A 112,026-nucleotide genomic window follows, 5' to 3' on the forward strand; every position below is an offset into this window, starting at 1 on the left:
CTGGCCGCCGAACTTGGTGTTCCAAGTTCCGTCGGGGCCGCTTAGCTTGAGGAAATCGGTGCTGGAGTAGTCCGGGGCGTTTTCCGTATCCGGGGCAACCGCCAGGACGCTCGGATCCTTGGCGAGCTTGATGGCCTGGTCCGTGGTCAGCGTGGCGCTGAAGCCGTTGACCGCGGCGGAGAACTGGCGCTGGATCTGGACGTTCTGCTTCGCGGCAACTTCCGTCTGCTTCTTCTCCAGGTGGGCCCGGTAGTTCTTCACCTCGGCCTTGTTGGCGTCGAGCTTTTTGCCCTTGGCCGGTTTCGTGGCGGGCAGTCCGTCCGTGGAGCCTTCATAGGTGGCGGCCGGCTTTTCGGCCAGCATGACGATGTAGCGGCCGTCCGGGTAGCTGGCGGGGTCAAGATTCTTCTGCGCGATCCCAGCGACGGTGGAACCCTGGCCCGGCGCAGCAATGGCGGGCGATATGGCAACTGTGGAGAGGAGAACCGGCAAGCCCAGGGTCAGTGCCACTGCCCTCCGGAGTCCCCCGCTTCGAAGGAAGCTCTTTCCTGGTGATTTCACGAGTGATTTGAACCTTTCAGAAGGAACGGTCCCGGCGCCATTGCCGGGGACGACGTACTGGTACGGGAGCGGGATCAGGAGTTGACTCTCGCCCACCGGCGGATACCAGCCGATTCATACAGTACAGACTGAGAGCCAGATATGACATAGACCACAACTACAAATCTGGTTTGGTCATATTGGTCGTCAAACCGGGTGGTGCCGGAGGCATGGCAACGCCGGGACGGCAGCGCCGTCCCGGCTCGGGTCCCGCCCGGCGGCGGGCATTACGGGGGTTGTTACACGCTTATGACAAGCGGCTGGCTACTGGCGGGGCGTCCGGACGACCTCGCTGATCCAGGCTTTGGTCTTCTCGTCCAGCGGGCCGGCCACGTTGCTCGCCCTGGCCGCGCGGTCGGCTTTGACCTTCTGCAGGACCATCCGGCCGAGGCCCGCGAAGACGGCGGCGGCGACCACGGGCAGCAGGACGGATCTCGGTTTCTCAGCCATCCCCACATCCTACTGAGCGCCGCCGTCGCAGACCATAGCCGCACGCCGGCCGTGGTGCGCGCGGCCGCCGCCCGGTCACGAATGCGGCAAGGCGGACCGCGCCCGGTAGAATGGGCGTGCAAGCTCGCGGAGCGCCCGTACCACGTTGTCACCACCACACGTCGGATCGGCGTGAGACGGCACCACTCCGCTGCGCCCTTACCCAAGCTCACGCACAGGAGTTGCCGGATGCCCCGGATCGTTGTCGACGTCATGCCCAAGCCCGAGATTCTCGACCCGCAGGGGAAGGCCATCGTGGGCGCACTGCCCCGCCTGGGCTTCACCGCGTTCAGCTCTGTCCGCCAGGGCAAGCGCTTCGAACTGACCGTCGACGGCGAGGTGACCGAGGAGATCCTGGCCCAGGCCCGCAATGCCGCGGAGACCCTGCTCTCGAACCCGGTGATCGAGGACGTCGTCAACGTCGAGGTCGTCGAGGCCTGAGATGACTGAACTCCCCCTGATCGGCGAGGCTGTTGCCCTCGCCGCCAACCCCAGGCTCGCTGGTGCGCGGATCGGCGTCGTCACCTTCCCCGGCACCCTGGATGACCGCGACGCCGCCCGCGCCGTGCGCCTGGCCGGCGCCACCCCGGTGGCGCTCTGGCATGCGGACACCAGCCTCGGCGACGTCGACGCCGTCGTCATCCCCGGCGGTTTCTCCTACGGCGACTACCTCCGCGCCGGCGCGATCGCCCGGTTCGCGCCGCTGATGGCCAAGATCATCGACGCCGCCAACTCGGACGCCAGGCTGCCCGTCCTCGGCATCTGCAACGGCTTCCAGATCCTTACCGAGTCGCACCTTCTGCCCGGCTCGATGATCAAGAACGACCACCTGAAGTTCCTTTGCCGCGACCAGGTCCTGCGGGTGGAAAACAACACCACCGACTGGACCGGCGACTACACCGCCGGCCAGGAAATCACCGTGCCGCTGAAAAACCAGGACGGCCAGTACATCGCGGACGAGAAGACCCTCGACGCCCTGGAGGCGGAGGGCCGCGTGGTGTTCCGCTACGTCGGCTGGAACCCGAACGGCTCACGCCGCGACATCGCCGGCATCTCCAACGCCGCCGGCAATGTCGTGGGCCTGATGCCGCACCCGGAACACGCCGTCGAGGCCGGTTTCGGCCCGGAGACCGGCGCCGGGACCGAAGGCCTCGGCTTCTTCACCTCTGTCCTGAACACGATCGTGGGAGACAACAAATGACGGACACCCCCGCAATGGCGGCGCCCGCGCAGACCGCCAAGAAGTTCAACATCGACACCGTCGAGAACGCGGCGAAGACCCCGGACGTCGAGCTTCCCTGGGCCGAGCTGGGCCTGAAGCAGAACGAATTCGACGAGGTCGTCAAGGTCCTGGGCCGCCGCCCGACCGGCGCCGAGCTCGCCATGTACTCCGTGATGTGGAGCGAGCACTGCTCCTACAAGTCCTCCAAGAACCACCTGCGCCAGTTCGGCGAAAAGGTGACCGAGGAGATGAAGAAGGACATGCTCGTCGGCATCGGCGAGAACGCCGGCGTCACGAACCTGGGCGACGGCTGGGCCGTGACGTTCAAGATCGAGTCGCACAACTCGCCGTCGTTCGTGGAGCCCTACCAGGGCGCCGCGACCGGCATCGGCGGGATCGTCCGCGACATCATCTCCATGGGCGCCCGCCCGGTGGCCGTGATGGACCCGCTGCGCTTCGGCGCCATTGACCACCCGGACACGGCCCGCGTTATGCACGGCGCGGTGGCCGGGATCGGCGGCTACGGCAACTCCCTGGGCCTGCCGAACATCGGCGGCGAGATGGTCTTCGACTCGGTCTACCAGGGCAACCCGCTGGTCAACGCCCTCGCCGTCGGCGTTATGCGCCACGAGGACATCCGCCTCGCCAACGCCTCCGGCAAGGGCAACAAGGTGGTGCTCTTCGGCGCCCGCACCGGCGGCGACGGGATCGGCGGCGCCTCGGTGCTGGCCTCCGAGTCCTTCGACGACACCAAGCCGTCCAAGCGTCCCGCCGTCCAGGTGGGCGACCCCTTCGCCGAGAAGGTCCTGATCGAGTGCTGCCTGGAGCTGTTCAAGGGCTCCCTCGTTGAAGGTATCCAGGATCTGGGCGCTGCGGGCATTTCCTGCGCCACGTCCGAGCTCGCCTCCAACGGCGACGGCGGCATGGAGGTCGAGCTGACCTCGGTCCTGCTCCGCGACCCCACCCTGACCCCGGGCGAAATCCTGATGTCCGAGTCGCAGGAACGCATGATGGCCGTGGTCACCCCCGAGAACATCGCCGCGTTCGAAGCCGTGATGGACAAGTGGGCCGTGGAGTACTCCTGGCTCGGCGAGGTGACGGACACCGGCCGCCTGATCATCACCTGGGAGGGCGAGGTGATCGTCGACGTCGACCCGCGCACCGTCGCCCACGACGGCCCGGTCTACGACCGCCCGTACGCCCGTCCCGAGTGGCAGGACGCCATCCAGGCCGATGCCTTCACCGGCTCCGTGCAGGACACCGCGCGCCCGGCCGCCCCAGGGGAACTGGCCGCCGCCATCACCGAACTCGTCGCCTCACCGAACATGTGCAGCAAGTCCTGGATCACCAAGCAGTACGACCGCTACGTCGGCGGCAACACCGCCATGGCGTTCCCGGACGACGCCGGCGTGGTCCGCGTGGACGAGGAAACCGGCCTGGGCGTTGCCCTGGCTACCGACGCCAACGGCCGCTACACCTACCTCGACCCGTACCACGGCGCTCAGCTGGCGCTGGCCGAGGCGTACCGCAACGTCGCCACCTCCGGCGCCGTGCCGATGGCGGTCAGCGACTGCCTGAACTTCGGCTCGCCCGAGGATCCGGATGTGATGTGGCAGCTGGCCGAAGCCATCCGCGGGCTCTCCGACGCCTGCATGGTCCTCGGCATCCCGGTCACCGGCGGCAACGTCTCGCTCTACAACCAGACCGGCAGCGTCCCGATCCACCCCTCCCCCGTGGTGGCCGTGCTGGGCAAGCTGGACGACGTCGCGCGCCGCACGCCCTCGGGCTGGCGTGAGGACGGCCAGGCTATCTACCTCCTGGGCACGACGGCGGCGGAACTGGACGGTTCGGAGTGGTCCAACCTGCGCGGCCACCTGGGCGGCCTGCCGCCGAAGGTCGACCTCGGCGCCGAACGCGAGCTCGGTGAAATCCTGATCAATGCCTCCCGCGACGGCATGGTGGATTCCGCGCACGATCTCTCCGAGGGCGGCCTCGCGGCGGCCCTCGTGGAGTCCGCGCTGCGCTACGGCACCGGCGCCCGGATTTCACTCCAGGACGTGATGGACCGCGACGGCGTGGACCTGTTCACCGCGCTGTTCTCCGAGTCCCAGGCCCGCGCCATCGTGGCGGTGCCCCGCTCGGAGGAGATCCGGTTCAAGGACATGTGCACCGCCCGCGGCTTCGCGCACGTCCGGATCGGCGTCGTGGACGCCGAGAGCGGCCAGCTGGAGATCAACGGCGTCGAAACCCTGGATCTGGACTCGCTCCGCGAGGGCCACGAGGCGACGCTGCCGAAGTACTTCGGCTGACCCACCCACCGGGAAGCAACGCGGGGTCACTTACCGCCCAAAAATCCCCTCGGGATGGGCGGTAAGTGACCCCGCGTTGCTTTTAGTCGTCGCCGCGGAGTTCGCGCTGGCGGGCGCTGAGCAGTTCGAGCTCCGGCCGTCCAGCCACGAACCGTTCGACGGCGGCCAGCACCTCCACGAGGTGCGCCCGGTCCGCCGCGACCAAGCCTGCGCCGATCAGGGTGCGCCGGTACTGGTCGTGATACCCGGCCTCAGTCACGGAAACGTCGAAGCGGCGCTTGAGCTCGGCCAGCACCGGCCGCACCACGGAACGTTTCTCCTTCAGGCTGTGCACGTCGCCCAGGAGGACATCGAATTCAATCCAGCCGATCCACATGCCTGAATTTTCCCATCGATTGCTGGACGGCCTAGATGGTGAGTTCGCCCATCCGGTCCCAGCCCTCGCCGTCGAGCTGGCGGCTGATGATCCGGGGTGTCTCGGCCAGGGCCTGGGGCATGTCCGCCATGGCCTGCTTGAAGTGGGCGCTGTTGACGTGGTCCCAGGCGCCGTCGTCCTTGAAGGCCTCGACCAGGACAAATTCGTTGGGATCCTCCACGCTGCGGGACCAGTCGAACCACAGGTTGCCGGGTTCCTGCCGGGTGGCCCGGGTGAAGTCGTCCACGAGGCCGAGCCAGCGCTCGGACCAGTCGGGCTTGACCTTGAATTTAACGACGATGAAGATCACGGGTGGGCCTTTCGGTGTTGGTGCATCGGTCTTCCATTGTTGCAATGAGGACAACGTGGGGCTCAGCAGTCGTCGATGGCCGCCCGGGCCCGTTCCTGCTGCTCCGGTGTGCCCACCCGTTCCGCCCACTGCTCGGCAAGCTGGAACTCCACCATGGCCTCGGTGCAGCGTCCGCCTTCGTGCAGGCTCCAGCCGAGGTTGTTGTGGAGCGCCACCATCCAGCGCTTGGTCCGGGCGTCGTGCGCCGTGGACGCGTATTCGAGCGCGCTGCGCGTCCAGGTCTCGGCGTGGGCCGCGTCGGCGATCGCCAGCATGTGCAGGGCATCGACGGCGAGGAACTCCTCGCCCAGGTGGTCGGCGAGTTCGGCGGCCTGCTCGAACAGCGGGACCGCCATCTCTGCGTGGCCGCCGGAATTGAGCACGCGGCCGCGTTCCAGCAGGACCCGAACCGCCACCGTGGGCTCGTCGCCGTCGATCGAGTCCAGCAGGGCGTCCGCTTCCTCGAAACGCCCCTGCAGCCCGATGGCCCGGCCCAGCTGGGTGGTGAACTCGGCCCGTTCGTCGTCGTAGGCGGGGTCGGTGGCCGCCGCACGGAAGCGGGACTCCGAAAGGGCGGGGTCGTCAAAGTTCCACAATCGGTCAAGGGTCTGTTGGTTCAGCATCTACCTGCTCCTCCTCAGTTCACACCTGCGGCCAGTTCCTGTGCACTCCTAAGGTATCGGGAAGTGACCAGCCGGCGCGCCCGGGCGGTGACGGCCCCGCCGGCCGCATAGAACCAGTTGGCCGGCACACCGAACGCGGTGACCTTGATCAGCACCAGGCCGTTTTCGTCGAGCGAGATTTCGAATGACTCCTCGCCGCGGACCGGATGCCCGGGCAGCGTCCCGTAGCCGAAACCGGCGGATTGCGGGCCGCCGCCGGGGACCGGACGGCGCACCCAGACCACCTCGCAGGGCGCGTCAATGCGGAACGGCCCGACGCCGAAGCCGCTCACCACCCGCGTCCCGGGGAGCACGACGTCGGACTCGGCGCGCACGCGCAGTCCGGCCCGCTTCTGCAGCTGCCAGGTCAGCATTCCCTGCACCGCGCGGCGGTAGGCGGCCTCGCCGTCGCCCAGGTAAGCCTGGCTGACTTCTCCGGCGCTGTCTTCGGGCAGCAGCCCGCTCTCGGTGGCCCCGATTCCTTCGTAGTTCAGTTCGCCGCCGGCGATCCGCGGGGCGCTCATGGCCGGGTCTGTCCGCCGGCGAGCCGGGCCCAGCCGAGTTGCTCCTGCTGGCGGCGGCTCAGGGTGGCGACCACGAGGTCATAGGAGTCCTCCACCATGTCGCGGACCATGGCGTCGGGCAGCGTACCGTCCAGCCGGACGCCGTTCCAGTGCAGCTTGTTCAGGTGCCAGGCACCGGTGATTTCCGGGTGCGCGGAGCGCAGCTGCTCGGCGAGGGCCGGTTCGCATTTCAGGCTCACGGCGAAGTCGTCCGGATCCAGCGCGGACAGGGCGAACATTTTGGCCTCATGCCGGGCCCCGCCCGCCACTGCCGCGCGTACCTTGAAGACCGCAGTGTCAGGGCCGAACGGGTAGTCCTCGAAGGCGCCGGGGAAGCCCAGGCAGATCCGGCGCAGCGTGGCGACATTCATAGACCAAGCCTACTTTTATCCCCCGACATTCCCCGGCCCTCGGGAGCTGCTCAGGCGACGCCGAGGAAGTCTTCAAGCAGCACGACCTCAAGGCCGGCGGCCTGCTGGGCAGCCCGAAAAGCAGCCAGGTCGGCGGCGAACTCCGGCCGGAAGTGCATGAGCACGATGTCCCCCGGGCGCAGGGCCTTGCCGTACTGGTAGTCCATGTGGCCGACGTTGGATTTGGCCTCCCACGTGACGATCGCCTTCATCCCCGCAGCCGCGACTGCCTGCCGCATGACCGTGGAGTAGGCGCCCCCGGGCGGGCGGAACAGCGTGGGGCGGCGGCCGAACTGCTGCTGGGCGTAGTCCTGCATGCCGTTGATTTCCGCGAGCTGCTGCTGGTAGCCCATTTGGCTGACCATGTTGATGTTGTGAGTGACCGTGTGGTTTTCCACCAGGCTCCCCTGGGCGGCGAACCGCTTGAAGAAGCCCGGATCGGCCTGGACAAAATTCCGGGTCAGGAAGAGGGACACGGGATAGTCGTACTCGGCCAGGAGCCGGACCATCTCGGGAGTCCTGGTCACGCCGTCGTCGATGGTCAGGAACACCACCGGATGCTTCGTCTCAATCTTGGTGATGACAGGGGCGAGCCCGTTTTGTACTGGCGGCAGTTTGAAGTCCGGGGTGAACTGTGCGCGGGGCCGCCGGGCCGGGCTCTCGTCGGGGAGAAGCGGCGACTGCAGGCGGCCGGGCCGGACGGGCCCGGCAGCGGGCGGCGCAGCGGTTGGTTCCGGCGCCGACGGGACGTCAGGAGCCGCGCAGGCCCCCAACGCCGATACCATCGAGGCGCCCAGGAGCCCCAGGGCGCTCCGACGCCCAAGGGTCACAGGGGGCGCAGTCGGGTGGTGCCCACACATGTTTGATCCCAGCATCCGCGAAATAAGACAGGCGCAGAATACCAGAGCGAAGTGACTTCCCGTGGACGGCCGTCCCTAGAGACCGAAGCGCGGCGCCTCCTGGGCCGGGCAGGCGTTCATCACAACGTCCAGGCCCGCCGCCGCGGCCCGGGCCGCGGCGGCCTCATCGATCACACCGAGCTGCAGCCAGACGGCTTTCGCTCCGGCGGCGATCGCCTGGTCCACCACGTCCCCAACTTTCCGGGAATTCACGAAGCAGTCCACGACGTCGAGGGGTTGCTTCGCCGCCGGGATGTCCGCCAGCCGGGCGTAGCCGGTCTCCCCGTGGACCGGGTCGGCCGGAAGATTGACCGGGATGATCTCCATGCCGAGCCGGTCCCGGATGTACAGGGAGGTGTCGTAGGCGGCGCGCCACTCGTTGGTGGTCAGGCCGACGATTGCCCATCGTCCCTTGGTGCGCAGGAGCCGTTCGATGACTGCGGGGTCGTTCACGTGGGTCATCCGCCCAGCCTACGGGCCGGCCGCTCGGGAGCGCTGCGGACCTGCCGCCAGGGCGAATGCCCCGAACAATCGGCCGCCGGACCGCCGCGCGGCGGCGGGCGTCCGAATATTACGCGCCCGGTTTGGGGAAAACCTTCGTTTCCGTTTTAGTGGGTAGTGACCATCCCGAGCGGCTGAGAGACCTGGATCGATGAAGCCGCAGCAACCCTGGTCGTCGGAGTTCCTCCCCGGAATCCGCCGACAGCAAGGTGGCGAGCCGCGGGAGCGGCCGGACTGACACCCCGGCTAAGAGGCTCGTTCCGTAGGGTGCTACTGCCAGGACCGATGGAGTAAACCCTATGACTGCTGTCCTGTCCCCCTCCGCTGCCGGGGCGTCCGCCGAGGCCCCGCTGCGTACCCCGGCCCTTCCGGTGTCCTTCCGCGGCCTGCGCCGGACCTTCGGCTCGGGCACCGAGGAACACACCGTGCTGCGGGACGTAAACTTCGACATCCGGGCCGGTGAGGTCCTTGCCATCCTCGGCACGTCCGGCTGCGGGAAGTCCACCCTGCTGCGCGCCGCCGCGGGCCTTGATGCCCCGAGCTCCGGGAGCGTGGAGATCGACGGCGCCCCGGTCCAGGGCGTGGATTCCCGCTGCGCTTTCGCCTTCCAGGAGCCTCGCCTGCTGCCGTGGCACACCCTGCAGGCCAACATCGCCATCGGCCTGCCCACCGGCGTCAGTGCCCGCGACGGCAAGGCCAAGGTTGCCCGGCTCCTGGGGCTTGTGGGCCTGCAGGACTTCGCCAAGCACCGGCCCCGCGAAGTTTCCGGCGGCATGGCCCAGCGCGCGTCGCTGGCCCGGGCGCTGGCCCGCAACCCCGGCGTGCTGCTGCTTGACGAGCCCTTCGGCGCCCTCGACGCCCTGACCCGGATCAAGATGCAGGACCTGTTGTTGGAGGTCCACCGTGCGGAGCCGACCACCGTGCTGCTCGTGACCCACGACGTCGACGAGGCCCTGCAGCTCGCCGACCGCATCATCGTCCTGGGCAAGGAAAGCAGCGCCGGGCCGGCGGACACGGCATCCGGCGCCACCATCATCCGGACCGTGGACGTGCCCGGAGACCGCCCCCGCGACCGGGCATCGGCCGAGCTGGCCACGCTCCGGGCCTCACTCCTGGCAAGCCTCGGCGTCGACAGCCACTAGCCGCACCGCACCCGGCTCCGACCGGACGCCGCCGGAAGCGCCGGCGGCGTCCGCCCGCAGTTCCGTTCTTCCCATCCGTTCGCACAGTTTTCCAAAGGAACCTTCATGCCCTTCGCCCGCACCTTCACCCGCCGCCCTGCCTCCCGCCGTGCCGTGCTCACGGCCGCGGCCGTCTCCACCGCCCTGGCCCTCACCGGCTGCGTGGCAGGGGAAGGGTCCGGCCAGCCGGCCGCCGCCGCCAACGCCGCCGGCACCGCCGCGGGCGGCACCCTGAACATCGACTTCGCCACGTACAACCCGCTGAGCCTCGTGATCAAGAAAAAGGGCTGGCTGGAAACCGCCCTCAAGGACCAGGGCGTGAGCGTCAAGTGGGTCCAGTCGGCAGGCTCCAACAAGGCCAACGAGGCCCTGCGGTCCGGCGCGATCGACGTCGGCTCCACCGCCGGCTCCGCCGCGCTGCTGGCCAAGGCCAACGGTTCGCCGATCAAGGCCATCGACATCTTCTCCCAGCCCGAGTGGGCTGCCCTCGTCACCAAGCAGGGTTCCGCCATCACCAAGGTGTCGGACCTTAAGGGCAAGTCGGTGGCCGCGACGAAGGGCACCGATCCGTACTTCTTCCTGCTCCAGTCGCTGGCCGAGGCCGGGCTGTCCGCCAAAGACGTCACCGTGCAGAACCTGCAGCACGCCGACGGCCGCACCGCCCTGGAAAACGGTTCCGTGGACGCCTGGTCCGGCCTGGACCCGATCATGGCGGGCGCAGAGCAGAAGGGCGCCACCCTGTTCTACCGGAACCTCTCCTTCAACACCTACGGCTTCCTGAACGCCACGGAATCCTTCCTCAAGGAGAGGCCGCAGCAGGCGCAGGCCGTCGTCAACGCGTACGAGAAGGCCCGCGCCTGGGCCGCGGCGAACCCGGATGAAACCGCGCAGATCCTCGCCGAGGCCGCCGGCCTGGACCTCGCCGTCGCGAAGACCGTGGTGCTGCAGCGCAGTAACCTCAACGTCAACCCGGCCCCGGGCGAGGCGCAGCGCAAGGTCCTCGCCAAGATCGGGCCGACGTTCGTGGAGACCGGGGACGTCGCGAGCCAGCGGCAGATCGACGACGCCGTCGCCTCCCTGCTCGATGACTCGCTGGTGAAGAAGGCGGATCCGTCCGCCATCAAGGACTCGTAATGACCCGCCTCGAAACTCCCGCCCTCACCGGCAATAGCGGCGCGGACAGCCGCGCTGACCGGCGCGCCGTGGGGCTCCCGGCAGCTTCGGCGTCCCGCGCGGGGCTGCCCGCCACCGGCTGGGTGCGCCTGCTCCTGGGACTGCTCATTCCCGGCGCTGTGCTGGCCGCCTGGCAGCTGTCCACGGCGGCCGGGGTGTTCAGCATCGTCCAGCTCCCGCCGCCGGCCATGGTGCTGGAGGCCGGCCTTGACCTGCTGCAACGCGGGCAGCTCGGCCAGCACGTCGCGATCTCCACCCAGCGGGTGCTGATCGGCTTCGCGGCCGGCGCGGCGCTGGGACTGGTGTTCGGTTCGCTGGTGGGGCTGTCCCGGTTCGCCGACGCCCTGCTCGCCCCGACCATCGGCGCCCTCCGCGCGGTACCGTCCCTGGCGTGGGTGCCGCTGCTGATCCTCTGGATGAAGATCGGCGAGGATTCCAAGATCACCCTGATCCTGATCGGCGCCTTCTTCCCCGTGTTCACCACCGTCTCGCTGGCGCTGCGGCACGTGGACCGGAACCTGGTGGAAGCGGCGCGCGCGTTCGGGCTCAAGGGGGTGAAGCTGCTGACCACGGTCCAGCTCCCCGCCGTGGTGCCGGCTGTGTTCTCCGGCCTGCGGCTGGCGCTGGCCCAGGCGTGGCTCTTCCTGGTGGCCGCTGAACTCATCGCTTCCTCGATGGGCCTAGGCTTCCTGCTCACGGATTCCCAGAACAACGGCCGCACGGACCGGCTCCTGCTGGCGATTGTGCTGCTGGCCGTGATCGGAAAAATTACCGACGCCGTGCTGGGCCTCGCCGAGAAGTGGGCGGTGAAACGATGGGCGTAACCCTGAGGGACCCCGGCGTGCACGGGCCGCAGACCGAGGAAGAGCGCATCGCGTTCTGGGAAGCGGCCGCGCTCCGGCTCGACTGGGAGGACGTGCCCGGGCAGGACAAGCCGTGGCACACCGCCCACCGCCGCGTCCCGGCCGACGCCGTGGCCGGCACCGGTCCGGACATCAGCTGGTTCGACGGCGGGAAGCTGAACGTCGCCACCAACTGCGTCGACCGCCATGTAGCGGCGGGACGCGGGGACAGGGTGGCCCTGTTCTTCGAGGGCGAGCCCGGCGACCGCCGCACCGTCACCTATGCCCAGCTGCAGCGCGAGGTCGCCCAGGCGGCCAACGCCCTGCTGGAGCTCGGGATCAGCAAGAGCGACCGGGTGGTCATCTACCTCCCGGTGATCCCGGAAACGGTAATCATCACCCTGGCGGTGGCCCGGATCGGCGCCATCCACTCGCTGGTCTTCGGCGGTTTCTCCGCCGAGGCGCTCAAGTTCCGGGTGGAAGACACCGGCGCCAAGCTCCTGGTCACCACCGACGGCCAGTTCCGCCGCGGCGCCGCCGTGCCCGTGAAGGCCAACGCGGACGCCGCCGTCGCGGGCGATAACGCCATTGAACACGTCCTGGTGGTCAACCGCACCACCGCCGCGGACGAGCTGCACACCGTACCGATGACCGCGGGCCGCGACCTCTGGTGGCATGACGCCGTCGGGCGCGCCTCCGACGTCCACGACGCCGAGGCGTTCGACGCCGAAACGCCGCTGTTCATCATGTACACCTCCGGCACCACCGGAAAACCCAAAGGCCTGGTCCACACCTCCGGCGGCTACCTCACGCAGGCGTCCTGGAGCTTCGAGCACCTCTTCAGCAACCCGGACCCCGCCCTGCGGGATGCGGACGTCCACTGGTGCACTGCTGACCTCGCCTGGGTCACCGCCCACACCTATGAGCTCTACGGCCCGCTCTCCAACGGCGCCACCCAGGTCATCTTCGAGGGCACTCCGAACACGCCCCACCCGGGCCGGCACTTCGAAATCATCGAACGCTACGGCGTGACCCAGTACTACACTGCACCCACCCTGGTCCGCTCCCTGATGGGCTGGTTCCCGGACGGCGTCCCGGCCAGCTACGACCTTTCCTCCATCCGGTTGCTCGGCACCGTCGGCGAAGCCGTCAACCCCGAGGCGTGGCGCTGGTTCCGGGCCAACATCGGTTCCGGCACCGCCCCGGTGGTGGACACCTGGTGGCAGTCCGAAACCGGCGCCACCATCCTCTCTCCCGCCCCGACCGACACCGTCTTCAAGCCCGGCTGCGCGGCCCGGCCGCTGCCCGGCGTCGGCACCCGGATCGTGGACGAGACCGGCAACACGGCTCCGCCGGGCGTGCAGGGCTTCATCGTGGTGGACGCCCCCGGCCCCGCGATCGCCCGGACCGTGTGGGGCAACCCTCGGCGCTACTTCGACTCCTACTGGCGCCAGTACGCGGCGCAGGGCTGGTTCCTCGCCGGCGACGGCGCCAAGTACGACGACGACGGCGACATCTGGATCCTCGGGCGCGTGGATGACACTCTCAACGTCTCAGGACACCTGCTCTCCACGATCGAGATCGAATCGGCCCTCGTCGCCCATCCGGACGTGGTGGAGGCCGGCGTCTGCCCCGTCGCGGACCCCAAGACCGGCCACGCGATCGTGGCGTTCGTCGTGCTGAAGGATTCGGACGCGCCGTCCTCGCGCCGCTTAGACACACTCGCTCGTTCCTCGCTCGCGCGATGCGCGGCTACCGAGGACATCGCGTCCGAATTGAAGGCTCACGTCGCGTCACATATCGGGCCGATCGCGAAGCCGCGCGACGTCGTCGTTGTTCCGGATGTGCCGAAGACGCGCAGCGGCAAGATCATGCGCCGGCTGCTGACCCAGCTGTTCGAAGGGACCGCGCTCGGGGACACCACCTCGCTCCAGAACGAACCATCCATCGCGGACATCCAGGATGTCCTGCGAATCCGAAATACCCCAGAAGTAAGGAACACCCATGACTGACATCAGCAGCGTCGCCCGTCTTTCCGAACCGCTCAAGTTCGCCTACTGGGTCCCGAACGTCTCCGGCGGCCTGGTGGTCTCCACCATCGAACAACGCACCGGCTGGGACTTCGACTACAACAAGAAGCTCGCCCGGATCGCGGAGAACTCCGGCTTCGAGTACGCCCTGACCCAGACCCGGTACGCCGCCTCCTACGGCGCAGACAAGCAGCACGAAGCCACCTCGTTCAGCCTCGCGCTGCTGGCCGCCACCGAGCGGCTCAAGGTGATCTCCGCCGTCCACCCGGGCATGTGGCACCCCGGCGTCCTGGCGAAATACATCATCACCGCGGACCACATCTCCAACGGCCGCGCCGCCGTCAACATCGTCTCCGGCTGGCTCAAGGACGAGTTCACCAACTTCGGCCTCGAATGGCTTGAACACGACGAGCGCTACGTCCGCACCGAGGAGTTCATCCGGGTGCTCCGCGGGCTCTGGACCGAGCAGGACTACAGCCAGTCCGGCAAGTACTACAACATCAACAACTTCACCCTGCAGCCGGCCCCGGTGGACGTGCCGGGACGCGCGCACCCGGAGATCTTCTTCGGCGGCAACTCCACCGCGGCGCAGGCCACGGCCGGCCGGGTCGCCGACTGGTACTTCTCCAACGGCAAGGACCTGGAAGGCTTCAAGGAGAACATCGCCGGTGTTGTGGCCGCGTCCGACGAGACCGGGCGTGGCACCGATGGCGCCCTCCCCTCTCCGAGGTTTGGCCTGAACGGCTTCGTGATCGCCCGCGATTCCGAGAAGGAAGCCCGCGACACCCTCCGCGAGATTGTGGAGAAAGCGCACAAGCCCGCCGTCGAAGGCTTCCGCGCCGCCGTGCAGGAGGCCGGGGCGTCGACGAAGGACGGCAAGGGCATGTGGGCCGATTCCAGTTTCGAGGACCTGGTCCAGTACAACGACGGCTTCAAGACCCAGCTGATCGGCACCCCGGAGCAGATTGCCGAACGGATCGTGGCCTACAAAAAGATCGGCGTGAACCTGTTCCTCACCGGCTACCTGCACTTCCAGGAGGAAGTGGCGGCGTTCGGTGCGGACATCCTGCCGATCGTCCGCGAGCTGGAAGCGGACCTGGCCCGGAAGAACGGCGTCGAGCTCGACCTGTCCGCCACCCCGGCCGCCAACGTGGAGGTGGCAGCGTAATGGCGGACCGCAAGTTCGGGTTCCGCACCCGCGCCCTGCACGCCGGCGGCACCCCCGACGCCGAGCACGGCGCCCGCGCGGTGCCGATCTACCAGACCACGTCCTTCGTATTCAAGGACACCCAGGACGCGGCCAACCTCTTCGCACTGCAGAAATACGGCAACATTTACTCCCGGATCGGCAACCCCACGGTCGCCGCTTTCGAGGAGCGGATCGCCTCCCTCGAGGGCGGCATCGGCGCGGTGGCTACGTCCTCGGGCATGGCCGCGGAGTTCATCACCTTTGCCGCGCTGACCCAGTCCGGCGACCACATCGTCGCGGCCTCCCAGCTCTACGGCGGCACCGTCACCCAGCTCGACGTCACGCTGCGCCGCTTCGGCGTGGAGACCACGTTCGTGGCCGGGACCGACCCGGCGGACTACGCCGCCGCGGTCCGGGACAACACCAAGGCGATCTTCGTGGAGGTGGTGGCCAACCCGTCGTCGGAGGTCCAGGACCTGGCGGGGCTGGCGAAGGTGGCGCACGACGCCGGCATCCCGCTCGTCGTCGACGCCACCCTGAGCACCCCTTACCTCGTGCGGCCGATCGAACACGGGGCGGACATTGTGATCCACTCCGCCACGAAGTTCCTCGGCGGCCACGGCACCACCCTCGGCGGCGTGATCGTCGAGAGCGGCCGCTTCGACTGGGGCAACGGCAAGTTCCCCACGATGACGGAGCCTGTCGCGTCCTATGGGAACGTCTCCTGGTGGGGCAACTTCGGCGAATACGGCTTCCTGACCAAACTGCGCTGCGAGCAGCTGCGCGACATCGGGCCGGCGCTCTCGCCGCAGTCGGCCTTCCAGCTCCTGCAGGGTGTCGAGACCCTCCCGCAGCGCCTCGACGAGCACCTCAAAAACGCCCAGGCCGTGGCCGAATGGCTAGAAGCGGACGAGCGTGTGGCCTACGTGAACTACTCGGGCCTGCCCTCCCACCCGCACTTCGAGCGGGCGCAGAAGTACCTGCCGCTGGGCCCCGGCTCGGTGTTCTCCTTCGGCGTGAAGGGCGGCCGGTCCGCCGGGCAGAAGTTCATTGAGTCCCTGCAGCTGGCCTCGCACCTGGCCAACGTCGGCGACTCACGCACGCTGGTGATCCACCCCGGGTCCACCACGCACCAGCAGCTCAGCCCCGAGCAGCTCGAGTCCGCCGGAGTCCCCGAGGACCTGGTCCGGATCTCGATCGGGCTCGAAGACATCGAGGACATCCTCTGGGACCTCGACCAAGCGCTGGACGCGGCGTCTGAGGTATCAGCCTCGGATGCATTGTCGGCCGATACCTGCACGATCGGAGCAAACGCATGAGCACGCAACACCGAACCTGGACGGGACCGTCGGCGCCGGAGCGGCTGAACCTGCTGCGGCAGGCGAAGTCCATTGCGATTGTGGGAGCCTCTGACAGGCCGTCCCGCGCCAGCTACTTCGTGGCCACCTACCTGCAGTCCTCCACCCGGTACAAGGTGTACTTCGTGAACCCGGTGGTGAAGGAAATCTTGGGCGAACCGACCTACGCTTCGCTCGCAGACCTGCCGGAGAGCCCGGACATCGTGGACGTGTTCCGCAAGCATGATGACCTGCCCGGTGTGCTGGATGAGGCGATCGCGGCCGGCGCCAAGACATTGTGGCTGCAGCTGGGCTCGTGGCACGAGGATGTCGCCAAGGAAGCCGAAGCAGCCGGTCTCGACGTCGTCATGGACCGCTGCGTGAAGATTGAACATGCCAGGTTCCACGGCGGCCTGCACCTGGCCGGCTTCGACACCGGGGTCATCTCCTCCAGGCGCCAGGTCCTCGCCTAGCCACACACTCCCGGGCCCCACCCGCAAGTAGCTCGCAGTTGTTGTCGTTATGAGCGCTCATAACGACAACAACTGCGAGCTACTTGGGCTGAGGAATACGGCTACGGCAGGTCGGACGACGACGTCGGCAGTTCCGGAACCGACGGGACGGTCGGCAACGGGCTGCTGGGAATGTTGCGGCCGTTCTGGCCGGGCACCACCGGGCGCTGCCCCGGCGTCGGCAGCGAACCGCCACGGCCGCCCGCGGGGGGCGTGGACGCGGGGCCTGGGCGCTTGGCCGCGGGCGCGGTTCCCTCCGGTGCGGGCACGGCCGGAACCGTCCCGGCCGGGGAGGTGCCGGCCGGGGCCGGTACGGGGGCCGCCGGGAGATCCGAGGGCGAGGGCGCGGTGGGGGCAGGAACCGGGGCAGGGGCCGCAGGCTGGAAAATAACGGTGAGGGCGTGACCTACGTCCTCGCGGAAGTCCGGGCTGGCAGCGGCTACGGCGCCAACCCCCAGGCTCATGGCACCAACCACGGCCCCGCTGACGAGCGCCATCCGGCGCCTCCGGCCGCGGCGGCGGTCCGCCAGGCTGCTGACCCCGGCCGGAAGGGCCTCTGCCGGAAGGGTGTCGACGGCAAGGGTATCCGCGGTGCCGGCTGCCGGGGCGGTTGAGCCGGCGAGCAGCGCCGCGAGGTCGGCGCGGGGCGGCGGAGCCTGCTCCGGAACCAGGGCCTGCATCTGCTCGAGAGTGCTGCGGAGTTCGGTGGCAGCTTCGAGGCCGGAGTCACGGAGCATCGCCTGGATGCTGCCATCCTGTCGGGGGTTGCGCGTGCCGGTCATGATGCTGCGTGGTCCTTTTCGGTTACGAGTTCGCGCAAGGCACTGAGCCCGCGCCGCTGAAGTTGTTTGATGGCACCCGGGGTCTTGCCCATGATGCCGGCCACCTGGTCGATGGAGAGGTCTGCGACGATCCGCAGGACCAAGACTTCCCGTTGCTCCTCGTTGAGCTGGGAAAGTGTGTGTGAGAGTCCCCCCAGTGAACCGAGCGCCTCGTCCTCGGCCGAGGCGGAATACCGGGCGTCGTTCAGGGGGTCGTATTCGGCCAGGAACGGCGTCCGCTCGGAACGCCGGTGGTGGTCAACCAGCCTGGCGTGGGCGACGGAGAAGACGAAGGTTCGCAAGCCTTTGTGGCCGCCGGTAACATTTTCAAGTTTCGGCAGGACGTCCACGAACACGTCCTGGGTCAAAGCCTCGGCGTCGTCCACGCCTTTGGCCCGGAAGTAGCCAAGCACTGCTGGGGACATCACGGTGTAGACGGCGCTGAATCCTGACGGGTCGCCAGCCAAAGCGGCTGACAGTTCGTCATCGCTCAGCTGGTCTGCCAAGTGGCTTTCCTTCCGTTACTGCTGGGGGTGCGGCCCCCGATAGTCTAGCGGCCGCACCCGTCACCTCCGAAAGGAGGCGTTTTAGTGCTTACTTGTCGAGCTTGGGCAGCTCGGCGGACGGGCCAGCCGGAACGGCCGGGGCAGCCGGAGTGTCCTTGGCGCCGGGGACGGCCGGGGTCGCTACGGTGACGTCGGCGTGGGCCTTGGCCTCGGCAGCGCCCTTGGCGTTGGCGGCACCGTCGACGGAGACGCCGTCCTTGTCAGCGGAAACCGAGCCCTCAGCGGAACCCTTGGAGCCCTCAACAGCGGCGTCGCCCTTGGCGGAGCCGTCGGTGTTCGGGGTTGCGGGCACGGCCGGAACGGCCGGGGTGGCGGGCAGTTCCGGGGTTGCCGGAACGGCAGGGGTGGCGGGCGTAGCGTGGTTCACTTCAGCCTGCTGGGTGCTGGACATCTGGGCCGCGTTGGCCAGGCCGATACCGGAGAAGCCTCCGACCGCGAGAATAGCGGCGCCGACAGCAATCTTGGTGGTCTTGCTAACACTCTTCATGAAAAACGTACATCCTTTGGTTGGTTGAAGGCTGGCCGGCGCCTGATGGGGGCAGGCGCCAGCCGGCACTTACAGTCGAAGTCCTGTCGGCACCTGATGGGGGCAGGTGCCCGTCGGAACTTTCTCTCGAAGTCCGTGGCACCTGATGGGGGCAGGCGCCGCTCGGATCCTTCTCTGACAAGGCCGGCCGTTCCTGGTGGGGGGACCAGGTTCCGGGCGACGCTTACAAAGGAGTAATCGCTGCGGCACCCGAAAAGGTTACGCACGGTCCAAAATTTTCTTTTTTCTTTCCTTAACGACGACGGCGGCGGGCCACCTTTCCAGGTGACCCGCCGCCGTCGGACGTATTGAACCGCCGGAAGATACTAGTCCGTGATCAGGTCGTTGACCACGATTGTCTGGTCGCGGTCCGGGCCGACGCCGATCGCGGAGAACCGGGTGCCGGAGAGCTTCTCCAGGGCCAGCACGTAGTTCCGGGCGTTCTCCGGAAGGTCGTCCAGGGTGCGGGCGCCGGTGATGTCCTCGGTCCAGCCTTCGAAGTACTCGAAGATGGGCTTCGCGTGGTGGAACTCGGTCTGGGTCATCGGCATCTCGTCGTGCCGGACGCCGTCGACGTCGTACGCCACGCAGACCGGGATCTGTTCGATGCCGGTGAGCACGTCCAGCTTGGTGACGAAGTAGTCCGTGAAGCCGTTCACGCGGGAGGCGTGGCGGGCCAGGACGGCGTCGTACCAGCCGCAGCGGCGCGGCCGGCCCGTGTTGACACCGAACTCCCCGCCGGTCTTCTGCAGGTACAGGCCCATGTCATCGAACAGTTCGGTGGGGAACGGACCTGCGCCGACGCGCGTGGTGTAGGCCTTGATGATGCCGATCGAGCGGGAGATCCGGGTGGGGCCGATGCCCGAGCCCACGGAGGCGCCGCCCGCCGTCGGGTTCGAGGACGTCACGAACGGGTAGGTGCCGTGGTCGACGTCCAGGAACGTGGCCTGGCCGCCCTCCATCAGGACCACCTTGCCCTCGTCCAGGGCCTTGTTGAGCACGAAGGTGCTGTCGATGACCAGCGGGCGCAGGCGCTCGGCGAAGGACAGCAAGTAGTCCACGATCTCGTCCACTTCGATGTCGCGGCGGTTGTAGACCTTGACCAGCAGTTCGTTCTTCTGCCGCAGCGAGCCCTCGACCTTCTGACGGAGGATGGAAGCATCGAAGACGTCCTGGACCCGGATGCCGAGGCGGGCCACCTTGTCCATGTAGGCAGGGCCGATGCCGCGGCCGGTGGTGCCGATCGCGCGGCTGCCGAGGAACCGTTCGGTGACCTTGTCCAGCACCTGGTGGTAGGGGGCGACGAGGTGGGCGTTGGCGGAAACGCGCAGCTTGGAGGTGTCCGCGCCGCGGGCTTCAAGACCGTCGATCTCCTCGAACAGCGCCTCGAGGTTCACCACGCAGCCGTTGCCGATCACCGGGACCGCGTTGGGGCTCAGGATGCCGGCCGGAAGGAGCTTGAGCTCATACTTCTCACCGCCTACGACGACGGTGTGCCCGGCGTTGTTGCCGCCGTTGGGCTTGACGACATAGTCGACGCGGCCACCAAGCAGGTCAGTGGCCTTGCCTTTGCCTTCGTCGCCCCACTGGGCTCCGACGATCACGATTGCTGGCATGGGATCCTCCCCCATTCGTTCGGGCCAAATCCGCGTGATTCACCAGGGTGGTCACCGGAAGTCAGCGCCGTTCATGAGAATGCCCCGAATCTACCGCTGTGCTCAGTACCTCTACGATCTGTACCACTACGATCTGTACCGTCAACGCCAGAGTCCGGGGCTCTTACCACCCAAGTTTAGCCGAAAACGGCCACCGGCACCGTTTTTGGCGCCCGTTGTGGGACGCGGCGCCACATAGCGGGCACGACTTGCGGGACCGCGCCCGGGTGGAATGTAGTGGGAGGGACCATCCCGAGCGGCCGAGGGACCTGGCCCGTTGACGCCGCAGCAACCCCGCCGGACCCGGCCCGCCCTGACGCGGCGCCGCGACCGGCCACGGTGCTACTGCCAGGACCGATGGAAGGAAACCGCGCCATGTCCCTGAGCTCGCCGTCCCAGAACACCGACCACATCCGGGTCACGCATGCCGGCTCGTTGCCCCGCACCCCGGAACTGATCGCCGCGAACGAGGCAAAGGAAGCCGACGGGATCACCCCCGAGTTCCTCGACCTGCTCGAGACCTCGGTGGTGGATGTGGTGCAGCGCCAGAGGGACCTGGGTATCGACATCCCCAACGACGGGGAGTACGGGCACACGATGTCCAGCTCGGTGGATTACGGCGCCTGGTGGAATTATTCGTTTTCCCGGCTCGGCGGGCTGGAACCGACGGACGTGGACCGCTGGGCCGACGCCCAGGTGCACCGGTCCACACCGGGACACATTGTCCTGACTTCCTTCCCGGACCGCCGCGACCGGCAGCAGTTCAACGACGCGTACAACGATCCCTCCTCCGGGATCCTGGCCCACCGCAAAGCCGTCACGCAGCCCAAAATAGCGGGACCGCTGACGTACACGGGGCAGGAGCTCGTGGCTTCGGACATCGCCAACCTCAAGACCGGCCTGGCCGCGGCCGGCCTCACCGACGGGTTCGTCGCCTCCCTCTCCCCCGGCTCCTGCGCCCGGGTGGCCAACGAGTACTACCAAAGCGACGAGGAGCTCCTCTACGCGTGCGCCGATGCGATGCGCGAGGAGTACAAGGCCATCATCGACGCCGGCCTGACCGTCCAGCTCGACGACCCGTCCCTGGCCGAGAGCTGGGACCAGATCAACCCGGAGCCGAGCCTCGAGGACTACCTGAAGTTCATCCAGCTCCGCGTCGAGGCGACAAACTGGGCGCTGCGCGACCTGCCGCAGGAGCAGATCCGGCTGCACGTCTGCTGGGGCTCCTGGCACGGCCCGCACACCACGGACATCCCGTTCGCGGACATCATCGGCTCCGTCCTGCAGGTCAACGCCGGCGCCTACTCGTTCGAGGCGGCCAACGTGCGGCATGAACACGAGTGGCGGATCTGGCAGGACACCAGGCTTCCGGAGGGCAAGTCGATTATCCCCGGCGTCGTCTCCCACGCCACCAACGTCGTGGAGCACCCGGACCTGGTCGCGGACCGGATCGTGCGGTTCGCCGAACTCGTGGGCCGGGAAAACGTGATTGCCTCCACTGACTGCGGCCTCGGCGGCCGCGTCCATCCGCAGATCGCCTACGCCAAGCTGGAGGCCCTCGGCGAGGGCGCCCGGCGCGCCAGCAAGCGGCTCTGGTAGCCGGCGCGGGTCGGGCCGGCCGTGCTTGCCGGCCCGACCCGGGCCGGGCATTTCGCGGGGCTTGATAGACTGGTAACGACCGAACAGGAATCGGTCCACACCACATTTTCACACCACACCGGCCGCTGCGCGCCCTCCCTTTGGCGTGCCCGCAACCGGTCTGGCAGCTTTACCAATCCCGCAGGAGACCCCGCAAGACATGACAGCCCTGGCCACTGAAAATTTCCGCGAACAGCTCCTGAGCCGCCGTTACGACGCTAACGTCGCGCCCGTCAACGAACTGTGCGACGCACTGCAGACCGCCAAAGCTGGCACCACCGTCCCCTACGTGGATCCCGCGCACGACATCGACGAGTGCCGCATCATCAGCCTCTACTCCAACATCGGCACCGCGGATCCGTCCGGCTTCATCACCGCCGGCGACGAGGAAGCTGCCACCCGCATGCTGGGCATCCAGTGGAAGCTGGGCCTGCGCCCCGAATTCGTGATGCCGTGGAACGTCCACCCGTGGCACATCGACGGCGAGCCCAACGGCAAGTTCACCCCGGACCAGATCTCGGCCGGCCTCAAGCCGCTGCTGAAGTTCCTCGCCCTGGTCCCGCGCGCGTCCGTGATCGTGGCGCACGGCACCGAGGCGAACCGCTTGGCCAACCTACTGCTGAAGACCGAGGTGCCGATGATCTGGCGCCGCGGCCTGAAGACCTACAAGGTCCGTTCGCTCAGCGGCCGCGCCTTCGCCGGCACCCCGGCCCGCCAGGAGCAGTACCTCGAGGACATGCGGGTCGCCTACGCCGACGCCATGGCCCGCACCGGACTGGCCAAGGCCTAGTCCCCGCCGCCGCCGTCGTTTAAACCCCAACGCGGGGTCACTTACGGTCCATCCACCGTGGTGGAATGGGCCGTAAGTGACCCCGCGTTGCTTTAAGCGGTGTGGGTCAGGCCTGCGCCTCGATGGCCGCTTTGGCCGTGGGGTCGGAATCCTTGAGGAATTTCTCGATCCGCTCCGGTTCCTCGGCCTCGCCGATCGCCGCGGAGGCCCGGCCCAGCGAGTACAGGGCGCGCAGGAAGCCGCGGTTCGGTTCGTGCTCCCACGGGATCGGGCCGACGCCGCGCCAGCCGTTGCGGCGCAAAGAGTCCAGGCCGCGGTGGTAGCCGACCCGGGCGTAGGCGTAGGAATCGATGGTCCGGCCTTCCTTCCACGCTTCCTCGGCCAGCACGGCCCAGAGCAGCGAGGACGTCGGGTGCTTCTCCACCAAGTCCAGCGCCTCGTGGCCCGCGTCCAGCCCGGCGTTGACCTCGGTCTCGGCGGGCAGGAGCGTGGGCTCGGGGCCCATCAGGTTCTTGCGGAACTCGTCGGACATTATTAGAACGTCTTTCCGGTGGAGCCGAGCTGCTGGGCTGCCTCGACCACTCGGGCGGCCAGGCCGGCTTCGGCGGAGGCGCCCCAGACGCGGGGGTCGTACTGCTTCTTGTTGCCGACCTCGCCGTCGACCTTCAGCACGCCGTCGTAGTTGCGGAACATGTGGTCCGCGACCGGGCGGGTGTACGCGTACTGGGTGTCCGTGTCGATGTTCATCTTGATCACGCCGTAGGAGACCGCGTCCGCGATTTCCTGCTCGGAGGAGCCTGAGCCGCCGTGGAAGACGAGGTCGAACGGGCTGGCCTTGCCGATCTTGGCGCCCACCTGCTCCTGGATGTCCTTGAGGATCTCCGGGCGCAGCTTCACCCCGCCCGGCTTGTACACGCCGTGCACGTTTCCGAAGGTCAGGGCCGTGATGTAGCGGCCGTTCTCGCCGGAACCGAGGGCGTCGATGGTCGCGAGGGCGTCCTCGACCGTGGTGTAGAGCTTGTCGTTGATGGCGTTCTCGACGCCGTCTTCCTCGCCGCCGACGGTGCCGATCTCGACCTCGAGGATCATCTTGGCGGCGGCGGTGCGCGCGAGCAGTTCGCGGGCGATCCGCAGGTTCTCCTGCAGGGTCTCGGCGGAGCCGTCCCACATGTGCGAGTTGAAGAGCGGGTTGCGCCCGGCCTTGACCTCGGCCTCGGAGGCGGCGAGCAGCGGCAGGACAAAGCCGTCCAGCTTGTCCTTCGGGCAGTGGTCGGTGTGCAGGGCGATGTTGACGCCGTAGTTCTTGGCGACTTCGCGGGCGAACGCGGCGAAGCCGAGCGAGCCGGCCACCATGTCCTTGGTGGACGCGCCGGACCAGTAGGCGGCACCGCCGGTGGAGACCTGGACGATGCCGTCGGATTCGGCCTCGGCGAAGCCGCGCAGGGCGGCGTTCAGGGTCTGGGAGGAGGTGACGTTGACGGCCGGGAATGCGAAGCCGCCCGTCTTTGCGCGGTCGATCATCTCGGAGTAGATCTCTGGGGTTGCGATGGGCATGCTGACTCCTCGTCGAAAGCAGTGGTTGCTACATGGCTATCTACATCCTAGCCACGAGTGCCCCGGAGCCGAATAGTGAAGCCGGGCCCGGGAAATGTTCCCGGACCCGGCCTCAGACCCATCCCGACGGTTACCTGCAGCCCCCGCCTGGGTGCGCCGTTATGCGGTTACTGCCCGGCGATGCTGAGCGCGAACCGGACGTTCATGCTGCCCACCCCCGTCACGTCGTCATAGCCCGGCGCCGTCGCCAGCGACGTGTCGTGGTCCGTGCCGACCAGGTAGCTGTTGCCACTGATCGGGCTGGAGAAGACCATGGCGCGGGGGCTTGACTGGGGCGCCACGTCCCGCACTCCGGAGTTGCCGGTCTTCGCTGCCGCGTAGATGGCCGGGTTGGCGAAGCCGACGGTCTTCCCGGTGGCGGCCTGCGCGATCGCCATCTGCGCCGCCGTCAGCGGGCAGGCCAGCGAGGTTCCGCCGTACCCCGTTGTCTCGTAGGCGCCGGTCTTGAGGACGTGGTCATTGGTGATCGGGCTGATCCCCACCTGGTAGCCGGTGTAGGGATCGGCCAGGGAGGCGACGTCCGGTGAGACCCGGTAGCCGTTGGCCAGCCCTGCCGGGACCGTGCCCTGCTGGTAGCCGGGCTGGGCGAACACCGCGCTGGTCCCGCCGCCGGCGCCGAAGCGGAACACACCCGGCAGGTCGCCCGCATAGCTCAGGCTGCCGTCCGCGCCCGGGACGATCCTGTTGCGGGTGGTCCCCCAGCCGGTTTCGAACAGGTAGCCGTTGTCCTTGCCGACCGCCAGGGACGTTCCGCCGACCGCCGTCACGAACGGCGAGCTGGCCGGGAAGTCCGGTGACGCGTAGCCCAGGCTCGCCTTCTCATCGCCGTTGTCACCGCTGGAGAAGTAGAGCCCGATTCCCTCGCCTGCCGCCTGGAGGTGGAGGTTCTGCATGCCCATCAGTGCGTTCTGCGAGACCGCCTCTCCCACGTAGCCGTAGCTGTTGCTGACGATGGTGCTGAGCTTCTGGTCCAGGATGGTGGACATCGCCACGTCAATACCCGCGCCGCAGTTGTTCCCTCCGACGTAGAGGATGTTGGCAGCCGGGGCGAGCCCGTGGACGGCTTCGACGTCGAGCGTCTGCTCGCCCTGCCAGCCGCTGGGCTGTCCGCACAGGGCCTGGTCCATGAACAACCGGGAGTCCGGCACGATCTGCTGGTACTGCCCGGCCTTGAACGTCGGGAGCCCGTTCTTCTGCGAGTACGTGTTCGCGTCCGACTCGATGCTGGGCGAGGCGTAGGCGTCGATGATCGCCACCGTCTGGCCCGCGCCGGCTTCCGACGGGGACGTTACCCCGTAGGCGCCCTGCAGCTGGGCCGGAGTGTAGCCGCAGATCGCGGTGCCGAAGCTGGTGGAGCCGTACGCGGCCGGAACCGTGGCCTTGTTCTGCTCCCAGTAGTTCGAGCACGGCGCGTCAACCGGCGCAGGCCCGATCGGCTTGCCGGACGCCTGGGCCTGGTCCGACGCCTCGGGCGTTGCCAGCGAGGGCCGGGTCAGCAGCCGCCCCTGGTCGATGGAGATCCCCAGGACCTTGGCGGAGAGCGCCGCGGGCAGGGAGGGCGCGGTGGACGGGCCGATCAGGCTCTGGCCCTGGAAGGTGTAGGTCTGTTCGGTGGTGCTAAAGGCGGCGTTGATCTGGGCGACGGTGCCGCGGAAGACCACGTAGAGCCCGCTCGCGGGAACCGAGGTGACCACCATGCCCTGCGCCTTCACGTAGTCAACGACCGCAGCGACGTCGGTCTTGGCGGGCCCGTACTTGGCAATCCAGTCCGGGGCCGAAAGATACTGCTGGTACTGCGGGCTCCCGGGCGTGGACACGGCGGTGGCGAACGCCTTGGCCGCTCCGGCGTCGGGCAGGTTCAGGTAGAGCTCGCCCTCGACCGTCGTGTTGCTCAGCGGGGTGCCGGTCTTGGTGCGGGAGCCGGCCCAGGGCGGCACTGACCCCGGATAGTTGTTCGACGGCGGGGGCGTCGGCGGGGCGGCCACCGCCACCGTAGCGGTCAGGCCGATGGCAAAGGCAAGCGATGTACCCAGCGCAAGGAGCCGGGTGGCGCGCCGGGACTGCGAAGTTGAGACCTTCTTCATGAGATGTCTTCCCCTAGGCGGGCGCCCTTTGCGCCCACACACGCCAGAGCCTAAACGGCAAAAACCGATCTGACTATAGGTGCCTCAGGAAACTATCTGGCCGAACACGTGCCGGCGGATCCAGGCGTGCATCGCAATCGCGGCGGCGGAGGCAGCGTTGATCGACCGGGTGGACCCGAACTGTTCGATCGAGAGCGTCGCGACGGCGGCGGCATGGACTTCCGGGGTCAGCCCGGGACCCTCCTGGCCGAACACCAGCACGCAGTCCCGGGGCAGCTCGTAGGTCTCCAGCGGGACGGAATCGGGGAAGATGTCGATGCCGATGACGGCCACCCCCTCGCCCTGCGCCCAGGCGACAAAATCCTCGACGGTGGGGTGGTGGCGGACGTGCTGGTAGCGGTCGGTGACCATGGCCCCGCGGCGGTTCCACCGGCGTCGTCCGATGATGTGCACTTCCTTGGCCAGGAACGCGTTGGCGGTACGGACCACGGTGCCGATGTTCATGTCGTGCTGCCAGTTTTCGATCGCGACGTGGAAGTTGTGGCGCCGCGAATCCAGCTCGGCGACGATCGCCTCGTGCTTCCAGTAGCGGTACTTGTCCAGCACGTTGCGGCGGTCCCCGTCGGCGAGCAGGTCCGGGTCCCAGTGTTCGCCCTGCGGCCACTCCCCCTGCCAGGGCCCGACGCCGACCTCCGCCCTGGCCTCCGTTTCACCGTCCGGCGCCGCCTCGGAGCCGGCGGCGGGTTCGCTGGGAGTCTCGGGTTCAGTCACGACTCAACAGTAGACTGGGTCCTGTTGCGGCACACTATCGGCGGAGGGCACCATGGCGGATCAGCACGAAGACCACGGCACGGACCAGCGTTCAAACTCCGACGACGTGCGGTCCACGTCCTCGGTCTACCGCAGCGGCCAGGAGATCGAGTGCTGGCTGACGGACATGGACGGCGTGCTGGTCCATGAAAACCAGCCGATTCCGGGCGCCTCGGAGCTCATCCAGCGCTGGGTTGATACGTCCAAGCGGTTCCTGGTCCTGACCAACAACTCCATCTTCACGCCCAGGGACCTCGCCGCGCGGCTGAAGAGTTCCGGCCTGGAAATTCCGGAGGAGAACATCTGGACGTCGGCGCTGGCCACGGCCCAGTTCCTCAAGGACCAGGTGCGCGGTTCCGAATCCGGGAACCGCGCCTACACGATCGGCGAGGCCGGGCTCACGACGGCGCTGCATGAAGCGGGCTTCATTCTCACCGACCAGGACCCGGACTTCGTGGTGCTCGGCGAAACCCGGACCTACTCCTTCGAGGCCATCACCATGGCCATCCGCCTGATCCTCGGCGGCGCGCGCTTCATCGCCACCAACCCGGACGCCACCGGCCCCTCCAAGGACGGGCCGATGCCCGCCACCGGGGCGATCGCCGCGCTGATCACCAAGGCGACTGGCCGGGAGCCCTACATTGTGGGCAAGCCGAACCCGATGATGTTCCGCTCGGCGATGAACCAGATCGACGCGCATTCGGAGACCACCGCCATGATCGGGGACCGGATGGACACCGACATTATTGCCGGCATGGAGGCCGGCCTGCACACGGTGCTGGTGCTTAGCGGCATCACGCACCGCGATGACATCGCGGCCTACCCGTTCAGGCCCAACCAGGTCCTGAACTCGGTTGCGGACCTGAAGAACCAGATCTGAGCTCTGGTCCCCGGCCCGGCCGGGGCAGGCTAGAAGGCGGTCTTCTTGCCCCCGCCTGAGGGCAGCGGCAGAAAATCGTCCTGGAGCTCCTCGATGAGCGGCCGGTAGACACCCGGGTTCCACTGCGGGCTGGCGTGCTCCGGCCGCGCCCCGTCCGTCCGGAGCGCATCCGAGACCATGTTCGCCTTGAACCTCAGCATCCAGGTGTCCCGGGCCGTTTCGTAGCTCACGGTCTGATCCTTGGGGTTGCCGATGAAGGCCATCTTCGCGTCGCCGAGCTTTCCGACGAAGCGGTTCACATCAAAGTGGTAGATGTAGGCCGATTCGGTCTGGATCAGCACACTGGACGGCGCGATCGGCGAGAGCTGTTCCTGGGTCTGGTCCAGGATCTGGCCCCAGCTGCGTTCATGCTTGTTGAGCACCCGCTCGCCGAGTTCGTAGCCGCCGCGGATCACGGTGGGGAACCGGAAGCCGCTTTCGTAGAGGAACACCACACCGTCGAACCAGCTCTGGTCCAGGACGTCGTACCTGCTGGCCGGGCTGGAGTCGAGCAGGATGAACGCCACCTTGACGCCGTGCAGCTCCAGCAACCGGGCGGCCACCTGCACCGCGACCATGCCGCCGAAGCTGTGCCCGTAGAAGTAAAGGGTGTCAAGCCGGTGCGCGCGGACGTGTTCGATCACGGCGATCACGATCTTGTCGATTTCCAGCCCGACGTTGGAATAGCCGACGGCGGCCAGCTGGCCGCGCTTGTTCAGGGCGCCGCGCAGCGAGTTGAGGATCCACTGGGCCTCCTCCCAGCTGGTCTTGTAACCGGGGAAGAGGAACCAGCTGGCTCGGGGAAAATAGCGTTCGGCGACGTCGTCGGGCACCGTGAGGATCTTGTTGACGCGGCGCTCGGCCTGCACCCGGCGCGTAAAGAGCATGTCGGCGGCCAGGGCGGAGGCGGCACCAGCGCCGATGAGGAAGTTCCGGCGCGAGAAGCGTTCGAGTTCCGCGGCGTGCCGGAGCACGCGGGCCTCGGCGCTGCCGGGTCCGCGCCCGTCGTTCGCTTCCGTCTCACGCGGCACACCTCTACCGTAGCCACAGGGGCGCGCGGAGCAGAAACGCGGGCGGCGCGGATCGGGGGCCGCCGGTTAGGCGGGTTCGGCCTCGCGGTCGATTTCGCGCCGGGTCAGTTCGAGGGTGATGTCGTCGTAGCGGGCCAGGAGTTCCGACGGCGCCCCGCTGGCCGGGTCGTCGAGCTTGCCGAAGACGCAGTCGCTGGCGGCCAGCAGTTCGTCGTCGGAGTAGCGCGCCAGCGGCCGGGTCCCGGAGGGGTCGACGGAGGCCATAAAGTCCCCGGAGAGATCCAGCGGCTGGAAGACCTTGCCGAAGTCGCTGCCGAACATCTGCAGTTCCAGCGACACCCCGGCCGGGATGCTCACCCTGCCGGCTATTTCGTGCCGCATGGCACCGGTGTCGATGGCGTTAAGGTCGTTGCGCAGCCCGGCGAGGGCCATCGATTCGACGAACTCGGTGTTCGCGAGGTCCACGCGGACGTGGGAGGTGATGCCCATGCGGCGGATGCGCTGGATCAGCTGCATCAGGGCCGGGCGGGTAGTTTGGCTGAGGCTGCCCCGGACATCAATTCGGATGACATCTGAAGCGACATCAAGTTTGACCTGGGCATTAAGCGAGTGGTCCATAGGTACTCCAAAGAAAGTGTCTATGGCCGACGGCTCAACCTCAATCAGCGTAACTGCACGATGGGTAGGGCACAAGTCCCCGGTTTAACCGGCCGCTTGCCGTCCCGGTTCCTGGAAGTGCGTGCGGGTGGCCGAGCCACCAACGGATTCCACCAGCGAGGTGGCGATGTCGCGGAGTTTGACGTTGCCGTGGCTGGAGGCGTCCGTGAGGATCTGGACAGCCGTTTCCTGGTTGCAGCGGTTCTGGGCCATCACGATCCCGATGGCCATGTCAATGACCGTGCGGGACTCCAGGGTGGCCCGGAGGTTGGTGGCGCTGTCCGTGTGCAGCGAGAAGCGCACGGCCATGCGCAGCGCCTGGGAGATCTGCCGGGTGAAGTCGCGCGCCCGGTCCGCGACGTCGCCGTCGAACTTGTGCGGCGCGTCCGAATACAGGTTCAGCGCCGCCTGCGCTTCGCCCTGCAGGTGGAACGGCACCGACAGCACCGAGCGCAGCCCGTGCGAGGCCACGGCGGTCGCGTAGTCGGGGCCCCAGCGGTCCTCCTCGAACAGGTCCGGGACGTAGACCTCCCGTTCCTCCTGCGCCGCGGTCAGGCACGGGCCCTGCGCCAGCCGGTACTGGATCTCGTCGACTTCCTTGGCCGAGTCGCTGCTCCAGCCGATCGTCGCGGCCTTCCGGTCCCGCAGCAGGGTGATGCCGCACAGCGCGTCGTCGCCCTCGCCGGCGACCTGGTGCGCGGAAAAACGAGCGAGTTCATTGAGGAACTCTTCGAAGTCCGTGCTGTCCAGGATGAGGTTCTGGACCTGGTCGACGGTACTGACGGAGGCAGGGTATTCCTGGGGCGGGAGCATGGCGCGTTCTCCAACTATGGGTACGGGAAGTACCGATGGGGGTATTGAAAAAATGATAAGTCACCCCCATGGCACCGTCCACACGTTTCCGCCCCGGGTGAAACGCCTAGCTTAGGCCGAGTTCGTCCTTGCCGAAGGCGAACAGGTAGGGGACGCCGGCTTCGGCTTCGATCTTTTCCTTGGCCCCGGTGTCGCGGTCCACGATCACGGCGACGGCGACGACGTTGCCGCCGGCCTTGCGGACTCCCTCGACGGCGGTCAGCGCGGAACCGCCGGTGGTGGAGGTGTCCTCCAGCACCAGGACCTTTCGGCCCTCCACCGAGGGGCCTTCGACCTGGCGGCCCATGCCGTAGGACTTCTGGGCCTTGCGGACGACGAAGGCGTCCACCGGACGGCCGGCGTCGACGGCGGCGTGCATCACGGCGGTGCCCACCGGGTCCGCGCCCATGGTGAGTCCGCCGGCGCACTCGAAGTCGATCCCGGCGTCGTCCAGCAGCGACAGCATGACCTGGCCGACGAGCTTGGAGGCCTCGTGGTGCAGCGTGATGCGGCGGAGGTCGATGTAATAGTCTGCCTCGGCGCCGCTGGAAAGAATGACCTTGCCGCGCACGACGGCCAGCTCCTTGATCAGTTCCAGGAGGCGGGCACGGGCGGCAGCGGCGTCGGCTGCAAAGTCAGCGGTGGCAGTCATGGCACTTAGTTTAGTGGCAGGCCGCGCCCCGGATCCCAGTCCGGACGCCAGGTGTCGGGGCCGTTGTGGCGTCCAGGGGTGCACGGCACGGGACTTCCGGCACTGGCAACCGGGACGGGGCGGGCGTCCGATGTAAGCATGACGGCAGGAACCGAACCTTCCACCCGCTGGCCGGCGATCCGCAAGGATCCCGGCAGCTTCCGGGTCCGGCCCAACCTGGTGGACTATGAGGCGAGCCGGGCCGCGTTCTCGTGGCAGGAGGCCCGCCGGGAGCTGTCCGGGCTGCCCGACGGCCGGGGCCTCAACATCGCCTACGAGGCCGCCGACCGCCATGCCGCCGCCGGCCACGGCGCCCACGAGGCGCTGCGCTTCATCCGTGCCGACGGGAGCAGCCATTCGCTGAGCTACGCACAGCTGGCGGAGCAAAGCAGCCGGTTCGCCGCGGTGCTGCACAGCCTCGGCGTCGGACGCGGCGAGCGCGTCTTCTCCCTCGCCGGCCGCAGCCCCGCCCTGTACAGCGCCATGCTCGGCACCTTCAAAAACGCCAGCGTGTTCTGCCCCCTGTTCTCGGCCTTCGGACCGGAGCCCGTGCGGCAGCGGCTGCAGCTCGGGTCCGGCCGGGTGCTCATCACCACCAGGGCCCTGTACCGGCGGAAGGTGGCACAGCTGCGCGGCTCGCTGCCGGAGCTGCGCCACGTGCTGCTCACCGACGCCGACGGCGACCCGGAACCGGGCACCCTGGACCTGGCCGGGCTCATGCAGGCGGCCCCGGCGGACCGGGAGATCGCGGCGACCCAGCCGGAGGACATGGCCCTGCTCCACTTCACGTCCGGCACCACCGGGACGCCGAAGGGCGCCATCCACGTGCACGACGCCGTCACCGCCCACCACGCAACCGGCACCTTCGCCCTGGACCTGCACCCGGACGACATCTACTGGTGCACGGCGGATCCCGGCTGGGTGACCGGGACGTCCTACGGCGTGATCGCGCCGCTCAGCCACGGCGTGACGTGCATTGTGGACGAGGAGGAAATGGACGCGGACCGCTGGTACCGGATCCTCGCCGAACAGCGCGTCAGCGTCTGGTACACCGCGCCCACGGCCCTGCGGATGCTGATGAAAGCCGGGGCGGACCACGCCGAGGGGCACGACCTCTCCGCCCTGCGCTTCGCGGCCAGCGTCGGCGAACCGCTCAACCCGGAGGTGGTGGTGTGGGGCCAGGAAGCCTTCGGCCAGCCCGTCCACGACAACTGGTGGCAGACAGAAACCGGCGGCATCATGATTTCCAATTTCGCCGCCACCGAGATCCGGCCCGGGTCCATGGGACGGCCGCTGCCCGGCATCGAAGCCGCCCTGGTGCTGCGGGACGGCCAGGACAAGCCGGTGGTCCGGGACGGCCAGGCGGTGCTGGTGACCGAGCCGGAGACCATGGGCGAACTGGCGCTGCGGCCCGGCTGGCCCTCCATGTTCCGCGGCTACCTGCACGAGGAGGAGCGCTACCGCCGCTGCTTCGCCGGCGGCTGGTACCTCACCGGCGACCTCGCCCGGCGCGACGCCGACGGCTACTACTGGTTCGTCGGCCGGGGCGACGACGTGATCAAGTCCTCGGGCCACCTGATTGGCCCGTTCGAGGTGGAAAGCTCGCTGATGGAGCACGACGCCGTGGCCGAGGCGGGGGTGATCGGCGTCCCCGATCCGGTGGCCGGCGAGGTGGTCAAGGCCTTCGTGGAGCTGCGTCCCGGCTTCGAACCGTCCGAGGACCTCCGGCTGGAGATCATCGGCTTCGCCCGCAAGCGCCTTGGCCCGGCCGTGGCGCCCCGGCTGCTGGACTTCACGACCGCGCTGCCCAAGACCCGCAGCGGGAAAATCCTGCGGCGGCTGCTCAAGGCCCGCGAGCTGGGGCTGCCGGAAGGCGACACGTCCACCATCGAGGCGCCACCGGGGGCCGCCGCGACGTCAGAGCGGACTCCGGGAGGCACGGAATGAGCGGGCCGCTGGCGGCGCCGGCCGGTCCCCTGGATCCCGTGCACGGCCGGCACCTGCTGCTGCAGATGCTGCGGATCCGCCGGCTCGAGGAGAAATGCGTGGAGCTGTACAGCGCCGCCAAGATCCGCGGCTTCCTGCACGTCTATATCGGCGAGGAAGCGGTGGCGGCCGGGGTGCTGGAGACGCTCGCGCCGGAGGACGCCGTCGTCGCCACCTACCGGGAGCACGGCCACGCGCTGCTGCGCGGTGTGTCCGCCGGCGCGATCCTGGCCGAAATGTACGGCCACGTGCAGGGCTGCTGCCGCGGTCGCGGCGGATCCATGCACCTGTTCGACGCCGCCACCCGGTTCTACGGCGGCAACGCGATCGTCGCCGGCGGCCTGCCGCTCGCCGTCGGGCTGGCCCTCGCGGACAAGCTGGCCGGGCGGTCCCGCGTCACCGCGTGCTTCTTCGGCGAGGGCGCCGTCGCGGAGGGCGAGTTCCACGAAAGCCTCAATCTGGCCGCCCTCTGGCAGCTGCCGGTGCTGTTCTGCTGCGAGAACAACCTCTACGCGATGGGCACGGCGCTGGGCCGGTCCGAGTCGCAGACCGACATGGCGTTGAAGGCCGCCGGGTACGAGATCGCGGCCTGGGCCGTGGACGGGATGGATGTGCTGGCCGTCGAGGAGACCGCCCGCCGCGCCGTGGATGCGGTCCGGGCCGGCGGCGGCCCGCATTTCCTGGAACTGCGCACCTACCGCTTCCGGGCGCACTCGATGTTTGATCCGGAGCGGTACCGGGACAAGGCCGAGGTCGCCCGGTGGCTCGAGCGGGACCCGATCACCCTGCTGCGCGCCTCCCTGGAGGCAGCGGGCCAGCTCACGGACGCGGACTGGCAGCAGCTGCAGGCCGACGCCGAAGCGGAGGTCGCCGCCGGCGTCGAGTTTGCCGAGGCCGGCACGCCCGAGCCGCTCGAGGACCTCACCCGCTTTGTGTACAGCGAACGCAGCGGCCCGGGAACGGGGCGCGGGTCATGAAGTCCAGCTACCGGGAGGCGCTCCGGGCCGGGATCCGCGACGCGGTGCAGCGGGACGAGCGGGTGTTCCTGATGGGTGAGGACGTGGGCGCCTACGGCGGTTCCTTCGCCGTGAGCCTGGGCCTGCTGGAGGAGTTCGGTCCGGAACGGATTCGGGACACGCCGCTGTCCGAGTCCGGGTTCGTCGGTGCCGGCATCGGCGCCGCGCTGGGCGGGATGCGCCCCATTGTGGAGGTCATGACCGTCAATTTCAGCCTGCTGGCCTTGGACCAGATTGTGAACAACGCCGCGTCCCTGCTGCACATGTCCGGCGGCCAGTTCCACGTGCCGCTGGTGATCCGGATGACCACCGGCGCGGGCCGGCAGCTCGGGGCCCAGCACTCGCACAGCCTGGAGGGCTGGTACGCGCACATCCCAGGGCTGCGGATCCTCACCCCCGCCACCCTCGAGGATGCGCGCGGGATGCTCTGGACCGCGCTCGAGGACCCGGACCCGGTGCTGATCTTCGAACACGGCTCGCTCTACAACGTCCAGGGTGAACTCGCGGACGACGCCGGCGCGGTGGACATCAGCAGCGCCGCCATCCGGCGGTCCGGCGCCGACGTCTCGCTCATCACCTACGGCGGGACCCTGCCGCTGACCCTGGAGGCGGCCGAGTTGCTCGCAGGGGAGGGCATCGACGCCGAGGTGCTGGACCTGCGCACGCTCCGGCCGCTCGACGACGCCGCCATCCTCGCCTCGGTGGCCCGGACGCACCGGGCGGTGGTGGTGGACGAGGGCTGGCGGAGCGGCAGCATCTCCGCGGAAATCAGCGCCCGGATCAGCGAACACACCTTCTTCGACCTGGACGCTCCTGTGGGCCGGGTCTGCAGCGCCGAGGTGCCGATCCCCTACTCCAAACACCTCGAACTGGCTGCCCTGCCCTCCGTGGAACGAGTGGTGGCGGCGGCGCGGGAGGCGGTCGGGGCGCGTGGCTGATTTCCTGATGCCCTCGCTGGGGGCCGACATGGAGCACGGCAAAATCGTCGAGTGGCTGGTCAAGCCCGGCGACTACGTCCGCCGCGGGGACCTCGTTGCCGTGGTGGATACGGACAAGACCGTGATGGACGTCGAGTCCTTCCAGGAGGGTGTGGTCGCGGACCTCCTCGTGGGCCTCGGCGAGACCGTGCCGGTGGGGACGCCGCTGGCCCGGATCACGCAGACCCCGGCCGAGGTGGGGCCGCCGGGCCCGGAGGGGCCGCCACTCCCGGCCGCGCGTGACGCGCACGAGCCTCCGGCCGCGCCCGCCGTCAAGGCCGACACGGCTCCTCCGGCAGCGCCCGCCGGCCCGGAGCAGGCAGCGCCCCCGATCGCCCCGCCGGTCCGGCACCTGGCGCACCGCCTCGGCGTCGACACCGCACGGCTCCACGGCACCGGCAAGGACGGTGCCATCACCCGCGCCGACGTGGAACACGCGGTGGCCGCCCGGCCGCCGGCCGCCGGGCGGGTGCGGTCGGCACCGCGGGCCCGTCGGCTCGCCGCCGAGCTCGGCATCGAGCTCTCTTCCGTTCCGGGCACCGGGCCGGAGGGCGCCGTGACCGTGGAGGACGTGCAGCGCGCCGCCGCGCCCGAAGCAGCCGCTCCGGCGGAGGCCGCAGCACCGGCTGCCGGGGCGCAAGTACCGGCCGCCACCCCGCCGGCCCCCACACCGGCGGCCGAGGAGGCACCGGAGCAGCCCTCGGCGGCCCGCGAGCGCGTGGCGACCCTGCGCCGGGCAATCGGGGCGCTGATGTCCCGGTCCAAGCAGACGATCCCGCACTACTACCTCAGCACCACCCTGGACCTGCGCGCCGCCGTCGGCTGGATGCAGTCCGTCAACGCCCAGCGGCCGGTGGCGTCCCGGCTGGTCCCCTCCGCCCTGTTGCTGAAGGCGGCGGCGCTCGCGGCCAAGGACGTCCCGGAAGTCAACGGCTTTTACGTGGACGGCGCCTACCGGCCCAGTGCCGCGGTGCACCTGGGCGTCGCGGTGGCCCTGCGGCAGGGCGGCCTGGTGGCGCCGGCGATCCACGACGCCGATACCCTCGACCTCGATGTGCTGATGGAACAGTTGCGGGACGTGGTCGGCCGAGCGCGGGCCGGGCGGCTGCTGCGCGCGGAGATGGCGGACCCCACCATCACGGTGACCAATCTCGGGGACCTCGGCGTGGACAGCGTCTACGGGGTGATCTATCCGCCGCAGGTGGCCATGGTGGGGTTCGGCCGCGTCCTCGAACAGCCCTTTGCGGAGCACGGGATGCTTGGCGTGCGGGCCGCCGCGACCGCCACCCTCTCCGCCGACCACCGGGTCAGCGACGGGCTCCGCGGCGGCCGCTTCCTGGCCCGGATCGACGAACTGCTGCAAAAACCGGACGAACTGTGAAGGCGGAGACCTATGAATGAACAGGATGCCCGGGCCGCGGTCCGCGCCGCGCTCGGGCAGGTCGCCCCCGAGGTGGAGCTTGACGACGTCGTCGGCGACGCCCGGCTCCGCCAGGACCTGGACCTCGACTCGCTGGATTTCCTGCGGCTGGTGGAAACCATCGACACGGCCACCGGGGTGGACATCCCGGAGCGGGACTACCCGGTTGTTGCCACCGTCGACGGCCTGATCAGCTACCTCGCCGCGCACGGCTAAGGCGCATCCGCTGCTCCATAACGGCCGTTTTGGGGGTCCATAAGGGTGGTTTCGGAGCAGTCGACGGGTCGAGGGTTAGGGCTGCGGCCGCGGGGCGGCCCCGGTGCGGCGCGCGAACGCGGGCGCGTGTTCGGGGCGCGGTCCGAAGCCGATGAGCCGCGGCATGATTCTGCGGACCGCGGGAACACGCCGGGCCACAAAAAGAGCCGCGGCCGGAAACTTTGTTCGTTTCCCGGCCATGATGGGGCCGAAGACGGCACGGTGCATAAGCCGCTGGGCTGTCTGCACGACGACGGTGGGCGGCCGCCGTCGTCGTTCGACGCGTCGGAGGTCCGCGCTGGTGACCCGTCCCCGAAGCAGGGCGGGCGCCAGCAGCTCCGCCGCCGCCACCGCGTCCTGGACGGCGAGGTTGATGCCGACGCCGCCGGCCGGGGACATCGCGTGCGCGGCGTCGCCGATGCAGAGCAGGCCGTTGATGTGCCACGATTGCAGCCGGTCCAGGCGCACGTCGAGCCAGTGCAGGTCCTCGAGGGACCCGATGGCGTCAACACGGTCCGCGAGGTCGGGCCGGAGCGCCGCGATCCGGCGCCGGAAGCCCTCGACGCCCTCCGCGCGGATCCGGACGTCGGTGCCTTTCGGTGCGAGGTAGCCCATCTGGTAGTAGTCGGTCCGGTTCAGGCCCACCAGCGCCTCGCCGGGGCCGAACGCCGGCACCAGGCCGGCCACCTCGCCTGTTTCGCCGGGATGGCGGGGCAGCCTGAACCACCAGGTGTCGAAGGGCACCGGAAACTCCTTCGGCGCCAGTCCGGCGGCGGCACGGAGCGCGGAGTGGCGGCCGTCCGTGGCAACCACCAGGTCCGCCCGCAGTTCCTCCTGCGCACCGTCCGGTGTGCGCACGCGGACGCCGCGGACCCTGCCCCCGTCCCGGACCAGTCCGGTGGCGGCGTGGCTCATCAGCAGCGTGAACCCCGGCTCGTCCGCCCCCGCACGGGCCAGGAAGTTCAGGAAGTCCCATTGCGGCATCATGGCGATGTAGTTGTACGGCGGCGGGAGGGCGTCAAAGTCGCCCATGGTCACCGGCGGGCCGCCCGGGACGGGGAACACCACACTTTTCAGGCGGCTCTGCGGCAGCCGGCGGAACTCCTCGCCGAGGCCGAGTTCGTCGATCAGCCGGACCGTCGAGGGGTGCACGGTGTCGCCGCGGAAATCCCGCAGGAAGTCGGCATGTTTCTCCAGGACCGTCACCTGCACGCCGGCCCGGGCCAGCAGCAGGCCAAGCATCATGCCGGCCGGGCCGCCGCCCACCACCGCGCATCCGGTCTTCTCCATGGCCATACGCTACGCCTGGCCCCGAGTCCGCGGGAGGGCTTTTCGCGCCGGATCCGGATTTGCGCTGCGGTTTCGGCCGTAGGCGGCGCGGATCCGCGTAGCGCTGGTCCGGAAGCGCAGCGGCCGCCGCGAACCGCCGCGCCGACGTCGACGCCGCCCCCGGCCTGCCTGATCCGAACCGCCGCGCGGGGCAACAGTTGAGCCCGATTGACACTGCTGGCTAGGCTGTGAGGCATGCGTGAACTCCAGGCGAAGATCATCGAAGAAATGGGCGTGCAGCCCCGGATCGACCCCGCCGGGGAGGTGCGCAAACGCGTCACGTTCCTCAAGGAATACCTCAAGGCCAGCCACACCAAGGGCTTTGTCCTGGGCATCTCCGGCGGCCTGGATTCCTCCCTCGCCGGCCGGCTGGCCCAGCTGGCCGTCGAGGAACTCGACGCCGAGGGCGTGGAGGCCAACTTCGTGGCCGTGCGCCTGCCCTACGGCGTGCAGCACGATGAGGACGACGCCCAGGCGGCCCTGGACTTTGTCCGGGCTAAGACCGAGTGGACCTTCAACATCTCCGCCGCGGTGGACGGCTTTGAGGACGAGTTCGAGAAGACCGTGGGCAACGGGATCTCCGACTTTCACAAGGGCAACACGAAGGCCCGGACGCGCATGATCGCCCAGTACGCGCTGGCCGGGGAACACAACTACCTGGTGATCGGCACCGACCACGGCGCCGAGTCCGTGACCGGGTTCTTCACCAAGTTCGGCGACGGCGGGGCGGACATCCTCCCGCTGTTCGGCCTCAACAAGCGCCAGAACCGGGCCCTGCTCGCGGAGCTCGGCGCCCCGGCGCGGGTCTGGGAAAAGGTGCCGACCGCGGACCTGCTGGACCACAAGCCCGGCCGCACCGACGAGGATGAACTGGGCCTGAGCTACGACACCATCGATGACTACCTCGAGGGCCGCGACGTCCCCGACGCCGCGGCCGCGTTGATCGAGCAGAAATACCTGCGGACCCGGCATAAGCGCACCGTCCCGGTCACCATCTTTGACACCTGGTGGAAGCAGTAACCCGCCGGTAGCGGCTCCTGCCCTACACCAGACCGGTGCGCCGTGCGGTCACTTCCGGACTTCCACCGTTCCCTTCATGCCCATGAAGTCGTGCAGGGCGCAGATGTAGTCGAATTCGCCGGCCTTCGTGAACGTCACCTTGAAGCTCGTCCCCGGCGGCAGGATTCCGGAGTTCAGGTCGCCTCCGCTGAATTGGGTCGGGTCACCGAGCGGTGCAAAGAAATTGGCGGGTTCCTTGCCGAACGTGATGGTGTGCGGGGCCCCCATGCCGTCGTTGACGAACGTCACCGACTCCCCCACCTTGATTTCGATCTTCTGATGGATGAAACGCATCACCATCGAGGTGCCGTTATCCGTTCCGGCGATCACGGTGTGCTTGTCCGTCCGGTCCCGGGCGGCGTCCCACTGCCGGTGTCCGTCGCGCAGGATGGCCCGTTCCTGCTTCTCCGCCTGGTGGTCGTACTGCGACTGCCGGTACGGGTACTCGGTGCCCGCTGCCCGGACATGGACCGTGCCTTTCATGGCCATGCCGTGGACCAGGCAGTAGTAGGTGAAGTCGCCCTCGTTCGGGAACGCCAGGGTGTACTTCTTGACCTGATTGAACCCGCTGTTAGACACATTGGTCATCACGCCGGAGTTGTAATACGAGTGGCCGTCATAGTCCTTGCCGCCCACCTGGTTGACGTCCTCCGGAACCGCGGGGTTGAAGGGCTGGGTGGATTCCAGGGACTGGCCCTCGGCGAGGAACGTCACGGTGTGGATTTCAGCGGCGTTGGCCCGCCAGGTGACCTTGTCGCCCGCGTTCACGTAGATGTTTTCGGGCAGGAAGGCCATGCCTTGGATGGCCTGGTCCGAGGATTCAGACCCGACCTGGACCGTCCAGGTCCGGGCGGATTTGCCACCGTCGGCGCTGGCGGCGCCGCTGACGGCGACCGGCAGCACCAAGGCGGCGGCGAAGGCAATGAGGAGGCGCAGCAAACGCGGCGCATGGTGTATTTCAGTTTGGCGAGTCATGAGACTCATTCCTTCTTTGCTGGAGGCAAACAGCCGGGGAACCGGCTAGTCACGTGCGCCGCCGTCGCCGCTGGCGACGCCGGTTGGCTCCGGCCTGGACTGCGTCCGCCGCGCTCTTCTCCTGCTCCCAGTCCCCCAGCATCAAGGCGGGGAAGTAGTTTTTGGGCCAGACGCGCCACCCGGACTATGGAGTAGGCGCAGTGTCTGCGCATGCAGCCGCGGCTGCAGTTCCAATCGTGGCCCGCGGGCGCCGGTTTGTCGAGACGTCCCGGGTACCGGGGCGCTGACGGCTCAGTTGCCCTGGAGCTGCAGGGAGATCCGGTGCGCCTCATCCATCAGCAACCGCCCCAGGTAGTCGCGGCGGTCCGCCCGGAAGCGGGGTTCGATTCCGGTCAGGGACAGCGCCCAGGCAGGCCGGCCGCGCTGGTCAAAGACGGCGGCGCCCATCCCCCAGCTGCCTTCCAGCACCAGGCCCGGATTGACCGCGTAGCCCGCCTGCCGCGTGGCTTCCAGGTTCGACCGGACCAGCTCCTCGGTGTGGGCGGCGGCGAAGCTGCCGGCGTGGGCGGTCCAGCCGGACAGCAGTTCCTCCTGCTCCGCCGCCGGCAGGAACGCCATGATTGCGGTGCCGGCGGACGCGACGCCCAGCGGGAAACGGACGCCCTCGTGCAGCACGAAGGAACGCACCGGGAAACTGCCCTCCTCCCGGAGCAGGCACACCGTCTCGGCGCCGCGGCGGATCGAGAAGAACGCGCTCTCGCCGGTTTCCTCGGCCAGCCGCCGCAGGCTGGGCCTGGCAATGTCCTCGAGCGGGAACCGCGCCGACGCAACCGACCCCATCAACAGGATCTCCGGGCCGAGCACCCAGTTGCCGCTGTGCGCATCCTGGTCCAGCAGGCCCTCGGCGGCCAGCGACGTGAGCAGCCGGTGGGCGGTGGGCCGGGTCAGCCCGGATTCACGGACCAACTCCACGAGCGGGGAACCTTCCGGCTTCCGGCCCACGATCCTCAGCAGGGCCGCGACCCGGCTCACCACCTGGGCGCCCTGCACGGGAACAGTCATCATTTTCCTCGCGGTTTCTCGGATCCATCCAGCTGAATATCCACCTGGAAATTCCGCCCGGCATCCATATTGTGGACAGTGATCAGCCTACCGTCCACACTATAAAAACGCACCCAATTTTGGCGAATTGCGGCGTTGACAGTGCTCCACGCCACACCATAGGCTCCTTCATCAGGCAAACAGTCCACAAAGTGGATCACGGAAGCGGGCCCGGGGCAGCCCTCCGGCGACCCACAGCTCAATGAGGAGATGCAAATGTCAAAGGTGAAATCCAGCGCGGCCGCCGCGCTGCAGGACGTGCTGCGCGACGGCATGACGCTCGCCGTGGGAGGCTTCGGACTCAGCGGCATCCCGGCCGACCTGATCGAGGCCGTGCGCGATTCGGGCGTCAAGGACCTCACCGTGGTCTCGAACAACATGGGCGTCGACGGCAAGGGTCTCGGTGTACTGATCGAGGCCGGCCAGGTCCGCAAGGTCATCGCCTCCTACGTGGGCGAGAACAAGCTTTTCGCCGAGCAGTACCTCGCCGGCAAGCTGGAGGTCGAGTTCACCCCGCAGGGCACCCTCGCCGAGCGCCTCCGCGCCGGCGGCGCCGGCATCCCGGCCTTCTACACCAAGACCGGCGTGGGCACCCTCGTCGCCGAAGGAAAGCCGCTGGCGGAGTTCGACGGCGAAACGTACCTCCAGGAGCGCGCCATCAAGGCCGACGTCGCCCTGGTCCACGCGCACACCGCCGACACCGACGGCAACCTGATCTACCGCTACACCGCGCAGAACTTCAACCCGGTGGTCGCCACGGCCGGCGCCGTCACGGTCGCGGAAGCCGAAGTGATCGTCGAACCGGGCCAGCTGGACCCGAACCACATCGTCACGCCGGGCGTCTTCGTCCAGCGCCTGGTCCAGGCCAGCGACCGGGTCAAGGACATCGAGCAGCGCACGGTCCGCCCCCGCACCGAAGCGGCAGCAGCGTCCGACGCCGCCGCCGTCGCCGTCTAACCCGGCCTCAGCGCCGCAACCCCACACTTTTTCAGGAGAATCATCATGGCTTGGACCCGGAATGAAATGGCCGCCATTGCGGCCGAAGAACTCAACGACGGCGATTACGTCAACCTCGGCATCGGCATCCCCACGCTGGTCGCCAACAACCTGCGCGAGGGCGTGCGGGTGGTGCTGCAGAGCGAAAACGGCCTGCTCGGCATGGGCCCGTTCCCCTACGAGGGCGAGGAGGACGCGGACCTGATCAACGCCGGCAAGCAGACCGTCACGGTGCTGCCCGGCGGCAGCATCTTCGACTCCGCCACCTCCTTCGGCATGATCCGCGGCGGCCACGTCAAGGTCGCCATCCTCGGCGCCATGCAGGTCTCCGGCGCCGGCGACCTCGCCAACTGGACCATCCCCGGCAAGATGGTCAAAGGCATGGGCGGCGCCATGGACCTCGTCGCCGGCACCCCGCGCGTTGTGGTCCTCACCGAGCACAACGCCAAGGACGGCACCGCCAAGATCGTCAAGGAATGCACCCTGCCGCTGACCGGGCTGAGCTGTGTGGACCGGATCATCAGCGACCTCGCGGTCTTTGACCTGGTGAAGAACGAAGACTCGGGCGTCCGCCGGCTGACGCTGACCCGGCTCGCCCCCGGCGTCACGGTGGAGGAGATCCGCGAAAAGACCGAGGCGGAGTTCGACGTCGAACTCGACAATGATTCCGCCGCCCTGGAAGGAGCCACCGCGTGAGCCTCAAAGACCAGTTCGGCAAAGACGTCCTGCTCACCGGCTGGGGCCACAGCCGCTTCGGCAAGCTCACGGAGGAGACCCTCGAATCCCTGATCGTCCAGGTCGCCACGGAGGCGATCGGCAACGCCGGGATCGAACCCGGCCAGATCGACGAAATCTACCTCGGCCAGTTCAACTCCGGCATGATGCCGCTGGCGTTCCCGTCCTCGCTGGCCCTGCAGGTCTCCGAGCAGCTGGCCAACGTCCCGTCCACCCGGGTCGAGAACGCCTGTGCCTCCGGCTCGGCGGCGTTCCAGCAGGGCACCAAGTCGCTGCTGGCCGGCACGGCGAAAACCGTCCTGGTCATCGGCGCGGAGAAGATGACCCACGCCGGCGCCGACGTTGTGGGCGCGGCCCTGCTCGGCGCGGACTACGACATGGCCGGCAAGCCCTCCACCACCGGCTTCACGGGCCTCTTCGCCGAGGTCGCGAAGCACTACGGGAAGCGCTACGGGGACGCCAACGGGAAGCTTGGCGACGTCCTGGGCACGATCGCTGCCAAAAACCACCGCAACGGCGTGGACAACCCCTATGCCCAGCTCCGCAAGGACCTCGGCGAGGAGTTCTGCCAGACGGTCTCGGACAAGAACCCGATGGTCGCCGATCCGCTGCGCCGCACCGACTGCTCCCCCGTGTCCGACGGCGCCGCCGCCGTCGTGCTGAGCCTCGCCCCCACCGGCGGCGCCACCGCCCCCGTCCGGCTGGCCGGTTTCGGCCAGGCGAACGATTTCTTCCCGACCGACCTGCGCGACCCCACGGCCTTCGCCGCGACCCGCGCCTCCTGGCAGCGCGCGCTGGGCATGGCCGGCGTCGGACTGGAGGACCTGGACTTCGCCGAAGTGCACGATTGCTTCACTATCGCCGAACTGCTGATGTACGAGGCCATGGGCCTGACCGAGCCGGGCCAGGGCGCCCGAGCGCTCCAGGAAGGCTGGGTCTTCAAGGACGGCAAGCTGCCCATCAACGTCTCCGGCGGGCTCAAGGCCAAGGGCCACCCGGTCGGCGCCACCGGCGTCTCGCAGCACGTCATCGCGGCGATGCAGCTCACCGGTACCGCCGGGGACATGCAGCTGGCCACCCCGCGCCGCGCCGCGGTGCAGAACATGGGCGGCGTCGGCATCGCCAACTACGTCAGTGTGCTTGAAGCCGTCTAAAACAAACGACGCGGGGCCCGGGCTAGACTCGATTCCACCCCCATTCACCACCAGGCGAGGAGACCCCATGCGCGCCACCATCATCCACGGACCCGGCGACATCCGCGTCGAAGACCGCGACTACCCCACCGTCCAGCAGCCCACCGACGCCGTCGTCAAGGTCACCGCCGCCTGCGTCTGCGGCTCGGATCTGTGGCCGTACCGCGGGGTCAAGCCAACGCACAAGCCCTCCGCGATCGGCCATGAATTCATCGGCCTGGTGGAAAGCGTCGGCGACGCCGTGACGGAACTGGCCGTGGGCGACCTGGTCATCGCGCCGTTTGTGGTCAGTTGCGGCAAGTGCCCGCAGTGCCTCAACGGCGTCACCGTCGCCTGCGACCACCTGGCCGGCTGGGGCGGCAAGGACGACGCCGGTTTCGCGATCGACGGCGGCCAGGGCCAGGCGGTCCGTGTCCCGCTCGCCGACGCGACCCTCGTCAAGGTTCCGGGCGTTACCGATCCCGACGACGCCCTGCGCGCCAGCCTGCTGACCCTCTCCGACGTGATGGCCACCGGCCACCACGCCGCCCTCGCCGCGAAGGCCGGTCCCGGCCGGACGGTCGTGGTGGTCGGCGACGGGGCCGTGGGCCTGTGCGGCGTCCTGGCGGCCAAGCGGCTCGGCGCGGAGCGGATCATCGCCATGTCCCGGCACGCCGACCGGCAGGCGATCGCCCGCGAGTTCGGCGCCACGGACATCGTGGCCGAGCGCGGCGACGACGGCGTCGCCAAGGTCCGCGAACTGCTCGGCGGGGTGCTGGCCGATTCCGTCCTGGAATGCGTCGGCACCAAGGAATCCATGGAGCAGGCCCTGCACAGCGTCCGCCCGGGCGGCGCCATGGGCTTTGTGGGCGTGCCGACCGGCGGTGCCGAAATTCCGGTGCGCTACCTCTTCGACACCAACATCACGATCGGCGGCGGGATGGCCCCGGCCCGGACCTACATCCCGGAACTGCTGGCCGACGTGCTCAACGGCAGCATCAACCCGGGACGGGTGTTCGACGTCGTGATGCCGCTGGAGGAGGCGCCGGAGGCCTACCGGGCGATGGACGAACGGCGCGCCATCAAGGTGCTGCTCACCCCCTAGCCGCGCGGTCTTGCACAGCCGGGACGGCAGGTCTAGCGTGATGCGCATCAGCACCCCGCAGCCGTCAAGGAGCCGTCATGGCCAGGTTTGTGCAGATCATCGAATTCCAGTCGTCCCGCATCGACGAGATCGAGGCGCTCGGCCGGCCCTCGCGGACCGAGGGGGACACCGCCCCCACCTTCCGCCGGATCCTGAACACCGCGGACCGCGACCGCCCCGGCACCTACCTCACCATCGTCGAATTCGATTCATACGAGTCGGCCATGGAGAACTCGGGCCGGCCGGAAACCTCGGAGTTCGCGGCGCGGATGGCTGCCCTGTGCGATTCCCCTCCGGTGTTCCGCAACCTGGACGTCCAGTGGGAGGACGCCGGCGACGCGGCGACCGCCTAGGCGGTGAGCCATGTGCTCCGAACGGGTTGACCACGTGCCCGCCGGCCGTGTGCTGGAGGGCCTTGTCTTGGAGCTGGGCAGCACCGGGTCCGCTCCCCTGCCGCTTGTCGGCGGCAAGGCCCTGAACCTGGGCAGGCTCGCGGCCGCCGGCTTCCCCGTCCCGCGCGGCTTCTGCCTGACCACGGAGGCGTACCGGCGGGCGGCGCCGGGCGGGCTTGACGCGTTGGCGGCCCGCCTCGACACCGCCGCAACCACGGCGGGCCAGCCGGAGCCGGGCCACGCTGAGCTGGACCCCTTGGCGGCCGGCGCCCGCGAGCTGATCCGCGCCGCGGCTGTCCCGCCCGACGTCGACGCGGCGGTGCGTTCCGCCTACGCCGCCCTGGGGGCGGAGCCGGCTGTTGCGGTGCGTTCCTCCGCCACCGCCGAGGACCTGCCCTTCGCCAGCTTCGCCGGCCAGCAGGATTCGTACACCGGCGTCGTCGGCCCCGACGCTGTCATCGACGCGGTCCACCGTTGCTGGGCGTCGCTGTGGAGCGACCGGGCGGTGGCCTACCGGTCCGCCAACGGGATCAGCCACCGCGAGGTGGGGCTCGCCGTCGTCGTCCAGATCATGGTCGACGCCGCCACCGCGGGCGTGATGTTCACCGCCAACCCGGTGACCGGCACACGGACCGAGACGGTGATCAACGCCAGCCCCGGGGCTGGCCAGGCCGTTGTGTCCGGGGCAGTGAATCCGGACCAGTTCACCGTGGACACCGCGACGGCGACGGTCCTGGCCAGGGTGCCGGGCGATGACGATCCCGCACGCGGCTGGAGCCTGGCGGACGCCGAGCTCACCGAGCTGGTCCGCCTCGGCGACGCCGTCCAGCGCCTCTTTGGCGCGCCGCAGGATATCGAGTGGGTTTTCGACGCCGAGGGCAAGGCCTGGCTGACGCAGTCCCGGCCGATCACCACGCTGTACCCGCTGGCGGATCCGTTCTCCGGCGACCCGTCCGCCCTCAACCCGGATCCCGCCGGTGGGACCCGCGTCTACCTGTGCGGAACCCTGCTCCAGGGGCTGACCCGCCCGATCACACCGATCGGGCTCGCGGCGCTCGGGCTGATGCGGAACAGCAAGGGATTCTGGCGCTACGTGAACCCCGGGCTGAGGATGTACGTGGACCTGACGGCGGTGGTGCAAAACAAGTGGGGCCGCCGCTACCTGGAGCGGATACTCCCGCTGGCGGACGGCCGATCGGCCGCGGTATTTCCGGAACTGCTGGCCGATCCGCGGTTCGCACTCAGGGAGCGCCCCCGGAAGACCGGCCCCAGGCCCGCCCGGCCGGTCGGCGGCCCGGGGGCCCGGGGCACCGAGGCAAGTGCCAGCCTGGCCATGGTCCTCGGCCTGATCCCGGCTCTCATTAAGGCCGCGGTCCGGCCAGCGGCGGAACTCCGCCGGGCCGAGGCTTACGGCGAACGCCTTGAAGCGGAGCTGGTGCTGGCCGAGCCGGCATCCGCCCCACAGCGGCTCGACTACGCCCAACAGATCGCGAACCGGACCGTCGACGGGCTGATCCGCGCCACCCTGCCCGGGCCCTCCGTGGGGTACATCATGCTGGCCGTCGCCCGGCGGCTGCTGCGCGGCATCGCCCCGCCGCGCGAGCTGGAGGCGGTGCTGCGCGGGCTGCCGCACAATGTGACCACCGAGATGGACCTGGAACTCTGGCAACTGGCGGTGGGCATCGGCGCCGACCCCGTGTCGCGGGACGTCTTCCTGGCGCAGGACCCGGCCCGGCTCGCGGCGGCGTACCGCGCGGGCTCCCTTCCAGGGCCGGCGCAGGCCGGAGTCCGGGACTTCCTGGCCCGGTACGGCCACCGGGCCGTGGCCGAGATCGATCTGGGCATGCCGCGCTGGTCGGAGGAGCCGGACCACATCCTCGGAATGATCTCCAATTACCTGCGCGTCGAGGACCCGGAACAGGCGCCGGACCGGCAGTTCCGGCGGGCCGCCGAGCATGCCGAGGAGAGGATCCGCAGCCTGGTGGAGCGCGCCGGGGCCCGCGGCCGGTGGCGGGCCCGGGCGCTCGAGCTGTGCCTGCGCCGGGTCCGGGAACTGTCCGGCCTGCGTGAGCTGCCCAAGTTCCACATCGTCAAGGTCCTCGGCGAAATGCACCGCCAGCTGTTGCTGGTCGGCGAAGAGCTGGTGCGCGCCGGCGTCGTCGCGGCAAAGGAAGACGTGTTTTTCCTGGACTTCGCCGAGCTTCGGGTAGGACTGCGCGGCGCCCGGATGCAGGACCTCGTAGCGAGCCGCCGCCGCTTGTACGACGTCGAGCTGCGCCGCCGCCACATCCCGCGAGTGCTCCTCTCGGACGGGACCGACGTCGAGGCCGCGGTCATGGCCAAGGCACCGCCCACCGGCGCCCTGGCCGGGACGCCCGCCTCTGCCGGCACCGCCACGGGCACCGTGCGGGTCATCCTTGACCCGGTGGGCGCCCGCCTTGAACCCGGCGAAATTTTGGTGGCACCCTCGACCGACCCCGGCTGGACCCCGCTCTTTATGACGGCGGGCGCCCTGGTGATGGAAATGGGCGGCGTCATCTCGCACGGGGCTGTCGTCGCCCGCGAGTACGGGATTCCGGCCGTGGTGGGCGTGCCGGATGCCACCACCAGGCTGCACACCGGCCAGCGCGTCACCGTGGACGGCGCCGCCGGCACCGTGCGGGAGCTGCCCGACTGAACACCGTGCTGCGACAGTCAGGGCAGGCTGCCCTGACCGTCGTAGCACAACCGTGCCAGCTAGAATTGGAGCATGACCCCGGCGCCCCGGCCACCCCACCAGCCCTCAGTGGGCGCCTTCGGCTTGGCGCGCCGCGCACGCAGCGTCCTGCGCCGGGTCCCGGTCTGGGCCTGGCGGGCCCTGATGCATTCGCTGGGCCCCGGTGAACGCAAGCGTTTTAACGCCGAGCCGGTGACCGGCGTCAACTACCTCCACGACCTCGACTTTGTCGGGGACGGTATCCGGGCCCACCGCCTGGACGTGATCACCCCGGCCGGCGGCGGGGCGGAACGCAGCGGTCCGCTGCCGGTCTACGTCTATTTCCACGGCGGGGGCTGGACTTCGGGAGACAAGGCAGCGCTGACCAAGTACTGCGCGAGCCAGGCCGCGGGCGGGATGGTGGCGGTCAACGTGAACTACCGGCGGGCTCCGCGCTTCCACATGGCCCACGTCCTCCAGGACGCCAATGCGGCGCTGGCCTGGGTCCGCGAACACATTGCGGACTACGGCGGCGACCCGGCGCGAATTGTCCTTGGCGGAGATTCCGCCGGCGGCCAGATCGCTGCCCTCCTGACCGCGGCCAGTTTCCGCCCGGAATTGGCCGGCCACTACGCCCTGACGCCGGCGACCCCGGGCTCGAGCCTGCGGGGCCTGGTGCAGCACTGCAGCGTTGTGGACTTCTCCGTGTTCTTCGACAAGGGTTTCGTGCTCAGCCTGGACTTCGTCAGGATGCTGCTGCCCCGGGTTGCCGGCCGCCGCGGCCGCCGCCGCACGGCGGAACTGCGCGCCGCGGCGGGAGCCCTGTCCCCCATCGAATGGCTCGACGCCCGGTTTCCGCCGGTGTTCGTGACCACCTCGGAACGCGACTTCTTCTACACCGCCAACCTCAACTTCATCGAGCGCCTGAGGGCACAGGGGGTGCCCGTGGACACCCTGATTTACGGCTGGGACGCCGCCAATACCGAGCACACCTGGCAGCAGGACTCCCGCCACCCCGAGTCTCAGGAGGTGTACCGCCGCCTGCACGCCTTCGTGCGCCGGGTGGCGGGCGCCTGAGGACCGGCGCCGGAGCCGGGGTCTATGTTTAGTCCATGGCGTCAACAGGCCGCAATCTTCCGGGCGCACCGGAGCCGGACCCGGGGGCCTTCGGGTCCGGGCTCATCGACGAGGCTGCCCGGCTGGACGCCGCCCTGGCCGACGTCGACTGGTTCGACCCGCCGCCCGGCGCCGTCCGCGGCGAATTCCGGGCCCCGAGCGGCACGCTCGCGACCCTGTCGCTGGGCGATCCGGCCAATCCGCGGGTGCTGATGATCCCGGGGGCCACCGGGTCCAAGGAAGATTTCTCGCTGATGCTGCCCCGGCTCGCGGCCGCCGGCTACTTTGTGCTCAGCTGCGACATCGCCGGCCAGTACGAGTCGGCCGGCGCCGGGCCGGAACACCTCGAGCCGCCGCGGGAGCACTACGACTACCAGCTTTTCGCCGACGACCTGATCGCCCTGCTCCAGGCCGGCGACGGCGCCGCGCACGTCGTCGGCTACTCCTTCGCCGCGATCGTTGCCCAGGTCGCGTTCGCCCAGCGGCCCGAACTGTTCCGCAGCCTGACCCTGCTCAGTTGCCCGCCCGAACCCGGGAACAGCTTCCGCGGAGTCCAGCGGATCGGGCGGTTCAGCGGCTGGGCCAGCGGCCGGGTCGGCGCGGCCCTGATGATCTGGGGCATCCGCAGCAACGTGGTCAAGGTGGCGCCGAACCGGATGCGTTTTGTGCGCTACCGGTTCGGCTTCACCCGCCGGAAGTCCGTGAGCGACATCTTCGCACTGATGCAGCACGCCCCGGACCTCCGGCCGGTCCTGGCCGCGGCAACACTCCCGAAGCTGGTCGCCGTCGGCGAACACGACCTCTGGCCGCTGGCGCTGCACCGCCGCTTCGCGCAGGCGATCGGCGCGAAGATCGCCGTCTACCGGGGCGGCCACAGCCCCAGCGAGACCTCCCCGCACCAGATGAGCCGGGACCTGCTCGCGCTCTACGCCGACGCCGGCTGAGCACTTACCAGCGAAGCCGCGGCTACCGGGGGTGGCGGCGTTCCCACTGCCTCCGTCGCCGGCGCCGCCGCAGCGGCGGCTCGGAGCTGAACTCGACGCCGAACGTCGTCCACGCCATCGCCAGCCTGCGCCCGACGGCGTGCCAGCTCTCGAACGGCCGGGCCGAGACTCCCACCCGCAACGCCGGGTCGCAGATCACGGCCACCTCGGGCGGGATCCGGTAGGAGATGTCGAGGTCGTCGTGGACCGGCGGCAGGCCGCGGTGGACGGCGCCGCGGATCCGTTCCCACACCTCGGCCCGCAGGGCGAAGTTCGAGCCGAACAACGGCGGGTGCCCCAGCAGCAGCCCGACCGCCCAGAAATAGCCCGCGATATAGACGCTGCGGCCCACCCAGCGCGCAAAGCGGCTCCCGCCGTAGAAATCTCCGGGGCCGGTCACGGCGGACAGCGGCCCGGCGCGCTCAAGGATGGCCGCCACGCGTTCCAGCCAGTCCACCGGCGGGACTGAATCCGTGTCCAGCCTGGCGATCACGGCGCAACGGGCCTCGTCGAAACCGAGGGCCGTGGCCGCCGCGATTCCGGGCACCTCAACGGCGATCCGCCGCACCCCGGCGGCCGCGCAGACTTCGGCCGTGGCGTCCGTGCTGCCGTTGTCCACCACGATGACCTCGTCGGCGCGGCGGCTCTGCCGGGCGAGCGCCTCGAGGCAGACCGCCAGGGGCCGGGCGTCGTTCCGGGTGGGAATGACCACCGAGATTGTTGACATGGTGAGCCGACTATAGCCGCCGCCCGGGATTAACTCCCGTAGTCAGACTCTTGCACCGGGGCGCCGCGCCCCGTACGTTGGGGACAGCGGACGAATGTCTCCGCAGCCGTTGGCCTTGCGTGGCCCCCGGAGATCAGCAGCGTTTCAGAAGGATAAAGGCATGGCTACAGGCACAGTTAAATGGTTCAACGCCGAAAAGGGTTTTGGCTTCATTGCCCCGGATGACGGGTCGGCCGACGTTTTCGCCCACTACTCGGCAATCGCGTCCAGCGGCTACCGCTCGCTGGACGAGAACCAGAAGGTCGAGTTCGACGTCACCCAGGGCCCGAAGGGCCCGCAGGCTGAGAACATCCGCCCGCTCTAAGCTTTCAGGAAGGCCCGGCCTGCCGGAACACTTCTCCTAGAAGACCACTCAGCCCCTCCGGAGTTACTCTCCGGAGGGGCTGTTGTGTTTCCGGGCCGCGCCGGTCCGGCAGCCGCGGCTACACTGTGATGGCGGCGGGCGAAAGCCGGCCCGTACCGTGATCCACTCCTTCCGGAAGCAGCCCTGATGGTCGAACAAGTCCTGGCCTTTACGCTGACCTGCGTTGTGGTGGTGGTGGTCCCCGGCCCCGATTTTGCCCTCGTGCTGAAGAACGCGCACCGGGCCCCCGGATCCGCCGCGGCGACTGCCGGCGGGATCATGGTCGGCAACACGGTCCTGGCCCTTCTTGCCGTGCTCGGTGTGACGGCGCTCCTCGCGGCATCGGAAATCCTGGGCACCGCCGTCCGGATCGCCGGTGCCGCGTACCTGCTTTTCCTGGGGATCAGCGCCCTGCGGGAGGCCTTCGGGCCGCGCCGAAGCCAGCCGAAGGCGGCGGAACCCCGGCCGCGGTTCGGCGGCGGCTCGCCCTTCCTGCAGGGAGTGGTGAGCAATCTGCTCAACCCCAAGGTCGCCGTGTTCTACCTGTCCCTCTTCCCCCAGTTCGATCTGGGCCCGCTGCCGCCCCTGGCGCAGCACGCATTGATGGCCTGCATCTTCCTGCTCACCGCGCTGGTGTGGTACCTCGTGCTGGTGCAGGCGATCCGGCGGGTTTCCGCGGTACTGGCCCGTCCCCGCGTGCACCGGGCGGTCACGGCAGGATCGGGTGCCGTCCTGGCCGGCGTCGGCGGGACTATCCTGGCGAAGTCCGCGGTGACCGGTTAGCGGCGATTACCGGCCGGGCCGCTAGCCGACGTGGACCCAGGGCCGCCGGGTGACGTCGGGTTCGGCTTCGCGCAGCACCTCGCGGGTGACCGGCGCGATTTCCCCCTCACCGAAGGCCAGGAACCGCAGCAGGTTAGTCACCGGGTTACCCTCGGTCCAGCGGAAGTAAATGTGCGGCATCAGCCCGGTCACGTCGCGGATGTGCAGCAGCACGGAGGCAATCGTGTTGGGGACCACGGGGCCGTGTACCTCCAGGATCCGGTAGCCGTGCCGGGTGATGCCGCGGACCTCCAGTTCGGTTTCGAAATCCGAAGAATCGTCGACGACGACTTCCAGGAACACGGCCCGGTAGTCCAGTGGCAGGTGGCTGACCTCGACGGCGGACTCGAGTTTCTGCCGGTACGCCTCCGCGCTCATCCGAAGCGGCTCGTGCGCGATGATCTGCAGCGGCCCTTCCAGCTCGTCGGACATGAATTCAAGGGCCTGCCGGTCCAGATGGACGTGGGTGGCATGCAGTTCGAAGGAGCGGCCGGCACGCGAGAGCAGGGAAATGACGATGATGCCCAGAATAAAGACCGATGCGATCCGGATACCCTCGGGGCGTTCGACGACGTTCGCCACGGTGGTGTACACGAAGACGACGGCGATCACGCCGAAGCCGACGGTGCGTTTGCGCTGCCGCTTCCGGCGGGCCGAAAGGGTCACCGCGATGGCCGCGGACGTCATCAGAACCAAGACGCCGGTCGCGTAGGCACCGCCCTGGGCGTCGACGTCGGCGTCGAAAATCCACGTGATCAGGAACCCGATCAGGGTGAAGACCAGTACCAGCGGCCGGACCGCACGTGCCCAGCCCGGGGCCATTCCATAGCGCGGCAGGTAGCGCGGGACGAGGTTCAGCAGCCCGGCCATGGCGGACGCTCCGGCGAACCAGAGGATGGCGATGGTGGAAACGTCGTAAACGGTGCCGAAGCCAACGCCGAGCTGTTCGTGGGCCAGGAACGCCAAGGCGCGGCCGTTGGCCTGACCGCCCGGCTGGAACTCGTTCTCCGGGATCAGCACCACGGTGGTGAAGCTGCTGATGATGAGGAATGTGCTCATGATCAGCGCGGCCGTCGTCAGCAGCTTGCGGGCGCCGTTGATCCTGCCCTCCGGATTCTCCTCGGTGTCCTCCGGGTGGCCCTTGATCTGCGGCATCACGGCGACGCCGGTCTCGAACCCGGACAGGCCCAGGGCCAGTTTGGGGAAGACCAGCAGCGCGAACCCAACGGCCAGCAACGGATTCCCGTGGGATGAGGAGATCGCTTCCCACCAGTTGCCGACCGCCCGCGGATGGGTCAGTACCTCCCATAGCGACACCGCAACCACCACGACATTCAGCGCCAGGTACACGCCCACAATCCCGACCGCGACGCCGATCGCCTCCTTGAAGCCGCGAAGGAACACGGCGGCGAGCAGGGCCAGCAGGACCAGCGTGATGGCCACGTTTTGGCCGTGCAGCCAGTCCGGGCTGATCGGGTTCTCGACCAAGTGGGCTGTCGCGTCAGCGGCGGAGAGCGTCATGGTGATCATGAAGTCCGTAGCGGCGAAGCCCAACAGCACCAGCACGAAGAGCTTCCCGCCCCAGCGCGGCATCAGCCGCTCCAGCATGGCGATGGAGCCTTCTCCGCGGTGGCTCTCGCCGGCGACCCTCCGGTAGACCGGCAGCGCGCCCAGCAAGGTGATGGCCACCAGGACCAGCGTGGCCAGCGGCGAGATCACGCCGGCGGCAAGCGCGGCGATGGCGGGCTGGTATCCCAGGGTGGAGAAGTAGTCGACGCCGGTCAGGCACATCACCTGCCACCAGGAGTGCTTCTTTTCGTCCTCGGTGCGAACCCCGTGCGGACCTTGGTGCGCGCCCTTGCTGTCCTGCAGCCCCACCAGCAGCCAGTTCCGCAGCGCAGTCCTGCGGCCGGGCCTCGGCGCCGACGGGTCGGCCGGCGGCCTGCTCAGGGTGGTCATGGTGTGCCTTCCTTCCGGCGCCTCTCTGACGGGCGGGCGCCGCGTTCTGCCCCTCAATTGCGAAGCTAGCAGCGGCCCGGGGGCAGGACCCCACCCGGGCGCCGATCTTGATGAATCCTTGACGCCGCGCTCCCCCGCCGGGCCCGGGCCGGAATGGAAGAATGGCTGCATGGCACGTGGAACGCTGCGCATTTTCCTGGGGGCCGCTCCGGGGGTTGGAAAGACCTACGCCATGCTCCGGGAAGGGCACCGGCTCCGGGGCGCCGGCGAGGACGTGGTGGTCGCCTTTGCCCGCGACCGCGGCCGGAAGGACACGCGGGAACTGCTGGCCGGGCTCGAATCGATCAAGCCCAGGCGGGTGCCCCTCGGGCAGGTCGACGTCGACGAACTGGACCTGGACGCGGCCCTGCGCCGGGCACCTTCCACCGCAATCGTGGACGAGTACGCCCACGCCAACGCCCCCGGCAGCCGGAACCGGCACCGCTGGCAGGACATCGACGAGCTGCTGGCCGCCGGGATCAACGTGCTGTCCACCCTGGACATCCAGCAGCTGGCCTCTCTCGCCGACGTCGTAAGCGCCATCACGCACATACGCCCTGCGGAGACCGTCGCCGACGGGATCGTCCGGCGGGCCGACGAACTGCAGCTGGTGGATCTTTCCCCCGAGCTGCTCCGGCAGCGCCTCGCGGCCGGGAAGATCGTGCCGGCTGACCGTGTGGACGCGGCGCTGTCGAACTATTTCCGCCCCGGCAACCTCGCGGCCCTGCGCGAGCTCGCGCTGTTGTGGCTGGCCGACAGGGTCGATGAGTCGCTGGCCGGCTACCGGGAGGGGAGCCGGATCGACGCCGGCTGGCCGGCCCGCGAGCGCGTTGTGGTGGCGCTGGCCGGCGGGGCCGAGGGCGAAGCCCTGATCCGCCGCGGCGCCCGCTTGCTCAACCGGGTCAGCGGCAGCGATTTGCTGGCCGTCCATGTCCGGGCCGCGGACGGGGCGGTCGCCGAGTCCCCGCAGGCGCTCGAAACGCAACGTCAGCTGGTCCAGAGCCTCGGCGGCAGCTACCACGTGGTCACCGGCGAGGAGCCGGCCGAGGCCCTCCAGGACTTCGCCCGCAGCGTCAACGCCTCCCAGCTGGTGCTCGGCGTCTCCCGCCGGGGCGCAGCGGCACGGCTGAGGACCGGGCTGCGCGGCGGAGGCACCGCCGCCCGGGTGCTCCGCGGCTCGTCGGGCGTCGATGTCCACCTGGTGCCGCTGCAGAGCGCGCCGAGCGGGATGAGCCGGCACCGCCAGCAGGACCTGGGCCGGCTGCGGGTCACGGTCGGCTTTGGCTTGGCCGTGGTTGTCCCCGCGCTGCTCCAGCTGCTGCTGGAACTGAATCCGGACAAGAACCTGGCCACGTCCATGCTGGTCCAGCTCACGGGTTCCGTCGCCGTGGCCCTGGTGGGCGGGCTTTGGCCGGCGGTCCTCGCCGCCCTGTGGAGCAGCCTGCTGGTGAACTACTTCTCCACGCCGCCGGTGGGCAACCTGGCGATCAGCGACGCCCAGAATGTCCTGGCCCTGCTGGTGTTTGTCGGGGTGTCCGCCGCGGTCGCCGCCGTCGTCGACCGCTCCGCCCGGCGCTCCAAGGAGGCTGCCCGGGCCCGGGCCGAGGCGACCACCTTGGCCGAGCTCTCCCGCGGCGCCGCCGGCTCCGAGGACACCGTGACGGGCCTGCTGGAGCAGGCGCTGGACGTCTTCCAGGTCCGCGGCGCGGCGCTGTTCGGCCTCGCCGGCGGTGACGCCGACGCCGGTCCCGCCCCCGCACCGCCCGGCGGCACGGCGCAGCCTGAAGGAGCCACGCAGTGGCGGCTGCTGGCCGGCGTCGGCGATTTCAGCACTGCGGCAGCGACTGAGGGCCGGGACGCCGCGGACGCCGGCCCCACCGGGGACAACGTCGAGCAGATCAACGCCGGCACCCGGCTGGTCCTGTCCGGCCGGGTGCTGCCGGCCAGCGACCGGCGCCTGCTCGGCGCCTTCGGCGTGCACCTGCTGGCCCAGCTGGAGAACCAGCAGCTACTGGCGAGCCGGAGCCAGCTCCGGCGCCTGGCCGAGAGCAACACCATGCGCACCTCCCTGCTGCGCGCCGTCTCCCATGACCTCCGCACCCCGCTGGCCGGCATCAAGCTCGCGGTCGGCGGGCTGCGCCAAAACGGCGTCCGCTACACCCGGGAAGAGGAACAGGAGCTGCTGGAGACCATCGAGGAGTGCTCGGACCGGCTGGAGGCCCTGGTGGGGAACCTGCTGGACATGTCCCGGATCACCTCGGAATCCGTCCATCCGCTCCTGCGGCCGGTGCGCTGGTACGAGGTGGTCAGCGGCTCCCTGCACGGAGTTCCGGGGGACCGGGTCCGGGTGGAGCTGCCGGCGAACATGCCGGAGGTCGACGCCGATCCCGGCATGCTGGAGCGCGTGATCGCGAACATCGTCGAAAATGCGGTCAAATACGCCCCGGATTCGGACATTGTGCTGACCGGCACCGCCGGCGGCCTCGGCGCGGCAACCGTGGGCGGACGCCCCGCCGGGGAACTGCGCATCATCGACCACGGCGCCGGCGTCCCGGCGGAGGACGTGGTGGAGATGTTCCGGCCCTTCCAACGCCTGGACGACGCCAGCCGCGCCGGCGGCGTCGGCCTCGGGCTGGCGGTGGCCAGGGGGTTCACTGAGGCGATGGGTGGCCGGCTGAGCGCGGAAGCCACCCCGGGCGGCGGACTGACCATGGTGGTCAGCCTGCCGTTGTCCGAGGGGACGCCGCTGCCGGCGCCGTCGGACCAGGCGCCGTTGGAGCCCCAGTCGGCCATGGTCGGCCGGCACCACGCACCGCCGATCCTTTCATCCCCGACGGATCTGCCATGACCGCGGTGCTGGTGGTCGACGACGACCCCTACCTGCTGCGCGCCCTGCGCATCACGCTGCGGGCCCACGGCTACGCGGTCACCGTGGCGGAGGACGGGCAGTCCGCCCTGCTCGCGGCGGCCCGCACGCCTCCGGCGCTGGTCATCCTGGACCTGGGCCTGCCGGACATGGACGGCACCGCGGTCCTGGCAAAACTCCGCGGCTGGAGCCAGGTTCCGGTGCTGGTGCTCTCGGCCCGCCACGGCTCCGAGGACAAGGTCCAGGCGCTCGACGCCGGCGCGGACGACTACATCACGAAGCCGTTCGGGCTGGACGAGCTCCTGGCGCGGCTGCGGGCGCTGCTGCGCCGCAGCTCCGACGGCGCCGAGCCGCCGGTGGTCGCCACCGATGCCTTCACCGTGGACCTCGGCAAGCGCCGGGTCACCCGCGACGGCGAGGACGTCCGGCTCACCCCGACTGAGTGGAAAATGCTCGAGGTGCTGGTGCGGAACCCCGAGAAGCTCATCACGCAGCAGCAGCTGCTCTCCGAGGTCTGGGGCCCGGCCTACGCCAAGGAAACCAACTACCTCCGCGTGTACATGGCCCAGCTGCGCCGCAAGCTGGAACCAGATGCCGCCACGCCGCGGCACCTGCTCACCGAGGCCGGGATCGGCTACCGGTTCCTGCCCTAGTTAGGTCCGGTCGTCAGCAGGCGTCCGCCTCGGCGTTCAGGTCCCTACCCCGGGTTTCGGGGGCGAAGAAACCGGAGACCCAGCCGATGGCTGCGTAGCTCATCAGGATCCCTGCCACCGGGAGCCAACCCGGCCCGGTTGCGGCGACCACCGCGGCGGCCAGGATGGGGCCCAGCCCGCCGGAGAGGACGGCGCCGACCTCCTTGACCGTGGTCATGAAGGAGAACCGGCGCTTGGAACCGAACATTTCCACCAGCCACGTGGATTCCACTCCGTACATGTTGGGGATCGGGCCGCCAATGTAGATGACGAACACCAGAGCCACCAGGACCGGGTTCCGGGTTTCGATCAGCAACATCGCGGGAATGGTGAAGGCGAACTGGAAGGCCGAGAGCCACAGCCACACGATTCTGCGGCCGTACTTATCGGTGAGCTTGCCGGTCAGCAGGACGGTGAGTATCCCCAGGATGGAGCCCAGCGTCACGCCGGTGGTGACAAGGTTGGCGTCCATCTTCACGACGGACACGGTCCACCCGATGAGGAAGCCTTTGACCAGGTAGACCGAGCCGTTCTCGCCCAGCTTGATGCCCAAGGACACCAGGAACGGCTTCCGGGCATCCGCAGCGTCGCGCCACACACTTTGCTGCTTCGCTCCGGCGCGGGCCGCCTCCCGCCGCTGCTTGACGACCTCGAAGACAGGCGATTCGTGGACGGTGCGCCGCAGGTACAACGCTACGAGCGTGGTGGCGACGCTGAGCAGGAACGGGATACGCCAGCCCCAGCTCAGGAACTGCTCTTTCGGCAGTTGCGACATCAGCAGCCACAGGGCGCTGGCCAGCAACACCCCGGTTGCAGTCCCCAGGGCCACCACTGCGCCGTAGAAGCCGCGGCGGGCGCTGGGCGCCGACTCCACGAGCAGGAGCGAGGCGCCTGAAAGTTCGGCACCGGCGCCGAAACCCTGGATGAGGCGAAGCAGGACCAGCAGGACCGGGGCGGCGACCCCGATTTGGGCATACGTGGGCAGCAGACCCATCCCGAGGGTGGCGAGCCCCATCATTCCCACCGTGATGACCAGGACGGATTTGCGGCCGTACTTGTCTCCCAGGTATCCGAAGTAGATGCCTCCGAGGGGCCTGACGAGGAACCCGGAACCGTAGGCGGCGAAGCTGGCCAGCAGGGCCATCGCCGGGTCGGTGTTCGGGAAGAACAGCGGCCCGAATACCAAGGCGGCTGCCAGCGTGTAGAGCGTGAAGTCCATGTATTCCAGCGCCGAGCCGAGCCAGGAGGAGATCGAGGTCCGGCGCAGCTCGGCCGGCGACACCTCCGGGTCGGCAGCAAAACGCGCTGCCTCTGGCTCTGCGTATTTCACGTTCATGTTTTCAGTAACCACGGATTATCTTTCTAGTGAGGAGCCGGCAGGCCGGCTCAGCCGCAACTTCATTGTTCGGATGGTGTTGGTGCAGTTTCGTGCAGTGGTGCAGGACGGACCCTGCAGTCGCCTCAAATCCTGAGGAGGGACACAGTCTCGGCGATGCAGGCCGGCTTTTCGGAGCCTTCCAGCTCGATCCGGTGCAGGACCTTCAGCTGCCGGCCGTTAGCCGTCCCGGTCACGGAGGTCAGCGTCAGCCGGTCCCGGATCCGGGAACCGGCCCTGGCCGGGGCCGGGAACCTGACCTTGTCCAGGCCGTAATTGATGACCGATTCCGCGCCGTGGACCCGGTAGACCTGTCCGGCCAGGTACGGCAGCATCGAGAGGCTCAGGTAGCCGTGGGCCACGGTCGCGCCAAAGGGACCGTGGGCGGCCCGCTCCGGGTCGGTGTGGATCCACTGCTGGTCGAGGGTGGCGTCGGCGAAGGCCTGGATCTGCGACTGCTCCAGCCTGTGCCAGCCGCTCACGCCGAGCTCCTGTCCTGTGACGCCCTCCAGCTCGGCGATATTTTCAAACAGCCTCATCATCAGACCCTCTCCAGTAGCATCGCGACGCCTTGGCCCAGGCCTACGCACATCGTGGCCAGGCCGCGGGCGGCGTTTTCGCGTTCCATCCGGCCCAGCAACGTCACGACGATCCGTGAACCGGAGGATCCCAGCGGATGCCCCAGGGCGATCGCACCGCCGTCGTTGTTGACGGTGCCCGGATCAAGCCCCAGCAGGCGCATGCAAGCGAGCGATTGTGCGGCGAAAGCTTCGTTGAGTTCGACGGCGCCCACGCCGTCCAGGCCCCAGCCGGCCTTCGCCAAAGCCTTGCGCGTTGCCGGCACCGGGCCAATGCCCATGACCTCCGGGGAAACCCCGGCCGCTTGGCTGGTGACGATCCGGGCCCGCGGCGTAAGCCCGTAGCGGGCAACGGCCTCGCCGCTGGCCACTACCACGGCGGAGGCGCCGTCATTGAGGGAACTGGAATTGCCGGCGGTGACGGTGCCGTCCTGCCGTACGATCGGCCGCAGGGCCGCGAGCGCCTCCGGGGTGGAGCCGCGGCGCGGTCCCTCGTCGGCGTCGACCCACGAAATTTCGCCACGGCGGCCGGCCACGGGAACGGGAACGATCTCATCCCGGAACCGGCCGGCGTCGATCGCCGCCAGCGCCCGCTCATGTGAGCGCAACGCGAAGCTGTCCGCGTCGGCCCGGGAGATGCCCTCGCGCCCGGCCACTTCCTCAGCCGTCGCCGGCATCGAGAACCGGGCGCCGGCCTGCATCCGCGGGTTAACGAACCGTGCGCCGATCGAGGTGTCCGCCAGTTCCCCCGGCTTCGCAAACGGCTGTTCCGGCTTCGCCATCACCCAGGGTGCGCGGGTCATGGACTCGACGCCGCCGGCCACCACAACGTCGGCGTCCCCGTTGCGGACGGACTGCGCCGCCATGCTGATGGCAGTCAGGCCGGAGGCACAGAGCCGGTTGACCGTGACCGCGGGGACGGCACCGGGCAATCCGGCCAACAGCACCGCCATCCGTGCAACATTGCGGTTGTCCTCCCCCGCCTGGTTCACGCAGCCGAGGATGACCTCGTCGATCCCGTCGGGATCGACGCCCGCCCGGTCCACTGCGGCCCGCAGTACGAGGGCGGCCAGGTCGTCGGGTCGGACGGTGGCGAGAGCGCCGCCGTAGCGGCCCACGGGAGTGCGGACCCCGCCAACAAGGAACGCCTCCGGCATTAGCGCGCCCCGCCGTTGATGTAGAGCGTCTGGCCCGAGATGTAGGAGGCGTCATCGCTGGCGAAGAACACCACGGCGGCGGCCACTTCTTCCGGCTGGCCAACCCGGCCCAGCGGTGTCCGGGCGGCGACCGCCGCCTGGTGCTCGGCCGGGCTGCTGCCGACCCGCTCGGCTGTCGCCGCCGTCATGGAGGTGGCGATGTAACCGGGTGCCACCGCGTTGACGGTGACGTTGAACGGGCCGAGCTCGATGGCGAGGGTGGCCGTCAGGCCCTGGATGCCGGCTTTCGCAGCGGCGTAGTTCGCCTGGCCGCGGTTGCCGAGGGCGCTCCGGCTGCTGAGCGAGACGATTCGTCCGGACCGTGCCGGGACCATGTACCGCTGCGCGGCTCGGGAACAGAGGTAGGCGCTGGTCAAATTGGTGGTGAGAACCGAGTCCCAGTCCGGGCGCTCCATTTTGAAGAAGAGGTTGTCCCGGGTAATTCCGGCGTTGTTGACGAGGATGTCGAGCCTGCCAAACTCCCGGTGGAGGTCAGCGAAGACGCGGTCCACGGTGGCTTCGTCCGTGACGTCGCAAGCGGCCGCGACGGCCCGGCCGCCGGAAGCGAGCACCTGCGGATCGGCGGAGATCTGTTGCGCTGTGTCCTTGGCACCGGCTTCGTTGAGGTCCAGGACGACGACGGTGGCGCCGCCGGCCGCCAGCTTCAGTGCCGTGGCGGCACCGATTCCTTGCGCCGCGCCGGTCACGACGGCGACTTTGTCGATGAAGTTGGTCATATTGTTTCCTTTGGTCGTTTTGGGAGCCGGATCTAGCTGAAGGCTGAGATGCCGGTGATCTCCCGGCCGATGAGCAGGGACTGGATGGAGTCGGTGCCCTCGTAGGTGGACACCACTTCCATGTCCGTCATGTGCCTGGCCACGTGGTTCTGTAGCAGGACGCCGTTGCCGCCGAGCATGTCCCGGGCTTCGGAGCAGATCCAGCGGGCCTTCTGCGCCGTGTGCATCTTGGCCAGCGAAGCCATGGGTCCGCTCATACGCCCGTCTTCGGCCAGGACTGCGAGCCGGAAGCAGATCAGCTGCATGGCCGTAAGCTCGGCGAGCATGTTGGCAAGTTTGTTCTGCACCAGCTGGAAGCTGCCGATCGCTTTGCCGAACTGCTGCCGGGTCTTCGCGTAGTCCACTGCCGCCTCGTACGCGGCCATCGCATGGCCCAGGGATTCCCAGGAAGCACCGCTGCGCGTGGCGGTCAGGACGCGGGTGACGTCCTTAAAGGACTGGCAGCCGGTGAGCCGGTTGTCCGCCGGCACGCGGAGATTGTTTAGGGTGATGTCCGGCTGAAGGATCGCGCGCTTGCCGATTTTTCCGGTGATGACCTCGGTGTGATAGCCGGCCGGATAGTCGCCGTCCGCGCTGCGTTCCATGACAAAGGCTTTGACCTTGCCGTCTTCCTCGTCGCGGGCGAGAATGATGACGACGTCGGCCATGCTGGCGTTGCCGATCCACCGTTTCCGGCCATTGAGGATGTAGCTGTCGCCCTCCCGCCGGGCACTGGTCTCCAGCGCCACCGAGTCGGAGCCGTGGTCCGGCTCCGTCAGGGCGAAGGCGCCGATCTTCTCCAAGGTCGCCATCGACGGGAGCCAGCGTTCCTTTTGCTCATCGCTGCCCAGCATGTTGATAGTGCCCATGGCAAGGCCGGACTGGACGCCGAGGAAGGTGTTGACCGAGCCGTCGCCGCGGGAGACCTCGGCCGCGACGATCCCGGCAGCCAGCCGGCTCAACCCAGGGCAGCCATACCCCTTAATGGTGGACCCCACGATGCCGAGGGCTGCGAGCTTGGGAATGAGTTCAAACGGGAACTCCGCCCGCTCCCAATAACCGTTGATGACCGGCAGCAGGTCTTTGTCGACGAAATTTCGGACCTTGAGCCGCAGGGCGCGGTCCTCGGCGGTGAGGAAATCGTCCATCAGGTAGAAGTCGGTGCCGTTTTCGGCGGGTTCGGTGGTCATGGCGTCAACTCCAGGAGGTGGGATGGGAAATCTGCGGGCCGGGCGCTTCGGTGCGGCAAGGGCTGGGCTGGAACTCGGCGAGCCAGCGCCGCTCCGCCGCTGCCAAAGGCCTCGCCGCGCCGGTCTCCGGCGAGACAGAAACCAGGACGGTCCGGCCGTGGACGGCGACTTCGCCGCTTTGGGTGGCTGTGCATTCGAGGGTGTAGGAGCTGGTGCCGATCCTGCTGACCGTCAATTCAACCGTTAGCTCCTGGCCGTGGATCACGGGGCGGCGGTAGTTCAGCTCGAGGGCCGCCACCACAGTCGGCGCCGCGGTGGCAGTCCGGGTTCCCGGCGTCGTCGCACGCCACCGGATCCGGGCCTCCTCGAGCAGCGTCACGACGGCGGCGTGATTCACGTGGCCGTTGAGGTCCTGGTCCGACCAGCGCGGGGAGATCCGTGCCCGGTACGGTTCAGGCATGGGCCAGGGTTTTCTGCTGGAGCAGCCAGTCGCGGACCAGCTTGGAGCTTTCGTTGAGCTCCGGCGGCGCGAGCGGGTAGTCGACGGGGGTGCGCGAGTACTCCACGGGGTGCCGGACCGTGGGGATCCTCCGCGTCCCGGTGCCGGCCAGGACCACCGGCTGCAGGCCCAGGCGTTCGGCGAACTCGACTCCGCCGCGCACGTCTTGGATGGGAGCGCACGGCAGGCCGGCGCCGGAGAGTTGCGCGAACCACTGCGCGGCGGACTGCGTTGCCAATACGGTGTGAAGGATCTCCCGGAGTTCATCCCGGTGCGCATTGCGCTGCAGGGTGGTGGCGAACTTCGGGTCCGCGGCGACGTCGGGGATGGCCAGGGCGGCGCAGAGCCGGACAAACTGGGCATCGTTGCCTGTCGCGACGATGATCATGCCGTCCCCGGTCTGCATTGGCGCGTAGGGGTACATGCTGGGATGTTCGTTGCCCATCCGGGTCGGCACCACACCGCCGGTCACGTAGGCCGCGGACTGGTTGACCATGCCGGACAAAGCCGAGGTCAGCAGGTTCAGCTCCACCAGCTGGCCCTCGCCGGTCAGGTCCTTGTGGTGCAAGGCCCCCAGAATGCCGATGGCCGCGTGCAGGCCGGTGATGACGTCAAACAGGGCGATGCCGGCCCGGTACGGCTGCGTATCCTGGTCTCCGGTCAGGCTCATCATCCCGGAAGCGGCCTGCACAAGCAGGTCATACCCCGGGATGTGCGCGCCGGGGCCGGTGCCGAACCCGGTGATGGAGGCGTAGACGATGTCCGGCTTCAGCTCAGCGGCGGCGGTGTAGTCCAGCCCCAGGCGTTCCATGTTGCCCGGCTTGAAATTTTCGATCATGACGTCCGCAGAACGGATCAGCGAACGCGCCACCTCCAGATCCTCCGGGTCCTTCAGATCCAGGGCGATCGAGTGCTTGTTCCGGTTCACCGCGAGGAAGAATGTGGCCTCGCCGTCGCGGACCGGCGGCATGTAGCTGCGGGTGTCGTCCCCCTCGGGCCCCTCAACCTTGATCACCGTGGCCCCCATATCGGCCAGCAGCATGGTGGCATAGGGGCCGGCAAGTACCCGGCTGAAATCTGCGATCACGACGCCGGCCAGCGGACCCGAGCCTGGGCGGCCGAGCGGTCCGGGGGCCGGGCTGGCGGCATCCGGGATCGGGCCGCGGCCCGCTCCCGCGGCCGATTCAGCGTTCGGTTGATTCATGTGGTTCCTCCGATATGTGGTCTGCATCACCTACCTTGGCAAGCCGATTGATCCGCGTCCAATACGCATTTGTGCCGAATTGATACCCCAGGCTCATCACTGCCGGCGCCGGTTTGTTCGGTATCTTGGGCAGATGAACAACGACGTTTATCTGGACCGGGTCTGAATCGGGATGGAAATTCAACAGATCCGGGCTTTCCTCGCGGTCGCCGATGAGTTGCATTTCGGCCGGGCGGCAGAAAAGCTCCACATGGCGCAGCCGCCACTGAGCCGGGCCATCCAACGCCTGGAGCACGAGCTCAAGGCGCCGCTCTTTGTCCGAAATACCCGGTCGGTCAGGCTGACCGCCGAGGGCGAGGCACTGCTGGCCCCGGCGCGCGACATCCTGGCGGCCTGCCGCCGATCGGCCCTCGCGGTGGCCTCCGTCGGCAAGGGCGAGACCGGAAGGGTGCGGGTGGCTTTCGCCGGGGTCTCGTCCCACGTTATGGTCGGAAAGCTCGCCAAACGGGTAAGGGAAACCCACCCGGGGATCGAGTTCCAGCTGTCCAGTTCGAACTTTGCTCTGCCAGCCATGGACCGGGTCATGAGGGGCGCCATGGAAGTTGGCCTGGGCCGGTGGAATTTTATTCCGGAGGCCTTGGAATCCCGGACTGTCGCGAATGAGCGGCTCGTGGTGGCGCTGCACGAGGGCCATCGCCTGAGCCGGCGGACGTCACTACTGATGGCCGACCTCGCCGGCGAGCCTTTTGTTACCCTCCCCGAGCATCCCGGCGCCATCCTGCATGACTATCTTCGCCGGCTGTCCAACAGTGCCGGCTATGCCCCGGACATCGTGCAGGCGGCTCCCGATTCCCAGACTCTGATGGCACTGGTTGCCGCAGACATAGGGGTCGCGTTGACGGTGTCGTCGGTGCCGGAGAACTTCAGCCACCCGGGAGTAGTTTTCCTGCCGCTGGATGATCCGGCCGACGTTATCCAGCTGCGCCTGGTTTGGCGCAAGGACAATATGAGCCCTGCGCTCCGCCAGGTCTTGCAGCTCTCCGAATCCGTCCTCCCGTCGCCGGGCCCGCCAGCGGATTGATGCGCCGCGGGTATCAGCGCGGGCACCATTCGGTATTGGAACCGTCGCAATCCGGCTGGCACAGTGGTCAGTACCTGCCGGCCACTGCCGGAATCAATGGAGATTTCCGCCACCTACTTGCCTGGAGTTAAACCCGTGACCATAGCCGAAGCCACCCTCGTGAACGACGACGTCCTCAACCTGGACAGCTTGCTGACGCCGGAGGAACTTGAACTGCGCGCCAGGGTCCGCGCCTTCGTGACGGAGCGCATCCGGCCCAACATCAGCGCCTGGTATGAGCAGGCGCATTTCCCGCTGGAGCTGGTGGCCGAACTGGGCGAGCTCGGTGTGCTCGGGATGCACCTGGAGGGCTACGGCTGCCCCGGCCGCAGCGCCGTCGAATACGGTCTCGCCGCCATGGAACTGGAAGCCGGCGACTCCGGGCTCCGGACCTTCGTCAGCGTTCAGGGATCCCTGGCCATGAGCGCCATTCACAAGTGGGGGTCCGAGGAGCAGAAAAACGAGCACCTCCCGGCCATGGCACGGGGCGAAAAGATCGGCTGCTTCGGACTGACCGAACCCACCGCCGGCTCCGACCCGTCCAGCATGGCGACTTTCGCGGAGCCCGACGGCAACGGCGGCTGGATCATTAACGGCGCCAAGCGTTGGATCGGACTGGCTTCCGTGGCCCACATTGCGGTTATCTGGGCCAACACCAGCCAAGGTATCCGCGGGTTCATCGTGCCGACAGAGACTCCCGGTTTCACCGCGACGCCGATTGGGTCCAAGCTGTCCATGCGGGCCTCGATCCAGTGCGACATCGCCCTTCACGATGTCCGGCTTCCCGGCACTGCGTTGCTCCCCGGCGCGCAGGGGCTCCGCGGCCCGTTCTCCTGCCTCAACGAGGCCCGCTACGGGATCATCTGGGGCGCCATGGGCGCCGCCCGGGACTCCTATGAGGCCGCCCTCGCGTACTCCAAAGAGCGACTACAGTTCGGCAAACCGCTGGCCGGCTACCAGCTCACCCAGGAGAAACTGGTCAACATGCTGCTGGAGATCCAAAAGGGCACGCTCCTGGCACTGCACACCGGACGCCTGAAAGACGCGGGGACGCTGGAGCCCGTCCAGATCTCCGTCGGCAAGCTGAACAACGTCCGCGAAGCCATCGCCATCTGCCGGGAAGCCCGCACCATCCTTGGCGGCAACGGCATCACCTTGGACTACTCGCCGCTGCGTCACGCCAACAACCTCGAATCTGTGCGGACTTATGAGGGCACAGACGAGGTCCATACCCTCATCCTGGGCCAGCGCATCACGGGCACGTCCGCGTTCCGATAGGAGGCCCGCACCGCCGGCGCCGACCGGCGGCGCGGTAGGATTCCGGGCATGGACGAGAAGGAAATCCTGCACCGCTACCTGCGCCTGCGCCGCACCGAACTGCTGGCCAAGCTGGACGGGCTGGGTGACTACGACGTCCGCCGGCCGCTGACGCCCACCGGAACCAACCTGCTGGGCCTGGTCAAACACGTGGCCAGCGTCGAGATCGGCTACTTCGGCGAAGTCTTCGGCCGGCCCCACGGCCTGCCGCTGCCCTGGCTGGACGACGGCGCCGAACCGGACGCCGACCTGTGGGTCACCCCGGACGAGACCCGGGACCAGATTGTGCAACTGCACCACGCGGCCGCCGCCCACAGCGATGCCACCATCGACGCCCTGCCCCTGGACGCCGCGGGCCAGGTTCCGTGGTGGCCGGAGGAGCGCCGGGACGTCACCCTGCAGCAGATCCTCGTCCACATGTGCGTGGAAACGGCGCAGCACCTGGGCCATGCCGACATCCTGCGCGAACTCCTCGACGGGACGGCCGGGAAGGGCCCCGGGGACCCCAACCTGACGCCGCGCAGCGCCGGGGACTGGGCCGCGCACCGGGCCCGCATCGAAGCGGCGGCACGGGCGGCGGGCCCGGTTTCCTCCCGGACGCCGGAGCCATAGATACTGGGGCAATGAATATTCACAGCGCTCTCGCCCAGGAGAACGCACAACGGCCGCCGCTGCCGGAAGTTCCGGCCCAGATGCGGGCCGTGCTCAACGGCATCCCGGCGATGGTGGCCTACTGGGACTCCGGGTTGCGCAACCGGCTGGCCAACGACGCCTACCTCCAGTGGTTCGGCGTCACCTCCGAGGAACTGCACGGGATGCACATCCGGGACCTGCTCAGCGACGCCGTGCTGGACGCCAACCAGTCCTACATCGCCAAAGTGCTCGACGGCGAGCCGCAGTTCTTCAAGCGGACGCTCACGGACGCCGCCGGGGCGACGCGTTTCGCCGAGGTCTCGTACATGCCGGACCTGCGCGAGGGCGGGGTTTCCGGGTTCTTCGTTATGGTCACGGACATCACCGGGCGCGTGCTCGCCGAACGCCGCCAGCAGCGCGACACCGACCGCTACCGGGCCCTGGCGCGCAGCGTCCCCGGCGTCTTTGTGCTGCTCTTCGATTCGGACCTGCGCTACCTGATCGCGGAAGGCCAGGAGCTGGAGTCCTTCGGCTACCGGTCCGCCGAACTGGAAGGCAAGAGCATCCACGAGGTGCTCGACGGCACCCTGGCCAACGAGCTGGAGCCCCGCTACCGCGCCGCCCTGGCCGGCCGGGAGGTCTCCTGGCGCCGGCGAATCGGGCACCGGACCTACCGGCTGAAGGCCGGGCCCGTCTACTCCGACGACGACGCGACCGCGGGCATGGTGGTGGCCGTGGATGTCACCGACCGCCTCCAGCAGGAACAGACGTGGGCCGCGCTGCATGAGATCGCCACCGCCGTCGCCCGCAACGCCGCTCCGGCTGACATTTCGGAGCGCGTGGCATTCATCCTGCGGGACCTCTTCAACGTCGATTCGGCCGCCGTCGTCCGCTTCACCGGCGCCTTGTCAGCGGAAATCGAGGCGATGGCGCCGGCGCTGCCGGCCACCCTGAGCCGCAGGCACGTTTTCTCGCTTACGGACACCTCGGCCACCGTCCGCGTCGCAGCCACCGGCAAGCCCGCCCTCGTGGTCTACGGCCCGGAGGGCGGACCCGCTGCCGAGCAGATGCGGGCCGGCGGCTTCCAGTCTGCCGCGGGCGCCCCCATCCGGGTCCACGGCAGCCTGTGGGGCGTGGTGAGCCTGACCTCGAAGTCCAGTACCGGGGTCACCGAGGCGATGCTGGACCGTCTGGCCCAATTCGCCGAACTGGTGGAGATCGCCATCGGCAACGCCGAGGCACGCACCAGCCTGGAACTGCAGGCCACCACCGACCAGCTCAGCGGGCTGCCCAACCGGCGCGCGCTGGAGCAGCATCTCGCCCACGAGATTGAGCTGGCGGCATCGCGCGGCACCAGCCTCAGCGCCGTCGTCCTGGACATCGACCACTTCAAGAAGGTCAATGACACCTTCGGCCACCTGATGGGCGACGAGGTGCTGGCGGACGTCGCGGCCCGGCTCCGCGGCGTCGCCCGCCAGGACGAAATCGTGGCCCGCTTCGGCGGGGAGGAATTTGTCTGGCTGTTGCCCGGAACGGACGGCGCGGAGGCGCTGCTGGCGGCGGAACGGGCCCGGGCGGCCATCGAGGCGGAGCCGTTCGGCGAGGTCGGCCCGATCACGGTCTCGGCCGGGGTCTGCGAACTGCGCGACGCCGGCAGCCACAGCCTGCTGGCGTGCGCGGACCGGGCGCTTTACGCGGCCAAGCACGCCGGACGGAACCGCAGCGAGCGCTACGGCGCAGCCGGCTGACCTCACCGGCTGACCTATGCGGCTGACCTATGCGGCTGAGGCCGCCTAGACGAAGGCGGACTTCCCGGTCACGGCCCGGGCGACGATCAGCGAGTTGATCTCGTAGCTGCCCTCGTAGGTGTAGAGGATCTCGGCGTCGCCGAAGAGCTTGCCCATCTCGAAGTCGCTGCTGATGCCGTTGCCGCCCATCAGCGAGCGCCCCATCGCGACGGAGGCGCGGGCCAGCCGGGTGGTGGTGGACTTGGCCATGGCGGCCTGCACCATCTCCAGCTTGCCCTCCTGCTGGATCCGCGCCAGCTGGGCCATCAGCGCCAGGGAGACGCTGGCATTGCCCAGGATCTCGGCCAGCTGCTGCTGCACCAGCTGGAAGCGGGCGAGTTCCTTGCCGAACTGCTTGCGCTCAAGGGCATAGGCGCGGGCGACGTCGAACGCGGCCAGCTGGATGCCGGCGCCCTGCCAGCCCACCCAGGCGCGCGAGTCGCGCAGCAGTTCGTTGGCCCGGGAGAAGTCGGTGGCGCCGGGCAGCAGGTTGGATTCCGGGATCCGGACTTCGTCGAGCACGATGTCCGCGTTCTGCATGATCCGCAGCCCGATCTTGTTCGCGATCTTGGTGGCGGTGTAGCCGGGCCGGTCCGTCTCCACGATGAAGCCCTTGATCTGCTGGTCCGCGACGTCGCGGGCCCAGACCAGGGCGAAGTCGGCGATGGTGCCGGCCCCGATCCAGCGTTTGGCCCCGTTGATGACCCATTCTCCGTCCTCCAGCCGCGCCGTGGTGGACAGGCCCCCGGCGATGTCCGAGCCGTGGTCCGGTTCGGTCAGGGCGAAGGCGCCGAGCTGGGTGAAGGCGGTGAGCCCGGGGAGCCAGCGGGCCTTTTGCTCCTCCGAGCCGAGCTCGTCGATCATGCCGACGATCAGTTCGTTGTGGATCCCCACGAGCGCGGAGAGCGAAACGTCGGCGCGGGCCACCTCCACGTACATCAGGCCCTTGAACAGCTTGGAGGTACCGTCCGTCTGCAGCCCGCCCAGGCCGTGCTTGCCCAGCTCGGAAAGCAGGCCGAACGGGAACTCCTCGCGGTTCCAGTAGTCGATCGACGCGGCCCGGATCCGGGTCTGAAGGAACTCCCGGATCTCCTGGTAGCGCTCCCGTTCGTCCGCCGGCAGCAGGTCCACGATGTACATCAGGTCCGCGTCCGGGAACGGGGGCGCGGCCTGGCCTGCCATTGCCTCGCCTGCCATTGCCTTGACGGCAGCCTGTCCGCTGGCACTTCGCTGTGTCTGCACGGGCACGTCTTCCCTTCGTAATGTGCCGCGCAGCGGCGGCAACATCGGCTCTTCCAAACCCTTGGATGTCCTAGTATATTGCACAGTGATGTGGATCACTAGGCCAGCGGCGGCCGCCACGGGACCGCTCGGCTGCGACCGGCTGCGAAAGGTGCACCCATGACCGTCACCGAGGATTTCCGCGCCGCGAGGGACAGGTTGCTGGCCCTCCGCGGGGACTACGCCGCCGCGCGCCAGGAATTCGAATGGCCGCGCTTCGCGGAGTTCAACTTCGCCCTGGACTGGTTCGACCAGATCGCGACCGACCCCGCCAAGGCGGACCGGCCGGCGCTGGTGATCGTGGAACAGGACGGCACCGCCACGCGGCGCAGCTTCGCTGACCTGTCCCGGCGCTCCGCCCAGGTGGCCAACTGGCTCCGGGGCCAGGGCGTGCGGCGCGGGGACCGGATGATCATCATGCTCGGCAACCAGGTTGAGCTCTGGGAACTGATGCTCGCCGGCATCAAACTTGGCATCGTGATGATCCCGACCACCACCCTGATGGGACCGACGGACCTGCAGGACCGGGTGGAACGCGGCGGGGCCGCCTGGGCCGCCGTCGGGAGCGCCAACCTCGCCAAGTTCGCCGGTGTCCCGGGCGACTACCGCCTGATCGAAATCGGCGGCGCCGGCGCCGGCAACGCTGACATCAACACAGCGGCCCTTCAGTACGCGGACGCGGCCGGCGCCCCGGACACCTTCGTTCCGGACGCGCCGACCCTTGCCGACGAAACCCTGCTGCTCTACTTCACCTCCGGCACCACGTCCAAGGCCAAGCTGGTGGAGCACACGCACACCTCCTACCCGGTGGGGCACCTGTCCACCATGTTCTGGATCGGGATGGAACCGGGCGACGTGCACCTGAACGTGGCCTCCCCCGGTTGGGCCAAGCACGCCTGGTCCAACGTGTTCACACCCTGGATCGCCGAGGCCTGCGTTTTTATCTACAACTACGAGCGCTTCGACGCGAAGGCCCTGATGGAGCAGATGGACCGGGAGCGGGTCACCAGCTTCTGCGCCCCGCCAACGGTCTGGCGGATGCTGATCCAGGCCGACCTGACCCTGCTCAAGAACCCGCCCACCAAGGTGGTGTCCGCCGGCGAACCGCTCAACGCCGAGGTCATCGAGCAGGTCCAGCGGGCCTGGGGCCAGACCATCCGCGACGGCTTCGGTCAGACCGAGTCCACCGTGCAGATCGCCAACACCCCCGGGCAGCCGATCAAGATCGGCGCCATGGGCAAACCGCTGCCCGGCTACGATGTGGTGCTCGTGGATCCGGCCACCGGGGAGGAGTCCGACGACGGCGAGCTGTGCCTGCGCCTGGATCCGCGCCCCGTGGGGCTGATGAAGGCGTACTACGGGGACCCGGAGAAGACGGCGGAGGCGTTCCGCGGCGGCTACTACCACACCGGGGACATGGCCAGCCGGGACGAACGCGGCATCATCACCTACGTGGGCCGCGGCGACGACGTCTTCAAATCCTCCGACTACCGGCTGTCTCCGTTCGAGCTGGAGAGCGTGCTGATCGAGCACCCGGCAGTGGCGGAGGCCGCCGTCGTCCCCTCCCCCGATCCGCTCAAGCTCTCCGTGCCCAAGGCCTTTGTGGTGCTGGCCGCCGGCCACGAGCCGGGGCCCGAACTGGCCGAGGACATCCTGCGCTACTGCCGCGAGCACCTGGCCCCGTTCAAACGCATCCGCCGGCTGGAGTTCGCCGAGCTGCCCAAGACCATTTCCGGCAAGATCCGCCGGGTGGAACTGCGGCACAACGAGGAACTGCGGCACGGGACCGGACGGGTGCCGGAGGGACTGGGCACAGAGTACTCCGAAGCCGACTTCCCCGGGCTGAAGGGCGGGGCCTAGGCATGGGGACCCCGCTGCCGCGTGACCCGATCGCCGACGCCCAGCGGAACTGGGAGCGGCACGGCTGGGCCGACGTCGCCGCCCCGATGGCCGCCATCACCGCCATCATGCGGACCCAGCAGATCCTGCTGGCCCGGATCGAAACGGCACTGAAGCCGTTCGGGCTGACCTTCGCCCGCTACGAGCTGCTGGCCCTGCTCAGCTTCGCCCGCAGCGGCGCGCTGCCGATGAACAAGGCGAGCGCCCTGCTGCAGGTCCACCCCACCTCGGTGACCAACGCCGTCGACCGGCTGCAGGAGGCCGGGCTGGTGCTCCGGTCCCCGCACCCCACCGACGGCCGGACCACGCTGATCGAGCTCACCTCGGAGGGGCGCACGCTCGCCAAGCGGGCGACGGCGGTGCTCAACGCGGAGGTCTTTGGCCGCTCCGGTTTCGAGGAGCCGGAGGTGGAGCAGCTGATCCGGATCCTGGGCAACTTCCGGCGCAATGCCGGGGACTTTGGCGGCTAGGGAATACACTTCCCTTGCAGGCCGTCGGAGGGACGGGCCGGAGCCGAGGAGAGCGCAATGATTCCGGAAATCAACATCTGGGCCGTACTGCTGGCGACACTGTCCAGCATGGTGGTCGGATCCGTCTGGTACACGCCCAAGGTGTTCGGCAACTACTGGATGCGCGTCGCCAAGGTGACCCCCAGTGGGGACGCCAAGGACGCCGTCAAGCCCATCCTCGTCACGCTGCTCGTCAGCTTCATCAGCGCCTGGGTGCTGGCCGGCTCCGCCGCCATCTCGCAGCACTTCTACGGCGGCAACTTCCTGGCCAACACCCTGGTTACCGCCCTGATCCTGTGGGCCGGCTTCACCGCGGCCCGCTTCATCACGCACGACGCCTTCGAGGGCCGCCCCGTGGGCCTGACCGTGCTGAACTGCGCGCACGAGCTTGTCACCCTGATGGTGATGGCCCTGATCATCGGGCTCTTCGGAATCAGCGCGGCGTAGCCGCTCCGGCGGCGCGCAGTTTCTTCCCGCTTCTTCCCGCACGCCGCAGTCCGCCTACACTGGATTGGCGGCGAGGACCCCGGCCGTGAGACGACGCGCCCCGGAGGAGAGCTGTATGGAATTCGATGAATCGTTCTGGGACGAACGCTACCGCCAGCACGGCCGGCACAGCTTGGTGTGGAGCGGTGAACCCAACGCCCAGCTCGTGGCCGAGGCCGCGGACCTCACCCCCGGTTCCGCGCTCGACGTCGGAGCCGGGGAGGGCGCCGACGCCGCCTGGCTGGCCCGGCGCGGCTGGCGCGTCACGGCGGTGGACATCTCCTCCGTCGCCTTGGCCAGGGCAGCCGCCGCGGTTCAGGACGAGCAGGAGACCGCCGCCCGGATCACCTGGCAGCACCAGGACCTCACCGTGTCACCGCCCCCGGCCGGGACTTTTGACCTGGTGTCCGCGCAGTTCCTGCACCTCCCGGCGCCGCTGCGCGCCGGGGTCTACAGCCGGCTGGCCGCGTCGGTGGCCCCGGGCGGGACGTTGCTGATTGTCGGCCACCATCCGTCGGACCTGGAGACCAGCGTGCGCCGGCCCTCCGCCCCGGGCCTGCTGTTCACCGCCGAGGAGATCGCCGCGGGCCTGGACCCGGAGGAGTGGGAGATCATGACCTGCGCCTCGCGGCCGCGGGCCACCGGTGATTCCGACGGCGCCCCGGTCACGGTCCAGGATGCCGTGCTCCGCGCCCGCCGCCGGGCCTGACGCGGCGGCGGCTGGGCGTCAGCGCCGGGCCGGCCCCAGCCGCTCCCGCAGCCCGGCCGCGAGCCCGGCGATGGTCAGCAGATCGAACATGCCACCGCCGGTTTCCACGAGGCGGCGGTGTTTGACGCCGGCGAGCCGGAGCCGCAGGTGCACCCGCGTCGCGGGCTCTGTGCCCGGCGTCGGGCGCAGCACGATTGCCCAGCTGAGGGCGAGCGCGCCGCGTTGCGAGCGGTAGACCAGGGCCGCCGGCGGGTCGACGGCCACGATCTCAAACGTGGCCCCGGGGCCGCCCCAGTCGGGGATGACGTCCCGGGCGCGGAGGTCCTGCAGCGCCGGGTCGATGTTTCGGAGGGCGCGGCGGCCGTCCGGAATCAGGGTCTCCGCCCAGCGCGGCAGGTACCAGCCTGAGCGGCCCTTGCCCAGCTGGACGAACCACGGCCAGACGGCCCCGGGCGGGGCCGGCAGGTCGAACCCACGGTCCATCACCACGTCCGCGGCCGGGACCAGCCTGTCGCCGGGCAGCAGGGCGTGGACTTCCTCCGGGGAAGCTCCGACGCCCAGAAAACCGCGGTTCATGGCCGCCCCTCCTGCAACCGAGCTACCGGTGCTTGAAGTCGGGCTGCCGCTTCTCGCTGAACGCGGCCATGCCCTCCTTCTGGTCCTCGGTGGCGAAGAGCGAGTGGAAGACGCGGCGTTCGAACAGCACACCCTGGGCCAGCCCGGTTTCAAAGGCGGCGTTGACTGCCTCCTTCGCCACCATGGCCACCGGCTTGGACTTGGAGGCAATCACCGCCGCGGCCTTCACGGCCTCCTCGACGACCTCGGCGGCCGGGACCACGCGGGAGACCAGGCCGGCGCGCTCGGCTTCTTCGGCGTCCATAAAACGGCCGGTGAGGATCATGTCCATCGCCTTGGACTTCCCCACCGCGCGGGTGAGACGCTGCGAGCCGCCCATGCCCGGGAGGACCCCCAGGTTGATCTCGGGCTGGCCGAACTTGGCGTTGTCCCCCGCGATGATGAAGTCGCACATCATCGCCAGCTCGCAGCCGCCGCCCAGGGCGAATCCGGACACCGCGGCCACCACGGGGATGCGCAGCCGCGTGAAGTCTTCCCAGCCGCGGAACCAGTCGGCGGCGTACATCTCCATGTAGCCCTTGGACTGCATCTCCTTGATGTCCGCGCCGGCGGCGAATGCCTTGGCGGAGCCGGTCATCACGACGGCACCGACGTCAGGATCGGTGTCCATCGCGGAAACGGCGGCGACGAGCTCGTCCATGGTCGCCTTGTTCAGGGCGTTCAGCGCCTCGGGCCGGTTGAGCGTCACGAGGCCCACGCGGCCGCGGCGCTCCACCAGAATGTTTGTGTACTCGCTCATGCCTGTCCCCTCGGCTGCTGTTCGGATTTGTCCCGGATGTCGGTGATGATGCCGGAGAAGTCCCGGGCGGCACCGCCTTCCGCGGCAAAGGTATCGTAAATTTCGGAGGCCAGCGGTCCCAGCCGGGCGGCGACCCCGGTGCTTTCGAGGGCGTTGAGGGCCAACTTCAGGTCCTTGGCCATCAGGGCGCCGGCGAAGCCCGGCTGGTAGTCGCGGTTGGCCGGGCTGGTCGGCACCGGGCCGGGCACGGGGCAGTTGGTGGTCAGCGCCCAGCACTGCCCGGACGCGGCCGAGGCGACGTCGAAGAGCGCCTGGTGCGTCAACCCGAGCTTCTCACCGAGCACAAAGGCCTCGCTGACGGCGATCATCGAGACGCCCAGGATCATGTTGTTGCAGATCTTCGCGGCCTGCCCGGCGCCGTGGCCGCCGCAGTGGACCACCCGCTTGCCCATCACTTCGAGCATCGGCTTGACGGCGTCGAAGTCCTCGTCGGTCGCGCCGACCATAAACGTCAGGGTTCCGGCCTCGGCGCCGACCACGCCGCCGGAGACCGGCGCGTCCACGGCCCGGTGGCCGGCCTCGACCGCCAGGGCGGAGGCCTCGCGGGCCTCGTCCACGTTGATGGTGGAGCAGTCCAGGAACATCGTCCCGGGCGCGGCGGCGGCCAGCAGGCCCGGCGCGCCGGGTTTGCCGGGCTGATCAAGGGTGCCGCGGAACGCGTCCAGCAGGTGTTTGCCGCTGGGCAGCATGGTCAGCACGACAGCGGCGCCCGCGACGGCCTCGGCGGCGGTGTCCGCGGTGGCGATCCCGTGGGCTCTGGCGGCGTCCAGCGCCGCCGGCACCACGTCGAAGCCGGTCACGGTGTACCCGGCCTTGACCAGGTTGACGGCCATCGGGCCGCCCATGTGGCCCAGGCCCAGGAACGCGATGGGGCCGGCCTGCGCCGCGGGCTGCGAGGCTTCAGCAGGCGATGGTTCAGTCGCGGATGCTTCAGACATTGTCGTGCTCCTTCGAAAGCTTCAGTTCGCGTTCGCCCAGCGGCGCGAAGTACGCCTCGACGTCGTCGAGGCTGACCTCGGCCAGGCTGGCCGGCTGCCAGTGCGGGGCGCGGTCCTTGTCCACCACCTGGGCGCGGATGCCCTCGCGGAAGTCGGGCCCGGCGAGGAACCGCAGGCCCACCCGGTACTCCTGCTCAAGAGCTTCGGCGAGGCTCAGCCCGCGGACGCGGCGCAGCGAGGCCAGTGCCACCTTGACGGCGGTCGGGGACTTGGCCGCGATCGTGTCGGCGACGTCCACGGCTTCCCCGCCGACGGTGCGCAGCCGGTGCAGGATCTCCTCGGCGTCGTCGCCGGCATAGCAGACATCGATCCATTCCTGCTGCGCGGCCAGGACCGAGGGGGGCGCTTCTGCGGCGAACCGTGCGACGGCGGCGTCCACGGGCTCCGTTTCGAGCGCGGCCGCCAGGTCCGGGAGTTGCGCGGCGGGGACGTAGTTGTCCGCAAGCCCCAGGAACAGCGCGTCGGCGCCGCTCAGGTGCGCTCCGGTGAGCGCCGCGTGGGTGCCGGTTTCGCCGGGCGAGCGGGAGAGCAGGAGCGTCCCGCCGACGTCGGGCACAAACCCGATCGTGGTTTCCGGCATGCCCATCCGGGTGCGTTCGGTGACGATCCGGACCGAGCCGTGCGCGGAGATGCCCACCCCGCCGCCCAGGACCAGCCCGTCCATAAAGGCCACGTAGGGCTTGGGGTACTCGGAGATCAGCAGGTTCAGCCGGTATTCGACGGCCCAGAAGTCCGCCGTGGAGTCGCCGCCGTCGATCATGTCCCGGTAGATGGCCACGATGTCGCCGCCGGCGCACAGTCCACGCTCGCCGGCGCCGCGCACCAGGACCGCGGCGACGGCGTCGTCGTCGGCCCAGGCCGTGAGCTGCTCCAGCATCGCGGCGGCCATGCCGGCGGTCAGCGCGTTGACGGCCTTGGGCCGGTCCAGCGTGATGACGCCGAGCCGGCCGCGGCGCTCGAAACGGACCTCGGCGGCCTGCCCGGCGGAGTTCGGTTCGGTCCCCTGCTCCGTCATCAGCTGCCTTCCGGCATCACGAAACTGGCGCCCTGGCGGATGCCGGAGGGCCAGCGGGTGGTGACCGTTTTGGTCTTGGTGTAGAACCGGAACGCGTCGGCGCCGTGCTGGTTGAGGTCGCCGAACCCGGAGGCCTTCCAGCCGCCGAAGGTGTAGTAGGCGATTGGTACCGGAATCGGGACGTTGATGCCCACCATGCCCACCTGGACCCGGCTGGCGAAGTCGCGGGCGGCGTCGCCGTCGCGGGTGAAGATGGCCACGCCGTTGCCGAATTCGTGCTCGCTGCACAGGCGCAGGGCCTCGTCGTAGTCCTCGGCGCGGAGCACGCTGAGCACCGGGCCGAAGATTTCCTCCTTGTAGATCGTCATGTCCTTGGTGACGTTGTCGAAGAGGGTCGGGCCCACCCAGAAGCCGCCGTCGTAGCCCTCCACCTTGAGGCCACGGCCGTCGGTAAGCAGGCTGGCGCCTTCCTCGACGCCGGCGGCGATGTAGCCCTCGATCCGCTCCTTGGCGGAGGCTGCCACGACCGGGCCGAAGTCCGAGTCCTTGGCGAGACTGTGGCCCACCTTGAGGTCCGCGATCCGTTCCTGCAGCTTCGCCACGAGCGCGTCGCCGGTGGCCTTGCCCACCGGGACGGCGACGGAGATGGCCATACAGCGTTCGCCGGCGGAGCCGAAGCCGGCGCCGATCAGGGCGTCGGCGGCCATGTCCAGGTCCGCGTCCGGCATGATCACCATGTGGTTCTTGGCGCCGCCGAAGCACTGGGCGCGCTTGCCGTGCGCGGCGGCGGTGGCGTAGATGTACTGCGCGATCGGGGTGGAGCCGACGAAGCCGATGGCCTGGACGCGGGGGTCCTCAAGCAGGGCGTCCACGGCTTCCTTGTCGCCGTTGACCACGTTGAAGACGCCGTCCGGCAGGCCGGCCTCGGTGAACAGCTCGGCGAGGCGCAGCGGCACGGAGGGGTCGCGCTCGGAAGGCTTGAGGATGAAGGAGTTGCCGGCGGCCAGGGCGGGGCCGGACTTCCAGAGCGGGATCATGGCCGGGAAGTTGAACGGGGTGATGCCGGCAACGACGCCGAGCGGCTGCCGCATGGAGTGGACGTCGACGCCGGTCCCGGCGCTGTCGGAGAACTCGCCCTTGAGCAGGTGCGGGGCGCCCGCTGCAAACTCGACGACTTCGATGCCGCGCTGGATGTCGCCCTTGGCGTCGAGGAAGGTCTTGCCGTGCTCGGAGGAGAGCAGGGTGGCGAGCTCGTCCATGTTCTGGTTGACCAGGTCCACGAACTTCAGCAGGATCCGGCCGCGGCGCTGCGGGTTCATCGCGGCCCACTCCAGCTGGCCCTTCTCCGCGTTGGACACCACGTTGCGGACTTCCTCGGCGCTGGCCAGCGGCAGGCGTGCCTGGACCTCGCCGGTGCAGGGGTCGTAGACGTCGCTGAAGCGCCCCGAGGTGCCCTCCACGTGCTGTCCGCCGACGTAATGGGAAAGCTCACGAACCATGATGGAATGCTCCTTTGCATGTGACCTAGATCATCTCTGCTCCCGAATATACTCGGACTTCCTACTAATCTCCAGACCGTCCGGCGCGTGCAGGTAGCTCGGGCCTGACAGCCGCGGCCGCTCCACCCCCGGCCCAGGAAAGGTAAGTTAGGAACTGTGAAAATTGCTACCTGGAATGTGAACTCGCTCCGTGCCCGTGCCGACCGTGTGGAGGCCTGGCTGCAGCGCACGGACTGCGATGTCCTGGCCATCCAGGAAACCAAGTGCAAGGACGAGAACTTTCCGTGGGAGCTCTTCGAGCGGATGGGCTACGAGGTCGCCCACTTCGGCCTGAGCCAGTGGAACGGGGTAGCCATCGCCTCGCGGGTGGGCCTCGACGACGTCGAACGCACCTTTATGGACCAGCCCGCCTTCGGCAAGGGCGGCAAGGACGAGGTGCAGGAGGCCCGCGCGATCGGCGCCACCTGCGGCGGGATCCGGGTCTGGAGCCTCTACGTCCCCAACGGCCGGGCGCTCGATGATGAGCACATGCCCTACAAGCTCAGCTGGCTGGACACCCTCCGCGCCCACTCCGAGGGCTGGGTCCAGGCCAACCCGGAGGCCCAGATCGCACTGATGGGCGACTGGAACATCGCCCCGCGCGACGAGGATGTCTGGGACATCGACTATTTCCGCGCCGAGGGCCTGACGCATGTCAGCGAGCCGGAGCGCGCGGCCTTCCACGCCTTCGAGGATGCCGGCTTCGCCGACGTCGTCCGGCCACACGCGCCCGGCCCCGGGGTCTACACCTACTGGGACTACACCCAGCTGCGGTTCCCGAAGAAGGAAGGGATGCGGATCGACTTCATCCTGGCCTCCCCAGCCCTGGCGGCGCGGGTGACCGGCGCATCGATCGACCGCGAAGAGCGCAAGGGCAAGGGCGCCTCGGACCACGCCCCGGTGATCGCGGAGCTGGCCGACTGATGGCCACGCGCCAGGGAAACGCAGGCCCGCAATGACGGGGAACCTCTACCACGGCCAGGCCGGGTTGCCGTTTTCCTCGACGCTGCGGGTCTACGAGCCCCTGGAAGCCTTCCCCGCCGAGCAGCGGGAGGCCCTGCGGTCCGCGGGTGCCCGAGCGGAGTCCCGCGCCGCCGTGGAGAACGCCGAGCTGCTGGCCTCGCTCGGCCGCATCACCCGCCCCGGCGGTGACCCCTTCCCCACCGGCCACACGGACCTGGTGCGCGTGCTGGCCGTCAGCGACGGCGGAAACACCACCGGTCGCAGCACGGGCTCCCGCCCTGCTGCCCCTGAGGAGGCCGACGACGGCGAGGTGCTGCCCGCCAGGCTGCTGTACTGCCCCAGCCAGCTGGTGCTCCGGGCCGGGCTGGCGGCCAACGCCCTGATGGAGGGAATCCACGGACCGCTGGCCCAGCTGCTGATCCCCGAGGAGCAGCGCGACCGGCACCAGGAGCGCATCGACCAGGTCAAGGCGCGCGAAGGGATCGGCCGGGTCCACACCCGTGCCTCGACCTGGGGGATCCCGTTCAGCTGGTTCTGCCTGTTCCAGGAATCCGACCCCACGGAGGTGGTGGAGTCCGGCGGCCGGATCATCACCGTACGGATCCGGGCGACGCTCGGCGCCTCGCTGGAGCGGGTCCGGCACGCCGTCGCCCACCTCGCCCTCGCCGCCCCCGATCTCGACATGCTGGAGGACCTGACGCAGCTCACCGAGTGGCTGGAGCTCTTCCACCCGGATTCGGTCGTGGAGCTCGACTACGGCGCGGTGGCGGACAAGGTCTACCCGGACGAATCCCCGCTGGACGTGCGGCTGGGGATCGAGTGCCTCGCCGAGGGCGACATGACTGGCGCGGCGGCCGCCTACCGGCGGCTTGCCTCCCGCTGGATTCCGATCCGGCAGCTGGCCCGCGCCTCCTGAGGTGCCCGCGCCGCCTGGGGTGCCGGCAGCCGGCCTAGCGGTGCCGGGACTGCCGGCCCGACACCGGCGCCAGGGGCTCCGGAAGGCGCGGGGCCGCCGTCGTGCTCCGGACGATCAGCCGGTGCGGTGCCACGGTGGAACGCACCGCCCCTGCCATGCCGTCGAGTTCGTCCAGCAGCATTTTGGTGCCGAGTTCGGCCTGCTCGTCGGGCCGCTGGCGCACGGTGGTGAGGCCCACGGCGGCGGAGAATTCGTGGTCATCGATCCCCACTACCGAGAGATCCTCCGGAATCCGGACGCCCTCCCGGCGCGCCTCGAAAATGACCCCCATGGCCATCTCGTCCGAGGCGCAGAAGATCGCGGTGGGCTTGGGACCGGGCCGGTCCCACAGCCGGCGGAACGCTTCCTGGCCGCTGTGGACGGTGAAGTCCCCCCACTCGTCCCATTCCGGCCGGACGTCGAGTCCCGCCTCGGCCATCACATCCTGGAACGCCTTGATCCGCACGCGGGGAACGTCGAAGTTCAGGTCCGTCTCGTCGTCGCCGTGGAGCAGCGCTATGTCCTTGTGGCCCAGGCCGATGAGGTGGCGCACCGCGGTGGAGGCGGCCTCGTAGTCGTCAATCCCGATGTACGCGCAGCCCTCGACGTGGCCGCCGACGACGACGAGCGGGATGTCGATTTTCTGCAGGTGCTCAAGTTCCTCGCGGGTCAGGGCCATGCAGAGGACCAGGAGAGCGTCGATCTGCTTGTAGACCATGGTCTTGCTGAACAGCCGTTCGCGGTGGCTGCCGTGGCCGCCGAGATTGAACAGCGACAGGTTGTACTGGCGGCCGTGCAGTTCCCGGTCCGCCCCTTCGATGGCTTTGGAGAAGAACCAGCGGCTGACGAAGGGGGCCAGCACCCCGATGGTCCGGGTGCGTCCGGTGGCCAGGCCCGAGGCCGAGGACGACGCCACGTAGCCGAGCGCCTGCGCGATGTCGAGGATCTTTTCCCGGGTGGCGGGCGAAACCCGGGGCAGGCCCCGGACGGCGCGGGAGACGGTGGCGGTGGAAACCCCGGCCGCCGCCGCCACGTCCTCGATGCTGACGCCGGAGTGGCCTCCGCGTTGCGCCCTGTCTGTTGTCCGTGCCACCGTGTCCCCTTGTCGTCCGGCCGCAGAAGCGTGGCCGGCGTGCCGCCCCCGCGGCGCCGTTTTATCCTAGTGTCCGACGGGACCCCGGCGCCGCATTGACGCCCCGGGTTCAGCGCCGCCGGGCGGCCGTCCGCCCGGGCAGCCGGCGCCGGAGCCGGATCATCCCGTACAGGGCCAGCAGCGCGCCCAGCAGACCGAGGGCCCAACCGAGGGCCGGCTGGGCGGTCACCTCCATCCAGACGGTGACCGCCAGCAGCACAACGGCCCAGAAGCCCAGGAACCCGATAATGATGTCGAAGTCCTCGCCCGAGCGCACCCTGCGGTGCGTGGGCCGGACCTCGCCCTGGTTCTGTCCGGCTGTCATGACAAACCCGCGCTCACGTGGCCGTCACTTGACGGCGCCCGCCGTGAGGCCCGCCACGATCTTGCGCTGGAACACCAGCACCAGGATCACCAGCGGGATGGTCACGATGGTGCCGGCCGCCATGATCGCCGTGTAGGGGATCTGGTTGGGCTGCGCGCCGGCGAAGCTCGCGATGGCGACGGTGACCGGCTGGGTCTTGTCGCTGGAGAGCTGGCTGGCGATCAGGAACTCGTTCCATGAGGAGATGAACGCCAGGATCGCCGTCGTGAAGATGGCCGGAGCCGCAAGCGGCATGATCACCTTGCGGAAGGCCTGGCCCTGCGTGCAGCCGTCCACCCGGGCCGACTCCTCGAGCTCCCACGGCATTTCGCGGAAGAAGGACGTCATGGTGTAGACGGTCAGCGGCAGCACGAACGAGATGTTCGGGATGATCAGGGCCTGGTAGGTACCCATCCAGCCGATGTTGGTGAACAGCTGGAACAGCGGGGTGATGAGGGCGACGCCGGGGAACATCGAGGCGCCCAGGATGAAGCCGAGTACAAGGTACTTGAACCGGAAATTAAGCCGGGCCAGGGCGTACGCGGCGAACACGCCGATCACCAGCGACACCACGGTCACCACGACGCCGATGAACACACTGTTGAGCAGTGCCTGGCCGAAGCGGTTGCCGAAGGAGGTATCGAAGGCGGTGTTGAAGTTGTCCAGCGTGACGTGCGTCGGCAGGATCGAGGTGTCGTAAGTGAAGCCGACATCGCGGAAAGCCGTCACCACCATCCAGTAGGCCGGGGCCAGACACCAGATGAGGATCACCACGGCACTTAGGTACGTGCGGCCCTGGGCCCACTTCTCCCGGTTCTGGGCGGTCTTGCGCCCACGGTCCTGCTGCGCGCGCAGCTCGGTCGCGGCGGTGGTCATTTCTTCCCCTTACTTGCACCGGTCTGCTGTTCCACCACGTTCGCGCCGAGGAAGCGCACGAAGATGAAGGCGACAAGGAAAATGATGATGAAGGTAATGGTGGATAGTGCGGCCGCCACGTTGAAGCCCTGCCTGATCTGGTTGATCACCAGGATGGAGAGCGTAGTGGTGTTGTTCGCGCCGCCGGTCAGGATGTACGGGAGGTCGAACATGCGCAGCGCATCCAGGGTGCGGAACAGGATCGCCACCATCAGCGCCGGCTTCACCAGCGGCAGGGTGATCATCCGGAACCGCTGCCAGGCCGAGGCACCGTCGACCTTGGCCGCCTCGTAGACCTCGGCGGGAATCATCTGCAGGCCGGCCAGGATCAGCAGCGCCATAAACGGCGTGGTTTTCCAGACGTCCGCGATGATGACCGCCCACTTGGCCGGCCACTCGCTGCCGGTCCAGAGGATGGAGGTGTTGAAGAGCTTGTTGGCGATGCCCTCGAAGGCGAAGATGAACAGCCACAGCTTGGCCGTGACGGCGGTGGGGATGGCCCACGGGACCAGCACGGCGGCGCGGACCAGGCTGCGGCCCTTGAAGGTGCGGGCCATGATCATGGCCATCCAGAAGCCGAGCACGGTCTCGAACGCGACGGTCACGACGGTGAAGAAGAAGGTCGTCGCCGTCGCGGACCAGAACTGGGACCCCAGGGTGCCCGGCGGGCAGGACACGGTGCCGCCGTCGGGCGCCGCGCACTGCTGGCCGAGCCAGTTGATGTAGTTGGTGAAGCCGGCCGGGCCGCCTTCGGTGAACAGGCCCGTGGCAGGATCGAGGCCCGCGTCGGCCTGGAAGGACATAACGATGGCGCTGATGATCGGGTAAACGATCACGATGGCCAGCGCGATGATGGTGGGGGCCAACAGCCACGACGCCCACCTGCCCTGGCTGGCGATCGCGTTGTCCTCCCCCACCCCCTTGGGTGCGTGGTGGAGCTCGGTCCCGCCCGACGCCGGCTTCTTAACCGGCGTCGGGCCCAATTCGGTTGCCATTGTTGACTACTTTGACTGGGTTTCGATGGACTTCTGCATGTCGGACAGCGCTGCGTCCACTGCCTTCTCGCCCTTGATGGCCGAGTATGCGTTGTCCTGGATGGCCTTGGTCACGGCCGGGTAGAACGGGGTCACCGGACGCGGGACGGCGTTCTCGATCGAGGTCTTCAGCACCGGCAGGTACGGCAGCTTGGCGACCAGGTCCTTGTCGTCATAGAGCTTGGTGAGCACCGGAGCGAGCGAACCCTGCGTGGCGAAGAACTTTTGCGTCTCCTCGGTGGTGAGGAACTTCAGGAAGTCCAGCGCGGTGGCCTTGTTCTTGGAGTACACGCTCATGCCGGCGCTGTGGCCGCCGAGCGAGGAAGCGCCCGGGCCCGACTTGCCGGGGAGCGCCGTCATGCCGAGCACGTCCTTGACCTTGGAGGAACCCTCGGTGGTGGCCAGGTTGTAGACGTAGGGCCAGTTGCGCAGGAAGAGCAGCTTGCCGTCCTGGAATGCCTGGCGGGATTCCTCTTCCTTGTAGGTGATGGCTTCCTTGGGGATGTTGCCGTCCGCGTAGGCCTTCGCCAGGTTGGTCAGGCCCGCCTTGGCGTCCGCGGTGTTCAGGCTCGGCTTTCCGTCCTTGTCCAGCACGGAGCCGCCGAAGGAGTTGATCGCCTCGGAGGCGTTGACGGTGAGACCCTCATACTTCGAGAACTGGCCGGAGTAGCAGCCGATGTTGTTGGTCTTGGCGATGGAGCACATGCCCATCATCTCGTCCCAGGTCTTCGGCGGCGTGGGGACCAGGTCCTTGCGGTAGTACAGGATGCCGCCGTCGGAAGACTCCGGCGCGGCGTACAGGGTGCCCTTGTAGGACGCGGCGTCGAGGGTCGGCTTCAGCATCCCGGCCGTGTCGAGGGCCATCTTGTCCTTGAGCGGCTGGAGCCAGCCCTTGGCAGCGAACTCCGCGGTCCAGACGACGTCGACGCTGACCACGTCGTAGTTGGCGTTCTTGGCCTGGAAGTTCTGCACCAGGTCATCGTGCTGCTGGTCGGCCTGGTCGGTCTGCTCCTTGAACGTGACCTTCTCGTTCGGGTGCGCGGCGTTCCACTTTTCGATCAGCGGGCGGACCACGTTGCTGTTGTCCTTGCCCTGGACATAGGTGATGGGTCCGCGGCCGTCGAGGTTGGCCGCCGCATCGCCGCCGCCCGAGGTGCCACCGCCGCCGCCCCCGCCGCCGCCTGCACAGGCCGAGAGAGAGAGGGCCAGAACACCGGCCGCGGCTACGGGAAGTAGATACTTACGGGTTTTCATACAGGTGCTCCTCGCTGAGTACCGGATGGACCGGTGGTGCAGTTGGTGTGGTGACCATCACACTAGCGACCCGGCGGCGAGAAATGCAAGCGTTTACATTAAACCTTTATGCAACGGAAACCACAGGCGGGACCGGTGTCCGGCCCCTGCGCCCCGGCCGGCCGCGGCGGCGGGCCGTGTGGGGCCGGGGTTTCGGGTGGGGTAAATGTTGCCAAAACCTCACCGGACTGACGCGCGCGGCTTCCGGTCAGTGGACTCGGTCAGCGGACGCGTTCAGCGCGGCCGAACCTGGAGCGGGCGCCGGACCCGATGTGGATCAGCACGGGCGTGCGTTTGCCAACAACGGCGTCCAGCGCCTCGACCAGGGCCGAGACCTCCCCGGCCAGGAGGTGCGGGGCCACACCCTGGCGCGGCAGCACCCTGACCCGCAAGGCCGGCTCACCCTCGAACTCATAGGTGGCCACCGTGGCGCCGGCCAGGTCCGGCCGGTCGGCCAGGGCGGCCCTGAGCGCCTGTTCCGCCACGCCCCCGCCGATCCGGACGCTGCCCGGGACCTCACCGGGGTCGTCCTCGGCGACGAGCAGGTTCGCCCGGCCCTTGCCCTGCTGTGCCAGCCACGCCACCATCACACCGATCACCGCCAGCAGCAGGACCACCATGACAATCCACAGCCAGCTTTCGGCCCGGCCGGGGAACCGGGTGCGGTCGAACAGTCCGCGTACGGCGCCCCACACGCCCGCCGACCAGCCCTGCCACCAGCTTCCGACCGCAGGGACGGTGGCGAGCAGGACCATCAGGGTTCCCATGACCAGGAGTTTGGCGCCGAGGATGCCGATCAGGATCCGGTTCAGGACTCGTGGGGTGCCGTTCACGCGCCGATCACCCCCGAGGAGGCAAGGTTGACCCGGACCTCGGGCATGGGCGACAGCGCCATGGCCCGGAGCTCGGCCTGCACGGCTGCCAGCACGTCCGCTTCGCGCAGCGGCACGCCGGAGGTGGGCCGGACGTTGACCAGCACCTGGCGCCGGGACACCACCACCATCACCTGCTCCTGCGTCACGTTGGCGGCCAGCCTGGCACGCCGCGCCAGCGCCGATGCGATCACCTCGTCATCGACCACAACGGCGGCCCGCGGGTCCGCGAGCACGTGCCGGGCCCGCCGTCCGGGCAGCACCGCGTTGAGGAAAAAGAAGAGCCCGGCGGCAAAGACCACGGCGCCGGTGACGCCCAGAAGCAGCGGGGCGACGCCGGCGGGCAGGGCCGTGATCCGGTCCGCCGCGGTTTGCGGGTCGATCAGCCACGGCGGCTGCCCGACGGCGCGCACGGCGGTCTCCAGCAGGGCGTAGCCGCACAGCCCGATGACCAGAATCGCCGCGATGGAGGCGGCGAACGCGCGGGAAGAGCTGGTCTCCCGCGCCAGGACGCGCTCCATCCCGGCCGCCGCGGGGCGGCTCCCGGGCCCGGCACCCGGGGCGGCGATGGGGCCGGCGCCGGTTTCGTCGGTTCCGGTCTCCCGGGGCGCGGCGGCTTCGCCGTAGTGGCGTTCAGCGGCGTGGCTCACCGAACCCTCCCGCCGTCGCTGACGCTGGCGCCGCTGATGCGGATATCCACCCGGCTCAGCTGCGCGCCGCTGAGTTCCGTCACGCGGCGCAGGATCTGCGCCTTCGCGGCCACGGCCCGGTCCCAGATGGGGCCGCCGAAGCCGGCGACGCGGGCCGGGTCCCGAAGCACGGCCGTCAGCGAGGGGACGGCGATCGGCGTGGCGAGCGAGAGGGCGAGCAGGCCGCCGTCGTCGGTCCAGTCCGCCCGGACGTCCTGGGCCGGCACGCCGAGCGCCTCGGCGGCGGCGGCGCGGGCGACGCTGGTGAGGGCCTGGGTGCTAATCCGGTTGTGTCCGGCCAAGGGCCGTCCTGCGGGGACGCTCATGAGGAGGAACGCCGGCCCGTGATGGCGTCAAACACGCTGCGCAGGTCCAGTTTCCCTTCCGCCGCCCGGCCCAGCAGGGCTCCAAGGGCCATGAAGAGCAGGGAGCCCAGGAAGCCCCAGACGCCGAACGCGAAGGACATAAAGGCCAGGAAGGCGCCGGCCGCGATGCCGACTACGGTCAGGTTCACTGGAGTACCTCTCTCACGGGCCGGGTTTCGCCGGGGGCCGGCGGCTTGGGCGGGCCGGGGACGAAGACGTCGTGGATCTCGATGTTGACCTCGATGACCTGGAGTCCGACGAGCTCCTCCACGGCGGCGTAGACCGCGGCGCGGATCTGGTCCGCCAGGGGATGAAGCGGGGTGCCGTAGAGCGCCACGAGGTCAATGTCAACGGCCACCTGGGTCTCGCCAACCTCGGCGCGCACCCCGGCGGCGTGGTCCGTGCTGCCGACGGCGTCGCGGAAGGCGCCGAGGGCGCGGGACGGTCCGCTGCCGAGCGAGTACACCCCGGGGACGGCCCGGGCGGCGATGCCGGCCACCTTGGCGACGGCGGCTTCGGATATCACGGTGCGGCCGGTCGCGGCACGGGCCGACCCCGGCGGGCCCGCCTCAAGGCCCGGTGCGGACTGAGGATCCTGGTACTCCATCTGGCACTCCCCCTTCTCTTTGACACCACCCTAGCCCTTGGGTGCGACTGTGGGGCCGGATCGGCGGGATTTCGGCAGCGCCGCGGGGTGGGGCCAGGCGGCGCTGCCGGGGGCGGAGCGGCCTACTTGCAGTTGGCGGCGATCCAGCCCGTCACGGGCGCCATGGCGGCCTGGAACTTGCCGCTGGAGTAGACGGTCTGGTCGCTCAGCCCAGCCACAGCCACCTGGTTGAGTTTGGCAAAGGCGGCCTTCAGGCTGTCCGGGACCCGCTCGGCCGTGCGGCTCATTTCGGCCTTGAGCCGCTCGAGTTCGGCGGTCTTGCCCTGCGCCGCCGAGAGCGGGAACAGCGACGCGCCCGTGGCCTGCTCCGAGATCGTCTTGCAGGCCTCGGCCGCCGTCGGGAAGTCACCGTAGGGGCCCGAGGACTTGGTGGGGCTGGGCGTTGCGGAGGCCGACGCTGCCGGCGCGGAGGACGACGGCGGGGCCGCGGCTTCAGGTGCCGAGCAGGCGGTCAAGGCCAGGGCGGCAAGCAGGGCGGCGGCGGTCAGCGGGCGTGCAGTCTTTTTCAAAGTCACTCTTCTGGTCGAGATGGCGCCGCGGACCCCTCCAGTGACGGGCCGCGGCAATGGCGTCTTCCCCAGCGTGCGAGTCTAGCCGGGCCCGTCGGCGTGTCCCCAAACCCGTGTGCCGCCGTCGAACCGCCCCACCCCCATCGACTGCTCCATAACTGCCGTCATGACGCCCCAAGAGGGCACCAGCGGAGCAGTCGATTGGGTGCGGGGACGCGCCGCCGGCCTAGGGCCTTTCGAAGCTCAGGACGTGGTCCGAGATCTTCCAGCCCGATTTTTCATAGCCGGCAGCTTGGCCGGATTCGACCAGCATCGTCAGATTTTCGGCACCGTGGAGGAATGCCTCCTCGGCCATGGCCGCGAAGATGGCCCTCTCGAAAAGTTCGCGTTCGGCCCCATCGAAGGCCTCGGTTATGCCGACGACGGCGAATTCGTCGCGGAGGCGCAGGCGTCCCCTGCAGACGGGATGGTCGAAGAGGGACAGTTCGACGACGTCGTACATTTCCAGCGGCGCCTCGGCGAGTTGCGCCTCCTCGGGCAGCGCCGGTGCCTGGTCCAGGTCTGATACCGATGCGGTCAGCGCCACCCGGTCCTGCACGCAGTGCAGGCCGAGGCTGCCTGCGAACCCCTTGATGCCTTCGGCGTCACTGCCCACCAGGGTCAGCCGCGCTTCCGGCTGCGATGCCGCAACTCCAGCCACGTCGCCGGCGCCCTCACCCGGCCAGGCGGCGACGTATTCCGGCCCGTGGTCCTGGTCCGCGGCTATCAGGACGGCCGGCCCAGCAGGAGCGGAGGCGCGCCCCTGCAGGTCGGCCCAGGCTGGCGCCCAGGCGATGGCCGGGTGCTGCAGTTCAGACATTGGCGCGGCTCCTAGGTCGTGACGGAGTGGTCATGGCAGGTCCCGCCGCCAGTCTAGTTCCGTGCGGGGAACGACGGGACGGAACACTTGCAGCTGTGGCGCCGGGAACTTGCAGCTGTGGCGCTTGCCGGGAATAGGAGCCTCCGCCGCCCTGTTGGCTATTGATGTGAAGAAGATCGGGTTCCTGTCCTTCGGCCATTGGACCGACCACCCTGAATCGGGCACGCGCACCGCGTCGGACGCGCTGCTACAGGCGATCGACCTCGCCGTCGCGGCCGAGGAACTGGGGGCGGACGGCGCATACTTCCGCGTGCACCACTTCGCCCAGCAATACGCGTCCCCGTTCCCGCTGCTTGCTGCGATCGGGGCAAAAACCAGCCGCATTGAGATCGGTACCGGCGTGATCGACATGCGCTAACGCATGTCCGGGTTGTTGCACTGGTTCTCAGACCGTGCTCGGCTCCGTTCAGAGTGGCGCTTCCTCATTTCACGGAGTGGTCCTACTGGGATGGTGTCGCGATGCTGCCTAGGCGGCGTTACTCGCGTCTACCTCAGTGAGGGAAGCTCCATCTGGGCCAGCCTCGTCACGGCTTCGGGAGTCACCCGGCCCCGTTCCTTGTCCAGGGCCACCCTCAGCTGCGCGGCCAGGATGTTACGGCGCACATGCATAGCCAACACTCTCCGTGACGCCGGATCGGTCGGGAGCTTGCCGTCCGGCGTTCTCAACGTGACGAAGGGAGACGGTAACTTCGGTGGCGTTAGCTGCGCAAGTCGTACTACCGCCTCCGGCGTCTCTCGTCCCTGAACCTGGTCCATGGTCATCCGAAGTTGGGCCGCCCGGATTCCCCTCCGTATGCGCAGAATGGCTTCTTCCGTTGACGCTCGGGCTTCCTCATCCGCAACAGACATTGGCTCACCCCTCTCGGTCCGTTTGCGTTCATCATCTCCGAAAGGTCCATAACAGCCAAGGGATTCGCGTCACCGGGGACTCACCCGCCGCGGGAAGCGCATCTGGATGGATACCCGCGGTCGCCGAGGGGCCATCGGCGCCCCGAGCTCGCCACAAGCGAATCCGGCAACTAGCCGACGAAGGCAAACGCCCGGAGGAGCGGCTGGCACGAGCACACGCGCCCTGCGCGAAGCCCGAAATTGACGCCTTTCGCCTGGCAACGGCCACGGACTGTTCGCCCTGCCCGGAGACCCCTTATATTGACTGCTCATGACCTTCGCGACCCTGGCTGAGTCAACCAGCCAGGGCCAGCGAGTTTCGATCACTTTAGGCTGCCGAACTGCTCACCAGTCTGGCTATGAAAGTGTCGACTCACCCTCCAAGACACATCGGATCGAATCAGAAGGCCGGTCTTGCTGTCCGTAAGGGGATCCTTTACCGGGCGCGAAACTTGGAGCGTCGCTTCCTCGATCGAGAACTAGAAGATGCCTGTTTCTGCGGCGCCCACGATCCTTGACCTTGCAGTTTGCAGATAAGCGATGTCGTTCATGTAGAGGTTCACGTGACCGGCGAGGTCGGCTCTGCTCTGGCGTTGGGCCTCAGCGGCCGTGAACCGCGCCAAGTCTTCAAGTCGCTCCACTGCCACCATGAGCGCCTCTGAGGCGGTGAAGTCGGCGCGGTACGCGCCGAGCAGGAGCTCAAGTCGGCGGCCCTGATCCTCGGCGCTGTCCCCGGGACAGCCGTCCGGGTTCGTCGGCGCGGCGAGGGGGCAGAGGCGGTACGCAAGGTAGGCGACATCCCAGATCCGCGGGCCGGGCGAGATCGTGTCCCAGTCGATCACCCCGGCGAAGTGGCTCACCTTGCAGACGAAGTTGTACGGGGCGAAGTCATTGTGGCAGATCACCTCGACCGGTTCGTGAACCGGCGTCTTCCAGACCGCGTCCACGATATTCAGCCCTGCTGTGGCGTCGTGGAACTCGCGGAGCCTGCCGGCTGCTGTCACCAGGAAGGAGTCCTCCCAGACCCACGCGGGCATCGGGTACGAGGGAACCGAGCCCGGCACGAAGTCCAGGATCTCCCGTCCTGCTTCATCGATGCCATGCGCCTGCGGCACCCATTCGATTCCCTTGAGGTGCAGACGACGGAGAACCTCATGGACAGTGCTCGTCCAGGGACCACTGGGACGTCGCACCGTATCTCCGGCGCGGACCACTTCGTTCATGTTTCCACCGGAAAGCACTTCCTCCATGGAGCAACCTTACTTTCCGGCAGCCCCAATCCTGCCTGAGCCTGGCGGTTGTGCTAATCAGAGACGGGTGCAGCAACGGATCGGTTACTGAGGCACCAGTCGCGGCCTGATCCGCACGGTATTCCGATGTGTACGCTATCCCCATGGGTAAGGTGACCTCAGAAGGCAGTTCGTGGCGGCGGATCCTGCAGGCGCTGGGGAACTTATTTGAAGACGGAGGGCCATAGGCGCCCGGATGGGGATTCGGGCGGCGGACGGATAAATAGGCCTGATGACGACGCAAGCGTGAGCCCTGGCCGTCGGAGCTGCTGTCCCATAGGACAAACTTTCACCGGGACTCTCTGCGGCAAAGTTCCTGCTGGAGGTACGGGTCTGTTTTGATGGCCGTATGGCAGTCTTCTTCTTTGACGGTGACCAGACGCTGTGGGATTTCCAGGCGATGATGAGGCGGGCCCTGGCAGCCACGGTCGGCGAGCTCCGCGGGCTTCGGCCCGGGGCCGGAGGAGACATGAGCGTCGAGGCGTTCGTCGCCGACCGGGAAGCGGTCGCGGAACGGTTGCGAGGCCATGTGACCAACCTCGAGCATGTGCGGTTCGAGGCTTTCAGGCAGAGCCTCGCCCGCCTGCGATTGTGGGACGACGATCTCGCGGCCCATCTCAACGAGTTTTACCTGCAGCGTCGCTTCGCGGATGTGATGCTCTACGACGACGTCCTGCCGGTCCTGGCAGAGCTGCGACGAAACCACCATGTCGGCCTCCTGTCTAACGGCAACTCGTACCCGAAGCGCCTCGGCCTGGAGGATTGCTTCCAGGCCGCCGTCTTGTCACAGGATCACCGCGTCGAAAAGCCAGATCGCCGGATCTTCGACATCGCCTCAGATCTGTTGCCCGGGGAACCTCGAATCATGGTTGGCGACTCGCTGGCCAATGACGTCGCCGGAGCCCAGGCGGCGGGGTGGACCGGAGTCTGGCTCAACAGGGAAGGCGCCCCGACACCGAAAGCCGCCCCGGACCTTACGATTCGAAGCCTGCACGACCTTCTCCCGAGGGCGAAGGCCTTATGACCTCCGCATTCCAATAAAGGATCGTCTTGCGGGCAGCGCGAAAAGTTACCCTGACGGCCATCGCGCCCCTTGGTAGCATGCGAGCATGCCAATCAAATTAGAGAACGTTGGAATCGCGGTCCGCGACATCGAAGCGACGATCTCGTTCTTCACCGACCTGGGATTGGAAGTCGTTGGCCGCGACACAATCAGCGGCGACTGGGCCGACACCGCTGTCGGACTCGACGCCAACCACGCCAAGATCGCCGTGCTTAAAACGCCGGATGGTCACGGTCAAATCGAGCTCTTCGAGTACCTTCACCCCGACGCTATCGAGACGCAGCCCACGCTCCCCAACGAGATTGGCATGCACCGCGTCGCGTTCTCTGTTGACGACATCGACGCAGCGCTTGAAATCGCAGCGCGGCACGACTGCCATCCAATTCGCGGCGTAGCGACATACTTGGATATCTACAAGCTCACGTATCTGCGCGGGCCGAGCGGCATCCTCGTGATGCTTGCCCAGGAACTGAAGAAGGACTGACGGCCCTTCGACCGATCAACGCGAAATCAAATCCGAGCTCGGGGGCGCGAACATGCAGCTGGCCCCAGACGCAGATCGTGGTTTCCGCTTGTCCACCGGAAGACCTACAGACTGTTCGAGACCTACTGGGGTGCCCGCAGCGACGACGGCGGCTTTGGAGAGGCAATCAGCTCGAAGCCGAAGTACGTCGTCTCCACCACCCTGGCTGCTCGAGAACGAACTGGTCGACGAACTTAATCTGATCCAGTTTCCCGTCATCGTCGGCGAGGGCGAACGAGTCTTCCCCCACAACGGGCTCGATTTCAACCTCCAGCTCACGGACTCTCGCGTCTTCGGGAGCGGAATCGTGGGCCTCACCTACCGAGTGGGCGGACGCCCCGAGTACGCCTGACACATGCACCGGGTCGCCGCGCGAGCAACGTGCTACCGGGATCAACGGGCGCTGCCATGTCCGGTAAAGGATCCCCCACCGGACGATGGGGGCGTTGGCCGCCGTATCCCTGGTGTGTCTCTACGTCGAGCACATCGAACTCTTTCCTGAGCATGTGCGGCATCTTCTTGACGGCCAGGAGGACGTCGTCGTGATCGGATGTGGGACTGTGCAAAAGGCTTGGCGTTATTAGGTTCGCAGATTTTTTTGAGCAGGTGTCCCTCATCCCGGCGGAAGCGCGGGGAGATCTGTGAGCATGGCAGCCAGTGTGACTGGATTTGTTCATTGTTGGGTGGCGGGTGCGGTCTGGGTGAGGCCGAGGCGGGGGTAGAGGACGTGGAATCCTTCGCGGAGGCCTCCGTTCAGGGCCCCGATTACGTGTCCGGCGTTGGGGATCTCGATGTAGGTCGCGGTCATGCCGGCCGTTATGGCGGCGTCGTTGACTTTTCTGGCCGCGTCGACGTAGATGGGGTCGTCGTTGGAGACGGTGAAGACGGCGACTGTGTCGGGGTAGTGGTGTGCGTGGAGGATGTTGATGGGCTTTTGCGCGTCGTAGGCGGCCTGTTTTCCGCCGAAGATGTCGCGGAGGGTGGCGGCTGGGTGTTCGGCGCCCGGGTATTCTTCCCCGGAGATATCCAGGACGTTGCCCCAGAGCTGCGGGTATTTAGCGGCGAAGGAAATCGCGCACTGGCCGCCGTGGGAGTACCCGGCGATGGTCCGGTAGCGGGGGTCATTGATGACGTTCAGGTGGGTTTTCGCCCAGGCCAGGACGTCTTTGTTGATGAAGGTCTCTACATTTCCGTAGACCGGGGTGTCCAGGCAGAGACTGTCGACCAACGGGTCTGCGAGTTGGTCCGCGACAATGACGATCGGGGCCAGCCCGTGGTGGCGGGAGGCGTATTTGTCCAATACAGCCGCAATGAACTGGGGGTCAGGGTTCCCGGGCTGTCCCATCATGAGAACGACCAGGGGCAGGGCGGGTGGTTCCGGGACCAGGGCGGCTGGAGGAAGGTAGATTCCGGCCGGGCGGGAAGGGAATCCCGATTCGGGGTTCGGGATGATCTGGGTTCCGGTGGTCCCGGTTTCGGGCATCCCGGGCGGGGGCGTCCAGTGGGTGCCCACACCGGTGGGGCCGGAGCTGGCCGGGGGCGGTGTGGCCGGAGCAGCGGGTTGGGGTTGGAGATTGATGGGCTTGACCAGCGGGAGGCCGGCCAGAGAGGCCACGGTGGGGTGGAACCCGTAGTGGGCATTTATACCCAGGCCGGCCGCCAGCACGAAGATCAGGGACGCGCCAGCGGCGGCGACTTTTCGCCAGGGCCCGGAGTTCCAGCAGTTGGCTCCGGCGAGGCCCACGGCGGCGGAAAGGGCCAGAACCCACACCCTGGTCTGCCACCCCAGGGGGGTACCGAATACGTTGAAGACTTCCTCCACAAGCCAGAGTGCAATGGCCCCGCAGAGGGCCCCAGTCGCGGCCGCGCCGGTGGCGATGACTGCCCAGCGGCGTGCGCGGCGTACGCATAAGAAGACCAGCCCGGTACTCGCGAGCACGAACGCAACAACGAGGACCGGGCCATCGACGATCCTCAACGCCAATAGAAAATCCGCCACGCCCGGGTATCTGCTTTCTTCCGCCGCCATCAAAAGTACGTGACCTGGTTCCGCACACAGGTCAGTTCCGGTCCCCTAAGGCTACGTTCCTGGGATCCGAAGGAATTCCTTGAGGGTTCCAGGGAGCACCTGGCCGGTTACGACTCGCGCAGCCCGGATGATGTCACCGCTCAGCATCAAGTCGAGATCGTCCGACTCGGCCTCCGCTTCCGGGTGTAGGGCCGGTGAAATGCCGGGTGCATCGGTGGGCAACCTCGAGCATTTTTCACGGGCCTGGAGCGCGGCCTGTTCCAGCATTTCTTCATTGATTTGACCCAGTGCCATGACCCTGCGCGCCTGGACGCTCATGGCCGTGAGGTGCGCTCGGAGGATTTCGGCCCACACACTCGTAGGGGCATGGTCCACCAGTCCGGGGAGGGTGACGCTGTCCGGGGCTGACCATTCTTTGGCCAGCAGGGAAACCTCGGCGCTGCGGTCCAGTTCTTCCACGCGCAGCCGGCCGGTGACGTCTCTGAGTTCCTCCGTCAAGTGTTCCAGCCAGTGCAGGCTGCCTTCCCGAAGGAAAAACCGTTCGGTCTCCAGCTTCAGGAGCAGTCGTTCCAGTAATGCCCGTTCCCGCCACAACAGGGCGGATAAATCGTTCGCGTTCACAGGTCCCTCGCCGGTCACCTCCCGGCAGGACTCACCAGCGGGATTGCCGGGGATTCGCGGGACAAAAAGACAATCGACCGCGGGGCCTAAAAGTTACCCGCAAAACGAAACTTTTTGCGGCCGCCGGGCAAGATGGTCCTTACGGACCTGCCGCGGGCGCCTGTGTTCCTTCGTTCCCGCTCGGCCCGGCCGTGTCCGCCGCCGCGGTGTCTTGGGATGCTGCGGGCCCGGAAACATACCCGGGCCCCGGCACCGGCACCGGCGTGGCCAGTACGACCGTGCCCCCAAAAGGCGCATCTCCTGGCCCATGAACACCCTGCGCGGGCTCCTCCCCGGAACCGCCGCCATCCGAATAGCCGCCGGATACTCCAGCGCTGTCCTCCCGGCCGGGGGGCACATCGCCGCCGACAGGACCGTCAGCACCGGAACCTCCCGGGAGGTCAACGGGCCCTAACGCGCCCTCCGGGACGATGGCCCCGGAGGGCGCGGACGAACCGCCCGGAGCCGGGCTTCTACCCGGGTCGGTGAGGGTTGGTTCGGCGGGGGCTTCTGAAGGCGCAGAGGGGTTCCTCACCTCCGGACCGGGTTGCATAGCCCCTTTTACCACCTCTATTAACTCCTCCACCGCGTCCCGGACGTCCGTGCTGGCAGCGGCCGCTGCACCGCCTCCCAACGCCAAGACGCCAGCCAGCAAAGCGGCCGGCAGTATCCGAGGACGAAAGCGGGTCCGAACCAAGGGCACGACGGCAGCGCCGGTGATCAGGGCCGCCAATTCCGGGGAGGGCGCAGGTACGGGCGGAACGTCCTCGGTAAAAGCCGTCAGGGCCGCCAGCAACCGAGGGGAATCTCCTATCCCGGACTCCCGAAGGACGGCCTGGACGCGGCCGCCCCCGGCCCCATCGGAATCCGTCACTGTGGTTTTCACTCCCCGTCCTCTTCCAGGATGGCCCGTAATGCCATGAGGCCCTTTCGCTGCAGCTGCTTGACGGCCCCGGTGCTCCGCTTCATGATCCGTGCAGTCTCGGCCAGGGAAAGGTCCGCAACAATCCGCAGCAGAAGCGCCTCCCGCTGGTCGGCTCCGAGCCGTTGCAGCAATTCGTCCATCTCCGCGGCCCCGGCAAGGGTGATCACAGTTTCCTCGGCCGATTCCACTCTTCGGTGATCAGCCTCAGCGATGAACTCACCCATCTGGGGCTGCCGGCCGTTCCAGCGGTACTGATCCACGATCCGGGCATGCGCGACAGCGAACACGAAGGACCTCAAGCCCGCCATACCACCGGTGACCGTGGGAACCCGGGGGAAAACAGTCAACAGCACGTCATGGCATGATCCCTCGGGGTCCACCGCGCCCCGTCCCCGGAAATACTGGATCAGGGCCGGGGCGAAATACCGGTAAATATCCTCCAGCGCTCCCACCTCCCCGGACGCGGCAGCAACAAGCACCGAGTCCGGGGGAAGCTGAGTCATCCGACAATAATCCCATCATCACCAGCCAGATCGAACCAAAAAAGCCCCAACGGCTACCGCAGCACCAGACTCAATTATTCTCCCCGGACTGGGTTTCGTTGCTCTCCCCGGTGACTCCGGACTGGGTTTCGTTGTTCTCCCCGGTGACCCCGGACTGGGTTTCGTTGTTCTCCCCGGTGACACCCGACTGGGTTTCGTTGTTCTCCCCGGTGACACCTGGCTGGGTTTCGTTGTTCTCCCCGGTGACTCCGGACTGGGTTTCGTTGTTCTCCCCGGTGACTCCGGACTGGGTTTCGTTGCTCTGCCCGGCGGGGCCGGTGGTGCTGTTTCCACCGGAGGTCTGTTCGGCTGGCGTCAGGGGCTTGTCCGACGGCGCGGCACTGGCCATCGCGGCACCGGAAATTGCGCCGGTCACCAGAACGGTCGCTGCAAGAAGAGCTTTCCCTGCCGCGCTCATCGCGTTCATGCGGGTAAATATGCCGGTCATGGTAGATCCTTTCAGAAGTGAAAAATACGGAACACCCAACCAATCGACCACGCGACGAAAAAGTTACCGACAAATAAATCCGGAGAGGTTGCGCGAGCGTCCCAGAGGCGCGTTCCCTTGACGCCGCGGCCCGGCAACCCTGGCTGCCCCAGTCACCGACGGCGCCTGCACCGAGTTCGCCCGTTACCCCAACCCCCTCCGGCGCCGGCGCTCTCGACGGAATGAGTCCGACTCCGCAACTCCCAGAATCCCAGCGCATCCGTAGTCTCCTGTCCCCGAGTTCCAGCCAGACGAGGGCGATTTTTTGGAATAGCGGTTGGGGTTCCTCTACGAGTTGAACGCGGTCTCGATGGAGACCAACGAATACTGCCCCGTTAGCCGATCCAGCACTATGCGGGACTCAGATGTTCCATGAGCTGGAGGAAGCATTTCTGGTAGGTCGCGTCGAGACTTTCATGGCCGGCCCTGGGACCCTGAACTATTCTTTGGGAAAGGAAGGGCAATCTCCTTGTGGGCTGGGGTCCGCGGTCTTTCCACGAAGGTTCCTACTCGTCGGTTTTTAGCGAATTTCCGGAAGGTCTCATGTCATTCTTTGCAGCCCTTCGACACAGGGCCCAGGCCTTTGGCTCTGGGGAACACGGTGCCGTGGCCGTGCTTGTTGCGTTATCGATGGTGGTGCTCCTGGGGTTCGCTGCACTCGTGATTGATGTGGGCAGCATGTATGCCCAGCGGGCCCAGCTACAAAACGGGGCCGACGCCGCGGTCCTGGCCATCGCTCAGGACTGCGCAAAAAACGGCCTCACACTCTGCAAGACCAACGCGCCGGGAAAAGCACAGACCTTGGCCGCCGCCAACGTGAACAGCGGCCTCGTAGGTACCGGGTCCCCGTCATTCCCGACAACTAATTCCGTCACGGAAACCCTCTCGGCGGGTAAGGACGGGTCGGGTCTTAACCTGTCGTTCGCCCCGGTCCTCGGGATCAACAAAGCCGACGTGAACGCCACGGCAACTGCTGCCTGGGGCAGCCCCATCCGAGGAAACGCGGTCCTCCCCGTCGGCCTGTCCCAATGCGAATTCACCCAGTACGGGTTCCGCGGCAGCACCGAGTTCGTCATGCGCTACGACAACGCGAACGACACGACCTGCAACGGACGAGGCGGAAAGGAAATTGCGGGCGGATTTTATTGGCTCAAACACAGCTCCACCTCATGCAGCACATACGTCGACCTCGCCACACCCCAGACACCGCGGGATCCTTCTCCGGGATTCCCCGACATCTGCCGCGGAAGCCTTGACTCGCTCAAAACCGCCAGCACTGTCCTGTTGCCCGTCTACGACCTCGACTCGCCCTCGAACGCCTCATACACGAACAAGACCGGGTTCACCCTCTACACCTTCGCCGCCTTCAAAATCACAGGATGGAAATTCAGCGAAACCGATCCTTCGCTCCGATGGAACCTGCCGGCGAGCCAGTGCGGAACCGGGTGCCTCGGTATCAAGGGATACTTCACCCAGTTCGTCTCCATCGACAGCAGTTTCGAACTCGGCGGCCCAGCCAACGGCGCCACCGTCATCAAACTCACCCTCTAAGAACTAAGGGAAAGGGAACTGCTAGAGGACTGCCCGCTGAGAAATCTGGTACTTGAGCTCATCCACAGCGGCTTCGTAGACGTACTCCGTAAGACGGTCGATCACCGTGCCGCGGAAGCCCACCGCCACGTTCCGCGCCGCTGCTTGGGTTGGCCATGTACGTAAGACCCGCACGATGAAACGCACGATGACGGGGGGATTACTGAAACCATGTTTCTTATGACTGGAATGAAGATCGGTTATGCCCGGGTCTACGACTCAAGGCCACGGACAAGCCCCTTATGGAGTTGTGCGGGCCAACGTTCCTTCCCTACTCGTTGTAACCGCGACAAGCTGGGACGCCAGTGCCAACAGTGAAGCGCGTGCCCGATCTGCGCTCTCGGACATCAGCACCAGGGACTCGCCGTCGCGCCGGGTGATCTGGACGGGGTGGTCCAAGGCAGCCGCAAAAACGTCAGCGGAGGCGCGGCTCACTCAGAACGTGTTCTGAAGTCTGGCCGAGCGCCTGATCCTCCGTCGAGCCAGTTTTGACTTCATCGCCGACAACATAACGGTCATTATGTTGTTGATTTTTTTGTATTCAGGGCCCGACTCGAGCCGAGCAACCTGATTGATCTATTCGACACCACACGACACGACACGCCCGGAGCGGACGGTGGGCTCGCACCCACGCCGGACGCCTTGATCGAGGCTGCCGCCGGCATCCAGCTACTTACCCTTCAGGAACGCCTTGCCCGCCACAAGATAGCCATGAATCTGGCTCGCTGTGATGGTGATAGATCCCTCGCCTCTCCTTTGCACAATGCTAAAGAAGGCACCCTCTACTTTTCCTTCGGCCACTACGCCGTGCACGAGGTAGGGCTGCATCTCGGCAGGCTGGGCCGGAACGAATATGTAGATAATCCCCTTGCCGGGGCTGGTCTCTACACTGTCCACCGTAAGGCCCGTGACAGCTGGCACGATCCGGGCGTCGAGGATGTTTACGTACGTCGCTGGATCGAAATCTTTGAGTTTGATTTCTTTGATGTTCTTGATGAGAGAGTCTTGTCCGGACTTGCCCTCTTCGTAGCCCAACACAAGAACGGCGTCCTGGTCACCGTTAGCAAACCTTGCCACGTCTTGAGCCAGCTCGATCTTTTGCTGGTCACCGGTCTGGCCTGCCACGGACACGTTATATTGCTGAGATTTGACGTCAAGAAAAGCGCTCTCCTTGTGGCCGAGGAGTAGCTTGGCGTGCCCTCCGCGAAGCAAATCAACGATCGTGCCGGCGGTCAATGATCCGCCCTTCTGCGCTTCCAGGTAGGCAGCAAGGGCTCTTCCGGCATCAATGAGTTTAGTTGCTCCATTGTCGTCCTCGGTGATTAGGGTGACTTCAACGTTGTGCACCATGTTGCGGATGATCTCTGCATCTTCGGCAGCTGCTCGGGCTTCTACTTCCGGATCGAGTCCACGGCCGGAATAGTCGAATCCAAGACCATCGAACGTGGTTCCGTCGGCGGTCAGATATCGAACACCCGCAACACTGCAGCCATAACGTTGCATTACGGCCTGCAGTGATTCGGCATACTCGGCCTCTGACAGCTCTGGCTGTGTCGCGTGGAGATGCGTAACGATGGCAGCGACCCGCGAATCGTCCACCTCAAGATGAACGTCGTCGAGGTTCAAAAGGTCGTGGTTAATCGGTCCACCGCTCTTGTCAACGCAGACGATTTCGGGAGAACTCTGGCAGCATCGGTTTACTTTCAGAGCATCACGGAGGCCTGAAAGCGTGAGTCGTCCGAGGTCGCTGTAGGCGATGACAAGAGGACCATGATCGATCCTCTCGATAGAACCTTTGCTCCCAATAAAGAGGTCATGCGAGTAGGTTTCGTCCGGGTCGGCATCCTCGGGCGCGACCGCGAGCGTGCCTGTACCATCCTCGAGCGTCAGGTAGACGACTCCTTCTTTTCGTGCTGAGGTAGATGCGGGAGCGTTCATTTTGGCCTCTCTTTGAGCGGTTGTCGGAGTGAATGTAAGTGGTTGGTTTCGGTTATCGCAGGTAAATCGCCGACCTGAAGCCCATACTGCCTTGAAATGTTCCGCTCGGCCTTGGCCCCTCGGTCCGGTCTGGATCTGGGAAAAACTCGTGGAGGGGTAACAATTTCCAGGATCGCGCAGCCTAGTGCAAACACCGGGTGCGGCAGCGCGATCTTTGAGCGACACTGGATGAAGCCTGCCGTGGGGCAACAGGAGCGCCACGCCGCACCGGGTTGGCGCGAGGTCAGAAACGGCGTTACAACCTCCGCCTAGTCAACAATCTCCAAGGCTGGCAGTCCTGCCACAATCTTGTTGGTCTCCACCGACACCGTGACGATCCGCTTGATCAGGTCCACGATGTACCGGGGGTTGCCCACCTCGCGGCAGTAGTCATTGGGGTCGTTGGTGATCTGCGAATCCTTGTGGGTGGTGACCTGGTAGCGGTCGATGATCCACTCCAGCGCCGACTTGCCGTTGACCTGGTAGTCGAAGGCTTCCTCGGGGATGCCGGCCAGCGTGATGCGCGCGTTGTAGATGATGCGCGAGCGGTCCTTGCGGGCGCCGAAGGAAAGCTTGTTGACCCGGTAGAAGTCGTACTCGTCGCCGCTCGGAGTGCCCTGGACGATCTCCTCCAGCGCATAGGGCTCGACGGTCTCGTAGTTCAAGTGCAGCTCGGCGAGCTCGCGGCCGGCCGTGCTGAAGCCCCTGAAGTCCTTGACCTTGGGGATCCGGGGGAGCATCTTCATCAGGTCCGCCTTGTACGTCTCCTTGTACGTGGGACTGTGGAGCAGGCCGTAGACGTAGTAGAAGATGTCTTCCTTGCTGATGGCCGGGTCCTCGTAGAAGCCCCGGTAGGCGGCCAGCGTCGCGTCAGTGATGTTGTCCTTACGGACGTAACCATCAACCTCGCCGTCAATAGGAATCTCCAGCTCGCCGGGTTTCGGCTTTGGAGCAGGTTCGTAGGTGTAAAGCGAACACCATTGTGCCTTGGACACGAGTTCAAGATCGGGAAGCAAATCGACAATGAAAACGGAAGATTCCTTCGTCGATCCTCGCCCCACGGAACCAAAAGCAATGTTGGGATGGGCGGGGGTTGGGAACAGCTTCGGCAGTTGCCCCGGGCGTTCGATCAGGGCTGCGTCAAAATAGACACTCTGTTTGCAGAACGGCCTGTAGGATCCAATCCTTAGACTATTTGGGGCAAAATGCAGAGGTGTCCCCGTCCTGTATTTCTGCAGGAGGCCTGGACTCCAACTGATCCGCGTGGGGTCCATGGTCGGCTCGTCGGCGACCTCGCTCCTCGCGGCTTCGTACGTCGAAATCAGCAACTGGACCCGTTTTTCAACTTCAGCGCCGGAGAATCCGTACACCCACATGTCCCGGTTGGATTTGAGCCCACCTGAGTAGTTCTCGAAGATGCCCGGCGTCCTTGGCGTGCCCTTGGTGGCCCTGTCTCCGATGGGCTGGAAATCGTCGTAGCGCTCGTCTCGGTGGTTGACCCAGTCGCCGTGTTCGTTGGGGGTGATGGATTCCCACTCGGTGCCTTCGAGCGACTGCTCGATCGATAGCAGATCGAGTTTTTGTTCGCGGGTGAGGTAGTCACCGATGTCCCGGTACTGGATCTCAGCCGGGCCCCTCTGCCCCGAGTTCTTGATGAGAACGCAGATGGCCACCTGCGTCCGGGAACCTTCCTTGAAGACGTTACCCGATTCTTTCCGGCGTTGCTCACCCGAGGTTCGTGCATTTCCGCGCAGATTGTAGACAAAAATGCGGCTGAACTCATCAGCAAAAGTCTTCCGGATCCCGTCCGCGGTGTTGCCGTCGATGAAGCTGCCGTTGGAGACAAAGGCGATGACGCCGTCATCCTTGATCCTGTTAGAGGCCCAACGGATGCCGCGGATGTACGAATCGTAGAGGCTGTTCTTGAGGGTTGCGGTCGAGAGCTTGGCGTACGTTGCCGTGATGGACTTATCCAGGACGGGGTAGGCCTGGTTCTGGTTGTTGTCGTTCGCGCTGGTCTGGCCGGCCGAGTAGGGCGGGTTCATCACGATGACCTGGATCGGCGCGTTCTTTTGCCGCTTCACGCGTTCGTTGTTCTCCGGGAAGAACTCGGAGGATTCCAGCTGGTTGTCGGATTCGTTGAGCTGGAAGGTGTCCGTCAGGGCAATCCCCTCGAAGGGGACATAGCCGTGGTCAACGCCGGCCTTAGCTGATTCCTCGGCGAACACGGTCTCAATATTGATGGCCGCGATGTAGTAGCTGAGCAGCACGATCTCGTTGGCGAACAGCTCGGTGGTGTACTTCCGGTGCAGGTCCTCGGGCTTGATCAGCCCGGACTGCAGCAGCCGGGTCACGAAGGTCCCGGTCCCGACGAACGGTTCCAGGATGGACACGCCTTCGTCCGAGAGTGACTTGCCGAATTCCAGACGCAGCGCGGCGTCCGCGGAGCGGAGGATGTAGTCGACCACCGGGACAGGGGTAAAGACGATGCCGAGCCGGTCGGCCACGCGCGGGAAGGCGTTGCGGAAGAAGTTGTCGTAGAGCTCCAAGATGATTTGCTGCTTGGCTGCCGCATTGTCGATCTTGGAGACGCGCGCCCGGACAGAGTCGTAGAACTTCTCCAGGCCCTTGCTCTCCTTCTCGAACACGGCGTTAGAGCCGAGTTGGTCGAGGATGTTCTGCATGGCCCGGGAGACAGGGTTGTGCTCGGTGAAGTTGGAGTCTGCAAACATCGCATCGAAGACCGGCTTGGTGACCAAGTGCTGGGCCAGCATTTCCACGGCCTGGGCGTCGTCGATCTCGGGATTCAGGTTTTCCCGGAGGCCGGCGACGAATCCATCGAAGGCGGCCCGGTGCGAGGAATCTGCATCGGCGAGCAAGTCGTTGATCAGGTCGATGTTTTTCTTGGCAATGGAGGCAATGTCCTTGGACCAGTCCTCCCAGTACATGCGGTTGCCGCACTTGTCGACAATCTTCGCGTACACGGAGTCTTTCCATTCCTCCACCGGGAACGTCAGGGTTTCCTGTGTTCCCGGGCGTACGGGTCCGGGCCCCGGCTCCACGTCCGGCGACGGATTCGGGTCGATGACCGGCCCCTTCTTCTTCGGCGCCAGGTCAATCTTGTCGACGATGATGGACTCCGGCGCCTTGTTGTTCAGCTCAATCTGGTTGATGGAGGAGTCCATGCGTTCATCGTGGGCACGGAGTGCCTGAAGGACCTGCCAAACCACCTTGTAGCGCTGGTTGTCCTTCAGCGCCTCCGAAGTCGACATGCCCTCCGGGATGGCTATCGGCAAGATGATGTAGCCGAACTTCTTGACCTCGCCGGTCCCGGCGTCAACGTGGTTGCGCATGACGCGGCCCACGGCCTGGATGACGTCGACCATGGAGTTGCGCGGGTTCATGAACAGCACCGCATCCAGGGACGGGACGTCGACGCCCTCGGTCAGGCAGCGGGCGTTGGTCAGGATCCGGCAGGTCGGCTGCTCCTTCTTCGGCCACGACCCGTCGGTATTGCGCGGGGCGGTCCGGTCGTCGACCAAGATGACGTCCGCATCGGCTTTCAACCAGTCCAGCCGCTCCCCACGACGGACGGCATTGAAGCCGCCGTCGATGTGCTTGACCTCCACCCGCAGGTCATCTGTCGGGTCATCGTTGGTCAGGTCGGTGAGGTGGAGGCGGGCGAGGTCCTGGAACTCGGACTCGATGACCTGGGAGGCCTTGATGGACCGGTTGAACGCGACGGCCCTGCGCATGGGCTGCCAGTCCTGGCCGAAGCCGTCCTGGAACTCGCCGGCGCGACGCTTGGCCAGGCCGTTCCAGACGCCCACCAGCTTGGCGATGTCGTCGATGTTAAGTTCGCTGTTGCTGTCAGCCAGCTGCTCCTGGAAGGTCGTCCGCACCTGTGACTCGTCCACCCCCAGCACCAGCACCTTGTAGTCGGTCAGCAGCTTCTGCTCGACGGCCTCGCCGAAGCCGATCCGGTAGAACACCGGCCCGTAGATGGACTGGTCGTCCATGGAGCACAGGACGGCGTCCTTCTCCCGGGCTGCGTCCTTGGTGTTGTCGTTGAAGATCCGCGGCGTGGCGGTCATGTAGACGCGCTTGCTGCCGGAGATCCAGTGGTTGTCGTGGATCTTCACGAAGTGCGATTCGCCGTCGCCGGCCAGCGTGGCGCCGGTGGTGCGGTGCGCCTCATCGCAAATGATGAGGTCGAAGTCGGGCAGGCCCGCCTGTTGCGCGGCACGCACGGCGTCAATGGACTGGTAGGTCGAGAACACCACCGTCATGCCCTCATCCAACGTGCGCGAGTTCATGGCCTCGATAAGCCGCGCGCCGTCGGTCGTGGCGGGGATCTGCAGGTCGTGGAGCGCTACGTCAGTCAGGTCGGTGTCTTTGACACGGCCGACCTTGTTATCCGAACACACTGCGTATGCGTGCATGGGCTGCTCGGTCTCGTCCGACCATTCCTTCAACGACTGGGACATGAGCGCCAGGGACGGCACCATGAACAGGATCCGGGCGTGGCCCAAGTCTTCGGCGATCCGCTCGGCCAGCTTCAAGGACGTGAAGGTCTTTCCGGTGCCGCAGGCCATGATCAGCTTGCCTCGGTCATTGGCCTCGAAGCCTTTCAATGCAGCCTGGACCGCTTTGTGCTGGTGTGGGCGTAGTTGCTTCTTGTCGAACAACCTGGGGGTGGTGGGCGACGTCAGATCGTAGGTCGACCAGTCAATGTTCGAGTGCCGGAAATCCGAGAGTCCGATCCGCTGCACAGGCACGATGCGGTCGTCGAGCATCTCCAGCGCGTTGGTGGACCAGTCGCCCTCGGTGGTGTCCACCACGACAGCGTTGGTGAACGGCTTCTTCGAGGACGCCGACAGGAATGAATCGATGTCATGCTTCTGGATCCGGTAGCCAGGCGCGTAGAACTTCACTTGGATGGCAGTCAGTCCGCCGTCGGTACGGGCCGCGACCAGGTCGATGCCATTGTCCTTGTTGGTGAAGTTCTCCGGACGGTTCGGCCAGTCGCGCCACAGCCACACGTCCGTGTACTGAGGTGCGTGAACGCCGTCGTTCTCCAGATACTGCGCAACCAGCTGTTCGAGGTAGCTGCCTTTCATCCGTTCCGAATCCGAAAGGTGGCGGTAGGTGCCAAGCAGCTCGTCAAACGTAGTGGTCACGGTTCCCCAAAGATGGTGCGGACATGAAAGCGGGAGCCCCCGAGGGACTTCCTCTGATTGTATGTGGCATGCACGTGAGGTCAGCCCAACAGGCGCGCTAGCAGGCTTACTGCGAGTCCCTGTAGCGTGCCGTCTATTCAGGCATGATCTGGACCCCGGTGAATATGGCAGTTTGGTTCAGGACCGGCGTAACGGCTTGAACCAGGACCACCCACGACTCGCCGGTGGCTTGTGACGGTTTGAGTTAGGACCACCCTCAGTGTTGTCTTCATCTGATGAAAGCGACCATTGGGAGGTCCGGATGAGGGTGCGCATGGAGTTGTTTGCCAAGATCCGCAGAGACGCCCGCGTGGAGGGCTTGTCCATCCGTGGGCTGGCGAAGCGGTATCAGGTCGGCAGGGACACAGTCCGGCAGGCTTTGTTGGATCCTGTCCCGCCCGCGCGGAAGACGCCGGAGAGGTCATCGCCGCGGCTGGATGCCTTCAAACCGGCGATCGACGCCATGCTGACCGAGGACACGACGGCGCCGCGGAAGCAGCGCCATACCGCCCGCAGGATCCTGGCCCGGCTCCTCGAGGAGCACGGAGCTGAGGAACTTTCGTATTCGACCGTGCGGGACTATGTCCGGATCCGCCGTACCCAGATCGATGTTGAAGCCGGCCGCCGGGTGGAGGTATTTGTCCCGCAGGAACATGCCCCCGGCGCTGAGGCCGAAGTGGATTTCGGTGAAGTCTGGGTCGTCCTGGACGGTGTGAAGACGAAATGTCATATGTTCGTTTTCCGTCTTTCACACTCGGGCAAGGCCATCCACCGGATATACCCGACCCAGGCCCAAGAAGCTTTCCTGGAGGGACACCTTGAAGCGTTCCAGGTCTTGGGCGGCATCCCGACAAAGCACATCCGCTATGACAACCTCACCAGCGCGGTGACCGCGGTGGTGTTCGGGCAGGGCCGGCAGCGCCTGGAGAATGACCGGTGGTTGTTGTTCCGCTCGCACTACGGCGTCGATGCCTTCTACTGCCAGCCCGGGATAGACGGAGCCCACGAAAAAGGCGGGGTCGAAGGAGAGGTTGGCTGGTTCCGGCGGAACAGACTCTCGCCCATGCCCGTCACGGATTCCCTGGACGAGCTCAACGACCGGATCCGGGCCTGGGAAGCCAAGGACGATGCCCGACGGATCATGGACAGGATCCGCACCATCGGCCAGGACTTCGCCGCCGAACGGCCGTTCCTGGCACCCTTGCCGGGGGAGGTCTTTGATCCGGGCCTGACGCTCACGCCGCGGGTAGACAGGTCCTCGCTGATCACGGTGCGGATGGTGAAGTATTCCGTACCGGCACGGTTCATCGGCCGGAAAGTCCGGGTGTCCTTGCGGGCGTCCGAGGTCGTGGTGTTCGACGGCCGGGCCGTTGCAGCCAGGCATCAGCGGATCGTTGCCAAACACGGGCAGTCCGTCCAACTGGATCACTACCTCGAGGTCCTCAAAACCAAACCGGGCGCGCTGCCCGGTTCCACGGCCCTGGCACGGGCGCGGGAGTCCGGGGCGTTTACCAGCGCCCATGAGGCGTTCTGGGCTGCCTCCCGCAGGGTCAACGGCGACGCCGACGGGACCCGTGAACTTATCGACGTCCTGCTGCTCCACCGCTCCATGGACCCCGGAGACATCCAGGCAGGAATCACTGCGGCGCTGCGAGTGGGTGCTGTCAGCGCCGACGTCGTCGCGGTCGAGGCCCGCAGATACGCAACGATTTCTTCCGTGGGTGGGTCCGGTTCGGACCGTCATCCCGGTGCTCATGTTGAAGTGAATGTGCAACGGGTTGTCAGTCTTACCCAGCGCCGTCTCATGGACCCCGCCGCGGTCATCGCCGGGCTCCCTCAGGACACGCGGCCCCTGCCATCGGTCAGCGCCTATGACGAGCTGCTGGTCAAACGCATCGAACACCCCGCTGGAACCGCGTTGAAGGAGAACATCTCATGAGCCCCAGCGTCCCGGGAACAAGCATTACTCCGACTCTGCGGCGGAGGCGCGGTCTGACCGAGCAGGCAGCGGTCGCTGCCGTGGACCAGGCGTGCCGCCGGCTCCGGCTGCCCACGATCCGGGCCGTCCTGGACGAAGCCCTTAGCGTCGCCGGAAAGGAACAACTCTCCTACCAGGGATTCCTGGCCGAATTGCTGCTCGCCGAGTGCGACGACCGGGACCGGCGCTCTTCGATTCGGCGCGTCAAAGCAGCTGGATTCCCGCGCGACAAATGGCTCGGGGACTTCGACTTCGACGCAAATCCGAACATTAACCCCGCCACCATCCACACCCTCGGAACGGGGGAGTGGATCCGCAAGGGATCACCTCTGTGCCTCATCGGCGATTCCGGGACCGGGAAATCCCACCTGCTCATCGGGCTCGGCACCGCCGCGGCCGAGAAGGGCTACCGGGTCAAATACACCCTCGCCACCCGGCTCGTGAACGAACTCGTCGAAGCCTCCGACGAGAAAGTCCTCGCCAAGACTATCGCCCGCTACGGCCGTGTGGACCTGCTCTGCATCGATGAACTCGGCTACATGGAACTGGACCGCCGCGGCGCAGAATTCCTCTTCCAGGTCCTCACCGAGAGGGAGGAGAAGAACTCCATCGCCGTCGCCTCCAATGAATCCTTTTCCGGTTGGACGAAGACCTTTACCGACCCGCGGCTGTGCGCAGCGATCGTGGACAGGCTGACGTTCAACGGGGCCATCATCGAAACCGGATCAGACTCCTACCGACTCGCCCACAGCATTGCGCGCAATCCTGTCGGCTGACGACATGCCCATTTACATTCCTGCGTCGATTCGGCCGGCACGGAACTACCGCATCCCGTTTGCGCGGTCATGGCAGGTCTGCCGGAAGCGATCGTAGTATCTGCAGGATTCCGGCAAACTGAGTCAAAGTACCGGCATTCCAAGGGAAAATCTTCCAAGTCTTTCTCCTCGAGAAGGGATGACGTGGCAGTTAGCGCTGGCTTGTCATCTTCGCCACCCCCCCGGTAATTTATCCGCTGGTCACGGAATCGGCTTCATAGTGGAGTAACTTGAGGAACATGTTGACCGGATTCAAGAATTTCATCCTGAAGGGCAACGTCGTAGACCTTGCCGTCGCCGTCGTGATTGGTGCCGCTTTCGGCGCCGTGGTCACGGCCCTAGTCCAAAGTGTTCTCATGCCGTTCATTGCGGCTCTGGTCGGATCGCCCAATTTCGACAGTTTCGCCGTCGTGACCCTGAACGGAAACGACATCAAATTCGGTGTCCTGCTCACCGCCATCGTCAATTTCCTGCTCGTGGCTGCAGCCATCTACTTCGTCGTTGTTGTCCCGATGAACCATATGATCGAACGCCGCAACCGGCGCCTGGGCATCAACCCGGATGTCAAGGAAGAAGCAGCGGAGGATCCGCAGATTGCTTTGCTCACCGAAATTCGTGACTCCCTGCAGCAGGACCGCCGCTAGTAGCCAACGAGGAAAGGCCGGCCTCCAGAGGCTGGCCGTTCTTTCGGGGTAGGGCAAATTGAATGTCCGGCGCCCCAGCGCCGTCCGGGCTTATCGTGATGCAGGTGCGCAGCGTCTGTGCACATTAATTGCCGGATATTGATGTTTTGGTGAGTGCACTGCGATAGCGTATCCGGCAGGAGCGCGGGGAAATATCCCGGCGTCCGTGCATGCCCCATTCCTGCTTCGCAGGATCCGCGGCGGGTGTGCTGTTGTTCCGTATCGATGAAAGGACATGTACATGGCTGTTTCTATTGAATTGGGCAAGGCACTCGATAAGGCCTACGAGAACTCGACTCTCGACGAAGTTCTGGCCGCGCCGCCCTCGGCCCTTGCCGGGCTGACGGAAAAGCACGATGAACTGCTCGCCGGCATGGGCATCAAGACCATCCGCGACTTGGGGAGCAACAAGTTCTTCGCCACAGCCGGTGTGCTCGTGGCGCTGGCGGGCAAAGTCGGATAACCCGCCGTTGCCGGCCGCCGACGCGCCATGAGAAGGTCCGACCGGCCCGAGCCGGTCGGACCTTTTTCGTTTCCTTGATTGCCGGGACTCGTCCGAATTTCATTGGCTCTGGTCTGCCAGTCTGGGGCAGAGGAACATTGGCCGCCCTGGGCACGCTGGCTCCTCTGTCCTCGGGCAGCGGAGCCAGCGCGGGAATCGGCATGACTCGATTGCCGTGAGGCCTGCCCCCAAAACTTTGGTTGCCCGGGCCTCTTCCACCGTCAGACTAACCGGGCCCGCGCCGGCAGACAACAGAAGACCGCCACCTGACACCGATTTCATCACGGCGCACGGCCGGTCACAGATTCCGCACAACGTCGCCAGCCTCACCGCTTCGGAACGCAGCAAACGTGTTGAGAACTGCGACAAAACGAGCCATCATCGGATCGTTGTCAGTCGGCTATTTTGATTTACTTTCGCCTTCTCCCCTCGCCGAAG

General features: G+C 67.6%; 110 protein-coding genes and 1 pseudogene (1 of these 111 cut by a window edge). 51 read left to right on the forward strand and 60 right to left on the reverse strand.

All coding sequences use genetic code 11. The features are described from left to right. Positions 1-510: the start of a S8 family peptidase gene (locus AC6I9V_RS06390; RefSeq protein WP_497898752.1), read on the reverse strand. 2,595 nt of this gene lie to the left of the window's left edge; the window shows 510 of its 3,105 coding nt (coding positions 1-510); the start codon lies at positions 508-510; its stop codon lies beyond the left edge, outside the window. Between the two features lie 354 nt (positions 511-864). Continuing rightward, a complete protein-coding gene (locus tag AC6I9V_RS06395) occupies positions 865-1,050 on the reverse strand; it encodes a hypothetical protein (RefSeq protein WP_146335892.1) in 186 nt (61 codons plus the stop codon). A gap of 228 nt (positions 1,051-1,278) precedes the next feature. Between AC6I9V_RS06395 and purS the strand changes: the two genes are divergently transcribed. Genes purS through purL form a run of 3 tightly spaced genes read left to right on the forward strand, consistent with a single transcriptional unit; the run spans position 1,279 to position 4,620 of the window. Next, positions 1,279-1,530 carry a phosphoribosylformylglycinamidine synthase subunit PurS gene (gene purS / locus AC6I9V_RS06400; RefSeq protein WP_011690410.1) on the forward strand — a complete coding sequence of 84 codons (252 nt, stop codon included), beginning with the start codon at positions 1,279-1,281 and terminating at the stop codon, positions 1,528-1,530. Position 1,531: 1 nt separating this feature from the next. Next, positions 1,532-2,290, forward strand: a complete 759-nt coding sequence (purQ, locus tag AC6I9V_RS06405) for a phosphoribosylformylglycinamidine synthase subunit PurQ (protein WP_497898753.1) — start codon at positions 1,532-1,534, stop codon at positions 2,288-2,290. 14 nt (positions 2,291-2,304) lie between these two features. After that, entirely contained in the window at positions 2,305-4,620 is a 2,316-nt protein-coding gene (purL, locus tag AC6I9V_RS06410; protein WP_497900272.1) for a phosphoribosylformylglycinamidine synthase subunit PurL, read from the forward strand. An 82-nt stretch (positions 4,621-4,702) separates the two neighbouring features. Here the strand turns inward: purL and AC6I9V_RS06415 are convergent, their stop codons facing one another. From AC6I9V_RS06415 to AC6I9V_RS06445, 7 genes are all read right to left on the reverse strand, one after another. After that, positions 4,703-4,996: a DUF503 domain-containing protein gene (locus AC6I9V_RS06415; protein WP_497898754.1), complete on the reverse strand. Its 294-nt coding sequence runs from the start codon at positions 4,994-4,996 to the stop codon at positions 4,703-4,705. Positions 4,997-5,027: 31 nt separating this feature from the next. Then, on the reverse strand, positions 5,028-5,345 hold the full coding sequence (locus AC6I9V_RS06420; protein WP_497898755.1) for a putative quinol monooxygenase: 318 nt from the start codon (positions 5,343-5,345) through the stop codon (positions 5,028-5,030). 62 nt (positions 5,346-5,407) lie between these two features. Next, entirely contained in the window at positions 5,408-6,007 is a 600-nt protein-coding gene (locus tag AC6I9V_RS06425) for a hypothetical protein (RefSeq protein ID WP_497898756.1), read from the reverse strand. Between the two features lie 14 nt (positions 6,008-6,021). After that, the gene (locus AC6I9V_RS06430; protein WP_497898757.1) at positions 6,022-6,570 is read right to left on the reverse strand and encodes a DUF1990 domain-containing protein; all 549 of its coding nucleotides are present in this window, start codon (positions 6,568-6,570) and stop codon (positions 6,022-6,024) included. Further along, positions 6,567-6,980, reverse strand: a complete 414-nt coding sequence (locus tag AC6I9V_RS06435; protein ID WP_497898758.1) for an MmcQ/YjbR family DNA-binding protein — start codon at positions 6,978-6,980, stop codon at positions 6,567-6,569. The genes AC6I9V_RS06430 and AC6I9V_RS06435 overlap by 4 nt, the downstream gene beginning before the upstream one ends. Before the next feature lie 50 nt (positions 6,981-7,030). Beyond that, positions 7,031-7,849 carry a polysaccharide deacetylase family protein gene (locus AC6I9V_RS06440; protein ID WP_497898759.1) on the reverse strand — a complete coding sequence of 273 codons (819 nt, stop codon included), beginning with the start codon at positions 7,847-7,849 and terminating at the stop codon, positions 7,031-7,033. 105 nt (positions 7,850-7,954) lie between these two features. Then, a complete protein-coding gene (locus tag AC6I9V_RS06445; protein ID WP_349413578.1) occupies positions 7,955-8,380 on the reverse strand; it encodes a CoA-binding protein in 426 nt (141 codons plus the stop codon). A 338-nt stretch (positions 8,381-8,718) separates the two neighbouring features. On the opposite strand from AC6I9V_RS06445, the gene AC6I9V_RS06450 reads away from it, so the two are divergent. From AC6I9V_RS06450 to AC6I9V_RS06480, 7 genes are all read left to right on the forward strand, one after another. Further along, complete coding sequence (locus AC6I9V_RS06450) at positions 8,719-9,561, forward strand: ABC transporter ATP-binding protein (RefSeq protein WP_497898760.1); 843 nt, start codon at positions 8,719-8,721, stop codon at positions 9,559-9,561. 105 nt (positions 9,562-9,666) lie between these two features. Beyond that, positions 9,667-10,734: an aliphatic sulfonate ABC transporter substrate-binding protein gene (locus AC6I9V_RS06455; RefSeq protein ID WP_497898761.1), complete on the forward strand. Its 1,068-nt coding sequence runs from the start codon at positions 9,667-9,669 to the stop codon at positions 10,732-10,734. Next, entirely contained in the window at positions 10,734-11,597 is an 864-nt protein-coding gene (locus AC6I9V_RS06460) for an ABC transporter permease (protein WP_497898762.1), read from the forward strand. The genes AC6I9V_RS06455 and AC6I9V_RS06460 overlap by 1 nt, the downstream gene beginning before the upstream one ends. Continuing rightward, the gene (acs, locus tag AC6I9V_RS06465) at positions 11,588-13,627 is read left to right on the forward strand and encodes an acetate--CoA ligase (protein ID WP_497898763.1); all 2,040 of its coding nucleotides are present in this window, start codon (positions 11,588-11,590) and stop codon (positions 13,625-13,627) included. Before AC6I9V_RS06460 ends, acs begins: the two co-directional genes overlap by 10 nt. Beyond that, positions 13,620-14,813 (forward strand): dimethylsulfone monooxygenase SfnG, encoded by a 1,194-nt coding sequence (gene sfnG, locus AC6I9V_RS06470; protein WP_497898764.1) that lies wholly within the window; start codon positions 13,620-13,622, stop codon positions 14,811-14,813. Before acs ends, sfnG begins: the two co-directional genes overlap by 8 nt. Further along, positions 14,813-16,153 carry an O-acetylhomoserine aminocarboxypropyltransferase/cysteine synthase family protein gene (locus AC6I9V_RS06475; protein ID WP_497898765.1) on the forward strand — a complete coding sequence of 447 codons (1,341 nt, stop codon included), beginning with the start codon at positions 14,813-14,815 and terminating at the stop codon, positions 16,151-16,153. Before sfnG ends, AC6I9V_RS06475 begins: the two co-directional genes overlap by 1 nt. Beyond that, positions 16,150-16,644: a CoA-binding protein gene (locus AC6I9V_RS06480; protein ID WP_497898766.1), complete on the forward strand. Its 495-nt coding sequence runs from the start codon at positions 16,150-16,152 to the stop codon at positions 16,642-16,644. Before AC6I9V_RS06475 ends, AC6I9V_RS06480 begins: the two co-directional genes overlap by 4 nt. 101 nt (positions 16,645-16,745) lie before the next feature. Here AC6I9V_RS06480 and AC6I9V_RS06485 read toward each other — a convergent pair whose 3' ends face one another. The 4 genes from AC6I9V_RS06485 to AC6I9V_RS06500 form a co-directional block, all read right to left on the reverse strand. Next, positions 16,746-17,465, reverse strand: coding sequence for a hypothetical protein (locus AC6I9V_RS06485; protein ID WP_497898767.1), 720 nt, complete (start codon positions 17,463-17,465; stop codon positions 16,746-16,748). After that, entirely contained in the window at positions 17,462-18,010 is a 549-nt protein-coding gene (locus AC6I9V_RS06490) for an RNA polymerase sigma factor (protein WP_497898768.1), read from the reverse strand. Before AC6I9V_RS06490 ends, AC6I9V_RS06485 begins: the two co-directional genes overlap by 4 nt. Positions 18,011-18,098: 88 nt before the next feature. Next, entirely contained in the window at positions 18,099-18,557 is a 459-nt protein-coding gene (locus AC6I9V_RS06495; protein WP_497898769.1) for a hypothetical protein, read from the reverse strand. 365 nt (positions 18,558-18,922) lie between these two features. Beyond that, positions 18,923-20,212, reverse strand: a complete 1,290-nt coding sequence (locus AC6I9V_RS06500) for an adenylosuccinate synthase (protein WP_497898770.1) — start codon at positions 20,210-20,212, stop codon at positions 18,923-18,925. Positions 20,213-20,626: 414 nt separating this feature from the next. On the opposite strand from AC6I9V_RS06500, the gene AC6I9V_RS06505 reads away from it, so the two are divergent. Continuing rightward, a complete protein-coding gene (locus AC6I9V_RS06505) occupies positions 20,627-21,850 on the forward strand; it encodes a cobalamin-independent methionine synthase II family protein (protein ID WP_497898771.1) in 1,224 nt (407 codons plus the stop codon). A 199-nt stretch (positions 21,851-22,049) separates the two neighbouring features. Then, a complete protein-coding gene (locus tag AC6I9V_RS06510; protein WP_497898772.1) occupies positions 22,050-22,679 on the forward strand; it encodes a uracil-DNA glycosylase family protein in 630 nt (209 codons plus the stop codon). Positions 22,680-22,785: 106 nt separating this feature from the next. Here AC6I9V_RS06510 and AC6I9V_RS06515 read toward each other — a convergent pair whose 3' ends face one another. The 4 genes from AC6I9V_RS06515 to AC6I9V_RS06530 form a co-directional block, all read right to left on the reverse strand. Further along, positions 22,786-23,211 (reverse strand): DUF3151 domain-containing protein, encoded by a 426-nt coding sequence (locus AC6I9V_RS06515; RefSeq protein WP_497898773.1) that lies wholly within the window; start codon positions 23,209-23,211, stop codon positions 22,786-22,788. A 2-nt stretch (positions 23,212-23,213) separates the two neighbouring features. Continuing rightward, positions 23,214-24,233: a class II fructose-bisphosphate aldolase gene (fbaA, locus tag AC6I9V_RS06520; protein ID WP_349413561.1), complete on the reverse strand. Its 1,020-nt coding sequence runs from the start codon at positions 24,231-24,233 to the stop codon at positions 23,214-23,216. Between the two features lie 167 nt (positions 24,234-24,400). Continuing rightward, positions 24,401-26,377 (reverse strand): S53 family peptidase, encoded by a 1,977-nt coding sequence (locus AC6I9V_RS06525; RefSeq protein ID WP_497898774.1) that lies wholly within the window; start codon positions 26,375-26,377, stop codon positions 24,401-24,403. 84 nt (positions 26,378-26,461) lie between these two features. Continuing rightward, complete coding sequence (locus tag AC6I9V_RS06530; protein ID WP_497898775.1) at positions 26,462-27,148, reverse strand: TrmH family RNA methyltransferase; 687 nt, start codon at positions 27,146-27,148, stop codon at positions 26,462-26,464. Between the two features lie 52 nt (positions 27,149-27,200). Here AC6I9V_RS06530 and AC6I9V_RS06535 point away from each other — a divergent pair, with 52 nt between their 5' ends. Beyond that, positions 27,201-28,067, forward strand: a complete 867-nt coding sequence (locus AC6I9V_RS06535; RefSeq protein ID WP_349413558.1) for an HAD-IIA family hydrolase — start codon at positions 27,201-27,203, stop codon at positions 28,065-28,067. A gap of 29 nt (positions 28,068-28,096) precedes the next feature. Here AC6I9V_RS06535 and AC6I9V_RS06540 read toward each other — a convergent pair whose 3' ends face one another. The 4 genes from AC6I9V_RS06540 to pyrE form a co-directional block, all read right to left on the reverse strand. Further along, positions 28,097-29,137 carry a thioesterase domain-containing protein gene (locus AC6I9V_RS06540; protein ID WP_497898776.1) on the reverse strand — a complete coding sequence of 347 codons (1,041 nt, stop codon included), beginning with the start codon at positions 29,135-29,137 and terminating at the stop codon, positions 28,097-28,099. Positions 29,138-29,203: 66 nt separating this feature from the next. Next, positions 29,204-29,755, reverse strand: coding sequence for a hypothetical protein (locus AC6I9V_RS06545; protein ID WP_349413556.1), 552 nt, complete (start codon positions 29,753-29,755; stop codon positions 29,204-29,206). Between the two features lie 84 nt (positions 29,756-29,839). Further along, complete coding sequence (locus tag AC6I9V_RS06550) at positions 29,840-30,607, reverse strand: GAF and ANTAR domain-containing protein (protein ID WP_349413555.1); 768 nt, start codon at positions 30,605-30,607, stop codon at positions 29,840-29,842. A 106-nt stretch (positions 30,608-30,713) separates the two neighbouring features. Beyond that, positions 30,714-31,298 carry an orotate phosphoribosyltransferase gene (gene pyrE / locus AC6I9V_RS06555; RefSeq protein ID WP_349413553.1) on the reverse strand — a complete coding sequence of 195 codons (585 nt, stop codon included), beginning with the start codon at positions 31,296-31,298 and terminating at the stop codon, positions 30,714-30,716. 138 nt (positions 31,299-31,436) lie between these two features. On the opposite strand from pyrE, the gene acsA reads away from it, so the two are divergent. From acsA to AC6I9V_RS06580, 5 genes are read left to right on the forward strand one after another with little or no spacing between them, the layout of a single operon-like run. Further along, the gene (acsA, locus tag AC6I9V_RS06560) at positions 31,437-33,284 is read left to right on the forward strand and encodes an acetate--CoA ligase (RefSeq protein WP_349413552.1); all 1,848 of its coding nucleotides are present in this window, start codon (positions 31,437-31,439) and stop codon (positions 33,282-33,284) included. After that, positions 33,281-34,300, forward strand: a complete 1,020-nt coding sequence (gene pdhA / locus AC6I9V_RS06565) for a pyruvate dehydrogenase (acetyl-transferring) E1 component subunit alpha (RefSeq protein ID WP_349413551.1) — start codon at positions 33,281-33,283, stop codon at positions 34,298-34,300. Before acsA ends, pdhA begins: the two co-directional genes overlap by 4 nt. Next, complete coding sequence (locus AC6I9V_RS06570; protein ID WP_349413550.1) at positions 34,297-35,277, forward strand: alpha-ketoacid dehydrogenase subunit beta; 981 nt, start codon at positions 34,297-34,299, stop codon at positions 35,275-35,277. The genes pdhA and AC6I9V_RS06570 overlap by 4 nt, the downstream gene beginning before the upstream one ends. Then, positions 35,270-36,697: a dihydrolipoamide acetyltransferase family protein gene (locus AC6I9V_RS06575; protein ID WP_497898777.1), complete on the forward strand. Its 1,428-nt coding sequence runs from the start codon at positions 35,270-35,272 to the stop codon at positions 36,695-36,697. The genes AC6I9V_RS06570 and AC6I9V_RS06575 overlap by 8 nt, the downstream gene beginning before the upstream one ends. 12 nt (positions 36,698-36,709) lie before the next feature. Continuing rightward, positions 36,710-36,952, forward strand: a complete 243-nt coding sequence (locus AC6I9V_RS06580) for a phosphopantetheine-binding protein (protein WP_497898778.1) — start codon at positions 36,710-36,712, stop codon at positions 36,950-36,952. 75 nt (positions 36,953-37,027) lie between these two features. Here AC6I9V_RS06580 and AC6I9V_RS06585 read toward each other — a convergent pair whose 3' ends face one another. After that, positions 37,028-38,281: an FAD-dependent oxidoreductase gene (locus AC6I9V_RS06585; protein ID WP_497898779.1), complete on the reverse strand. Its 1,254-nt coding sequence runs from the start codon at positions 38,279-38,281 to the stop codon at positions 37,028-37,030. 234 nt (positions 38,282-38,515) lie between these two features. Here AC6I9V_RS06585 and nadE point away from each other — a divergent pair, with 234 nt between their 5' ends. Continuing rightward, a complete protein-coding gene (gene nadE, locus AC6I9V_RS06590) occupies positions 38,516-39,340 on the forward strand; it encodes an NAD(+) synthase (RefSeq protein ID WP_349413291.1) in 825 nt (274 codons plus the stop codon). Between the two features lie 48 nt (positions 39,341-39,388). Here the strand turns inward: nadE and AC6I9V_RS06595 are convergent, their stop codons facing one another. Beyond that, positions 39,389-40,354: a plastocyanin/azurin family copper-binding protein gene (locus AC6I9V_RS06595; RefSeq protein ID WP_497898780.1), complete on the reverse strand. Its 966-nt coding sequence runs from the start codon at positions 40,352-40,354 to the stop codon at positions 39,389-39,391. A gap of 291 nt (positions 40,355-40,645) precedes the next feature. Beyond that, positions 40,646-41,419, reverse strand: coding sequence for an IclR family transcriptional regulator (locus AC6I9V_RS06600; RefSeq protein ID WP_497898781.1), 774 nt, complete (start codon positions 41,417-41,419; stop codon positions 40,646-40,648). A gap of 252 nt (positions 41,420-41,671) precedes the next feature. On the opposite strand from AC6I9V_RS06600, the gene AC6I9V_RS06605 reads away from it, so the two are divergent. The 8 genes from AC6I9V_RS06605 to AC6I9V_RS06640 all read left to right on the forward strand — a co-directional run bounded on the left by AC6I9V_RS06605 (position 41,672) and on the right by AC6I9V_RS06640 (position 50,649). After that, a complete protein-coding gene (locus AC6I9V_RS06605; RefSeq protein ID WP_349413288.1) occupies positions 41,672-42,412 on the forward strand; it encodes a CoA transferase subunit A in 741 nt (246 codons plus the stop codon). Positions 42,413-42,457: 45 nt separating this feature from the next. Then, positions 42,458-43,147, forward strand: a complete 690-nt coding sequence (locus tag AC6I9V_RS06610; protein ID WP_497898782.1) for a CoA transferase subunit B — start codon at positions 42,458-42,460, stop codon at positions 43,145-43,147. Further along, positions 43,144-44,340 carry an acetyl-CoA acetyltransferase gene (locus tag AC6I9V_RS06615; protein WP_497898783.1) on the forward strand — a complete coding sequence of 399 codons (1,197 nt, stop codon included), beginning with the start codon at positions 43,144-43,146 and terminating at the stop codon, positions 44,338-44,340. The genes AC6I9V_RS06610 and AC6I9V_RS06615 overlap by 4 nt, the downstream gene beginning before the upstream one ends. 67 nt (positions 44,341-44,407) lie before the next feature. Then, the gene (locus tag AC6I9V_RS06620; RefSeq protein WP_497898784.1) at positions 44,408-45,463 is read left to right on the forward strand and encodes a zinc-dependent alcohol dehydrogenase family protein; all 1,056 of its coding nucleotides are present in this window, start codon (positions 44,408-44,410) and stop codon (positions 45,461-45,463) included. A gap of 77 nt (positions 45,464-45,540) precedes the next feature. After that, positions 45,541-45,855 (forward strand): hypothetical protein, encoded by a 315-nt coding sequence (locus tag AC6I9V_RS06625; RefSeq protein WP_146335934.1) that lies wholly within the window; start codon positions 45,541-45,543, stop codon positions 45,853-45,855. Positions 45,856-45,865: 10 nt separating this feature from the next. Further along, positions 45,866-48,571 (forward strand): PEP/pyruvate-binding domain-containing protein, encoded by a 2,706-nt coding sequence (locus AC6I9V_RS06630; RefSeq protein WP_497898785.1) that lies wholly within the window; start codon positions 45,866-45,868, stop codon positions 48,569-48,571. A 72-nt stretch (positions 48,572-48,643) separates the two neighbouring features. After that, positions 48,644-49,666: an alpha/beta hydrolase gene (locus tag AC6I9V_RS06635; RefSeq protein ID WP_497898786.1), complete on the forward strand. Its 1,023-nt coding sequence runs from the start codon at positions 48,644-48,646 to the stop codon at positions 49,664-49,666. Between the two features lie 35 nt (positions 49,667-49,701). Then, positions 49,702-50,649, forward strand: a complete 948-nt coding sequence (locus AC6I9V_RS06640) for an alpha/beta fold hydrolase (protein WP_497898787.1) — start codon at positions 49,702-49,704, stop codon at positions 50,647-50,649. A 22-nt stretch (positions 50,650-50,671) separates the two neighbouring features. On the opposite strand, the gene AC6I9V_RS06645 is transcribed toward AC6I9V_RS06640, so the two are convergent. Then, a complete protein-coding gene (locus AC6I9V_RS06645; RefSeq protein WP_497898788.1) occupies positions 50,672-51,415 on the reverse strand; it encodes a glycosyltransferase family 2 protein in 744 nt (247 codons plus the stop codon). A 160-nt stretch (positions 51,416-51,575) separates the two neighbouring features. On the opposite strand from AC6I9V_RS06645, the gene AC6I9V_RS06650 reads away from it, so the two are divergent. Together AC6I9V_RS06650 and AC6I9V_RS06655 are read left to right on the forward strand one after the other, a co-directional pair. Beyond that, complete coding sequence (locus AC6I9V_RS06650; protein ID WP_013599688.1) at positions 51,576-51,779, forward strand: cold-shock protein; 204 nt, start codon at positions 51,576-51,578, stop codon at positions 51,777-51,779. Between the two features lie 186 nt (positions 51,780-51,965). Next, positions 51,966-52,601 (forward strand): LysE family translocator, encoded by a 636-nt coding sequence (locus tag AC6I9V_RS06655; protein ID WP_497898789.1) that lies wholly within the window; start codon positions 51,966-51,968, stop codon positions 52,599-52,601. Positions 52,602-52,622: 21 nt separating this feature from the next. On the opposite strand, the gene AC6I9V_RS06660 is transcribed toward AC6I9V_RS06655, so the two are convergent. Further along, positions 52,623-54,599, reverse strand: a complete 1,977-nt coding sequence (locus AC6I9V_RS06660; protein WP_497898790.1) for an APC family permease — start codon at positions 54,597-54,599, stop codon at positions 52,623-52,625. Between the two features lie 169 nt (positions 54,600-54,768). Here AC6I9V_RS06660 and AC6I9V_RS06665 point away from each other — a divergent pair, with 169 nt between their 5' ends. Continuing rightward, on the forward strand, positions 54,769-57,486 hold the full coding sequence (locus AC6I9V_RS06665) for a DUF4118 domain-containing protein (RefSeq protein WP_497898791.1): 2,718 nt from the start codon (positions 54,769-54,771) through the stop codon (positions 57,484-57,486). After that, positions 57,483-58,157: a response regulator gene (locus AC6I9V_RS06670; RefSeq protein WP_497898792.1), complete on the forward strand. Its 675-nt coding sequence runs from the start codon at positions 57,483-57,485 to the stop codon at positions 58,155-58,157. The genes AC6I9V_RS06665 and AC6I9V_RS06670 overlap by 4 nt, the downstream gene beginning before the upstream one ends. A gap of 13 nt (positions 58,158-58,170) precedes the next feature. Here the strand turns inward: AC6I9V_RS06670 and AC6I9V_RS06675 are convergent, their stop codons facing one another. From AC6I9V_RS06675 to AC6I9V_RS06710, 8 genes are all read right to left on the reverse strand, one after another. Continuing rightward, positions 58,171-59,547, reverse strand: a complete 1,377-nt coding sequence (locus tag AC6I9V_RS06675; RefSeq protein ID WP_497898793.1) for an MFS transporter — start codon at positions 59,545-59,547, stop codon at positions 58,171-58,173. Positions 59,548-59,657: 110 nt separating this feature from the next. Beyond that, positions 59,658-60,110: a MaoC family dehydratase gene (locus tag AC6I9V_RS06680; protein WP_497898794.1), complete on the reverse strand. Its 453-nt coding sequence runs from the start codon at positions 60,108-60,110 to the stop codon at positions 59,658-59,660. 2 nt (positions 60,111-60,112) lie between these two features. Then, positions 60,113-61,306 (reverse strand): thiolase family protein, encoded by a 1,194-nt coding sequence (locus AC6I9V_RS06685; protein WP_497898795.1) that lies wholly within the window; start codon positions 61,304-61,306, stop codon positions 60,113-60,115. Continuing rightward, positions 61,306-62,082, reverse strand: coding sequence for a 3-oxoacyl-ACP reductase FabG (fabG, locus tag AC6I9V_RS06690; RefSeq protein ID WP_349413269.1), 777 nt, complete (start codon positions 62,080-62,082; stop codon positions 61,306-61,308). Before fabG ends, AC6I9V_RS06685 begins: the two co-directional genes overlap by 1 nt. Positions 62,083-62,114: 32 nt before the next feature. Then, on the reverse strand, positions 62,115-63,311 hold the full coding sequence (locus tag AC6I9V_RS06695; protein ID WP_497898796.1) for an acyl-CoA dehydrogenase family protein: 1,197 nt from the start codon (positions 63,309-63,311) through the stop codon (positions 62,115-62,117). Between the two features lie 4 nt (positions 63,312-63,315). Continuing rightward, a complete protein-coding gene (locus tag AC6I9V_RS06700) occupies positions 63,316-63,771 on the reverse strand; it encodes an acyl-CoA thioesterase (RefSeq protein WP_497898797.1) in 456 nt (151 codons plus the stop codon). Beyond that, the gene (locus AC6I9V_RS06705; protein WP_497898798.1) at positions 63,764-65,014 is read right to left on the reverse strand and encodes a CaiB/BaiF CoA transferase family protein; all 1,251 of its coding nucleotides are present in this window, start codon (positions 65,012-65,014) and stop codon (positions 63,764-63,766) included. The genes AC6I9V_RS06700 and AC6I9V_RS06705 overlap by 8 nt, the downstream gene beginning before the upstream one ends. Next, on the reverse strand, positions 64,995-65,264 hold the full coding sequence (locus tag AC6I9V_RS06710; RefSeq protein ID WP_497900339.1) for a hypothetical protein: 270 nt from the start codon (positions 65,262-65,264) through the stop codon (positions 64,995-64,997). Before AC6I9V_RS06710 ends, AC6I9V_RS06705 begins: the two co-directional genes overlap by 20 nt. On the opposite strand from AC6I9V_RS06710, the gene AC6I9V_RS06715 reads away from it, so the two are divergent. The 4 genes from AC6I9V_RS06715 (at position 65,187) to AC6I9V_RS06730 (ending at position 69,832) form a co-directional block, all read left to right on the forward strand. Next, positions 65,187-66,095 carry a LysR substrate-binding domain-containing protein gene (locus tag AC6I9V_RS06715; protein WP_497898799.1) on the forward strand — a complete coding sequence of 303 codons (909 nt, stop codon included), beginning with the start codon at positions 65,187-65,189 and terminating at the stop codon, positions 66,093-66,095. The two genes, AC6I9V_RS06710 and AC6I9V_RS06715, sit on opposite strands and share 78 nt — an antisense overlap. 135 nt (positions 66,096-66,230) lie before the next feature. Beyond that, a complete protein-coding gene (locus tag AC6I9V_RS06720) occupies positions 66,231-67,412 on the forward strand; it encodes an acyl-CoA dehydrogenase family protein (RefSeq protein ID WP_497898800.1) in 1,182 nt (393 codons plus the stop codon). A 48-nt stretch (positions 67,413-67,460) separates the two neighbouring features. After that, complete coding sequence (locus AC6I9V_RS06725) at positions 67,461-68,063, forward strand: DinB family protein (protein WP_497898801.1); 603 nt, start codon at positions 67,461-67,463, stop codon at positions 68,061-68,063. A gap of 11 nt (positions 68,064-68,074) precedes the next feature. Continuing rightward, the gene (locus AC6I9V_RS06730) at positions 68,075-69,832 is read left to right on the forward strand and encodes a sensor domain-containing diguanylate cyclase (protein ID WP_497898802.1); all 1,758 of its coding nucleotides are present in this window, start codon (positions 68,075-68,077) and stop codon (positions 69,830-69,832) included. A 45-nt stretch (positions 69,833-69,877) separates the two neighbouring features. On the opposite strand, the gene AC6I9V_RS06735 is transcribed toward AC6I9V_RS06730, so the two are convergent. Continuing rightward, positions 69,878-71,068, reverse strand: a complete 1,191-nt coding sequence (locus AC6I9V_RS06735) for an acyl-CoA dehydrogenase family protein (protein WP_497898803.1) — start codon at positions 71,066-71,068, stop codon at positions 69,878-69,880. A 204-nt stretch (positions 71,069-71,272) separates the two neighbouring features. On the opposite strand from AC6I9V_RS06735, the gene AC6I9V_RS06740 reads away from it, so the two are divergent. From AC6I9V_RS06740 to AC6I9V_RS06755, 4 genes are all read left to right on the forward strand, one after another. After that, a complete protein-coding gene (locus tag AC6I9V_RS06740) occupies positions 71,273-73,012 on the forward strand; it encodes an AMP-binding protein (RefSeq protein ID WP_497898804.1) in 1,740 nt (579 codons plus the stop codon). A 2-nt stretch (positions 73,013-73,014) separates the two neighbouring features. Continuing rightward, positions 73,015-73,521, forward strand: a complete 507-nt coding sequence (locus AC6I9V_RS06745) for a MarR family winged helix-turn-helix transcriptional regulator (RefSeq protein ID WP_349413259.1) — start codon at positions 73,015-73,017, stop codon at positions 73,519-73,521. A gap of 57 nt (positions 73,522-73,578) precedes the next feature. Next, a complete protein-coding gene (locus AC6I9V_RS06750; RefSeq protein WP_497898805.1) occupies positions 73,579-74,007 on the forward strand; it encodes a DUF1761 domain-containing protein in 429 nt (142 codons plus the stop codon). Between the two features lie 115 nt (positions 74,008-74,122). Further along, positions 74,123-74,755 (forward strand): SAM-dependent methyltransferase, encoded by a 633-nt coding sequence (locus tag AC6I9V_RS06755; RefSeq protein ID WP_497898806.1) that lies wholly within the window; start codon positions 74,123-74,125, stop codon positions 74,753-74,755. 18 nt (positions 74,756-74,773) lie between these two features. Here the strand turns inward: AC6I9V_RS06755 and AC6I9V_RS06760 are convergent, their stop codons facing one another. From AC6I9V_RS06760 to AC6I9V_RS06780, 5 genes are read right to left on the reverse strand one after another with little or no spacing between them, the layout of a single operon-like run. Next, a complete protein-coding gene (locus AC6I9V_RS06760) occupies positions 74,774-75,331 on the reverse strand; it encodes a hypothetical protein (protein ID WP_497898807.1) in 558 nt (185 codons plus the stop codon). Between the two features lie 22 nt (positions 75,332-75,353). Next, positions 75,354-76,130, reverse strand: a complete 777-nt coding sequence (locus tag AC6I9V_RS06765) for an enoyl-CoA hydratase (RefSeq protein WP_497898808.1) — start codon at positions 76,128-76,130, stop codon at positions 75,354-75,356. After that, a complete protein-coding gene (mmsB, locus tag AC6I9V_RS06770; protein WP_497898809.1) occupies positions 76,127-77,128 on the reverse strand; it encodes a 3-hydroxyisobutyrate dehydrogenase in 1,002 nt (333 codons plus the stop codon). Before mmsB ends, AC6I9V_RS06765 begins: the two co-directional genes overlap by 4 nt. Next, positions 77,121-78,203, reverse strand: coding sequence for an enoyl-CoA hydratase/isomerase family protein (locus AC6I9V_RS06775; protein ID WP_497898810.1), 1,083 nt, complete (start codon positions 78,201-78,203; stop codon positions 77,121-77,123). The genes mmsB and AC6I9V_RS06775 overlap by 8 nt, the downstream gene beginning before the upstream one ends. After that, complete coding sequence (locus tag AC6I9V_RS06780) at positions 78,203-79,702, reverse strand: CoA-acylating methylmalonate-semialdehyde dehydrogenase (RefSeq protein ID WP_497898811.1); 1,500 nt, start codon at positions 79,700-79,702, stop codon at positions 78,203-78,205. The genes AC6I9V_RS06775 and AC6I9V_RS06780 overlap by 1 nt, the downstream gene beginning before the upstream one ends. A gap of 156 nt (positions 79,703-79,858) precedes the next feature. Here AC6I9V_RS06780 and AC6I9V_RS06785 point away from each other — a divergent pair, with 156 nt between their 5' ends. Both AC6I9V_RS06785 and AC6I9V_RS06790 read left to right on the forward strand, forming a co-directional pair. Then, a complete protein-coding gene (locus tag AC6I9V_RS06785) occupies positions 79,859-80,665 on the forward strand; it encodes an exodeoxyribonuclease III (protein WP_497898812.1) in 807 nt (268 codons plus the stop codon). A gap of 31 nt (positions 80,666-80,696) precedes the next feature. Then, positions 80,697-81,620, forward strand: coding sequence for a DUF8083 family protein (locus AC6I9V_RS06790; protein ID WP_497898813.1), 924 nt, complete (start codon positions 80,697-80,699; stop codon positions 81,618-81,620). Positions 81,621-81,654: 34 nt separating this feature from the next. Here the strand turns inward: AC6I9V_RS06790 and AC6I9V_RS06795 are convergent, their stop codons facing one another. The 12 genes from AC6I9V_RS06795 to AC6I9V_RS06850 form a co-directional block, all read right to left on the reverse strand. Continuing rightward, positions 81,655-82,752 (reverse strand): LacI family DNA-binding transcriptional regulator, encoded by a 1,098-nt coding sequence (locus AC6I9V_RS06795; RefSeq protein ID WP_497898814.1) that lies wholly within the window; start codon positions 82,750-82,752, stop codon positions 81,655-81,657. A 109-nt stretch (positions 82,753-82,861) separates the two neighbouring features. Next, positions 82,862-83,116, reverse strand: coding sequence for a hypothetical protein (locus AC6I9V_RS06800; protein WP_349413248.1), 255 nt, complete (start codon positions 83,114-83,116; stop codon positions 82,862-82,864). A gap of 24 nt (positions 83,117-83,140) precedes the next feature. Next, on the reverse strand, positions 83,141-84,031 hold the full coding sequence (locus AC6I9V_RS06805; RefSeq protein ID WP_349413247.1) for a carbohydrate ABC transporter permease: 891 nt from the start codon (positions 84,029-84,031) through the stop codon (positions 83,141-83,143). Next, positions 84,028-85,065 carry a carbohydrate ABC transporter permease gene (locus AC6I9V_RS06810; protein WP_497898815.1) on the reverse strand — a complete coding sequence of 346 codons (1,038 nt, stop codon included), beginning with the start codon at positions 85,063-85,065 and terminating at the stop codon, positions 84,028-84,030. Before AC6I9V_RS06810 ends, AC6I9V_RS06805 begins: the two co-directional genes overlap by 4 nt. 6 nt (positions 85,066-85,071) lie before the next feature. Next, entirely contained in the window at positions 85,072-86,358 is a 1,287-nt protein-coding gene (locus tag AC6I9V_RS06815) for an ABC transporter substrate-binding protein (protein ID WP_497898816.1), read from the reverse strand. A gap of 260 nt (positions 86,359-86,618) precedes the next feature. Then, the gene (locus tag AC6I9V_RS06820; RefSeq protein WP_497898817.1) at positions 86,619-87,230 is read right to left on the reverse strand and encodes a hypothetical protein; all 612 of its coding nucleotides are present in this window, start codon (positions 87,228-87,230) and stop codon (positions 86,619-86,621) included. Beyond that, complete coding sequence (locus AC6I9V_RS06825) at positions 87,227-87,790, reverse strand: hypothetical protein (protein WP_349413304.1); 564 nt, start codon at positions 87,788-87,790, stop codon at positions 87,227-87,229. Before AC6I9V_RS06825 ends, AC6I9V_RS06820 begins: the two co-directional genes overlap by 4 nt. A gap of 125 nt (positions 87,791-87,915) precedes the next feature. After that, positions 87,916-88,284, reverse strand: coding sequence for a hypothetical protein (locus tag AC6I9V_RS06830; protein ID WP_497898818.1), 369 nt, complete (start codon positions 88,282-88,284; stop codon positions 87,916-87,918). Further along, positions 88,281-88,472, reverse strand: a complete 192-nt coding sequence (locus AC6I9V_RS06835; RefSeq protein ID WP_497898819.1) for a hypothetical protein — start codon at positions 88,470-88,472, stop codon at positions 88,281-88,283. The genes AC6I9V_RS06830 and AC6I9V_RS06835 overlap by 4 nt, the downstream gene beginning before the upstream one ends. Next, a complete protein-coding gene (locus tag AC6I9V_RS06840; protein ID WP_497898820.1) occupies positions 88,469-88,930 on the reverse strand; it encodes an Asp23/Gls24 family envelope stress response protein in 462 nt (153 codons plus the stop codon). The genes AC6I9V_RS06835 and AC6I9V_RS06840 overlap by 4 nt, the downstream gene beginning before the upstream one ends. A gap of 122 nt (positions 88,931-89,052) precedes the next feature. After that, on the reverse strand, positions 89,053-89,505 hold the full coding sequence (locus AC6I9V_RS06845; RefSeq protein ID WP_497898821.1) for a hypothetical protein: 453 nt from the start codon (positions 89,503-89,505) through the stop codon (positions 89,053-89,055). A gap of 220 nt (positions 89,506-89,725) precedes the next feature. After that, complete coding sequence (locus AC6I9V_RS06850; protein WP_497898822.1) at positions 89,726-90,358, reverse strand: hypothetical protein; 633 nt, start codon at positions 90,356-90,358, stop codon at positions 89,726-89,728. A 166-nt stretch (positions 90,359-90,524) separates the two neighbouring features. Between AC6I9V_RS06850 and AC6I9V_RS06855 the strand changes: the two are divergent. Then, positions 90,525-90,773 (forward strand): annotated as a pseudogene (locus tag AC6I9V_RS06855) (LLM class flavin-dependent oxidoreductase); the annotation flags it as partial. A 131-nt stretch (positions 90,774-90,904) separates the two neighbouring features. Here AC6I9V_RS06855 and AC6I9V_RS06860 read toward each other — a convergent pair. Next, the gene (locus AC6I9V_RS06860) at positions 90,905-91,027 is read right to left on the reverse strand and encodes a hypothetical protein (RefSeq protein ID WP_497898823.1); all 123 of its coding nucleotides are present in this window, start codon (positions 91,025-91,027) and stop codon (positions 90,905-90,907) included. A 758-nt stretch (positions 91,028-91,785) separates the two neighbouring features. Then, positions 91,786-92,556: an aminoglycoside phosphotransferase family protein gene (locus tag AC6I9V_RS06865; protein WP_497898824.1), complete on the reverse strand. Its 771-nt coding sequence runs from the start codon at positions 92,554-92,556 to the stop codon at positions 91,786-91,788. A 388-nt stretch (positions 92,557-92,944) separates the two neighbouring features. Here AC6I9V_RS06865 and AC6I9V_RS06870 point away from each other — a divergent pair, with 388 nt between their 5' ends. The 3 genes from AC6I9V_RS06870 (at position 92,945) to AC6I9V_RS06880 (ending at position 94,533) form a co-directional block, all read left to right on the forward strand. Continuing rightward, positions 92,945-93,619, forward strand: a complete 675-nt coding sequence (locus AC6I9V_RS06870; RefSeq protein WP_497898825.1) for an HAD family hydrolase — start codon at positions 92,945-92,947, stop codon at positions 93,617-93,619. A gap of 85 nt (positions 93,620-93,704) precedes the next feature. After that, entirely contained in the window at positions 93,705-94,142 is a 438-nt protein-coding gene (locus AC6I9V_RS06875) for a VOC family protein (RefSeq protein ID WP_497898826.1), read from the forward strand. A gap of 52 nt (positions 94,143-94,194) precedes the next feature. After that, a complete protein-coding gene (locus tag AC6I9V_RS06880; RefSeq protein WP_497898827.1) occupies positions 94,195-94,533 on the forward strand; it encodes a dihydrofolate reductase family protein in 339 nt (112 codons plus the stop codon). Positions 94,534-94,854: 321 nt separating this feature from the next. Here AC6I9V_RS06880 and AC6I9V_RS06885 read toward each other — a convergent pair whose 3' ends face one another. Together AC6I9V_RS06885 and flgN are read right to left on the reverse strand one after the other, a co-directional pair. Then, complete coding sequence (locus AC6I9V_RS06885; protein WP_497898828.1) at positions 94,855-96,159, reverse strand: alpha/beta hydrolase; 1,305 nt, start codon at positions 96,157-96,159, stop codon at positions 94,855-94,857. 102 nt (positions 96,160-96,261) lie between these two features. Next, positions 96,262-96,831 (reverse strand): flagellar export chaperone FlgN, encoded by a 570-nt coding sequence (gene flgN, locus AC6I9V_RS06890; protein ID WP_497898829.1) that lies wholly within the window; start codon positions 96,829-96,831, stop codon positions 96,262-96,264. A gap of 307 nt (positions 96,832-97,138) precedes the next feature. On the opposite strand from flgN, the gene AC6I9V_RS06895 reads away from it, so the two are divergent. Then, a complete protein-coding gene (locus tag AC6I9V_RS06895) occupies positions 97,139-97,285 on the forward strand; it encodes a hypothetical protein (RefSeq protein ID WP_497898830.1) in 147 nt (48 codons plus the stop codon). 467 nt (positions 97,286-97,752) lie between these two features. On the opposite strand, the gene AC6I9V_RS06900 is transcribed toward AC6I9V_RS06895, so the two are convergent. Both AC6I9V_RS06900 and AC6I9V_RS06905 read right to left on the reverse strand, forming a co-directional pair. Beyond that, positions 97,753-98,298, reverse strand: coding sequence for an RNA polymerase sigma factor (locus AC6I9V_RS06900; protein WP_497898831.1), 546 nt, complete (start codon positions 98,296-98,298; stop codon positions 97,753-97,755). Positions 98,299-98,368: 70 nt separating this feature from the next. Beyond that, on the reverse strand, positions 98,369-98,785 hold the full coding sequence (locus AC6I9V_RS06905) for a hypothetical protein (RefSeq protein WP_497898832.1): 417 nt from the start codon (positions 98,783-98,785) through the stop codon (positions 98,369-98,371). 645 nt (positions 98,786-99,430) lie between these two features. Here AC6I9V_RS06905 and AC6I9V_RS06910 point away from each other — a divergent pair. Further along, positions 99,431-100,375 carry a pilus assembly protein TadG-related protein gene (locus tag AC6I9V_RS06910; protein ID WP_497898833.1) on the forward strand — a complete coding sequence of 315 codons (945 nt, stop codon included), beginning with the start codon at positions 99,431-99,433 and terminating at the stop codon, positions 100,373-100,375. 708 nt (positions 100,376-101,083) lie between these two features. On the opposite strand, the gene AC6I9V_RS06915 is transcribed toward AC6I9V_RS06910, so the two are convergent. Next, positions 101,084-102,352, reverse strand: coding sequence for a hypothetical protein (locus AC6I9V_RS06915; protein WP_497898834.1), 1,269 nt, complete (start codon positions 102,350-102,352; stop codon positions 101,084-101,086). Between the two features lie 308 nt (positions 102,353-102,660). Continuing rightward, complete coding sequence (locus AC6I9V_RS06920) at positions 102,661-107,571, reverse strand: DEAD/DEAH box helicase (RefSeq protein WP_497898835.1); 4,911 nt, start codon at positions 107,569-107,571, stop codon at positions 102,661-102,663. Positions 107,572-107,872: 301 nt separating this feature from the next. Here AC6I9V_RS06920 and istA point away from each other — a divergent pair, with 301 nt between their 5' ends. The 4 genes from istA (at position 107,873) to AC6I9V_RS06940 (ending at position 111,549) form a co-directional block, all read left to right on the forward strand. Continuing rightward, positions 107,873-109,549: an IS21 family transposase gene (gene istA, locus AC6I9V_RS06925; protein ID WP_497898509.1), complete on the forward strand. Its 1,677-nt coding sequence runs from the start codon at positions 107,873-107,875 to the stop codon at positions 109,547-109,549. Continuing rightward, positions 109,546-110,364, forward strand: a complete 819-nt coding sequence (gene istB, locus AC6I9V_RS06930; protein WP_497898510.1) for an IS21-like element helper ATPase IstB — start codon at positions 109,546-109,548, stop codon at positions 110,362-110,364. Before istA ends, istB begins: the two co-directional genes overlap by 4 nt. 278 nt (positions 110,365-110,642) lie before the next feature. Beyond that, the gene (mscL, locus tag AC6I9V_RS06935; protein ID WP_306971928.1) at positions 110,643-111,047 is read left to right on the forward strand and encodes a large conductance mechanosensitive channel protein MscL; all 405 of its coding nucleotides are present in this window, start codon (positions 110,643-110,645) and stop codon (positions 111,045-111,047) included. Positions 111,048-111,327: 280 nt separating this feature from the next. Continuing rightward, positions 111,328-111,549: a hypothetical protein gene (locus AC6I9V_RS06940; protein WP_237429419.1), complete on the forward strand. Its 222-nt coding sequence runs from the start codon at positions 111,328-111,330 to the stop codon at positions 111,547-111,549. Positions 111,550-112,026: the final 477 nt, after the last annotated feature.

Source organism: Arthrobacter sp. SlRoot2-15, from assembly GCF_059739345.1.

Coding starts and splice junctions, on each gene's coding strand:
- AC6I9V_RS06395 (WP_146335892.1), bottom strand. CDS start 1,050: ATGGCTGAGAAACCGAGATCCGTCCTGCTGCCCGTGGTCGCCGCCGCC.
- purS (WP_011690410.1), top strand. CDS start 1,279: ATGCCCCGGATCGTTGTCGACGTCATGCCCAAGCCCGAGATTCTCGAC.
- purQ (WP_497898753.1), top strand. CDS start 1,532: ATGACTGAACTCCCCCTGATCGGCGAGGCTGTTGCCCTCGCCGCCAAC.
- purL (WP_497900272.1), top strand. CDS start 2,305: ATGGCGGCGCCCGCGCAGACCGCCAAGAAGTTCAACATCGACACCGTC.
- AC6I9V_RS06415 (WP_497898754.1), bottom strand. CDS start 4,996: ATGTGGATCGGCTGGATTGAATTCGATGTCCTCCTGGGCGACGTGCAC.
- AC6I9V_RS06425 (WP_497898756.1), bottom strand. CDS start 6,007: ATGCTGAACCAACAGACCCTTGACCGATTGTGGAACTTTGACGACCCC.
- AC6I9V_RS06430 (WP_497898757.1), bottom strand. CDS start 6,570: ATGAGCGCCCCGCGGATCGCCGGCGGCGAACTGAACTACGAAGGAATC.
- AC6I9V_RS06435 (WP_497898758.1), bottom strand. CDS start 6,980: ATGAATGTCGCCACGCTGCGCCGGATCTGCCTGGGCTTCCCCGGCGCC.
- AC6I9V_RS06445 (WP_349413578.1), bottom strand. CDS start 8,380: ATGACCCACGTGAACGACCCCGCAGTCATCGAACGGCTCCTGCGCACC.
- AC6I9V_RS06450 (WP_497898760.1), top strand. CDS start 8,719: ATGACTGCTGTCCTGTCCCCCTCCGCTGCCGGGGCGTCCGCCGAGGCC.
- AC6I9V_RS06455 (WP_497898761.1), top strand. CDS start 9,667: ATGCCCTTCGCCCGCACCTTCACCCGCCGCCCTGCCTCCCGCCGTGCC.
- AC6I9V_RS06460 (WP_497898762.1), top strand. CDS start 10,734: ATGACCCGCCTCGAAACTCCCGCCCTCACCGGCAATAGCGGCGCGGAC.
- acs (WP_497898763.1), top strand. CDS start 11,588: ATGGGCGTAACCCTGAGGGACCCCGGCGTGCACGGGCCGCAGACCGAG.
- sfnG (WP_497898764.1), top strand. CDS start 13,620: ATGACTGACATCAGCAGCGTCGCCCGTCTTTCCGAACCGCTCAAGTTC.
- AC6I9V_RS06475 (WP_497898765.1), top strand. CDS start 14,813: ATGGCGGACCGCAAGTTCGGGTTCCGCACCCGCGCCCTGCACGCCGGC.
- AC6I9V_RS06480 (WP_497898766.1), top strand. CDS start 16,150: ATGAGCACGCAACACCGAACCTGGACGGGACCGTCGGCGCCGGAGCGG.
- AC6I9V_RS06485 (WP_497898767.1), bottom strand. CDS start 17,465: ATGACCGGCACGCGCAACCCCCGACAGGATGGCAGCATCCAGGCGATG.
- AC6I9V_RS06495 (WP_497898769.1), bottom strand. CDS start 18,557: ATGAAGAGTGTTAGCAAGACCACCAAGATTGCTGTCGGCGCCGCTATT.
- AC6I9V_RS06500 (WP_497898770.1), bottom strand. CDS start 20,212: ATGCCAGCAATCGTGATCGTCGGAGCCCAGTGGGGCGACGAAGGCAAA.
- AC6I9V_RS06505 (WP_497898771.1), top strand. CDS start 20,627: ATGTCCCTGAGCTCGCCGTCCCAGAACACCGACCACATCCGGGTCACG.
- AC6I9V_RS06510 (WP_497898772.1), top strand. CDS start 22,050: ATGACAGCCCTGGCCACTGAAAATTTCCGCGAACAGCTCCTGAGCCGC.
- AC6I9V_RS06515 (WP_497898773.1), bottom strand. CDS start 23,211: ATGTCCGACGAGTTCCGCAAGAACCTGATGGGCCCCGAGCCCACGCTC.
- fbaA (WP_349413561.1), bottom strand. CDS start 24,233: ATGCCCATCGCAACCCCAGAGATCTACTCCGAGATGATCGACCGCGCA.
- AC6I9V_RS06525 (WP_497898774.1), bottom strand. CDS start 26,377: ATGAAGAAGGTCTCAACTTCGCAGTCCCGGCGCGCCACCCGGCTCCTT.
- AC6I9V_RS06535 (WP_349413558.1), top strand. CDS start 27,201: ATGGCGGATCAGCACGAAGACCACGGCACGGACCAGCGTTCAAACTCC.
- AC6I9V_RS06545 (WP_349413556.1), bottom strand. CDS start 29,755: ATGGACCACTCGCTTAATGCCCAGGTCAAACTTGATGTCGCTTCAGAT.
- AC6I9V_RS06550 (WP_349413555.1), bottom strand. CDS start 30,607: ATGCTCCCGCCCCAGGAATACCCTGCCTCCGTCAGTACCGTCGACCAG.
- pyrE (WP_349413553.1), bottom strand. CDS start 31,298: ATGACTGCCACCGCTGACTTTGCAGCCGACGCCGCTGCCGCCCGTGCC.
- acsA (WP_349413552.1), top strand. CDS start 31,437: ATGACGGCAGGAACCGAACCTTCCACCCGCTGGCCGGCGATCCGCAAG.
- pdhA (WP_349413551.1), top strand. CDS start 33,281: ATGAGCGGGCCGCTGGCGGCGCCGGCCGGTCCCCTGGATCCCGTGCAC.
- AC6I9V_RS06570 (WP_349413550.1), top strand. CDS start 34,297: ATGAAGTCCAGCTACCGGGAGGCGCTCCGGGCCGGGATCCGCGACGCG.
- AC6I9V_RS06580 (WP_497898778.1), top strand. CDS start 36,710: ATGAATGAACAGGATGCCCGGGCCGCGGTCCGCGCCGCGCTCGGGCAG.
- AC6I9V_RS06585 (WP_497898779.1), bottom strand. CDS start 38,281: ATGGAGAAGACCGGATGCGCGGTGGTGGGCGGCGGCCCGGCCGGCATG.
- nadE (WP_349413291.1), top strand. CDS start 38,516: ATGCGTGAACTCCAGGCGAAGATCATCGAAGAAATGGGCGTGCAGCCC.
- AC6I9V_RS06595 (WP_497898780.1), bottom strand. CDS start 40,354: ATGACTCGCCAAACTGAAATACACCATGCGCCGCGTTTGCTGCGCCTC.
- AC6I9V_RS06600 (WP_497898781.1), bottom strand. CDS start 41,419: ATGATGACTGTTCCCGTGCAGGGCGCCCAGGTGGTGAGCCGGGTCGCG.
- AC6I9V_RS06605 (WP_349413288.1), top strand. CDS start 41,672: ATGTCAAAGGTGAAATCCAGCGCGGCCGCCGCGCTGCAGGACGTGCTG.
- AC6I9V_RS06610 (WP_497898782.1), top strand. CDS start 42,458: ATGGCTTGGACCCGGAATGAAATGGCCGCCATTGCGGCCGAAGAACTC.
- AC6I9V_RS06620 (WP_497898784.1), top strand. CDS start 44,408: ATGCGCGCCACCATCATCCACGGACCCGGCGACATCCGCGTCGAAGAC.
- AC6I9V_RS06625 (WP_146335934.1), top strand. CDS start 45,541: ATGGCCAGGTTTGTGCAGATCATCGAATTCCAGTCGTCCCGCATCGAC.
- AC6I9V_RS06630 (WP_497898785.1), top strand. CDS start 45,866: ATGTGCTCCGAACGGGTTGACCACGTGCCCGCCGGCCGTGTGCTGGAG.
- AC6I9V_RS06635 (WP_497898786.1), top strand. CDS start 48,644: ATGACCCCGGCGCCCCGGCCACCCCACCAGCCCTCAGTGGGCGCCTTC.
- AC6I9V_RS06640 (WP_497898787.1), top strand. CDS start 49,702: ATGGCGTCAACAGGCCGCAATCTTCCGGGCGCACCGGAGCCGGACCCG.
- AC6I9V_RS06645 (WP_497898788.1), bottom strand. CDS start 51,415: ATGTCAACAATCTCGGTGGTCATTCCCACCCGGAACGACGCCCGGCCC.
- AC6I9V_RS06650 (WP_013599688.1), top strand. CDS start 51,576: ATGGCTACAGGCACAGTTAAATGGTTCAACGCCGAAAAGGGTTTTGGC.
- AC6I9V_RS06655 (WP_497898789.1), top strand. CDS start 51,966: ATGGTCGAACAAGTCCTGGCCTTTACGCTGACCTGCGTTGTGGTGGTG.
- AC6I9V_RS06660 (WP_497898790.1), bottom strand. CDS start 54,599: ATGACCACCCTGAGCAGGCCGCCGGCCGACCCGTCGGCGCCGAGGCCC.
- AC6I9V_RS06665 (WP_497898791.1), top strand. CDS start 54,769: ATGGCACGTGGAACGCTGCGCATTTTCCTGGGGGCCGCTCCGGGGGTT.
- AC6I9V_RS06670 (WP_497898792.1), top strand. CDS start 57,483: ATGACCGCGGTGCTGGTGGTCGACGACGACCCCTACCTGCTGCGCGCC.
- AC6I9V_RS06680 (WP_497898794.1), bottom strand. CDS start 60,110: ATGAGGCTGTTTGAAAATATCGCCGAGCTGGAGGGCGTCACAGGACAG.
- AC6I9V_RS06685 (WP_497898795.1), bottom strand. CDS start 61,306: ATGCCGGAGGCGTTCCTTGTTGGCGGGGTCCGCACTCCCGTGGGCCGC.
- fabG (WP_349413269.1), bottom strand. CDS start 62,082: ATGACCAACTTCATCGACAAAGTCGCCGTCGTGACCGGCGCGGCGCAA.
- AC6I9V_RS06695 (WP_497898796.1), bottom strand. CDS start 63,311: ATGACCACCGAACCCGCCGAAAACGGCACCGACTTCTACCTGATGGAC.
- AC6I9V_RS06700 (WP_497898797.1), bottom strand. CDS start 63,771: ATGCCTGAACCGTACCGGGCACGGATCTCCCCGCGCTGGTCGGACCAG.
- AC6I9V_RS06705 (WP_497898798.1), bottom strand. CDS start 65,014: ATGAATCAACCGAACGCTGAATCGGCCGCGGGAGCGGGCCGCGGCCCG.
- AC6I9V_RS06715 (WP_497898799.1), top strand. CDS start 65,187: ATGGAAATTCAACAGATCCGGGCTTTCCTCGCGGTCGCCGATGAGTTG.
- AC6I9V_RS06725 (WP_497898801.1), top strand. CDS start 67,461: ATGGACGAGAAGGAAATCCTGCACCGCTACCTGCGCCTGCGCCGCACC.
- AC6I9V_RS06730 (WP_497898802.1), top strand. CDS start 68,075: ATGAATATTCACAGCGCTCTCGCCCAGGAGAACGCACAACGGCCGCCG.
- AC6I9V_RS06735 (WP_497898803.1), bottom strand. CDS start 71,068: ATGGCAGGCGAGGCAATGGCAGGCCAGGCCGCGCCCCCGTTCCCGGAC.
- AC6I9V_RS06740 (WP_497898804.1), top strand. CDS start 71,273: ATGACCGTCACCGAGGATTTCCGCGCCGCGAGGGACAGGTTGCTGGCC.
- AC6I9V_RS06745 (WP_349413259.1), top strand. CDS start 73,015: ATGGGGACCCCGCTGCCGCGTGACCCGATCGCCGACGCCCAGCGGAAC.
- AC6I9V_RS06750 (WP_497898805.1), top strand. CDS start 73,579: ATGATTCCGGAAATCAACATCTGGGCCGTACTGCTGGCGACACTGTCC.
- AC6I9V_RS06755 (WP_497898806.1), top strand. CDS start 74,123: ATGGAATTCGATGAATCGTTCTGGGACGAACGCTACCGCCAGCACGGC.
- AC6I9V_RS06760 (WP_497898807.1), bottom strand. CDS start 75,331: ATGAACCGCGGTTTTCTGGGCGTCGGAGCTTCCCCGGAGGAAGTCCAC.
- AC6I9V_RS06765 (WP_497898808.1), bottom strand. CDS start 76,130: ATGAGCGAGTACACAAACATTCTGGTGGAGCGCCGCGGCCGCGTGGGC.
- mmsB (WP_497898809.1), bottom strand. CDS start 77,128: ATGTCTGAAGCATCCGCGACTGAACCATCGCCTGCTGAAGCCTCGCAG.
- AC6I9V_RS06775 (WP_497898810.1), bottom strand. CDS start 78,203: ATGACGGAGCAGGGGACCGAACCGAACTCCGCCGGGCAGGCCGCCGAG.
- AC6I9V_RS06780 (WP_497898811.1), bottom strand. CDS start 79,702: ATGGTTCGTGAGCTTTCCCATTACGTCGGCGGACAGCACGTGGAGGGC.
- AC6I9V_RS06790 (WP_497898813.1), top strand. CDS start 80,697: ATGACGGGGAACCTCTACCACGGCCAGGCCGGGTTGCCGTTTTCCTCG.
- AC6I9V_RS06800 (WP_349413248.1), bottom strand. CDS start 83,116: ATGACAGCCGGACAGAACCAGGGCGAGGTCCGGCCCACGCACCGCAGG.
- AC6I9V_RS06805 (WP_349413247.1), bottom strand. CDS start 84,031: ATGACCACCGCCGCGACCGAGCTGCGCGCGCAGCAGGACCGTGGGCGC.
- AC6I9V_RS06810 (WP_497898815.1), bottom strand. CDS start 85,065: ATGGCAACCGAATTGGGCCCGACGCCGGTTAAGAAGCCGGCGTCGGGC.
- AC6I9V_RS06815 (WP_497898816.1), bottom strand. CDS start 86,358: ATGAAAACCCGTAAGTATCTACTTCCCGTAGCCGCGGCCGGTGTTCTG.
- AC6I9V_RS06825 (WP_349413304.1), bottom strand. CDS start 87,790: ATGGAGCGCGTCCTGGCGCGGGAGACCAGCTCTTCCCGCGCGTTCGCC.
- AC6I9V_RS06830 (WP_497898818.1), bottom strand. CDS start 88,284: ATGAGCGTCCCCGCAGGACGGCCCTTGGCCGGACACAACCGGATTAGC.
- AC6I9V_RS06840 (WP_497898820.1), bottom strand. CDS start 88,930: ATGGAGTACCAGGATCCTCAGTCCGCACCGGGCCTTGAGGCGGGCCCG.
- AC6I9V_RS06850 (WP_497898822.1), bottom strand. CDS start 90,358: ATGTCTGAACTGCAGCACCCGGCCATCGCCTGGGCGCCAGCCTGGGCC.
- AC6I9V_RS06860 (WP_497898823.1), bottom strand. CDS start 91,027: ATGCATGTGCGCCGTAACATCCTGGCCGCGCAGCTGAGGGTGGCCCTG.
- AC6I9V_RS06865 (WP_497898824.1), bottom strand. CDS start 92,556: ATGGAGGAAGTGCTTTCCGGTGGAAACATGAACGAAGTGGTCCGCGCC.
- AC6I9V_RS06870 (WP_497898825.1), top strand. CDS start 92,945: ATGGCAGTCTTCTTCTTTGACGGTGACCAGACGCTGTGGGATTTCCAG.
- AC6I9V_RS06875 (WP_497898826.1), top strand. CDS start 93,705: ATGCCAATCAAATTAGAGAACGTTGGAATCGCGGTCCGCGACATCGAA.
- AC6I9V_RS06880 (WP_497898827.1), top strand. CDS start 94,195: ATGCAGCTGGCCCCAGACGCAGATCGTGGTTTCCGCTTGTCCACCGGA.
- AC6I9V_RS06895 (WP_497898830.1), top strand. CDS start 97,139: ATGAACACCCTGCGCGGGCTCCTCCCCGGAACCGCCGCCATCCGAATA.
- AC6I9V_RS06900 (WP_497898831.1), bottom strand. CDS start 98,298: ATGACTCAGCTTCCCCCGGACTCGGTGCTTGTTGCTGCCGCGTCCGGG.
- AC6I9V_RS06905 (WP_497898832.1), bottom strand. CDS start 98,785: ATGACCGGCATATTTACCCGCATGAACGCGATGAGCGCGGCAGGGAAA.
- AC6I9V_RS06915 (WP_497898834.1), bottom strand. CDS start 102,352: ATGAACGCTCCCGCATCTACCTCAGCACGAAAAGAAGGAGTCGTCTAC.
- istA (WP_497898509.1), top strand. CDS start 107,873: ATGAGGGTGCGCATGGAGTTGTTTGCCAAGATCCGCAGAGACGCCCGC.
- istB (WP_497898510.1), top strand. CDS start 109,546: ATGAGCCCCAGCGTCCCGGGAACAAGCATTACTCCGACTCTGCGGCGG.
- mscL (WP_306971928.1), top strand. CDS start 110,643: ATGTTGACCGGATTCAAGAATTTCATCCTGAAGGGCAACGTCGTAGAC.
- AC6I9V_RS06940 (WP_237429419.1), top strand. CDS start 111,328: ATGGCTGTTTCTATTGAATTGGGCAAGGCACTCGATAAGGCCTACGAG.